At 29.3% G+C, this 115,343-nt stretch carries 112 protein-coding genes, 4 tRNA genes, 2 pseudogenes, 1 riboswitch and 1 other annotated feature (1 of these 120 running past the window's edge); of the genes and pseudogenes, 31 read left to right on the top strand and 87 right to left on the bottom strand.

The window, feature by feature from the left end; all coding sequences use genetic code 11:
• Nucleotides 1–696: the 5' end (the start) of an ABC transporter ATP-binding protein gene (locus tag T483_RS0121885; RefSeq protein WP_012059478.1), read on the bottom strand. Its footprint begins 1,038 nt before the window's first position; only the first 696 of its 1,734 coding nucleotides appear in the window; it begins with the start codon at nucleotides 694–696; its stop codon lies off the left edge, out of view.
• Between the two features lie 212 nt (nucleotides 697–908).
• The gene (locus T483_RS0121880; RefSeq protein ID WP_026888750.1) at nucleotides 909–1,340 is read right to left on the bottom strand and encodes a MarR family winged helix-turn-helix transcriptional regulator; all 432 of its coding nucleotides are present in this window, start codon (nucleotides 1,338–1,340) and stop codon (nucleotides 909–911) included.
• Nucleotides 1,341–2,201: 861 nt separating this feature from the next.
• Here T483_RS0121880 and T483_RS32690 point away from each other — a divergent pair.
• Nucleotides 2,202–3,059: a carbohydrate-binding protein gene (locus T483_RS32690; RefSeq protein ID WP_431603163.1), complete on the top strand. Its 858-nt coding sequence runs from the start codon at nucleotides 2,202–2,204 to the stop codon at nucleotides 3,057–3,059.
• Between the two features lie 260 nt (nucleotides 3,060–3,319).
• Here the strand turns inward: T483_RS32690 and T483_RS0121870 are convergent, their stop codons facing one another.
• Nucleotides 3,320–5,107, bottom strand: a complete 1,788-nt coding sequence (locus T483_RS0121870) for a GGDEF domain-containing protein (protein WP_026888748.1) — start codon at nucleotides 5,105–5,107, stop codon at nucleotides 3,320–3,322.
• Between the two features lie 227 nt (nucleotides 5,108–5,334).
• On the opposite strand from T483_RS0121870, the gene T483_RS0121865 reads away from it, so the two are divergent.
• Complete coding sequence (locus tag T483_RS0121865; RefSeq protein ID WP_026888747.1) at nucleotides 5,335–6,057, top strand: hypothetical protein; 723 nt, start codon at nucleotides 5,335–5,337, stop codon at nucleotides 6,055–6,057.
• A gap of 253 nt (nucleotides 6,058–6,310) precedes the next feature.
• Here T483_RS0121865 and T483_RS0121860 read toward each other — a convergent pair whose 3' ends face one another.
• The 5 genes from T483_RS0121860 to T483_RS0121840 all read right to left on the bottom strand — a co-directional run bounded on the left by T483_RS0121860 (nucleotide 6,311) and on the right by T483_RS0121840 (nucleotide 12,278).
• Entirely contained in the window at nucleotides 6,311–6,871 is a 561-nt protein-coding gene (locus T483_RS0121860; RefSeq protein ID WP_026888746.1) for a class I SAM-dependent methyltransferase, read from the bottom strand.
• Nucleotides 6,872–7,068: 197 nt separating this feature from the next.
• Nucleotides 7,069–7,812 carry a hypothetical protein gene (locus T483_RS0121855; protein WP_026888745.1) on the bottom strand — a complete coding sequence of 248 codons (744 nt, stop codon included), beginning with the start codon at nucleotides 7,810–7,812 and terminating at the stop codon, nucleotides 7,069–7,071.
• A gap of 169 nt (nucleotides 7,813–7,981) precedes the next feature.
• Nucleotides 7,982–8,680, bottom strand: coding sequence for an MBL fold metallo-hydrolase (locus T483_RS0121850; protein WP_026888744.1), 699 nt, complete (start codon nucleotides 8,678–8,680; stop codon nucleotides 7,982–7,984).
• Nucleotides 8,681–8,702: 22 nt separating this feature from the next.
• Nucleotides 8,703–10,553 carry an ABC transporter ATP-binding protein gene (locus T483_RS0121845; RefSeq protein WP_026888743.1) on the bottom strand — a complete coding sequence of 617 codons (1,851 nt, stop codon included), beginning with the start codon at nucleotides 10,551–10,553 and terminating at the stop codon, nucleotides 8,703–8,705.
• Between the two features lie 6 nt (nucleotides 10,554–10,559).
• Nucleotides 10,560–12,278 (bottom strand): ABC transporter ATP-binding protein, encoded by a 1,719-nt coding sequence (locus T483_RS0121840; RefSeq protein ID WP_026888742.1) that lies wholly within the window; start codon nucleotides 12,276–12,278, stop codon nucleotides 10,560–10,562.
• A 241-nt stretch (nucleotides 12,279–12,519) separates the two neighbouring features.
• On the opposite strand from T483_RS0121840, the gene T483_RS0121835 reads away from it, so the two are divergent.
• Nucleotides 12,520–12,804, top strand: a complete 285-nt coding sequence (locus T483_RS0121835; protein ID WP_026888741.1) for a hypothetical protein — start codon at nucleotides 12,520–12,522, stop codon at nucleotides 12,802–12,804.
• Between the two features lie 93 nt (nucleotides 12,805–12,897).
• Here the strand turns inward: T483_RS0121835 and T483_RS0121830 are convergent, their stop codons facing one another.
• Nucleotides 12,898–14,031 carry a deaminase domain-containing protein gene (locus T483_RS0121830; RefSeq protein ID WP_026888740.1) on the bottom strand — a complete coding sequence of 378 codons (1,134 nt, stop codon included), beginning with the start codon at nucleotides 14,029–14,031 and terminating at the stop codon, nucleotides 12,898–12,900.
• A gap of 326 nt (nucleotides 14,032–14,357) precedes the next feature.
• On the opposite strand from T483_RS0121830, the gene T483_RS0121825 reads away from it, so the two are divergent.
• Nucleotides 14,358–16,058, top strand: coding sequence for a GGDEF domain-containing protein (locus tag T483_RS0121825; RefSeq protein ID WP_026888739.1), 1,701 nt, complete (start codon nucleotides 14,358–14,360; stop codon nucleotides 16,056–16,058).
• Between the two features lie 91 nt (nucleotides 16,059–16,149).
• Here T483_RS0121825 and T483_RS0121820 read toward each other — a convergent pair whose 3' ends face one another.
• A complete protein-coding gene (locus tag T483_RS0121820) occupies nucleotides 16,150–16,500 on the bottom strand; it encodes a winged helix-turn-helix transcriptional regulator (RefSeq protein ID WP_026888738.1) in 351 nt (116 codons plus the stop codon).
• A gap of 128 nt (nucleotides 16,501–16,628) precedes the next feature.
• On the opposite strand from T483_RS0121820, the gene T483_RS0121815 reads away from it, so the two are divergent.
• A complete protein-coding gene (locus T483_RS0121815) occupies nucleotides 16,629–17,684 on the top strand; it encodes an NADH:flavin oxidoreductase (protein WP_026888737.1) in 1,056 nt (351 codons plus the stop codon).
• 95 nt (nucleotides 17,685–17,779) lie between these two features.
• On the opposite strand, the gene T483_RS0121810 is transcribed toward T483_RS0121815, so the two are convergent.
• Nucleotides 17,780–18,370 (bottom strand): hydrolase, encoded by a 591-nt coding sequence (locus T483_RS0121810; RefSeq protein ID WP_026888736.1) that lies wholly within the window; start codon nucleotides 18,368–18,370, stop codon nucleotides 17,780–17,782.
• Nucleotides 18,342–19,598, bottom strand: a complete 1,257-nt coding sequence (locus tag T483_RS0121805; RefSeq protein ID WP_026888735.1) for a multidrug efflux MFS transporter — start codon at nucleotides 19,596–19,598, stop codon at nucleotides 18,342–18,344. Before T483_RS0121805 ends, T483_RS0121810 begins: the two co-directional genes overlap by 29 nt.
• A gap of 198 nt (nucleotides 19,599–19,796) precedes the next feature.
• Between T483_RS0121805 and T483_RS0121800 the strand changes: the two genes are divergently transcribed.
• Both T483_RS0121800 and T483_RS0121795 read left to right on the top strand, forming a co-directional pair.
• Complete coding sequence (locus T483_RS0121800; RefSeq protein ID WP_026888734.1) at nucleotides 19,797–20,360, top strand: TetR/AcrR family transcriptional regulator; 564 nt, start codon at nucleotides 19,797–19,799, stop codon at nucleotides 20,358–20,360.
• 246 nt (nucleotides 20,361–20,606) lie between these two features.
• On the top strand, nucleotides 20,607–21,137 hold the full coding sequence (locus T483_RS0121795) for a hypothetical protein (RefSeq protein ID WP_026888733.1): 531 nt from the start codon (nucleotides 20,607–20,609) through the stop codon (nucleotides 21,135–21,137).
• Between the two features lie 131 nt (nucleotides 21,138–21,268).
• On the opposite strand, the gene T483_RS0121790 is transcribed toward T483_RS0121795, so the two are convergent.
• From T483_RS0121790 to T483_RS0121690, 21 genes are all read right to left on the bottom strand, one after another.
• A complete protein-coding gene (locus tag T483_RS0121790) occupies nucleotides 21,269–23,281 on the bottom strand; it encodes a methyl-accepting chemotaxis protein (RefSeq protein WP_026888732.1) in 2,013 nt (670 codons plus the stop codon).
• A gap of 466 nt (nucleotides 23,282–23,747) precedes the next feature.
• A complete protein-coding gene (locus T483_RS0121785; protein ID WP_026888731.1) occupies nucleotides 23,748–25,124 on the bottom strand; it encodes a sensor histidine kinase in 1,377 nt (458 codons plus the stop codon).
• Nucleotides 25,112–25,774: a response regulator transcription factor gene (locus T483_RS0121780; protein ID WP_026888730.1), complete on the bottom strand. Its 663-nt coding sequence runs from the start codon at nucleotides 25,772–25,774 to the stop codon at nucleotides 25,112–25,114. The genes T483_RS0121785 and T483_RS0121780 overlap by 13 nt, the downstream gene beginning before the upstream one ends.
• Nucleotides 25,775–25,838: 64 nt before the next feature.
• Nucleotides 25,839–26,618, bottom strand: coding sequence for a lantibiotic immunity ABC transporter MutG family permease subunit (locus tag T483_RS0121775; protein ID WP_026888729.1), 780 nt, complete (start codon nucleotides 26,616–26,618; stop codon nucleotides 25,839–25,841).
• A gap of 4 nt (nucleotides 26,619–26,622) precedes the next feature.
• Nucleotides 26,623–27,372, bottom strand: coding sequence for a lantibiotic immunity ABC transporter MutE/EpiE family permease subunit (locus T483_RS0121770; protein ID WP_026888728.1), 750 nt, complete (start codon nucleotides 27,370–27,372; stop codon nucleotides 26,623–26,625).
• 2 nt (nucleotides 27,373–27,374) lie between these two features.
• Nucleotides 27,375–28,079, bottom strand: coding sequence for a lantibiotic protection ABC transporter ATP-binding protein (locus T483_RS0121765; RefSeq protein ID WP_026888727.1), 705 nt, complete (start codon nucleotides 28,077–28,079; stop codon nucleotides 27,375–27,377).
• 214 nt (nucleotides 28,080–28,293) lie between these two features.
• Nucleotides 28,294–28,929 carry a DUF975 family protein gene (locus T483_RS0121760; protein WP_026888726.1) on the bottom strand — a complete coding sequence of 212 codons (636 nt, stop codon included), beginning with the start codon at nucleotides 28,927–28,929 and terminating at the stop codon, nucleotides 28,294–28,296.
• A 392-nt stretch (nucleotides 28,930–29,321) separates the two neighbouring features.
• Complete coding sequence (locus T483_RS0121755; RefSeq protein ID WP_026888725.1) at nucleotides 29,322–30,659, bottom strand: hemolysin family protein; 1,338 nt, start codon at nucleotides 30,657–30,659, stop codon at nucleotides 29,322–29,324.
• A gap of 441 nt (nucleotides 30,660–31,100) precedes the next feature.
• Nucleotides 31,101–32,324, bottom strand: coding sequence for a thioredoxin-disulfide reductase (trxB, locus tag T483_RS0121750; RefSeq protein ID WP_026888724.1), 1,224 nt, complete (start codon nucleotides 32,322–32,324; stop codon nucleotides 31,101–31,103).
• 8 nt (nucleotides 32,325–32,332) lie between these two features.
• A complete protein-coding gene (locus tag T483_RS0121745) occupies nucleotides 32,333–32,659 on the bottom strand; it encodes a thioredoxin family protein (protein WP_026888723.1) in 327 nt (108 codons plus the stop codon).
• Between the two features lie 238 nt (nucleotides 32,660–32,897).
• A complete protein-coding gene (locus tag T483_RS0121740; protein WP_026888722.1) occupies nucleotides 32,898–34,946 on the bottom strand; it encodes an alkaline phosphatase family protein in 2,049 nt (682 codons plus the stop codon).
• Nucleotides 34,947–34,980: 34 nt separating this feature from the next.
• Nucleotides 34,981–35,808 carry an ABC transporter ATP-binding protein gene (locus tag T483_RS0121735; protein WP_026888721.1) on the bottom strand — a complete coding sequence of 276 codons (828 nt, stop codon included), beginning with the start codon at nucleotides 35,806–35,808 and terminating at the stop codon, nucleotides 34,981–34,983.
• Between the two features lie 15 nt (nucleotides 35,809–35,823).
• Nucleotides 35,824–36,864 carry an aliphatic sulfonate ABC transporter substrate-binding protein gene (locus tag T483_RS0121730; RefSeq protein ID WP_026888720.1) on the bottom strand — a complete coding sequence of 347 codons (1,041 nt, stop codon included), beginning with the start codon at nucleotides 36,862–36,864 and terminating at the stop codon, nucleotides 35,824–35,826.
• Nucleotides 36,865–36,963: 99 nt separating this feature from the next.
• The gene (locus T483_RS0121725) at nucleotides 36,964–37,773 is read right to left on the bottom strand and encodes an ABC transporter permease subunit (RefSeq protein ID WP_026888719.1); all 810 of its coding nucleotides are present in this window, start codon (nucleotides 37,771–37,773) and stop codon (nucleotides 36,964–36,966) included.
• A gap of 779 nt (nucleotides 37,774–38,552) precedes the next feature.
• The gene (locus T483_RS0121720; protein WP_026888718.1) at nucleotides 38,553–39,260 is read right to left on the bottom strand and encodes a hypothetical protein; all 708 of its coding nucleotides are present in this window, start codon (nucleotides 39,258–39,260) and stop codon (nucleotides 38,553–38,555) included.
• Nucleotides 39,220–40,095, bottom strand: a complete 876-nt coding sequence (locus T483_RS0121715; protein ID WP_026888717.1) for an ATP-binding cassette domain-containing protein — start codon at nucleotides 40,093–40,095, stop codon at nucleotides 39,220–39,222. The genes T483_RS0121720 and T483_RS0121715 overlap by 41 nt, the downstream gene beginning before the upstream one ends.
• A 17-nt stretch (nucleotides 40,096–40,112) precedes the next feature.
• Nucleotides 40,113–41,669, bottom strand: coding sequence for a hypothetical protein (locus T483_RS31735; protein WP_026888716.1), 1,557 nt, complete (start codon nucleotides 41,667–41,669; stop codon nucleotides 40,113–40,115).
• A 338-nt stretch (nucleotides 41,670–42,007) separates the two neighbouring features.
• A complete protein-coding gene (locus tag T483_RS0121705) occupies nucleotides 42,008–42,397 on the bottom strand; it encodes a hypothetical protein (protein ID WP_026888715.1) in 390 nt (129 codons plus the stop codon).
• 850 nt (nucleotides 42,398–43,247) lie between these two features.
• Nucleotides 43,248–44,024: an EFR1 family ferrodoxin gene (locus T483_RS0121700; protein WP_026888714.1), complete on the bottom strand. Its 777-nt coding sequence runs from the start codon at nucleotides 44,022–44,024 to the stop codon at nucleotides 43,248–43,250.
• Between the two features lie 433 nt (nucleotides 44,025–44,457).
• Nucleotides 44,458–44,796 (bottom strand): hypothetical protein, encoded by a 339-nt coding sequence (locus tag T483_RS0121695; protein WP_026888713.1) that lies wholly within the window; start codon nucleotides 44,794–44,796, stop codon nucleotides 44,458–44,460.
• 427 nt (nucleotides 44,797–45,223) lie between these two features.
• Nucleotides 45,224–45,871 carry a TetR/AcrR family transcriptional regulator gene (locus tag T483_RS0121690; RefSeq protein WP_026888712.1) on the bottom strand — a complete coding sequence of 216 codons (648 nt, stop codon included), beginning with the start codon at nucleotides 45,869–45,871 and terminating at the stop codon, nucleotides 45,224–45,226.
• Between the two features lie 152 nt (nucleotides 45,872–46,023).
• On the opposite strand from T483_RS0121690, the gene T483_RS0121685 reads away from it, so the two are divergent.
• Nucleotides 46,024–47,691 carry an MFS transporter gene (locus T483_RS0121685; RefSeq protein WP_026888711.1) on the top strand — a complete coding sequence of 556 codons (1,668 nt, stop codon included), beginning with the start codon at nucleotides 46,024–46,026 and terminating at the stop codon, nucleotides 47,689–47,691.
• Nucleotides 47,692–47,922: 231 nt separating this feature from the next.
• On the opposite strand, the gene T483_RS0121680 is transcribed toward T483_RS0121685, so the two are convergent.
• The 4 genes from T483_RS0121680 to T483_RS0121665 are packed head-to-tail and all read right to left on the bottom strand — an operon-like array spanning nucleotide 47,923 to nucleotide 49,690.
• Nucleotides 47,923–48,228: a hypothetical protein gene (locus tag T483_RS0121680; protein ID WP_026888710.1), complete on the bottom strand. Its 306-nt coding sequence runs from the start codon at nucleotides 48,226–48,228 to the stop codon at nucleotides 47,923–47,925.
• Nucleotides 48,221–48,748: a hypothetical protein gene (locus T483_RS0121675; RefSeq protein ID WP_026888709.1), complete on the bottom strand. Its 528-nt coding sequence runs from the start codon at nucleotides 48,746–48,748 to the stop codon at nucleotides 48,221–48,223. The genes T483_RS0121680 and T483_RS0121675 overlap by 8 nt, the downstream gene beginning before the upstream one ends.
• Complete coding sequence (locus T483_RS0121670; protein WP_026888708.1) at nucleotides 48,729–49,181, bottom strand: hypothetical protein; 453 nt, start codon at nucleotides 49,179–49,181, stop codon at nucleotides 48,729–48,731. The genes T483_RS0121675 and T483_RS0121670 overlap by 20 nt, the downstream gene beginning before the upstream one ends.
• Nucleotides 49,178–49,690, bottom strand: coding sequence for an RNA polymerase sigma factor (locus tag T483_RS0121665; protein ID WP_026888707.1), 513 nt, complete (start codon nucleotides 49,688–49,690; stop codon nucleotides 49,178–49,180). Before T483_RS0121665 ends, T483_RS0121670 begins: the two co-directional genes overlap by 4 nt.
• A 258-nt stretch (nucleotides 49,691–49,948) precedes the next feature.
• Between T483_RS0121665 and T483_RS0121660 the strand changes: the two genes are divergently transcribed.
• The gene (locus tag T483_RS0121660; RefSeq protein ID WP_026888706.1) at nucleotides 49,949–50,998 is read left to right on the top strand and encodes a galactose ABC transporter substrate-binding protein; all 1,050 of its coding nucleotides are present in this window, start codon (nucleotides 49,949–49,951) and stop codon (nucleotides 50,996–50,998) included.
• A 301-nt stretch (nucleotides 50,999–51,299) separates the two neighbouring features.
• Here the strand turns inward: T483_RS0121660 and T483_RS0121650 are convergent, their stop codons facing one another.
• Nucleotides 51,300–51,722 (bottom strand): PTS sugar transporter subunit IIA, encoded by a 423-nt coding sequence (locus T483_RS0121650; protein ID WP_026888705.1) that lies wholly within the window; start codon nucleotides 51,720–51,722, stop codon nucleotides 51,300–51,302.
• A 643-nt stretch (nucleotides 51,723–52,365) separates the two neighbouring features.
• Between T483_RS0121650 and T483_RS0121645 the strand changes: the two genes are divergently transcribed.
• From T483_RS0121645 to T483_RS0121630, 4 genes are all read left to right on the top strand, one after another.
• Entirely contained in the window at nucleotides 52,366–53,280 is a 915-nt protein-coding gene (locus tag T483_RS0121645) for a helix-turn-helix transcriptional regulator (RefSeq protein ID WP_026888704.1), read from the top strand.
• 163 nt (nucleotides 53,281–53,443) lie between these two features.
• Complete coding sequence (locus T483_RS0121640) at nucleotides 53,444–54,553, top strand: DNA alkylation repair protein (protein WP_026888703.1); 1,110 nt, start codon at nucleotides 53,444–53,446, stop codon at nucleotides 54,551–54,553.
• Nucleotides 54,553–54,840, top strand: coding sequence for a Dabb family protein (locus T483_RS0121635; RefSeq protein WP_026888702.1), 288 nt, complete (start codon nucleotides 54,553–54,555; stop codon nucleotides 54,838–54,840). The genes T483_RS0121640 and T483_RS0121635 overlap by 1 nt, the downstream gene beginning before the upstream one ends.
• 372 nt (nucleotides 54,841–55,212) lie before the next feature.
• Nucleotides 55,213–56,271: a galactose ABC transporter substrate-binding protein gene (locus tag T483_RS0121630; protein WP_026888701.1), complete on the top strand. Its 1,059-nt coding sequence runs from the start codon at nucleotides 55,213–55,215 to the stop codon at nucleotides 56,269–56,271.
• 11 nt (nucleotides 56,272–56,282) lie between these two features.
• Here the strand turns inward: T483_RS0121630 and T483_RS32535 are convergent, their stop codons facing one another.
• Nucleotides 56,283–56,408, bottom strand: coding sequence for a hypothetical protein (locus T483_RS32535; RefSeq protein WP_278247472.1), 126 nt, complete (start codon nucleotides 56,406–56,408; stop codon nucleotides 56,283–56,285).
• A 484-nt stretch (nucleotides 56,409–56,892) separates the two neighbouring features.
• Between T483_RS32535 and T483_RS0121620 the strand changes: the two genes are divergently transcribed.
• The gene (locus T483_RS0121620) at nucleotides 56,893–57,510 is read left to right on the top strand and encodes a nitroreductase family protein (protein WP_026888700.1); all 618 of its coding nucleotides are present in this window, start codon (nucleotides 56,893–56,895) and stop codon (nucleotides 57,508–57,510) included.
• Nucleotides 57,511–57,531: 21 nt separating this feature from the next.
• Nucleotides 57,532–57,915, top strand: coding sequence for a desulfoferrodoxin (locus T483_RS0121615; RefSeq protein ID WP_026888699.1), 384 nt, complete (start codon nucleotides 57,532–57,534; stop codon nucleotides 57,913–57,915).
• A 277-nt stretch (nucleotides 57,916–58,192) separates the two neighbouring features.
• Here the strand turns inward: T483_RS0121615 and T483_RS0121610 are convergent, their stop codons facing one another.
• The 4 genes from T483_RS0121610 to T483_RS0121595 all read right to left on the bottom strand — a co-directional run bounded on the left by T483_RS0121610 (nucleotide 58,193) and on the right by T483_RS0121595 (nucleotide 63,700).
• Nucleotides 58,193–58,609, bottom strand: a complete 417-nt coding sequence (locus T483_RS0121610) for a MaoC family dehydratase (protein ID WP_026888698.1) — start codon at nucleotides 58,607–58,609, stop codon at nucleotides 58,193–58,195.
• A gap of 64 nt (nucleotides 58,610–58,673) precedes the next feature.
• On the bottom strand, nucleotides 58,674–60,068 hold the full coding sequence (locus T483_RS0121605; RefSeq protein WP_026888697.1) for a GntP family permease: 1,395 nt from the start codon (nucleotides 60,066–60,068) through the stop codon (nucleotides 58,674–58,676).
• Nucleotides 60,069–60,135: 67 nt separating this feature from the next.
• Nucleotides 60,136–61,686 carry an acyl CoA:acetate/3-ketoacid CoA transferase gene (locus T483_RS0121600; protein WP_026888696.1) on the bottom strand — a complete coding sequence of 517 codons (1,551 nt, stop codon included), beginning with the start codon at nucleotides 61,684–61,686 and terminating at the stop codon, nucleotides 60,136–60,138.
• Between the two features lie 289 nt (nucleotides 61,687–61,975).
• Entirely contained in the window at nucleotides 61,976–63,700 is a 1,725-nt protein-coding gene (locus T483_RS0121595) for a sigma-54-dependent Fis family transcriptional regulator (protein ID WP_026888695.1), read from the bottom strand.
• Between the two features lie 224 nt (nucleotides 63,701–63,924).
• On the opposite strand from T483_RS0121595, the gene T483_RS0121590 reads away from it, so the two are divergent.
• Nucleotides 63,925–64,899 carry a glycoside hydrolase family 18 protein gene (locus T483_RS0121590; protein ID WP_242841906.1) on the top strand — a complete coding sequence of 325 codons (975 nt, stop codon included), beginning with the start codon at nucleotides 63,925–63,927 and terminating at the stop codon, nucleotides 64,897–64,899.
• A gap of 99 nt (nucleotides 64,900–64,998) precedes the next feature.
• Here T483_RS0121590 and T483_RS0121585 read toward each other — a convergent pair whose 3' ends face one another.
• Complete coding sequence (locus T483_RS0121585; protein WP_026888693.1) at nucleotides 64,999–65,634, bottom strand: flavodoxin family protein; 636 nt, start codon at nucleotides 65,632–65,634, stop codon at nucleotides 64,999–65,001.
• A 348-nt stretch (nucleotides 65,635–65,982) separates the two neighbouring features.
• Here T483_RS0121585 and T483_RS0121580 point away from each other — a divergent pair, with 348 nt between their 5' ends.
• Both T483_RS0121580 and T483_RS32265 read left to right on the top strand, forming a co-directional pair.
• Nucleotides 65,983–66,324, top strand: coding sequence for a winged helix-turn-helix transcriptional regulator (locus T483_RS0121580; RefSeq protein ID WP_026888692.1), 342 nt, complete (start codon nucleotides 65,983–65,985; stop codon nucleotides 66,322–66,324).
• 262 nt (nucleotides 66,325–66,586) lie between these two features.
• Nucleotides 66,587–66,778: pseudogene (locus T483_RS32265) on the top strand (IS701 family transposase); the annotation flags it as partial.
• 28 nt (nucleotides 66,779–66,806) lie between these two features.
• Here the strand turns inward: T483_RS32265 and T483_RS0121575 are convergent.
• From T483_RS0121575 to T483_RS0121560, 4 genes are all read right to left on the bottom strand, one after another.
• On the bottom strand, nucleotides 66,807–67,652 hold the full coding sequence (locus tag T483_RS0121575; protein ID WP_026888691.1) for a hypothetical protein: 846 nt from the start codon (nucleotides 67,650–67,652) through the stop codon (nucleotides 66,807–66,809).
• 240 nt (nucleotides 67,653–67,892) lie between these two features.
• Nucleotides 67,893–69,353 (bottom strand): sensor histidine kinase, encoded by a 1,461-nt coding sequence (locus T483_RS0121570; protein WP_026888690.1) that lies wholly within the window; start codon nucleotides 69,351–69,353, stop codon nucleotides 67,893–67,895.
• A gap of 5 nt (nucleotides 69,354–69,358) precedes the next feature.
• On the bottom strand, nucleotides 69,359–70,015 hold the full coding sequence (locus T483_RS0121565) for a response regulator transcription factor (protein WP_026888689.1): 657 nt from the start codon (nucleotides 70,013–70,015) through the stop codon (nucleotides 69,359–69,361).
• A gap of 385 nt (nucleotides 70,016–70,400) precedes the next feature.
• The gene (locus T483_RS0121560; protein WP_026888688.1) at nucleotides 70,401–71,090 is read right to left on the bottom strand and encodes a Crp/Fnr family transcriptional regulator; all 690 of its coding nucleotides are present in this window, start codon (nucleotides 71,088–71,090) and stop codon (nucleotides 70,401–70,403) included.
• Nucleotides 71,091–71,219: 129 nt separating this feature from the next.
• Here T483_RS0121560 and T483_RS0121555 point away from each other — a divergent pair, with 129 nt between their 5' ends.
• Entirely contained in the window at nucleotides 71,220–71,912 is a 693-nt protein-coding gene (locus tag T483_RS0121555) for a YjjG family noncanonical pyrimidine nucleotidase (RefSeq protein WP_026888687.1), read from the top strand.
• Nucleotides 71,913–72,436: 524 nt separating this feature from the next.
• Here the strand turns inward: T483_RS0121555 and T483_RS29655 are convergent.
• Complete coding sequence (locus T483_RS29655; RefSeq protein ID WP_080697118.1) at nucleotides 72,437–72,919, bottom strand: phage tail protein; 483 nt, start codon at nucleotides 72,917–72,919, stop codon at nucleotides 72,437–72,439.
• 235 nt (nucleotides 72,920–73,154) lie between these two features.
• Nucleotides 73,155–73,326: riboswitch (M-box (ykoK) riboswitch) on the top strand.
• Between the two features lie 236 nt (nucleotides 73,327–73,562).
• On the opposite strand from T483_RS29655, the gene T483_RS0121540 reads away from it, so the two are divergent.
• Nucleotides 73,563–74,819, top strand: a complete 1,257-nt coding sequence (locus tag T483_RS0121540; RefSeq protein WP_026888686.1) for a magnesium transporter — start codon at nucleotides 73,563–73,565, stop codon at nucleotides 74,817–74,819.
• Entirely contained in the window at nucleotides 74,816–76,057 is a 1,242-nt protein-coding gene (locus T483_RS0121535; RefSeq protein ID WP_026888685.1) for an Nramp family divalent metal transporter, read from the top strand. Before T483_RS0121540 ends, T483_RS0121535 begins: the two co-directional genes overlap by 4 nt.
• A 234-nt stretch (nucleotides 76,058–76,291) precedes the next feature.
• On the opposite strand, the gene rodA is transcribed toward T483_RS0121535, so the two are convergent.
• The 4 genes from rodA to T483_RS0121515 form a co-directional block, all read right to left on the bottom strand.
• Nucleotides 76,292–77,404: a rod shape-determining protein RodA gene (gene rodA, locus T483_RS0121530; protein ID WP_026888684.1), complete on the bottom strand. Its 1,113-nt coding sequence runs from the start codon at nucleotides 77,402–77,404 to the stop codon at nucleotides 76,292–76,294.
• Nucleotides 77,405–77,984: 580 nt separating this feature from the next.
• Nucleotides 77,985–78,317 (bottom strand): cupin domain-containing protein, encoded by a 333-nt coding sequence (locus T483_RS0121525; protein ID WP_026888683.1) that lies wholly within the window; start codon nucleotides 78,315–78,317, stop codon nucleotides 77,985–77,987.
• A 186-nt stretch (nucleotides 78,318–78,503) separates the two neighbouring features.
• The gene (locus T483_RS0121520; protein WP_026888682.1) at nucleotides 78,504–79,142 is read right to left on the bottom strand and encodes an RpiB/LacA/LacB family sugar-phosphate isomerase; all 639 of its coding nucleotides are present in this window, start codon (nucleotides 79,140–79,142) and stop codon (nucleotides 78,504–78,506) included.
• A 15-nt stretch (nucleotides 79,143–79,157) separates the two neighbouring features.
• Entirely contained in the window at nucleotides 79,158–79,961 is an 804-nt protein-coding gene (locus T483_RS0121515; protein WP_026888681.1) for a gluconate 5-dehydrogenase, read from the bottom strand.
• A gap of 190 nt (nucleotides 79,962–80,151) precedes the next feature.
• On the opposite strand from T483_RS0121515, the gene T483_RS0121510 reads away from it, so the two are divergent.
• Both T483_RS0121510 and T483_RS0121505 read left to right on the top strand, forming a co-directional pair.
• Nucleotides 80,152–81,009, top strand: coding sequence for an AraC family transcriptional regulator (locus T483_RS0121510; protein WP_026888680.1), 858 nt, complete (start codon nucleotides 80,152–80,154; stop codon nucleotides 81,007–81,009).
• Nucleotides 81,010–81,131: 122 nt separating this feature from the next.
• Nucleotides 81,132–82,061, top strand: coding sequence for a peptidoglycan-binding protein (locus T483_RS0121505; RefSeq protein WP_026888679.1), 930 nt, complete (start codon nucleotides 81,132–81,134; stop codon nucleotides 82,059–82,061).
• Between the two features lie 72 nt (nucleotides 82,062–82,133).
• On the opposite strand, the gene T483_RS0121500 is transcribed toward T483_RS0121505, so the two are convergent.
• The 8 genes from T483_RS0121500 to T483_RS32530 form a co-directional block, all read right to left on the bottom strand.
• A complete protein-coding gene (locus tag T483_RS0121500; protein WP_026888678.1) occupies nucleotides 82,134–82,814 on the bottom strand; it encodes a YjgB family protein in 681 nt (226 codons plus the stop codon).
• A 466-nt stretch (nucleotides 82,815–83,280) separates the two neighbouring features.
• The gene (locus T483_RS0121495) at nucleotides 83,281–83,529 is read right to left on the bottom strand and encodes an AbrB/MazE/SpoVT family DNA-binding domain-containing protein (RefSeq protein WP_026888677.1); all 249 of its coding nucleotides are present in this window, start codon (nucleotides 83,527–83,529) and stop codon (nucleotides 83,281–83,283) included.
• A gap of 162 nt (nucleotides 83,530–83,691) precedes the next feature.
• On the bottom strand, nucleotides 83,692–84,723 hold the full coding sequence (locus tag T483_RS0121490) for a DUF1646 family protein (protein ID WP_026888676.1): 1,032 nt from the start codon (nucleotides 84,721–84,723) through the stop codon (nucleotides 83,692–83,694).
• A 157-nt stretch (nucleotides 84,724–84,880) separates the two neighbouring features.
• Nucleotides 84,881–84,934: a sequence feature (sodium ion sensor (DUF1646 type); this cis-regulatory element may regulate processes involved in with the transportation of sodium ions), on the bottom strand.
• A gap of 195 nt (nucleotides 84,935–85,129) precedes the next feature.
• Nucleotides 85,130–88,240 carry a PAS domain-containing sensor histidine kinase gene (locus tag T483_RS0121485; RefSeq protein WP_026888675.1) on the bottom strand — a complete coding sequence of 1,037 codons (3,111 nt, stop codon included), beginning with the start codon at nucleotides 88,238–88,240 and terminating at the stop codon, nucleotides 85,130–85,132.
• A 118-nt stretch (nucleotides 88,241–88,358) separates the two neighbouring features.
• Nucleotides 88,359–88,709 (bottom strand): SdpI family protein, encoded by a 351-nt coding sequence (locus T483_RS0121480; protein ID WP_026888674.1) that lies wholly within the window; start codon nucleotides 88,707–88,709, stop codon nucleotides 88,359–88,361.
• A 20-nt stretch (nucleotides 88,710–88,729) separates the two neighbouring features.
• A complete protein-coding gene (locus T483_RS0121475) occupies nucleotides 88,730–89,224 on the bottom strand; it encodes a prolyl-tRNA synthetase associated domain-containing protein (RefSeq protein WP_026888673.1) in 495 nt (164 codons plus the stop codon).
• A gap of 309 nt (nucleotides 89,225–89,533) precedes the next feature.
• On the bottom strand, nucleotides 89,534–90,196 hold the full coding sequence (locus T483_RS0121470) for a PsbP-related protein (protein ID WP_026888672.1): 663 nt from the start codon (nucleotides 90,194–90,196) through the stop codon (nucleotides 89,534–89,536).
• Nucleotides 90,197–90,374: 178 nt separating this feature from the next.
• The gene (locus tag T483_RS32530; RefSeq protein ID WP_278247470.1) at nucleotides 90,375–90,503 is read right to left on the bottom strand and encodes a hypothetical protein; all 129 of its coding nucleotides are present in this window, start codon (nucleotides 90,501–90,503) and stop codon (nucleotides 90,375–90,377) included.
• 428 nt (nucleotides 90,504–90,931) lie between these two features.
• Between T483_RS32530 and T483_RS0121460 the strand changes: the two genes are divergently transcribed.
• On the top strand, nucleotides 90,932–91,597 hold the full coding sequence (locus T483_RS0121460; protein ID WP_026888671.1) for a hypothetical protein: 666 nt from the start codon (nucleotides 90,932–90,934) through the stop codon (nucleotides 91,595–91,597).
• A gap of 145 nt (nucleotides 91,598–91,742) precedes the next feature.
• Here T483_RS0121460 and T483_RS0121455 read toward each other — a convergent pair whose 3' ends face one another.
• Nucleotides 91,743–92,297: an RNA 2'-phosphotransferase gene (locus T483_RS0121455; RefSeq protein ID WP_035790486.1), complete on the bottom strand. Its 555-nt coding sequence runs from the start codon at nucleotides 92,295–92,297 to the stop codon at nucleotides 91,743–91,745.
• A 395-nt stretch (nucleotides 92,298–92,692) separates the two neighbouring features.
• On the opposite strand from T483_RS0121455, the gene T483_RS0121450 reads away from it, so the two are divergent.
• Together T483_RS0121450 and T483_RS0121445 are read left to right on the top strand one after the other, a co-directional pair.
• Nucleotides 92,693–93,268, top strand: a complete 576-nt coding sequence (locus T483_RS0121450; protein WP_026888669.1) for a hypothetical protein — start codon at nucleotides 92,693–92,695, stop codon at nucleotides 93,266–93,268.
• An 898-nt stretch (nucleotides 93,269–94,166) separates the two neighbouring features.
• Nucleotides 94,167–94,739, top strand: coding sequence for a sigma-70 family RNA polymerase sigma factor (locus T483_RS0121445; protein ID WP_026888668.1), 573 nt, complete (start codon nucleotides 94,167–94,169; stop codon nucleotides 94,737–94,739).
• Nucleotides 94,740–95,068: 329 nt separating this feature from the next.
• Here T483_RS0121445 and T483_RS29650 read toward each other — a convergent pair whose 3' ends face one another.
• The 5 genes from T483_RS29650 to T483_RS0121420 all read right to left on the bottom strand — a co-directional run bounded on the left by T483_RS29650 (nucleotide 95,069) and on the right by T483_RS0121420 (nucleotide 96,412).
• The gene (locus T483_RS29650) at nucleotides 95,069–95,398 is read right to left on the bottom strand and encodes a helix-turn-helix domain-containing protein (protein WP_051560503.1); all 330 of its coding nucleotides are present in this window, start codon (nucleotides 95,396–95,398) and stop codon (nucleotides 95,069–95,071) included.
• A gap of 593 nt (nucleotides 95,399–95,991) precedes the next feature.
• Nucleotides 95,992–96,067: transfer RNA gene (locus T483_RS0121435), tRNA-Lys, on the bottom strand.
• A 78-nt stretch (nucleotides 96,068–96,145) separates the two neighbouring features.
• Nucleotides 96,146–96,221: transfer RNA gene (locus tag T483_RS0121430), tRNA-His, on the bottom strand.
• A gap of 5 nt (nucleotides 96,222–96,226) precedes the next feature.
• A tRNA-Arg gene (locus T483_RS0121425) sits at nucleotides 96,227–96,303 on the bottom strand.
• A 35-nt stretch (nucleotides 96,304–96,338) separates the two neighbouring features.
• A tRNA-Gly gene (locus tag T483_RS0121420) sits at nucleotides 96,339–96,412 on the bottom strand.
• An 857-nt stretch (nucleotides 96,413–97,269) separates the two neighbouring features.
• Here T483_RS0121420 and T483_RS0121415 point away from each other — a divergent pair.
• Entirely contained in the window at nucleotides 97,270–97,803 is a 534-nt protein-coding gene (locus T483_RS0121415) for a hypothetical protein (RefSeq protein ID WP_026888667.1), read from the top strand.
• Nucleotides 97,804–98,185: 382 nt separating this feature from the next.
• Here the strand turns inward: T483_RS0121415 and T483_RS0121410 are convergent, their stop codons facing one another.
• Nucleotides 98,186–99,079 carry a DMT family transporter gene (locus T483_RS0121410; protein ID WP_026888666.1) on the bottom strand — a complete coding sequence of 298 codons (894 nt, stop codon included), beginning with the start codon at nucleotides 99,077–99,079 and terminating at the stop codon, nucleotides 98,186–98,188.
• Nucleotides 99,080–99,261: 182 nt separating this feature from the next.
• On the opposite strand from T483_RS0121410, the gene T483_RS0121405 reads away from it, so the two are divergent.
• Complete coding sequence (locus tag T483_RS0121405) at nucleotides 99,262–100,167, top strand: AraC family transcriptional regulator (RefSeq protein ID WP_026888665.1); 906 nt, start codon at nucleotides 99,262–99,264, stop codon at nucleotides 100,165–100,167.
• A 396-nt stretch (nucleotides 100,168–100,563) separates the two neighbouring features.
• On the opposite strand, the gene T483_RS0121400 is transcribed toward T483_RS0121405, so the two are convergent.
• From T483_RS0121400 to T483_RS0121385, 4 genes are all read right to left on the bottom strand, one after another.
• Nucleotides 100,564–101,337 (bottom strand): AraC family transcriptional regulator, encoded by a 774-nt coding sequence (locus tag T483_RS0121400; protein WP_026888664.1) that lies wholly within the window; start codon nucleotides 101,335–101,337, stop codon nucleotides 100,564–100,566.
• Between the two features lie 5 nt (nucleotides 101,338–101,342).
• Nucleotides 101,343–101,939, bottom strand: a complete 597-nt coding sequence (locus T483_RS0121395) for a LysE family translocator (RefSeq protein ID WP_026888663.1) — start codon at nucleotides 101,937–101,939, stop codon at nucleotides 101,343–101,345.
• A gap of 169 nt (nucleotides 101,940–102,108) precedes the next feature.
• Nucleotides 102,109–102,528, bottom strand: coding sequence for a GNAT family N-acetyltransferase (locus T483_RS0121390; protein WP_026888662.1), 420 nt, complete (start codon nucleotides 102,526–102,528; stop codon nucleotides 102,109–102,111).
• A gap of 182 nt (nucleotides 102,529–102,710) precedes the next feature.
• A complete protein-coding gene (locus T483_RS0121385) occupies nucleotides 102,711–102,974 on the bottom strand; it encodes a hypothetical protein (protein ID WP_026888661.1) in 264 nt (87 codons plus the stop codon).
• Between the two features lie 212 nt (nucleotides 102,975–103,186).
• Here T483_RS0121385 and T483_RS0121380 point away from each other — a divergent pair, with 212 nt between their 5' ends.
• Together T483_RS0121380 and T483_RS30265 are read left to right on the top strand one after the other, a co-directional pair.
• Nucleotides 103,187–103,561: a BlaI/MecI/CopY family transcriptional regulator gene (locus T483_RS0121380; protein ID WP_026888660.1), complete on the top strand. Its 375-nt coding sequence runs from the start codon at nucleotides 103,187–103,189 to the stop codon at nucleotides 103,559–103,561.
• Between the two features lie 21 nt (nucleotides 103,562–103,582).
• The gene (locus tag T483_RS30265) at nucleotides 103,583–105,433 is read left to right on the top strand and encodes a M56 family metallopeptidase (RefSeq protein WP_051560501.1); all 1,851 of its coding nucleotides are present in this window, start codon (nucleotides 103,583–103,585) and stop codon (nucleotides 105,431–105,433) included.
• A gap of 218 nt (nucleotides 105,434–105,651) precedes the next feature.
• Here T483_RS30265 and T483_RS0121370 read toward each other — a convergent pair whose 3' ends face one another.
• The 7 genes and pseudogenes from T483_RS0121370 to T483_RS0121340 form a co-directional block, all read right to left on the bottom strand.
• Complete coding sequence (locus T483_RS0121370; protein WP_026888659.1) at nucleotides 105,652–106,098, bottom strand: ASCH domain-containing protein; 447 nt, start codon at nucleotides 106,096–106,098, stop codon at nucleotides 105,652–105,654.
• A gap of 107 nt (nucleotides 106,099–106,205) precedes the next feature.
• Nucleotides 106,206–106,505, bottom strand: a complete 300-nt coding sequence (locus T483_RS0121365; protein ID WP_026888658.1) for a hypothetical protein — start codon at nucleotides 106,503–106,505, stop codon at nucleotides 106,206–106,208.
• Nucleotides 106,490–107,059: a nitroreductase family protein gene (locus T483_RS0121360; RefSeq protein WP_026888657.1), complete on the bottom strand. Its 570-nt coding sequence runs from the start codon at nucleotides 107,057–107,059 to the stop codon at nucleotides 106,490–106,492. Before T483_RS0121360 ends, T483_RS0121365 begins: the two co-directional genes overlap by 16 nt.
• 67 nt (nucleotides 107,060–107,126) lie before the next feature.
• Nucleotides 107,127–107,654: a flavodoxin domain-containing protein gene (locus T483_RS0121355; RefSeq protein WP_026888656.1), complete on the bottom strand. Its 528-nt coding sequence runs from the start codon at nucleotides 107,652–107,654 to the stop codon at nucleotides 107,127–107,129.
• Nucleotides 107,655–107,878: 224 nt separating this feature from the next.
• Nucleotides 107,879–108,106: pseudogene (locus T483_RS29640) on the bottom strand (DUF1847 domain-containing protein); the annotation flags it as partial.
• 406 nt (nucleotides 108,107–108,512) lie between these two features.
• On the bottom strand, nucleotides 108,513–108,770 hold the full coding sequence (locus T483_RS0121345) for a zinc ribbon domain-containing protein (RefSeq protein WP_026888655.1): 258 nt from the start codon (nucleotides 108,768–108,770) through the stop codon (nucleotides 108,513–108,515).
• Between the two features lie 395 nt (nucleotides 108,771–109,165).
• Entirely contained in the window at nucleotides 109,166–110,047 is an 882-nt protein-coding gene (locus tag T483_RS0121340) for a LysR family transcriptional regulator (protein ID WP_026888654.1), read from the bottom strand.
• Between the two features lie 132 nt (nucleotides 110,048–110,179).
• On the opposite strand from T483_RS0121340, the gene T483_RS0121335 reads away from it, so the two are divergent.
• Nucleotides 110,180–110,797, top strand: a complete 618-nt coding sequence (locus T483_RS0121335; RefSeq protein WP_026888653.1) for a histidine phosphatase family protein — start codon at nucleotides 110,180–110,182, stop codon at nucleotides 110,795–110,797.
• Nucleotides 110,798–110,886: 89 nt separating this feature from the next.
• On the opposite strand, the gene T483_RS0121330 is transcribed toward T483_RS0121335, so the two are convergent.
• The 8 genes from T483_RS0121330 to T483_RS29630 all read right to left on the bottom strand — a co-directional run.
• Nucleotides 110,887–111,096, bottom strand: coding sequence for a hypothetical protein (locus tag T483_RS0121330; RefSeq protein WP_017210934.1), 210 nt, complete (start codon nucleotides 111,094–111,096; stop codon nucleotides 110,887–110,889).
• A 311-nt stretch (nucleotides 111,097–111,407) separates the two neighbouring features.
• Nucleotides 111,408–111,911, bottom strand: a complete 504-nt coding sequence (locus tag T483_RS0121325; protein WP_026888652.1) for a YbhB/YbcL family Raf kinase inhibitor-like protein — start codon at nucleotides 111,909–111,911, stop codon at nucleotides 111,408–111,410.
• An 84-nt stretch (nucleotides 111,912–111,995) separates the two neighbouring features.
• Entirely contained in the window at nucleotides 111,996–112,361 is a 366-nt protein-coding gene (locus T483_RS0121320; protein ID WP_026888651.1) for a winged helix-turn-helix transcriptional regulator, read from the bottom strand.
• A 131-nt stretch (nucleotides 112,362–112,492) separates the two neighbouring features.
• Nucleotides 112,493–112,831: a hypothetical protein gene (locus T483_RS0121315; protein WP_026888650.1), complete on the bottom strand. Its 339-nt coding sequence runs from the start codon at nucleotides 112,829–112,831 to the stop codon at nucleotides 112,493–112,495.
• A 25-nt stretch (nucleotides 112,832–112,856) separates the two neighbouring features.
• Nucleotides 112,857–112,991 (bottom strand): hypothetical protein, encoded by a 135-nt coding sequence (locus T483_RS32525; RefSeq protein WP_278247469.1) that lies wholly within the window; start codon nucleotides 112,989–112,991, stop codon nucleotides 112,857–112,859.
• Nucleotides 112,992–113,023: 32 nt separating this feature from the next.
• The gene (locus tag T483_RS29635; protein WP_051560500.1) at nucleotides 113,024–113,509 is read right to left on the bottom strand and encodes a DUF6790 family protein; all 486 of its coding nucleotides are present in this window, start codon (nucleotides 113,507–113,509) and stop codon (nucleotides 113,024–113,026) included.
• A gap of 73 nt (nucleotides 113,510–113,582) precedes the next feature.
• On the bottom strand, nucleotides 113,583–114,119 hold the full coding sequence (locus tag T483_RS0121305) for a GNAT family N-acetyltransferase (protein WP_026888649.1): 537 nt from the start codon (nucleotides 114,117–114,119) through the stop codon (nucleotides 113,583–113,585).
• 492 nt (nucleotides 114,120–114,611) lie between these two features.
• On the bottom strand, nucleotides 114,612–115,343 hold a 732-nt coding region (locus T483_RS29630), incomplete at its 5' end, for a collagen-like protein (protein WP_035790519.1).

The following is a 115,343-nucleotide window of genomic DNA, read 5'->3' as shown; positions in this document are numbered from 1 at the left end:
TCTTATAAAATATTTGTATAAAGTTTTAGAAGCTTTATAAAACTTGCTTGTTTCATGCTCTTCTCTTACATAAGCCTTTACTGCTCTAATTCCAGTTAAATTTTCTTGTACACTGGCATTCAAATCATCATACTTTTTAAAAACTTCAACAAAATATGGATGCACTGTAGTCATAATGAAATATAATATAACTCCAAGAAAAACTATAGCACCTATAAATATCATAGATAATTTTGCATTAATATAAAAACACATTGTTGTAGCGGATATAAGCATAAATGGGGCTCTTACAGCCATTCTTATTATCATTTGGAATGCATTTTGAACATTTGTTACATCTGTAGTCAATCTTGTTACAAGTCCAGCTGTAGAGTATTTATCTATATTTGAAAAGGAAAAATTTTGTATATTATAATACATTCCCTTTCTTAAATTTCTAGCAAACCCCGATGAAGCTTTAGCTGCATGTACACCACCCAAAACACCAAAAGTTAGAGATAAGAATGATGTTATTATCATTGCCCCACCAACAATACTTACATATTTCACATTACCTTTTCCTACCCCATTATCAATAATCCATGCCATTAAAAGCGGAATAATTGTTTCCATAACTACTTCTAATGCAACATATAATGGAGTTAGAATACTATCTCTTTTAAATTCTGCTACAAAACCTGCTAATCTTTTTATCATAATTTTCCTCCTTCTTTGTTAGGTTTCTAACTAATAGCTCAAAAAAAATTGCATAGCACATGAAAATAAATAACAAGTCCAAAATTGCCATGGATATTTTTCATCAGGCAAGGAGACAAATTGCCCTCATAGTGGGCCTATTAGGTCAATTTGCCAACGTAGTATGATGGAAAATAGGCTGGCAAATGTACTTGTTATTTTTTGAATGTGCTTTAATCTGCAATTTTCTTAGCTAATCTATCAATTAAAGAAACTAATATATTAAATTCATCCTCATTTAACTCATCTCTTAAAGATTTTTCAATTCTAAGGATAAACTCATATACATTTCTTTGAATTTCCATTCCCTTTTCTGTTAGTACTATTTTTTTTAGACGTGCATCTTCTAATACACTTATTCTCTTAATATGCCCGTTCTTCTCCATTAATTGAAGTACGCTTGTCACTGAGGAACGTCTAATATCAAGTTCTTCTTCTATGTCTTTCTGAAAAATGTCTTTTTTATCTGATTTATGATATATGAATCCAAGAATCCTAGCTTGAACTCCAGTCACACCATATTGTGAGGCTTCTTTATCTATTCTTCTATGTATTCTCTTAGACAGCATACTCAATTTTTTCCCAATATGTACCTCTTTATTCATGCTTATACTCCTATCAGTTTGTTAGATTTCTAACATATATTATTTTAATTTTACTTTTTAAATTTGTCAAGATAATATAATTTTATTTTAAAAATAATAAGTCTTAACTCTTAGAAATTAGTTTCCTTATATTTATTATTACTTCCATATATATCAATTCACATGATATTTTCTATTTTCATCTGATAATTCAAATTCTTCAAAACAACTTGAAGCTTTTCATTACTGTCTTTAAGCTCTTGCTCAAGATCTATTATTTTTTTAAATATAGAAACTCAATTGCAACATATATATTAAATTTACTATCTCTGTAACATACCTAAACCGTAATCATAAAATGAATGAGACAGGCTTTAATGCCATAACAAAAATACAAGGAGATTCTCAATGTATAATGATGATTTTTTTTACTGTCCGTATTGTATGCAGAAAAATATTTGTCCATTTTTTGATGAACAAATGAAAAATTTCAGCGATAATGATCAAATGTCAAGATTTGATAGCTACGAGGATTCTTATGAATTTCAAGATTCAAACTTATATACTAGAGAAATTTACTCAGATTCTCATAGAGCTTCTGACCAAGAAGTTACTAGAATATTAAGATTAATGCGTACTCAAATGCCTCAGTTTTTCTCACTACTCCAAGGGGTTGGCGATAACTATTTTAGAACCGCTATTGCTTTCACTTTAGATAATGCTCAAACATATCCTGGAAATATAAATCAAAGTGTAAATAGAATTTTTAATGACTTTAGGAGAAGAAACAATTCAATTTTTCTTTCTCTTCGTTCTCTAGGTGTTCCTAATAACGTTGTTAATCTCACTTTTAGATCTATAATTGAATTTACTCTTAGAAACATTAATCCTTCACCAGCTCCTGGTCCAAATCCTACTCCATCACCTAGCAGCGGTTGGAGTAAATGGGAGGATCTTGGCGGAGTTTTAAAATATTCCCCTTGGGTTTCTTCTTGGTCAGCAAACAGGCTTGATGTATTTGTAACTGGATCTAATAATGCTCTTTACCACAAATGGTGGGACGGCTCTCGCTGGAGTGATTTTGAAAACCTTGGTGGTGTTCTAACTTCTGGTCCAGCGGCTGTTTCTTGGGGAAATAATAGAATAGATGTATTTGGTAAAGGTTCAAATAACGCAATGTACCATAAGTGGTGGGATGGCTCTCGTTGGAGCGACTTCGAAGACCTTGGTGGAGTTTTAACATCTGCACCTGCCGCTTCTTCTTGGGCAGCAAACAGAATAGATACATTTGTTCGTGGAACAGATAACGCTCTTTATCACAAATGGTGGGATGGCTCTCGTTGGAGTGACTTCGAAAACCTTGGTGGAGTTCTAACTTCTGGCCCAGCAGCTGTTTCTTGGGGAAATAATAGAATAGATGTATTTGTCCGTGGTCAGGGTAATCGTCTATACCATAAATGGTGGGATGGCTCTCGTTGGAATGATTTCGAAGACCTTGGCGGAAATTTGGCATCTGCTCCTTCTGTATCCTCACGGGCTTCTAATAGACTAGAGGTATTTGCGCGAAATCAAAGCAATCAACTAATCACAAAAACATGGAATGGTTCGCGTTGGAGCGATTGGCAAACAATAGGCGGTTCCTTTACTTTAGATCCTGCAGCTGTTTCTTGGGGCTCTAATAGAACCGATGTATTTGCAAAAGGCCCACGAAATTCTTTATTGCATATTTGGCGAGATTAATTAGCTTAAATTACTGAATTATAATTTTCTAAAAGAATAAAAATGCTTAGTCTTTCTGTACTAAGCATTTTTTATTATTATACACTTTCCTACTTCAGCAATATTCATTACTACTTTTCTTATTTTTTATTTGCTGATAAAATCATACCTTCTGCTTCTAAATTTTTTTAGTATTGTATTCTAACGGATTGTCAATTCACTAAATAACTAATAATCCACTCAAAAATTAACTCTATTTTTATTAAGGTAATAATTTAATTTCAATTAACTTGTTTGATTGAATAACAGCTTCCAAGAACACATTTAACTTCTTTTTTTATTGCCGCTACAGCAACTCCCACTTCTTGTGAATTCGAGCAATTATTAAGCTCACCATAAATTCCTGCAATTGAAAGAGAAGTAAGTGGAAATATACCATTCTTTCCATATCTGTCTGTAGCCGTAATATACCTATTACCTCTATCTTTCTCATTAAAAAAATTCAAAATCCCATCATTAAATTTCTTTATAATTTTTTCACACACTTCTTCACATTCTTCAATTGGATTTTCTAAAATACTAACAAAATCATCTCCACCTATATGTCCAATAAATCCATTATAAGGGAAAAGTGATTTTATTTCAGATTGTATTAATTGAGCGGTATATTTAAGAATTCGATCTCCATTTTCAAATCCGTACGTATCATTATAAATTTTAAAATTATCTAGGTCTAGATAAAGAATACAACATTTACGTTTTGTTTTAATTATATTCATTATAGTATTTTGTATAGCGGTATTACCTGGTAGTTCAGTAAGTGGATTGAGTTGTCTCGCATAGTTACATTCTAACATTGTAGTATAATTTAACAAAGATCTTATTGTAACCATTCCATAATATTTATTATTGTTAGTTACGATAATATAATCATATATATTTTGTGTTTTCCTACACATTGCTAGCCTTGAAACTTCTGTTACAGGTGTGTTGTAATCTACAATTAAAGGATTTGTATCCATAACTAAAGAAACAGGACGTTTTGTAAAAATTGCAACACCATATTTTGTAGCAAGAGCTGAGTCTAACGTATGTTTCATAATAAGACCTAATGGTACATCATTGTTTACTATACAGGCTCCAGTAATATCGTTAGAATCAAAATATTCTTTAATATCACCACAATAAGTTTTAGGCCCAAATGGACTATCATGTCTAACAATTTCGCCTATACTGCTTGATTGATAGTTATGATACACATTGTCCTTAAATTTATTACACCTTATAATTAAATCCTTAATATGATTAGGTATATCTAAAAAAGTTCCCGCCGGACGACTTAGTAAGAAACCTTGTCCCGCATAGACGCCTAAGTTTACTAATGTTCTTAATTCTTCTTCTGTTTCTATTCCTTCAGCAATAAGCTTCATATTTGTTGCTTCAGATAGCTTAACAAAGCATTCTACTAATGATTGTTTAAATGAATCTTCATTTATATCTCTAATTAAATCCATATCAATTTTTACGTAATGTGGTTTTGTTTCATTAAGCATCTTAAGCCCTGAATATCCTGAACCAGTATCATCAATTGCAATTTTATACCCTTGGTCTACATAATTGCTGAGAGCCTGTTTAAATCCTCTGTAATCTTCTATACACGTCTTTTCGGTAATCTCAAATATTATACAATCAGGTGACATGTTATGTTCTGCAAGAAATTCCTTAGTAAAGCCTTTCTTAAATTTTTCGTCTTTAAAAATATGAGGATCTACATTTATAAAAAGATATTTATTTTTTTCAATATTTGTAGCTCTTTTAATAGCTTTTATTCTACATAGTTGTTCTAACTCCCATGTTTTATTATAAACCTGAGCAGCGTTAAATAACTTATCCGGATTTTGCAATGGTGAGTCTATTGGCCCTCTGCTTAATGCCTCATACCCTATGATTTCTCCATATAAAAGTGAAACAATGGGTTGATAAACTGTAGTTATATTTTTGCTATTTAATATATTTTCCAACTCCTCTGCCTCATTATAATTTAAATTATTAACTAATGAATTTAACATATTATAATCTCCTCATATTTCTTCTAATTAGCTATTATAGTAGCTCTTGTAAATATAGTTGAAATATAACATAATCTTATTAAAAGTATTTATAATTTTTGTTAAGTTAATGTAAAAACGTTTATCTAGTCAAAACCAAAATTATTACATAAACTGGAATTAACATATTTTGCTTCCATAAACTTATGATATAATTATTGTAAAGACAATTCTAAGGAGGCATTTTCATGACAAAGGTTAATAAATTACCTACAACAAAACTGTGGAATCCGAAATCATTTATTATATTTTCCGTATTTTTCTCATTTCTACCAGCTGGGATCATGTGTGCTTTGAATTATGGACGATCTGGAAGTCAAAAAAAGAAGTGGATATTTCTTTTAACGAGCATCTTAGTGCTTATAGCACTTATTGCACTGCTGCCTATATTATCAATTAATACTTCTATCATATTTTTCAGTATTAATATAGCTTTAGGGATAATTCTTATGTTTACACAGTTAAAGCTGTATAATGAACATATTCAAAATGGCGGGCAAAGTGCTTCGTATTTATTTCCTATAATCATAGGACTTTTGATTTTTTCATTGTCTGCTGCTTCAATTCTATACTCAATTTACGTACCAAAAAATGCTCTTGATTATGGCGAAAATCACTTATTTTATACTAATAAGATAACAGAATCCCAAGCGAAAAAACTTGGAGATTATTTAAATTCAGAAGGATACTTCACTCCTAGTTCCAAAGTGGATGTTAAGATTGATAAGCAAGATACACTTTATATTCTATCTCTTGTTGTAGAAGGTGACTATAAAAGTGATACAAGCTATGTAGAACCTATGAAAGCAATATCAAAAGAGATTTCTAAAAATGTTTTTGAAAATAATAAAGTTAGAATAGATTTATGCAATGATAGATTCAGAGTTCTTAATTCCATCAATGTAGATTAAACTTTTCTTATATGTCTCTACGAATAGATAAAACAACTAATACCTGAAATTATGTATATATCTCGCCAAATTTGGGATATCTATATAATAAAAATAATCTATCTTTAAATTTTACTATGTTTTTATTCTAAATTTCATCAAAACAAGACTAGCATTTATTTGCTAGTCTTCTTTCATATTTATATAGCTAAATGAGATTATTGTATGATATTTCATTTCTTCTTGAATATACAAAATAAATCTCCTCTTTCTCCTAGGAATTTATACATTTCAAAACATAGGCTGGCGGGAAATTAAATACAACTCTTTCTATATTTATCTTTTTAAAATATCCAGTAATAAATTCTTTTTTTAAGAGAGTATATTGAAATGTTATAAATAATCCATTTCTTTTTAATATATTTCTAGTTTGTCTTAAAATTTTATTTGAAACAGATTTAGGAAGACTAGCAAAAGGCAACCCTGATACAACATAATCTACTCTGCTAAGATTATATTTTTCTAAATGTTTGTCTACATTTTCAGCAGAATCATTTATTATTATAATATCATCTTCTCCTTTATATTTTTCTTCTAATTGTTTGCAAAATTCTTCGTTATATTCAAATAACATTAATAATGTCTCTTTCTTTTTTCTTTTTACAAGCTTGTCCGTAAAAACTCCTGTCCCTGGTCCGTACTCAATTATAACCTCAGAATTTTTAAAATCTATGTCTCCTACCATTTTCTCTGCAAGTTTCTCTGAACTAGGTGCTACAGCCCCTATGGTTCTAGGTGATTTAAAATATTCAATTAAAAATTTTACTAGCTTCATATCAAAAGCCTCCTTGAATTCTTCTCTTTTAGTTAAATTATAGAATTAGTATAAATCTTAAATATTAAAATCTATTTAGTAAAATCTTAAGAATCTTTAAATTTTGTTTTAAATATAAAGAAAGAAGGTATACACTTTAACCCTCTTTTAGACTTTATTTTATATATAATGTGCTTTTAATTTGATTTTTGTTCTTTTTAATTAAAATTATTTCTTACTGTATTAATCATTTTCTCCTTATTTTCCTCTAGTTGAACTAACCTATTTACATTAGCCCCAGATGGATGTGGAAAGCCTTTTAATATTTGCTTTTCGCTTATGATTTTATTTTCACATAGCTTGTATAATACTTCTTCTACTGACCTACCCAATGGTATTATAAGAATTTTATCCAAATTATTTAATGCTTTTAATTCATAAGTGAAATTCTCATAAACATATTTCATTAAAAATTCACTTTTAATAAGTTTTGGAGTATGACCTGAATAATTTTTTCCTTTTAGAAAAACTGCATAAGGTATTAGTGAAACTGTATGCAGCAAGTAATCTTTTTCTTCAAATAATTGATTACAGCTCTCTATTTCTAGGCACTTATTAAGCTCTATTTCATCTAGCATGTCAATCAAATTTTTTCTAAGACTCCCACTAAATCTTCCTGCTTTCTTACATTTATACTGAATTCCTTTAATATTATCAGAATTCTCTAATTCTCTTCTTGCAGCAGAAATTGCAGTGCTCATTTGTTGAAAACCTGGAGTTATACCAACTATAAATACTCTTGCATTACAATTTATATATTCATTATGAGGCGAATAATATATTTCAAGATCTTCTTTCTTATCAATTAAGAAATCGTTTATCAATAGTTCATTCTTATTGTATTTCTCTTTTACTTGCAATTTTTTAATTTTATCTTTATAATCATATAATGTTTTTTTCATAATCAGCCTCTAACTTCTACATTTATTTTGCTACTTTATATTATCTTCATAATTAAAAAATATTATTAATATATCCTTCACTAATAATTATAAATTTAATGGAAATTTTTTTAATAGAATATAAAAAAGATAGCAGCTTCATAGTAAAGCTACTATCTTTATATTCTTCTTAACTATTAGCTAATTTTGCAATCCTGTCATTTGAGCTTTTTGTAAATACTCCACCATGATAACAGATAACAGTTTCTATATCATACTTTGTAAGCTTCTTAAGAGATTCTATTGCTTGCTTCATATCAAATGTATATTCTGGATTAGGACCAATTAACTCATCATTTACAACATTCATTGCATCTCCAGTTACCAATGCTTTATACTTTTTTAGATAAAGACAAATATGCCCCGGAGTATGTCCTGGGGTATAAATTACCTCTATTCCTCCACAATAAGAAAGTTCCTCTTCATCTTTAACAACCCTATTAACTTTTGTTTTAAGCTGCTTTATAGTTTCCTTCATAGATTCCGGCATTGAACTCAAACGCTCAGGAGTAATTTTTATACCAATTTTCTCTCCCTCAATATAAGGTCTTTCTCCACTATGTGCTAACACTTCTATTTCACTTTTAGAATTCTTAACAATACTTGACAAGCTACCAATATGATCCAAATCGTGATGAGTAATAATTATTTTATTAATCTTGTCAAAGGATACACCTGCCTTTTCCACTTCTTCACGAATATTTTCTATTTGTCCAGGTAATCCCGTATCTATTAAAATCACATTTTTATCATCCCAAATTAGTGTAGCATTCATTCTTCTTTCTTTGCTTCCTAATTCAAGTATATCTAATCCTTCTGCAATTTTCATTTTTCTTCCTCCTAATTAAAATTTATTCCTCAATTAATTTTCCCATTTGACTAATAACCATTTTGTAATATTGGCCTTTTTTCTTCATAAGGCTTTTGTGATCACCACTTTCTAATATCTTTCCATCACCTATTACCATAATGTGATCTGCATCTCTAATAGTCGATAATCTGTGCGCTATTAAAAAGCTAGTGCGATTTTTCATTAATCTTAATAGTGCATGTTGAATATCTTTCTCAGTCTTTGTATCTACACTGCTAGTTGCTTCGTCTAAGATTAAAATCTGACTATCACATAGAACTGCTCTAGCAATAGACATTAGCTGACGCTGACCTTGACTTAAATTATCTGTAGCTCCAGAAACCATTGTTTGATAACCTTTGGGAAGTTTATCAATAAATTCATGAGCATGAGCTATTTTAGCAGCATTTATGACTTGCTCATCAGTTGCATCCTTTTTAGAATAACGAATATTATCCATAATTGTTCCAGTGAAAAGACAAGTGTCTTGAAGCACAACAGAAAAGCATTTTCTAAGACTATTTCGTTTTATATTCATAATTGACTCATTATCAATCAAAATATTTCCACTGTCTGCATCATAAAATCGAGTAAGAATATTAACAATAGTAGTTTTTCCTGCTCCCGTCTCTCCTACTAGCGCAACTGTTTCTCCTGCCTTAACTTTAAAACTAACATTCTTTAATATAGGTGTAGACTTATCATATGAAAAGCATACATTTTCAAAGGTTACATCACCATTTGGATGTTTTATCTCAATGGCATCTTTAAGATCTGCACTTTCTTCTTTATTGTCTAAAATCTCAAAAACACGTTCTGCGCCAGCAAGTGCTGACTGAATTGTATTAAACATACCTGCTACAGAATTTAATGGCTGTGAAAATTGTTTTGAATAGCTTAAAAAACTAACTACAGTTCCAACAGCTACGCCATATCCTACGGACAGTGCACCGCCCACAATGGCAACAACTGCAAAAATAAAGTTATTAATGACATTCATAAGCGGCATCATATATCCAGACCATATCTGTGCCTTATTGCTGCTTTCGTAGAGATTTTCGTTTATCTCTGCAAATTGCTTTAAAACATCCTCCTGTTTACTAAAAGCCTTTACCATCTTTAATCCTAATATATTTTCCTCAATCACTCCATTAAGTGAACCCAGATTTCTTTGCTGTGCTAAAAAATATTCGCGACTATGAACTGCAATTACACGTGTTAAAAGTATAACTAGCGGTATACATAGCAAGACAACTAGTGTAAGAGGCACATTTAATGCTATCATAACTGTAAAAGAACCAGCTAAAGTTAAAATACTTGATATTAACTGTGTAGTTGTTTGTGCAATTGTAGAACTAATATTATCTACATCATTTGTTATTCTACTCATTGTATCTCCATGAGAACGTGTATCATAAAATTTCAAAGGAAGCCTCTGCATCTTTTCAAAGAATTCTGCACGTATTACAAAAACAAGTTTTTGTGAAACTTTAAGCATAATAATACCATTTATCCATGAAATAATACAATTAACTCCATACAAAACCGCAATTATAGTTAAGAATGATACGAGAGTCTTTTTGTCTACTGTTCTAGTTGCAATCTTAAATGTGTCAAAAGTTTTTCCTACAAAATAAGGAATTCCAACAGAAATTACTGATGAAAAAACTGTAAGAAGCATAGCTAAAAAAATTGTCTTAGCAAAACGCATATATATTTTAATAATACGCACTAGTGTGCCTCTAGCATTTTTAGCTTTTTGTGTAGGCGCAAAGCGGTTTCCGCCTCCACCTACACGTCTTCCACTAATAGAAGGTACTTTTACTTCAGTTTTAGAAAATTGTTGTGCCATAATATCCTATACCTCCTTGCTGCTCTCTATTTGCGTTTTATAAATATCTCTATATACTTCACAGCTTTGCATAAGTTCATCATGAGTTCCATATCCAACCTTAGCTCCATTATCCATAACCAAAATTCTATCTGCAAACATTGCTGTTCCACAACGTTGAGTAATTGTAATTATAGTTTGATTTCTCGTTTTTGAACTTAAGTTTTCTCTAACTTTTGCTTCTGTTACTGAATCTAATGCACTGGTTGCATCATCCAATATAATTATAGACGAATCTCTAAGTATTCCGCGAGCTATAGAAATACGCTGTTTTTGACCACCTGAAAGATTCACTCCAGCACTTCCTAAAATACTTTCATATCCATCTTTCATATTATCTATAAAACCTGCTTGTGCCTTGTCCGAAGCTTCTTTAATCATTACACTGCTTGCTTCCCTGTTACCCCACCTAATATTTTCAGCTACAGAACCAGAAAAAAGCATTGGTTTTTGCGGCACTATAGCAACACTATTTCGTACAGAATCAACATTTAATTCCTTAATATCATAGCCATCAATTAAAATTTTTCCATTGTTCACATCATAAAATCTCAAAAGAAGCCATGCAATAGTAGATTTCCCGCTGCCTGTTGGACCAATTATAGCTAAACTTTGTCCACTTCTAATAGAAAATGATAGATTATTTAAAGCAGGTACACCACTACCATTTGGATATGCAAATGTAACATCTCTAAATTCAATATCACCATTTAATTCTTTCATTTCGCCATCATGAGAAAAATCTCCATCACAATCAACTATTTCTTTAATACGCGCAGTAGAAGCCTTGGTTCTTACAAATGTATTGAATATATTTGTTATCATGATTAATGAGGTAAGAATTTGTGCCATATAAATTATAAACGCTGATATATCTCCTGGATTTGCAAGATTTGCTGAAAAGAGACTGCTACCTTCTGAAATTACAATTATTGTTCCAATTCCAACAGTAAGAGTTATAAGTGGTGACACAAATGTAATAACACTTTGAGATGATATTCCTTTTTCCATTAAGTTTGTATTTTGATTTTCAAACTTACTACTTTCCTTATCATATGTTCCAAAGGCCTTGACTAAACGCACACCTATAAGATATTCTTGAACAACTGAATTCACTTTATCCATAGCCTTTTGCAATTCATAAAAACGAGGATAACTTAACTTCATACTGATAATAATAAGTACAGACACAACCGCAACAACACCATATATGATAAGGCTTAACCTAAAGTTAAGTAGCGTTGCAAGTACAATACTACCTATGCACGTAATTGGGGCTTTCAAAAAAATCCTCATAATTCCATTGACGAACAATATAATCTGTGCCGTATCATTTGTCATACGTGTAATTAGAGATCCACTTTCAATCTTATCTGCACTTAATTCTGAAAAATAAACAATTCTTTCAAATAAATCGTACCTAAGATCTGCTCCCATTCTCTGAGATACCTTACTTGCTAAAATATTTCTTATAACTGCAAAAGCAGCTCCAATTGCAGTTACTATGAGCATAAGCATTCCCCAGTAATAAACTTTAGAAAGTGATCCTTGCTCAATTCCTGTATTAATTATGTTAGACATAAGCGTTGGACCAAGCAAATCACAAATTGCTTCAGATGCAACACAAAAAACAGCTATCCCAAATGGAATTTTATACTTATTAAAATATTTACTGTATAAGCTCATATTTATTATTCCTTTCCTTTGTTTAAATGCTAATTCTCCTACCATATTATACATCATTTTTACATTCAAAATACAATAAATATTTCCAGCTGTTTATAAAACTAAATCTTCCACGTATTAATAAGTTAACTTTTTTCAATAATAACTATATAACTTATCTTTAAGTTATTAAAATTTTTATTTAGAGTATTTTAATATACTATAAGTAATTTTTTAGATTATTATGTTAGGAGTGATTTAAATGAGAAAAGGAAAAACACTAAATGATCAGACGCCAAGTGTCTATGATACTGAAAAAATTATTGATATTCATTCATCTGAGGACGATCCATCCCTTGATTCTGAAAAAGTGAGATATGCTAACAGCCATGCTTCGCGATCAAAGTATACTCATGGTTCAAGCGATGTAAGCCCTGTGAATACAAGCAATTCAGACTCTACAGAGAGAATTCCCACATCTGTTAGATATTCTGATTCTGACATACATAAAGATGATGATGAATTTGACTATCAAGGTGAAATATAAATTCGTTATATAAATAGTTATAAGTTAAAACCAGCGACAGTATATTTATGTATTGCCACTGGTTTCATCTTTCTTTTTTTAACGAGATGGATGTTATTCACCATACTTCTTATGATATTTCACTTGAACTTTTATATTGGGATGCTTTTTGCAAAACTGGCTAATTACAAAGCAGCAACTTGGACATGGCTCCCACTTGCTATATAAAATTAAGTTTCCTTCATCCTTCAATAACCTTGCTTCTATCTGTTTATGTATTTCTTCAATTATCTTTTTTTCACTATCATTTATTCTGTCATACCCTATTCCAAACTCACCCAATTTGTTAACTTTATTACTTTTAAAAAATGACTCATCTTTTTCTGGTGCAGAACAATAATCCGCTATATCATTACTTCCACTTATTGCCTTAAATTCTTTATTATCATATATTGCTACTGCTATATTTATAGAATCCTGTAATGTTTTACTTTGATTTATTTTAAATACGGACCTTTCTTCTTCATCAACTTTCATATACTTATTAATGTTCTTTATTAATCGTTGCATTCTCGGTATGCTATTACTTATATGTTGATGATATTCAACAGTCCCCTTTTGTGGCGTAATATACTGATAATTTATTTGCTTTGGCATCTCTATAGATATTGTTTTAACTTTAGTATTAATATTATAGCTTTCTTTTACTCTTCCTTCTTTAATAAGAATCATTTTCTTCAATAATTCAATATCCTTTGAATAGAGATAATCATTATCTAATTCTTTTTCCAAAATTTCTAATTTCAGTTTTTCTTCTTCACTTACTATTCTAGATACACTTCTTTTAACTTCTTCTATTGCAGATATCATATCTTGAACGTTATCTTTAGGCATTGACTCTCGTTCATATTCAACTCTATTTATATTTAATATTTTTATTGAACTTATTTTCTTCCATAATTTATTATGTTCACTTTCAAATAGTATTATCCTTTTCATGTAGTTGATTAAATCTCTAACATTATCTGCTCTATAAGTGATATCCTCTTCACCAATACATTTATATACTGCTTCTACCAAGTTATTATCTACTTTAAAAGTCTTTGCAACTTCTACCTTAAATTTCTCTTCATCAAAGTAATTTATTTTATAGCCTTCTTTCTTCAATGCATCTTTAAAATCACTTAAATTATTAATTTTTATTCGTTCTTTTTTTCTTTTATTTGAAATTATGTTTCTCTTGGTCATACTTACCTCTTATGTTTCGAATGATTGTCAAAAATAATTAACAATATTTATTAGTTACTTTTACTTTTTAATAATTCCTTCATTATATCATAAATTTTAAAATCACTAATAAAGATATTATGCAAAACCTATATGGTATAATAATACTTATTGTGAAATATGATACAACTAATCACACTTTTATTATAAATAATTCAACTTTTATTTTAATAATGTATTAAAATAAAGAACATAGTAGAAACATATAAAATAAAATATATTAAACCAATAATCATTTTCAGGAATATAAATTTCATTAATCCAAAACATTAATACGGGGTGGCAGTATGTTAAAAAATATATCAATAAAATTAAAGGAGGTAAATTTTATATCTTTAACAGGCATCATTATTATTTCAATCTTACTACTAACAAACTTTGTAAAAGTTCTAAAGTATAGTTATTTTGAACTTATTGATGTTGATAAATATATAAATTTATCAAACAATGTAGACTACTTCATTCCTAAAGATAACCAATATGCCGAAATAGGCCAAATAGAAGGCAATAATAATATTAAATTTGAAAAAAACAATTCTAAAAATATCTATTTTCCTGAAGATGTCCAAAAAGTCTGGCTTAAACTAAAATTACAAGATAAACAAGCTAGCACTGACAACATAATATATATTGATTGTGAATTCATTGAAGATATTCAATTTTATATTCCAACTACTGATGGCAGATATGTAGCCGAAAAACCTAATGAATACTTTATCTTTCCATATATTAAGCTTCCTGAAAATATTGATTTTAATAAAGATATCTATATAAATTCAACTTGGGATTCAAATGTGTTTAATTTACTTCTAGCAAAAGACAGTAACTTTTACACTATTCAAACATTACTAGCATGTTTCTATATTGGTAATTTAGGTGTACTCCTAGGAATGCTTATTATGAATATGATTCTATTCTTTTCATCGAAAGATAGTAAGTATTTATTTCATTCGCTTTTTACAGGATCATTGCTTTCACTACTATACTGCCTATCTGGAGCACAGAAGTTAATTCTGGGATTTAACAGTAATAACAGACTTATAGCATTAGGAGCAATGGCAGCTTCGACCTGGGTTTTGTTTATATATTCACACCTAGATATAAAAAGCAAGATGCCAATACTAAATAATTTTTTTAAACTTTCAATATCTTTTCTCTTACTTTCTCTCTATATATCTGGAATTATTCCTGATGGGTTTACTTATGATATCTTATATTTATATATAATCATAGTAGGATTATGTATTCTTATTTCAATATATTCTTATTTTCAATTTGGTATGGGATCTATATATTACTTGTTTGGAATACTTATACTTTTTACCGGCTTTATTATATATATTTTAGGTTCTTACGGTTTGCTAGAATGGAATATATTCACTTTTAGTACATGCTATCCTGCTGCCTCAATTGAAACATTATTATTTACAATAGGAATTATAAAACAAATAAAAAATGAAAAAGAACTTAATAATAAGCTTCAATTAGAAGTTATGACAGATAAACTTACCAAAATATATAATAGGCGTTATTTTGAAGAAACAGTTGCGAATAAAATTCTTCAGCTTGACAAAGAAAAACACCTTGTATCAATGTTGATTCTTGATATTGATCACTTTAAAAATGTTAATGATACCTATGGTCATAGTACAGGAGACCTGGTTTTATCTGAAATAGCTATGATTATGAAACATTGCCTTAGGAATGAAGATATTCTTGTTAGATGGGGCGGAGAAGAGTTTGTTGCAGTGCTCCCATTCACAAATTTAAAAGAAAGTACTGCAATTGCTGAAATAATAAGATTAAGCATAGAAAAGCATGTCTTCAAATTTGTAAATAAAGTAACTGTTAGCATAGGTATCGCTGAAAAAGATATAGATGAAGATTTTCACAGCTGGTTTAGGCGTGCTGACAATGCCTTGTATAATGCAAAAGAGAATGGAAGAAACGCGGTTTGTGTTTGTTATACAAATGAAGTTAAAAAATAATTCCTAGCATCAAACGCTAGGAAACCATAATTATATTTAAAGATAAACATTTATCACGTTTAAACTCTTTTATTTTGCTTCAGTTTTAACTTCATTCCTTATGTTCCGGCCATACTCTTTTTCCCCATTCATTTATGATTGTTAATGCAGGAAGTAACTCATTACAGTCATCTGTTAAAGAATATTCTACATGCGGTGGAATTTTATTATATTCTGTTCTTTTCACAAGTCCATGTTCTTCTAATGCCTGCAAAGATCGAGTTAGCATAATATTAGTTATACCGGGTATACTCCGTTTAAGTTCATTATATCGAATACTCTTTGCAACTGATATCTCCCATATAATAGGAAGCCTCCACTTACCTCCTATAATTTCAAGAGCTCGAAGGACAGGACATGCTTTAGAATACTTGTTTTGTACTTTTTCTATTTCATTTTTCATAAGTAATCCTCCAAAAACCAAGGCACAAAAATGTGCGTACTTGTTACTATGTTCCCTATTAAACTATAATAATAACATACCAAACAAATGGTAATATGTAAATAAGTCAAAATGGGAGTGTGAATATTTTGAAAAAGTTATTCTCAGAATTTAGTATTAAAAATATAGAAATAAAAAACCGCATATGCGTACCTCCAATGGTTGTAGGTTTAGCTAACGACGGATATGTAACATCAGAAAATTTAAACCGCTATAAAGAATTAGCTCAAGGCGGTCCAGGACTCATAATACAAGAGGCTACATGTATTAATAGAGACGGAAGATTATCAGAAAAGCAAATTGGAATTTGGGAAGATGATCAAATTGAAGGATTAAGAAACATAGTTAATGCAGTTCATGAAGAAGACTGCAAAATATTTATTCAAATCCATCATGCTGGAGTTACAGGAATATCTAAATCTCCTCTATGTCCAAGTCCATATGAATATAAAGGTTTTTCTGGAACAGTTATTGGACGTGAAATGACTAAAGAAGATATAGAATCAATACAAAGCGACTATATTGAAGCTGTAAGAAGAGCTTACGAAGCTGGCTATGATGGTGTTGAGCTACATGGATGTCATGGTTATTTAATAAGTCAATTTTTAAATAAGAATGTTAATAAAAGAACTGATGAATATGGCACTAACCCAGAAAGATTTGTACTAGAAATACTAGAAGGAATTAGAAACGTAACTCCAGAAGAATTTGTTGTAGGAATTCGTCTAGGCGGATTTGAACCATCAATAGAAGATGGAGTAAGTTATGCTAAAATATTAGATAAGAGTGGAATAGATTTTCTTGATATTTCTTATGGATTCTTTAATGAACAAGAAATTAATGTAAGCAAAGATTATAAGTATTCCAATGCTGTTTATGCTGCTGAGAAAATCAAGCAAGAAGTATCAGTTCCAGTATTTGCAGTTAATGGAATTAATTCAGCTGAAATTGCAGAAGAAATATTAAATAAAACAAATGTAGATATCGTTGATATTGGTAAAGGGATTCTTATAAATCCTAATTGGGCAAACCATGCTATGGATGGAAAAGATACTGGTAAATGTTTGAATTGTGCAAAATGCATGTGGTTTGGTCAATCTGAAGTGTGTCCTGGAAAAGTTATATTTGATAAGAATAATAAATAAAATGTTTTCTAAACTGTAAATGTAATTACAGTAAAAAAGATACAATGCTTATGTATTATATGCATTGTATCTTTTTCGCTATTTGTTGTTTTTAATTATTTTAATGCTGAAATTACTTCTTCGCTTGTTCTAATTCTTCCAATCCTAGGAAAAATATATTTACAAACATAATCGTGTTCCTCTTTTGTCACTGCTGTCATTGCATCTTCTACAAATATTTGATTATATCCATATTGATATGCTTCCCTTGCTGTTGTATCTACACCAATGTTAGTAGAAATCCCACCTAACACAATAGTATCAATCCCTCTACGTCTTAATTGCAAATCTAAATCAGTTCCATAAAATGCTCCCCATTGTCTCTTGGTTACGATATGCGCATTTTGAGTATTAGCTATTTCTGGTATAATACTATCCCATCCTTTAGGAAATTGCATTCCATTAGCCTGAGAATCTGTCTTCGGTTTAAGTGTATCTTTTCCATCTATAGATGAAACTCTTACAAGAACTATAAATGCACCTTTTTTACTAAATTCATTGACTAATTTGCTTGCATTTTTAACTATATTTTCACTACTATAAGGTGAAAGTTCTCTATTTACGATTCCATTTTGCAAATCTATAAGAACTAATGCTGTTTTTTCTACATCAATAAATTTATTTTCCACTGACTTGAAGTTTTCCATTTCTTATCCCCTTTTCATACTTCTCTATTCTATGATTATTATTTATATTAAGTTTATTATACACTTTAAAATATACTAGCACTGCATTAATTAATAACAATGCACTCGTTACAAAAAATACGCATTTTATTCCTAAATATCCTGCGATTTGTCCTCCTAGAACTGATCCTGCAAATACACCTAGATATCCTGCTGCCATACTAAAACCAAATACTCTACCTGTAAGAGCAGATGGTGTAATTTTCTTAACCAATATATTAACAGAAGGGTTAAGACCACCAACTGTGAGTCCTAGTAAAAATCTAAGTCCCATAAGCTCCCAAGTGTTCGTTACAAAAGCTTGAGGTATGAATATTATTCCAGCTATTATGAGACATATTAGCATAACTTTATGTGCTCCTACTTTATCAGAGAGCCTTCCAAGCCTTGGAGCTGCAATTATATTAGCAAAACCTGATGCAGAAAAAGTTATTCCCGCTATTAATGCAATATGACTCGCTTCCTTAGATAGTTGAGTAACATAAACTGTTACTATTGGCTCTACCGAATACATTGCTACAGATAATATAAAAAAAGTTATAAACAAAGTAATGGTTAATCCTTTTTCCGGAACTGTATTCCAAACTTCTTTGAAACTTAAAACTTTATTATCTACACGACTAAAAGATTCCTTTACAAATAATACTGTAGTAATAAATGCAATGAGCATAAGCCCGCCTGTTATAAAAAATACATTTTGCAAACCAAAAGTCTCTCCTACAAATCCTCCAATTGTAGGTCCAAGTAAGGAACCTGCAATGTTAGCTGTTGAAATAGTTCCTAGAGCATATCCTGCATGTTCTTTATCTGTTTGAGTTGCAATTAAGGTAGTACAGGCTGTGCTATATCCTGTGATAGCTCCTTGTAATAACCTAAGTGCTATTAATACATATACATTAGGTGCAAATCCCATGCAGCTTATAACTATAGCCATACCAAGACTTGCCCTAAGCAACATTGGTTTTCGCCCAAATTTGTCAGCAGCATGTCCCCAAATGGGTGAAAAAATAGCTGAGATAATAAACGTACTACCAAAAGCAATTCCAGAAAGCCTCTCTATCGAAGCCGCATCTTGAATTCCTAAATGCTGTATATATAGTGGTAATACTGGCGCTATCTGGCTCATGCCTATTCCTGTCACAAACATTCCAAACCAACAAACTTTTAAATTTCTTTTCCACATTTCCATAATAAATTTATTCCTTCTTACTAATTAGTTTTGTTATTGTAATACAATAACTTGTATATTGTCTTCTAAATATAAGAATAAACTATAAAATATAATTTGTAAACTACATCTTATAGTTTAATAATTATTTCCAATTTGATAAAAATAACCTATCATGTTAAACTATCTTTATTAATCAGAATTATAAGAGGTGATAAAATGGTTCAGAAACGAAATTTAACTAAGGAAAAAATTATTGAAGCTTCTTTTTTACTAGCTGATGAAATCGGACTTAATCAGATTACTTTCCAAAAGATTGCAGAAAAACTGGATATAAAATATCCATCTTTATATAATCATTTTGCCAACATTGAAGACCTTAAAATAAAAATGACCATATACTTTTTAAATAACTTAAATTCAACTTTAATGGAGCGACTAATTGGGAAAAGTGGAGAAACTGCAATAAGAGAATTTGCTTATGTATATCGAAATTTTGCATTTGAAAACAAGAGTGGTTATAAGCTTTACGTTAATATCCCAAGTACTGAAAGTGATGAAGTTAAGCGTCTGGCTAGTGAAAGTAATGCAATAATACGTAAAATTTTAGACTTTTATAGCAGTGATAAGATATTTATAATTCATAAAAGCAGGGCTTTAAGAAGTCTATTACATGGATTCGTTTCGTTAAGCTCCCACGGATATTTTCAAAATCCAGTCAACTTAGAAGATAGTTTTAAATTAATGATCGATGATTTTATTTTATCAATTTCAGAAAAATAACTAAGAAAATTTTAAATCTTAATTCAAAATGTCAACTACATATCTATATTACAAATGATAAATTTTATGTTCAGTTGTTATCTTGCAAAATAAAGCAGCATATCATAATGCAATTTTTGCTGTGCTGCTAATTTTTATATTATAAAGTGCTATATTTTGCTCGTTTATAAGGTATACTGTAAAAAAATCAGAACAACAACGCATATTTTCAATATATTATAGTGTACTAGTTTTTTAGGTGATAATATGCAGGAGAATTATAATGCTACCATACATTTTCCAACTGGCAACGATCAATTAGATTTAGAATTGCTTAATATAGAACTACAAACATCCTATGTTGATTTAATAGCGACTTTACTTGGTATCATTTCAGCAGTAAAAGCTAAGCAAATAATAATTCAAAGAATGATGCAGCAACAGCAATCCCCAAGTCAACAAGAACAACAAAATCAGAAGAGTCAGCAACAAGACCAACAGCAAAATCAGCAAAATGGTCAGAATCAACAGAAGTCTGATGTACAACATCCAACTCCAAGTGAAATAGCTGCATTTGCAAGCTGTCTTGGTGTATATGTGATTCTTTCTTATACTAGAGTTTCATTTATAAGGCTTAACGAACTGTATAATAACATTCAGTCAGGTAAAAGTAACTTTTCTATTACGCCTAACATAAATATAACTACTGGTTTTGTATACTCTTGTATTGGCACTTTATTAAGAACAGTTGGCGCTATTCAAAGAGTTGAAGAAGAAGCCGAGATAACTATTCTATAATTAAAGTCATAAAATAATCTAAAAATTATTTTATGACTTTAATTATTTTTCTAACCAATATTCAAAAATATATTGCCAGAATTTCAAATAAACCTAGCAATATACCTATTATTCTAATTTAACTATTTACTCTATACATTAAACTTTCCAACTATTTGTTCTAATTTATCTGCAATATTCTTAAGCTCTATTACAGAATGTGATATCTTTTCCATAGAATTAGATTGCTCTGAAACAGTTGCTGAAACTTCTTCAATTGAAGCTGCTGACTGCTCTGCTACAGCTGAAATTTCTTGAATGCTGCTTATTGCTGAATCTTTATTTTCATCTATAGATTTTATATTAGAAGTTAACTCTTCTATATTTTCTATAGTATCATCAAATGTACTATTTATAAGTTGGAATGTATCAATAGCTTCTTTGGTAGTTTTGCTTACTTCTGTCATTATAGTTTTTTCTTCATCCATACTTTTCTTAGCTGCATTTATCTCTCCTATAATTTCATTCACAATGCTTTCTATTTCCTTAGTTGAATTTGAAGTCTGTTCTGAAAGTTTTCGTATCTCATCTGCTACAACCGCAAATCCCTTACCAGCTTCCCCTGCTCTTGCCGACTCAATTGCTGCATTTAATGCAAGAAGATTAGTTTGTTCTGAAATTGCTTGAATTGTATTTATTATTTTGCCTGCAGATCCTGATTTATTAGATAATAAGTCTATATTTCTAATTACTTTTTCCAAAGCTTCATTATTAGCATTGATATTATTCATAAGATCCTTTGAAGCACTAATCCCTTCTTCACTAATATGCTGCGATTTTTTTGAAAACTTTGTTACTAAATCTGCTTTATTTGATGAGACATCTATTTTCTCTCCAAGATGCAATAATTTTTCAGAAGCAAGTTCTGTATTCCTTGCTTGATCTAATGCGCCAACTGAAAGCTGATCTACCGTTTCAGAAATCCCCTGAATTCCCTGAAGCGTTTCATCAGTTGAAACTGCAATTCCTTCTGAATGATCAAGTAACTCCTTTGATTTTTGTTTAAGAACTTCAATTGTTTCCCTCAACTCTTTTCTTAGCGATGTTACAGCTCTAGCGATGATTCCAATTTCATCTTTATTTTGAAGTAATTTCTCGAATTCATCTTCTTTCTTCATTTCTAAATCTAGGCTAGTAGTTTTATTTATCAAATTAGTCACCAATGAAATCGGTCTGGATATTTTACTTGCAAAATATAAAGCAACCATAGAAAAAATAACCATTAAAAATACAAACATGGCAATAAAACTGATAATTAAACCGGTTAGTGGTTTTAAAAATTCAGCATTTGGAACTGCAATACCCATTATCCATCTTGATGAAGTAATAGGAGCTGTTGCAAAATATTTATTTATTCCATCATAATCTTTTAGCTTTATAACATTAGCTTCAGAACTATCCTTTCTAACCATGCTACTTAAACTTCCACCTAATACATCTCTAATATTCCTTAGCTTATCTGAACTTGGCTGAAACTCTTTATTTGGATGAATCACAAATTCATCTTTTTCATCTAATAAGAATCCATAACTGTTATTTATAGGTTGAGCCTTCTGAACTTCGTTAGAGATACTTTCCATATTTATGTCAGTACCTAAAACTCCTATGACTGCTCCATCTTTTTTAACTGATTTTGCAACTGTAACGACTAACTTCTTAGTTTCAGAATCTATGTATGGATCAGAATAAATTACTGAGTCACTTTTTAAAGCATCTTTATACCAATCTCTCTCTGTACAATTAAAGTCATTATCCGGTATCCATCCATCTTCATCAACAAAACTTTTATCTTCAAAACCAAAATATATATCCATAATATCGGTATTTGACTCTGCTTTAACTTTCATATATTTCAAAAGGTTTGTCCTATCATAATTATTGTTAAATTCGATGTTCTCCGCTGTTTGATTAACAAAGTTTCCTTGAGTAGCCATCCAATTGTCTATAGTTTTTGCATATTTTTCAGATAGTACTCTGAGTTTATCCTCTGATTCAACCACAGTTGTTTTATAAAAAAGATAATAACTTATAGATGAAGAACATAATAAGCTAAAAAAACAAACTGCTACGACTAAGAGAATAACTTTTGTCTTAATGTTTTTCATTTTAATTCACTTCCTGTTTGATTTTCAAATTTATCTAACAAATGTTAAACATATATCTTTCTTATAATCAATATATTATATGTATTGATTTTTTCATCTTTAGCAACATACACAAACATGTAAAAATACTATTAACTTAAGTTAAGTTTCTTAAATAGTTAATATATTTCATATAATTCGCCTTCTTTCTACAAAATTGTTTTAATTCTAATATATATTCTAGAGTGCACTCGAAGTCAATGTATAACTTTTACATATTTGGATCTTACAATAATTTCTCTTTTATAAAATAATCCTTTATTTATTGTTTTATAAAATCACAAAACCAAGAGTAAAAATCTCCATGTTCACAGAGATCTATACTCTTGGTTCTTATTAGGCTTATAGTTAGAAATATTAATTTTACTTAGGTTTAATAGTTGTTTGAATAATAAATGATTTCCTATTATTTAGCTAACTATTTCTATTAATTAAATAAAATAGGTAATTCTATAACAACTTTAGCCCCTCCAAGCTTTTCTGATTTTCCAAGCGAAATATTCCCGTTGTGTTTTTCCATAAATTTTTTTGCAATATATAAACCCATACCATAATGATTTTTAGAATTTCTACTCTTGTCGCCTTGGAAAAACTGCTCTGTAGCTAACTGTAATTCCTCTTCTGTAAATCCTCTTCCTGAATCTTCAATGGTGAATCTTATATTATCATTATCTGAATCAACCCCAAATGCTATTTTCCCATTTTCATAGCAATATTCAACCGCGTTCGAAATAACATTGCTTAAAGCTCGCTTTAAAGTTGATTCATCTCCTATGATAAATTCTGGAATATGTTTAATTTCACCTTTAAGCTCTATTTTTTTATTTATACCCATGGAAATTCCTTGTTCAATTATATCCTGTATAAATTCTTCTAAATTTATCTTCTTTTTTTCTAATGTTGATTCTTTCTCAGCTTTCATAATTTCTATTAATGATTTAATATAATCTTCTATATTTTTAACCTCGTTTATTATACTATCGTTAAATTCAGCTTGATCTGCTTTTAAATCTAATTCACTTAAAAGCTCAGAGTTTCCCTTAATAATTGTTAATGGTGTCTTTATATCATGAGCCAATGCTGCCATTTGCTCTTTGCGTGCTTCTTCCATCTTCCATTGTTTACTTAGAGAATCATTCAACTCTGTCTTCATTTTATCAAGCGCAGAAATGACTTCATTGATTTCTAATATATTCGAATATTTCACCTCAAATTCTAAGTTTTCCATCTGTATATTTTCTGTAGTCTCTTTTAAAATCTGTAGTTCTTTAGATATTCTTCTTCTAAAACACCTAGATAGAATTATAATTTCAATACTAACCAAAACAACATATATAAAAACAAAACTAAGCTCAGCATTTTGAACATACTTTTTCAAAACAGGGCTAACAAAACTTGCCCCTATGGTGTATTCAACTACACAGATTCCATTCTCTCTTGAAATAACTTTGTAATAATATTTCCCTTCACTTCTCTTATCACTTTGCACAAGATTCCAAATATCTATAGCTTTAGTTTCTGATATACTACTATAAAATACATTTCCAATAGAATCATAAACTGCATAATTGCATTCCTCAGGTATAAAGTCTTTTACTTTAACATCATCTGCTTTTGCTATTTCTTCTCTCTGTTTTTCAATTTTCTGCTCATAGTAGTTTGCTGGTAAAATAAATCCACTATTCAAACCAATTTGAAATAGAATAAAATCAAATATAGCTAAAAGAATTGTAACTATACAAAAGAACATTATATATATTGCGAAAATCTTAGAAATGCTTTTTTGCTTCTTCACTCTTTCCATTTATATCCTATCCCCCAAACAGTTTCTATAGGGTTTATTCCTACCTTCTTAAACTTATTTCTTATATTTTTAATATGCTCCACAATCGCTGTAGTATCGCTATTCCCATCAAAACCAAATACACTTTCATATATTCTTTCCTTGGAAAATACCTGCCCATGATTTAGAGCAAGATACTCGCATATATTATACTCACTTTTTGTAAAAGGTACTAATTCTTCATTATAATAAGCCTCTTTTGCCGTTATATTAAATTTTATATCAGAAATAGAAAAAGCATTTTGTTTTTCCCTATGTTCACGTCTTAAATGTGCAGCTACCCTTGCCCGAAGCTCACCTATACCAAAAGGCTTTGATATATAATCATCTCCACCAATACTTAATCCCATTACAATATCTTGTTCCATAGTTTTTGCTGTCAAAAATATAATTGGACAGTCAACCAGATTACGTATCTCTTTGCACAGAGAAAATCCATCTATTTCTGGCATCATTACGTCAAGTAAAATCAAATCGTATTTTACATACTGATCCTTTGATATATATGTAGGATTAGAAACTATAGTTACATTATGTCCTTCTCTTTCTAATGCACCTTTTATAACCTTTAATATGCCTTGCTCATCATCTATCGCTAGAATATCTGCCATTTCTATCCCTCCTACATCTATTATACCCAATATTACCAATTAATCTTTATTATTCTATAAATTATTATTGCTTCTCTCCTCTACCTTCAAAAAAGTTAAACCAAACTCCAAGATAAATCCCAAAAACAATTGTAAGTAAAACACAATTTCTAACCCCAATGGCACTATTACTAAATACGGTATTAATATCAGCCAGTTTATTAAAATTATCTATAGAATTAGAAGCTTCTATAAAGAAATTATCACAAAACTTAACCGACCATCCACAAGGTATCCATTGCCATATTCCATCTCCAAGCCCTGTACTGAGCAAAGCTGATAATAAGCTTTCAACTATTCCCATCCCTATTGATGCTCCACTTCCAAACTTAATGCTCAACCATAAGTGAAATAAATAGAAGAATATTTGAGCTCCAAATATAATAAAAATTATATTTAAGTAAAAATTTAGTGGTAGTGTATTTTGCCTTAAAACAAATTGAAATCCGACGAAAAAAATCCCAACCGCTACACTAAGTGAAAATAAACCTGTAATAAGTAGAATTAATATTTTACTCAAAAGACACATTCCTTTTCCATATTCTATAGATAGCATTTCTTTAAATTTTCCAGCCATAACCTCCTGTTCTATAACCATAGAGCATACAATCCCTATTACCACTGGAAATGTTATTGATAATACTTCTAAATACCCACTTATTTTATTTACAGAATTCCAATTTGAAAATGAATAATATTTCAAAAATATTATTGCTCCTATAATCGGTAAACAAATATGAATCAAATAAAAAGGTGTGTGCTTCATTTTTATAAAGTCTGCCTTAAATAAACGAAGAATTTTCATTATGTTACTTCGCCTCCTGTCTATCATACCATTTAGCTGTTAAATAAGTTATCAATATAAATAAAACTATTGAAATTCCAATACCAAAAGGTATACCCCAGCTCTTAAGTAGCTCTGGTGTAAAAGTTTGACTTTCTGGTTTAGCTATTAAACCATTTGGTAATAATTTTAAAATTGGACACATTAGTCTAGATGTATACGAAAAGGGATTTATCCACCAAAACTCCTTTACTGCCATAACTATTGAAAATATATTAACTGCTAGGCTTAATACTATAGTTGGAAATAGTCCTATTTTATTTCCCAGAAAAAAGTATAATGGAACCTGCCACATTGAGGTTATAATGATCACTAAAGTTCCACCTAAAGCACTTAACATCGAAATATGTGATATACTATCCATTTTAATAAAGTACACACTTAACTCTCCAGCTATAAAAATAACTATACAAGAAATAGCTATATTCTTTACTCCCACCAATATTTTAGCAATCCATATTTTATCTAAATCTACTGGAAGTGATATAACCGCTTTATTTTTCATAGAACCATCAATCCTTGATAAAAGGCAGCTCCCTAGCGAGATAACTCCAGGAAGTATCAACGTATACCACCAATTATAAATATCAACCTGAAAATAATTTGATGCTAAAAATCCCGAAAGAAGAATTACCATAATTGGTGCTATCCATACTAATTTCTTTACAAACGTATGATTTATCTTCATATTTTCTGCAATAAAATATTTAAGCATCATTATTTCTCCCTCCTATATTGTTTAGCGATATCTATAAATAATTTTTCTAAATCTTCACCTTTTTTTAATTCTCCTTGATATCCTAAAATACCGCCGGATATAATTCCAATATGATCAGCAATCTGTTCTACTTCACTTAACATATGACTCGATAATATTACTGTAATGCCTTTCTTTGGAAAAGATCGTATTAACTCTCTCAATTCTTGTATTCCAAATGGATCAAGCCCGTTAGTTGGCTCATCTAAAATTAAAAGTTTAGGATTATTAAGTAATGCAATAGCAATCCCCAATCTCTGCTTCATTCCCATAGAAAATTGCCCAGCTCTCTTTTTGCCTGTATTTTCTAGCTCTACCACATGAAGAACCTCTTCAATTCTTGAGTCCGGTAATCCAAGTACTGTAGTACGAACCTTTAAATTCTCTTTTGCCGTCAAATTTTCATATAAAGGCGCTGATTCTATTAATGACCCAATTTCGCGTAAATCGTTTCTACTCCATTTATGCCCATCAAATAAGATTTCTCCCGAACTTGGTCTAAGCATTCCCGTAACCATTTTTAATAGTGTTGACTTTCCTGCTCCATTTGGACCAAGCAACCCATATATTGAATTCTTTTCAACTAATACAGACATATCTTTAACTGCTTCTTGCTTTTTAAAGTTCTTACATAAGTTTTTTGTTTCTAAAATAAATTCGTTCATCTTAACTCCTCCTCTTATAATTAAATAATAAGCCTTAATTATAAGGAATTTATAAGGAACTGAAATTTAAGAAACTGACTTTGTATTTAAAAATAAAAAATTCCCTCAGTAACGCTTTCTTACGGCATTACTGAAGGTATAATTTCTTTAGTCTTCAATTTAATACATATAATATTTTATAAATATATATTTCTGAACAATAAATTATTGTTCTTTATGCTATTTTATCATTATTATTATAACTATCTCTAAGTTTTAAGTAATAGGTGGCTACTGTAACGTTCATATAAGGAACCACCCATAATAGCCCGATACATAGTGGAATCATTCCAAGTATTATCCACCCTAAAAAACTTAAAGTAAGGACGAAGTATTCAAATTTATGCCCTTTCATAATAGCTGAGCTCTCTTTTAAACATTGAATTATTGACTTATTATTATCATCAGCTAAAATAAAAAATGATTGTGAAAACATATATATAAATATAATGCCTGGAACTATCAATAAAAATAATCCTATGGTAACAATTATAGTCAATAAAATATATAGGCCTACAGCTTTATGAATTATTGAAAATCCTGAAAATATATCTGTAAATTTAGGGTTACTATTTTTTTCGGCATAGTTTAGAGAAAATCTGCATATACCAACTCCTATTGCTGAACTAACAAATATTGTTACTAAAAATACGATTAAACTTAAACCGAAACTTTCTCTAACAACTCTTAAAATTAAATTAAAAATAATTGGAATTAGAAATCCAGCAACAAAAATTCCTCCAATAGCCAGTCCCCACCTCCCTTTTAGTTGATCTTTTGCAAAGCTCTTCAGTTCTGCTCTAGTATTCATAAAAATTCCTCCTTAAATTGAAATACCTTTGATATTTATGCAGGGAGATTTAACATTATGCTATATTTATATTTTAATTTACAGTAATCGCATGAATTTATAAATATACATTAATCTTTTGTATAATTTATATACTTTTTGTAAAAGTTTTCATTTGAGTGATCCATAATTTCAACATAATTATATATCTTGTAATTAACTTCTATATTAATATTTCATAATTAAGGATATATCACACAATTTACATTAAATATCAGTTATAAAACTGCAAATAAAAAGGCTGTTATAAAATAAATTTTTAGAACAACATAAATAGTCTTTAATAAAAAAACAGTACTTATATTGTTCTATCTTTTATTCTAAAACAGCCACTTTTATTTTATATTACAGCCTTATAATACAGCTAAAATTTCATCATCTTTCTGAATATAAAGCTTTATCCTACTAATTCTTTTTTCCTTTACTTCTTCTATTTTAAAGATCAAGTTTTCATATTCTATCTCTTGTTCATCTGTATTACTAGGAATACGTTCAAGAATTTCAATAATAAAACCACTCATAGTATCATAATTCTCACTTTTAATATCTGTATCGAAGTAATTATTAAAATCATTAATTGAAAGCATACCTGATATCATAAAGGTGTCATTATCCATTTCTTCTATTGATGGCTCATCCTCATCATATTCATCATCTATATTTCCCATGACTTCTTCTATTAAGTCCTCAATAGAAACTATACCTGAAAATCCTCCATACTCGTCTACTAACACAGCCATATGCTTTTTAGTACTTTGAAGTTCCTTAAATAACGTATCAATCTTTCTATTTTCTGGAACAAAATAAGGTGGATGCAATATACTTCTTATATCCACGTTTTCAAATCCATATTTTCTTGCTTCACTAAAGAAATCCTTCATATAAAGAATACCAATTATATTATCAGTATCATCTTCGTAAACAGGAACTCTTGAATATCTTTCATCAATCAATTCATCCAAATATTCCATTAATGGATCTTCTATATTAATCATATATACTTCTGTTCTCGGTGTCATTACTTCACATGCTAATTTATCATCAAACTCAAATATGCTATTTATCATTTCTGTTTCAGTCTTATTTATGACTCCATGTTCTAGTCCAGCTTCTACATAAGATTTGATTTCCTCTTTTGATACTTTTTCACCTAAATCTTCTTTATCAAGCCCAATCAGTTTAACTAATACATTAGTTGATGCTGAAAGTAACCTCACAAATGGAACTGCAATTTTAGCAATAATCACTAATGGTTTTACACAGAACATTGCAATAGCTTCTGATTTTTTAAGAGCTATTCTTTTTGGAAAAAGTTCTCCAAATACCAAGGTGATATAAGATAACACAATTGTTACTAGTGCCAAGGCAACTTGTCCACTATAAGGAACATTAAGTCCCTTTAAATAAAGAGCTACATCCTTTGATAGCCCTGTTGCTGCTGAAGCACTACTAAAAAATCCTGCAAGAGTTATTCCTACCTGTACAGTAGATAAAAAATTAGTAGGTTCTTCCATAAGTTTTAATAAAAGCTTGGCCTTCTTATTCCCTTCTTCCTCAAGAAGCTTTATTTTATTTTTATTTAATGATACTATAGACATTTCTGCCGATGCGAAAAATGCATTGATTAAAGTCAATATGACTATTAAAATTAATTGTGACGTGATACTCGTCTGTTCCGGGTCTAAATCCATAAAAATATTTCCTCCAACATAAAAATTTTTAATATAATCATATCACAAGGAATATTTAAAGTAAAATTGCAATTAACTCAAATATTCCTTATTTACATATAATATTAAGTGTTATAGCAATTTGATTCACTAATATATAAGTTCTAAGAAAGATTATTCATAAAACCTGAATTTCTATTTATAGTAATACCACTTGCAGTAATACTAATATTTATGAAATTTTATTAACTAGAATTTATATATTTAAATTTTATAAAATATTATATTAAGCCTGCTAGCTGCATATGCATTAATTTATTTCCTTTGTATCTTTTTTCTTATATATTCTTTCGTTAATAATTAATTCACTTCCTGCTACCTTCTTTAGACTTATAAAGTAAACTTATATTCTTATTTGTTGGTGGAATAATTTTTGCTAATTATTATCTTAAACATCACAAGTTAAAATAATTGATTTCTTAATTGTTTTTTATCTGATGTATATTTTAGTCGTTTAATTTCCTTACCCTGCTCTAGAATAATTATTTCAGGTACAATTCTAACATTATATTTTACTAAAAGATTTTTCTTTGTTGCTGTATCTATTTCTATAATCCTATAATTATCAACTAATTCCCTATTTACCGCTTCTAATAATGTTCTAAACTCTAAGCTCTCATTAGCTAAAGCGTCTGCAAATAATAACAATACTCTTTTTTTACTTTTTAGAATATTGTCATTAAAGTCCTTCATTTCTTCAATGTGACGTTCAGCAGCCACAGCAGCAGTTGCTCCATCGCCAGCAGCAGAAACAACCTGTCTTAAATATTTAACTCTATTATCTCCTATTGCATATACTCCTTCAATGCTAGTTTCCATAAGTTCATTTACAGATATATACCCTCTTGGATCAATTTCAAGACCACTATTTTTCAAAAAATTAGTTAATGGTACCATACCTACAAAGAAAAATACGCCTTGGCATTTTATCTCTTCTATATTTCCATTCTTTAAATTCTTAATTTTTACTCCTTCTACATTTTCATTCCCAAGCACTTCCTCTATAGTTGAATTCCAGATAAATTCCATCTTGTTATTATTAAGAGCTCTTTCCCTGCTTAATTTATTACAATCAAGAATCCCCTCATCATGAAGTACTATTACAGTCACTCTACTTGCAAACTTTGTAATGTACATGCCTTCTTCAATAGCCTGATCACCACTTCCAATTACAACAACATGTTCTCCTTCAAAAAACTCAGCATCACAAGTTGCACAATATGCCACTCCCATACCTTGTAGTCTTTTTTCCCCAGGAATGTTTAATAATCTAGGCTCACTGCCACAAGCTATAATCACAGCTTTTGCTAATAATTGCTTTCCTTTTTTAGTAGTGATAAATTTCTCTCTTAAGGACAAATCAGCCTCTACAACCTCGTCTCTTAAAAACTCAACTCCAAAACTCTCTGCGTGTTTCTTAAAGTTTTTCATAAGTTCTGGCCCGCTGATTTGTTCATAACCAGGATAATTAACTATTTCCCTTGTTGTATTTGCGAGGCCTCCAACTACTCCTTTATTGATTACCAGAGTTTTAAGTTTAGCTCTTCCCCCGTAAATTGCTGCTGAAAGTCCTGCAGGTCCACCACCTATGATAATTAAATCGTAGGAATTAGTCATATCGTTCATACTTTTAATCACTCCTCAAAAACTTCAGCAATTTTTTCTTCAACTTGATCATCTTCCACATGACCAGCTAATTTTCCTTGGTACTCACCGTCTTTAAAAAAAAGAATTTGAGGAACACCTTTTAAAGAAAATCTCTGAAATAAATTCTTTTGTTCTTCAACGTCAACATAATAAAAATTATACTTATCATCGTATTTTGATTTTAAATCTTCTAAAATTGGTACTACACCTTGACATACACTACAGCTTTCTCTAGAAAAAATCACTATGCTAGACTCAGCATTGTCATATATAATTTCATCAAATTCATTGGAATTTAAATGTTGTAAAGACATACTATTCACTCCTCTATAATTATTGTAAATCGTAATTTAAAGAGACTATAATACTAGAAGCTTTATAATCAAAATGTTAAATAAATTCATTATAATAATAAACAAAAACATTACTACGCTTATTATTTAGTTTTCTTTATAACTTCTCTGCCTACTTTAAAAACAGCTATCAGAGATCTACTTTCTGATAGCCATAATCTTCTTTATGCAGATGGCCTTGTTATTTTTTCGATCACTCCTAAATATCTTCTGAAAAAATTTGATAAATTGGAGCACCTTCACACTGTGCTGGGTAACGTAATCCTAGTAATGCAGAAACTGAAGGTGCAACGTCAACTTGCCTTATAATACGTTCAGTTGTAAATCCTGGCTTAATACCAGAACCTGCCGCTACAAAGATTGGTGAAACTGATGTATCAAAATATCCTTCTGAGGTTGAAAGGCTATCTCCATGAAGTCTATTATATTTTTCTTCGATAGAGAAGAATATATCACCACATTCTGGTCCATGAGCACCAATTAAGACAGCATCTTTATTTCTAAGGCATATGCCTACAACTCTTTTACCAGTTCTATAATCTCTGTAATTATACAAGTCAGAGATTATTTGTTCTTCTAAATCATATTTATCGTTTGGATCTACAATACCATGTTTGTCACGGCCTTTTAGATTAATATAAATATAATTACTACGAATCTGAACAGCTCTTGTTTTCTCCCAATCTACTTCTCTTGTTGAATTACCATCTTTATCTTTTTTCAAAACTGTATAACCAAGCTCTTCCATAACTTTTGTATTTAACCCACCATACTCACCTAAAATTGGAGGTACATTTTCTCCAACCATAAGTCCATGATCACTTACAAGTAATACAGTCCAGCCTTCATCAAATAGATGTAGAAATTCACCAATATAATCATCTGTTTGCATATAGAATTTTTCAATAAATTCCTGATATACTTTTTCATCAGTGTAATCCCATGGCTGTAGTGTCTTAGCAAGATGCCATAATTGATGTCCTGCACAATCAATATTATGAAGATGAGAGAATACTACATCATATTTTTTCTCCTTAATACAATAATTAAGACAATCCGCCTGCCACTTATCGTAAATTGCCCAGGATGGTTCAAAAATTTCCCTCACTAGTTCATCATCTTCTCCACCGATTAAACTAACAGGAGGAACATGTCCAACATTCTCAGTAATATCTTTGTATAAAGATTTTTGATGCCATAATTGATCATTGGATATGTCAAGAGCATTACTAATCCAAACTCTAACTTTATTGCCTTGTGGATCAAGTTCTAAAATCTTCATTGAACGGCATGCAGGCTTTGTTACTTCTTTCTTTGTAACATCGTCAATGATACCTGTTACCATCTTATCTTTCTCTAAAATAACGATTGGTTCATCTGCTTTCTTATTTTTATAAATTGCTACTTTATCATATTCGCCAGCTTCATTTTTTAAAATTAAGGCTGGGCGTCTAGTTACACCGCTTGAAGTTATTATAGTGAATTCTTTTGCTCCTTCCGGCGCATTTTTCCAACCTTTTGCATCCTTAAGTGGAGAATTTACAATATCATAAGCTACTTTACTTCCAATAACAATTTCTGTATCATTATCATCCATAACATAGGTACGAATTTCACCGCCTTGACGGGCTGTATCTCCCCACCAAAGTTCCATCATTTCATCATCAACTTCATCGTCTAAAGTGCCTTCTAAATCTGTAATTATGCAACCAACACCCGCTGGTTTTTCTACTCGTGGTGCATAGCGAACCTCTTTAATTTCAGGTGAAGCAACAATAACTTTTTCCCAATCAAGTTGCGCAACTCCCATATTAACAGACCCTGGCTGAGTTCCATCTACAACACTTAGGTTTTCACTATGAGAAGTTGGCGGCCAAGAACTGCCTGGCCAATGCCAAACTAATGTTTTTAAATCAGCTTCTGAAGTAATATTCCAAATCTGTTCAGCAGTACAGTTACGCGAATCCATATTATAAACAACAGCATCAAGACTTTCAGGAGATTGTCTCCAATAGCAAGTAATTCCATGTGTTCCTGGATAAGCCCCCGTAGCAAGTGTTGTCCAACAAGGCGGTGTAATTGTTGGGATTGCACCAATTTGTCTCAAATCTTCTCTCGCTGAACCACGTTCAATCAGCTTTTTTAAATTTGGCATTTTTCCTTCTTTTAAAAATTTTTGACTCACTCTTGGATCCATGCCATCTACGCCTAAGACTAATAATTTTTTAGTAAGCGCTGATCTCTTCATAATATCTATCTCCCTTCAACTATATAAACATTTTTTAATCTTCAATTTCTAATTCTGTTCCTTGAATTAATTCAATTAACGAATCTCTAAGTTCTCCAAATTCTTTTGAAGATCTGATTTTTTTAAAGCTATTATCATCATATTGTCGAAGCGGATTTCTAAAATCACTCACAATTCTTCCTGGATTGGCATTCATTACAATAATTCTAGTTGATAATAAAATTGCTTCTTCTACGTCATGAGTAATAAAGAAAAAGCATTTGTTAGTTTCTTTCCATATCTTCTTTAGATGCTTTTGCATAGCTTCTCTAGTTAGAGCGTCTAAAGCACTAAAAGGTTCATCAAGCAGAACTACTTTTGAGTCTGCAGCTAATGTTCTTGCAATTGCTGCACGCTGCTTCATACCTCCGGACAATTGATGAGGAAGCAGTTTTCTAGCTTTATCTAAACCAACTAAATTAACATAATGATTTACAACTTCTGCTCGCTCTTTTTTAGGAATCTTCTTCATCTTAAGTCCAAATTCAATATTCTTTTCAACACTTAACCAAGGAAAGATGTTAGGCTGCTGAAAAACAACTCCTACATCCGGATTTGGCTTAGTGTGCGGTGCTCCATTTATAAGTACTTGCCCTGAGATATCTGTATTATATCCAGCAATAGCATTTAATAATGAAGTTTTCCCACATCCAGATGGCCCAAGAACACAAACAAAATCATCATCAAATAATTTAAGCTCAATGTCATTTAAGACATTCGAATACTCTTTTCCATTTTTATATATTAAATTAACATTTTTTAATTCAACAGAACAATTTGCTTTTCTCTCTTCTGGTCTATTTATTTCAACTAACGATTCCATATTATATCTCCTCTATTAATTATATAAATCGTTTCTTACCGCCTTTTTGAAAGTTTCAATATCTGGTGAAGTAGTAACTGCTTTTTGAGTTAACAAGAAATCACTTGTATCCTTTAAAATTTGTGGTAGCTTGCCTTGCTTGTCTGATGTTCCTATATATTGTGCTTGCTCAGACTTATCTAAAACAGAAATTTGATTCATAGCTTGCTTTGTATCCTCAGCGCTTAATCCAAGTTCTGCTGCTAATGTTTTTACTACATCATCTGATTGAGTTTTATATGACTTAGTAGCCTCATCTAATATATCAATATATGCCTTAACTACATCTGGATACTTAGCTGCAAAGTCATTATTTACAATACCAAATTCACCAGTAACAGCTCCGCCTTTAGCAACATCTTCAGATGAAAGTATTACTTTTCCACCATCTGAAACTAGCTTTGATTGTGCTGGCTGCCAAATGTAAGCTCCATCAATTTCCCCTCTGCTCCATGCCGCTATAATGTCTTGTGCACTCATATCTAAAATAGTTACATCTTTTTCTGAAATATTATTTTGTTTTAATGCAGCAAGTAAGCTATAGTGTGAAGTTGAACCAAATGGAGTTGCAATTTTTTTGCCTTTTATATCTGCTACAGACTTAATTCCAGATGTATTTTTTGCAACAAGTGCCTCACTTGAACCGATTATGTCATGTAAATAATAAATTTTATAAGGAAGGTCATTAACAATTCCAGTTGTTCCTGGAGGTGTACCAATGGTTGCTATATCTATAGATCCACTAGCCATTGCAGCATTTACATCACGTCCAACGTCAAATTGAACATACTTAATTGAAACTCCTGGGAATTTTTTTTCAAGTAACTTTTCTCCTTTTGCAAGAAGTTCTCCATTTGGAGATTGAAAATATCCTAAACGTATTTCCTTTGGCAACGCTGATTCTGAAGCTTGAGTATTTCCTGTCGTGCTAGCTGTTTTTGCTCCTGAGCAGCCTGTTATTAAAATACCAATAGATAAAATAGACGACAAAAGTATTGAATATTTTCTTAATTTCATAAATAACACTCCTTTAAATATCTCTATGTACCTGCTTGTACATTGATTGATTTTATTAATAATCTACTATTACTAAATATAAAAGAACTTTCTATTTTTTTATTTTTCTAGCCATGGTGAAGCTTTTCTGATCAAAAATCTCACAAAAGAATCTAATATAATCGCTATAATTCCCATAATTATAACTCCAACATAGACAATATCATTTCTAAGATATTTACTTGCATCTAATACCATCCAGCCTATTCCTGATACAGCTGCAACCATTTCTGCCGCAACTAAAGTTGCATAACCAACACCAATAGCTGTTCTAAGACTAGTTAATATATCTGGTAAACATGATCTGAAAATAACACTAATAAAAAGATTTATTCCACTTGCCCCTAATGATTTAGCTCCATTAATTCTATCTAGCGGTACCTTTTGAACGCTAAATATAACTCCGATTAATAAAGGTGCAAATGCATTTAAAAATAATAAAATAATTTTAGATTCATCTCCAATTCCAAACCAAAGCACAATTAATGTATAATACGCTAGTGGTGGAAGCGGACGATAAAATTCAATAAACGGATCTATAATCGCCCTTACAATCCTTGAACTGCCTGCAATAAGTCCTAAAGGAACACCAATTATTATCGCAAAAAAGATTGCAATGAAAAGTCTCTCCATACTTATTGCAATATGAGATAACAAGCTTCCTCCTTTATAACCTTGCTGAACTAATTCAATAAATGCCTGCCATACTTTTTGAGGCGATGGAAGAAATACTTGATTAATCAAGCCTTTACTTGTGGCAATTTCCCATACAATAAAGAAAATGACTACAGATGTAAAAGAAATGCCAATATAAAAAATTTCACCTCTTTTTCTTTTCACTATTTTAGTAGCTGTGTCTTGATTATTCATATAGGTTAATTTCCCTCCCCCATTTCTTTTTACATCTATTTTTCAGATTCTTATTTTTCATACAGATCCCCCTTCTTTACTTTTCCTATAGAATTACTATGATTTAATTTTAAATATATCTTACTAGACCGTCCAAGTATTGTCAATAAGAAATACTATAAAACATATCAAAAAAGTAAGATTTATTTTTCAGGAATATATGGTAACTTGCAATATGTTTATATCTTAATATAGATCTTGATAATATTACGCCATTTAACAAGTTCAATTATTGAACAATGTAATACTATCATTGTTCAATGTTCAACGCAATAAGTTCATGTATTTTTTCACATTTATAGTAAAATAATTGTGATATATATTTTTAAATTATTTAAGATCTGAAAATTATCAATTATTCCTTTAACTTATTAACTAAGATGTATTACGCTTATTTGTCTGATTAATAATATATATTACTATAGATATTTTACATTAAAACTAATTAAATCAAGAAAACTTATGATTTTGCCTATAATCTCTTTTAATTTACGATAAGCGCATTAGCTCTTATCATATAATGCTATCTTCTCAACTTATTAATAGAAACTTAACTAAAGCAATTAAATCCCCAACAGTACTTTTTTAAGTAGCGTTGGGGATTTATCTGTATTAAAATGAAATATTATTATTTATATAATCTAAACTATTGATTCTACTTTAGATGACTAATCTAAATTCTTATAATAATTCACTTGTCTTTTTAGTTTTTAACTTTTCTTAAGTAAACATATAAATTACTAATTACTAGATATTTTTCCTGCAATACATATACTTACTACACCTATAGTTAATATCAATATTCTATTTACTATATAATATCCAGGAGATATCGTATAATAGAAATTATACGTATTTGCTCCAATAGATAATATTTTAAATAATTCACCAAAAGATAAATAATCGCAAATGGTATATGCTGTCGTTATAAATATTCCGGCATATATATTTTTCACAACTGTTGTTATTAACAACATTATTGAAGTTAAAAATATTATATTCGGTATGAATCTTAGTGATAGTAAGGCACCTTGAATAGCTCCGTAATACACTGTTCTATAATACATTAATGCTGTTATAAATGAGCCTACTAAAAATATACCTGTATAAAGAAACCATCTGAAAAATAATATATAGTTAAATCCATGTCCACTAAAGAATGCAATTAGTTCATGAGCATTATTTTTATAGTCATTATAAAATGCGTATGCTATTATGCAGCAAGAAATCATTGGGATTGTATAATCATACATATTATCTACACTAACAAGCTTGTATTTTTGTGATAACAAAGATATATATTCCATCGGTGCTGGATTATAAATAGATATTAGTAATAAAAAAAATATCATTCCAAAAGACAGTTTAAATATTCTTCCTCTAATATCGTAAATTGTGTAGTAATTACTATACAGAAGTTTTACATTTTTGCAAAAATACGTACGCATTCTCTAACGAAACCTCCTTTTCTAATTCACTTTTCTTTATAACATTATCATTTTGTATAAATTTAATTTTTATCATATTATTTTCCAATCTTTTTTCTTCAATTACCATAACCTTTTTACTAATTAGTCTTAATTCATCAACATTAACATTTATCGTACAAATATTATTTTTAGCTTGAGCTATAGCATCACTTGCACTTCCTTTAAATATAATCGAACCTTGATCTATAATTAGAATATTATTTGTATATAATTCAACATCTTCCAAGATATGAGTAGAAATTAGTACTATTCTTTCTTTTCCTATTTCAGATAAATAATGTCTAAATTCTAATCTTTGCTCTGGATCCAATCCAACTGTTGGTTCATCAATTACAACTATATTAGGATTTCCGATTACAGCTTGTGCTATGCCAAGTCTTCTTTTGTATCCGCCTGAATAACTTCCTATCGTCTTAGATATAATACTTTCCAAATTGAATTGTTCTACTACTTTATCAATATGTTGCTTTTTCTCTGTAGAATCCACATTTTTAATATCACATACATATGATAAAAAATCATATCCTGTTATATTATCATATGTATCGAAATTTTGTGGAAGGTATCCAATAATATTATTAGAGTCCTTTAATAGATTTTCATTATTTAAAAGTATTTTTCCTGTAGATGGTTTATTAGCTCCAATAAGTACTTTCATTAATGTTGTTTTACCAGCTCCATTAGCCCCTAACACTGACGTTATTCCATTACTACAAGAAAAAGATATATCTTTTAATATATTTTTTTTATTATATGAAAAATTAATGTTTTCGACTAATAATTGATTATTCATTTTATAACTCCCTCTAACTATATATAATTTATTAATAATGTATCATTAGATATTTTTATATAACTGTTAGTATTTACGCGCATTCCTACAATGACCTTCTTATACTTCTTCTCTCTTAATAATTCAAAATCATCTTTTGAAAATTCTTCCTCATGTTTTGTTAGATAAGATGAAATGCTCTTATCCAATTTAGCCCTAAAATCCTCAAGATTATAAGTACTTGGGATTATATATTCAATACCATTATCATCAATTTTCCTGTATTGACCTGCAAATAAATCTACTCCAGATGTCTTTCCAGTTAATTTATAGTTATTGTTTAATAAATTATTACTCTGGCTTTCCACGTCCAAATTAGAGTATATATTAGACGATGTATTTATATTTATATTATAAGATATTAGCGAATTGTCATATAAACCTGGATACCAATGCAAGGAATCTGTAATATTTAAAGCATGACTATTACAATAGAACGTATCTACTCCCAAATTATCTTCTACATGTATATATCCTTCATATGAAACTAAAACATTAATACTTTTTTTCCCACTTGTCTTATAATCTAATACAACTTTACCTTTCTCGTGAGTGAATTTAACGGGCTCATTGTCTACCGTTATTTCTTTTACCTTAAATAAATCATCTAGCAAAAATGTTATAGAATCTACACTCTCATCTATATTTACATGAAACAAAACATTATTCTTTAGACTATTAGCAATATTTATATCCATTTTATAGGAATCAATATGGTATTTTTCTGCACTTAGTTTAGCAATATCATATTTATGTATATACGTAACATTACTGTTGCTACTAATAATAGTAAATACAATTAGCAGCATAATTGAAATAACGGCAATACCACTTGATATTTTTCTGCTTTTATCCAATAATATCTTAACTATAATAATCATTAGTAATATTAACCATAATACAAATAGTTTGTCCAAAATATATGATAAATTAAATATTTCATCACACAGAATATTCGTTTGAATACTTGTAGAATCGCTATATATATTAAAAAGTTTATTAAGAACTTGTGACTTAAATAAAGGATTATTCAAATTGAATGGAAAGAAACCATAAATAGCAAGTGATAAAAAAATAGAAATCCATCTATTTAATAAAATCCCAATAGACGCACCTATTGAAATTGATATGATATTTGATAAGTTCCATATTAGAAAAAAATTTAAAATCCCAGTAATAACAAAATAAAGTTCAATATTATTATTTTTGAAAGCAAGTATTATAATGATTGGTATTATTGATGTAATTACTGAAATAATAGATCCTGATAGTATAATAGTTAAATATCTTTTAAATTTATTTTTTTCTAAAAAATCCATAACTTCAGACTTTTTAGATATTATGGAAGATGTTGTAACCAAAAAAAATAAATTTGAGGCAATTATAGCATAGCTTATTATTCCTGTGTACTCTAGTATAGATAAATTTAATGATTTTAATTGTACAATAAATATATATATATTAAATAATAGCGAAATTATAAAAATTGGCGTTCTAACAAATATTTTAGTATAAAATTTAGTTAACTTTATCATTAATCTATTCCTCTCGCAGCTATAATTTAATCAAGTAAAATGAACAAATCTACTTTATTTACAGCCCCTTCATCAAATTTTCGTTTAACCTATGGTTTTTAAATATATTTTAATGTTCATTATTGGGCTAATAAATTTTAGATGCTCCAGATAATCTTCATTTAAAGGCTTGCTTAGTATATAAATATTTGATTTTTTCTATATTTTGTATATCTCTAGTAGTTTACAATTAAAGCTTTCATGCGAACTTTCTCTCTTACTAACAACATTCACATTAGAAATACCTAAAAAAGTAGGGATTACTTTATCACAACCCCTACCATATAAGATCAAATATTTTAGTCTATACCTACAATTTTCAATCGTGCTTGAGAACCATCACTATATCCTGACCATCTCATATAATATTGACTTGATCCATCTGCAGTGAAATCATCATTATCAGTATCTTTTCCACTAACATTTTTAACAGAAACACTTGCAACAGTTTTATCTGTTCCGCTAGATACATATTTTCTAGCATATCCATCCCCAGTTCCTGCTTTCGCAATACCATAAAAAGTAGCTTCTCCAGCTGCTAATACTTTTCTTTCACTTCTATTGTTATCATTTGTTCCTGAAAATACCTTGCTCATATATGTTGTATCAGCACTAGCTGGAAGTGCTGTTACTACTGCCCCCATAACTAAGGCTACAGCTGCAAGTTTAGTTAAAAAATTTTTTTTCATATATTTTTCCTCCCATATTATATCTTATTTGTAAATAAACTTATTATTAAATTATTTACAACCAAATTCTCTCATAATATGAAAATTAAATAAATACTTTTTCCTTTAAACATACAGAATGATGCACGAAAAGCAAAATTATTACAACTCTTCTTCTATTTCCTTAAAATATTCTTTTTATTCCTAAAAATATGCGTTTTATGATACAATATTTGCTTTTTGCTAACTAAATTCATTTTTTAGTATCAATATTTTGATATTCTTAGTAGCAATCCCACATTTCATACATACAACAACCAACAATGCAATTATTGGTCTGAATCTTTCTCATAATTTTAACTAGACTGATATGTACAGATTGAATATTTAGCAGAAAATAAGAACTTTTCTACCTATTCATCATCTTTAATATCAATATATATATCCTTAACACTACTTATTTTTTTCTTATCTTTTAGATTTCAACTTAAAATTTTCGCCCTGAATCACAAACTTGCAACTAACTTAACATCTTCTTATTATAATTTTTATTTATATATTTTTACATAAATAAATGCTTAAAGCTTCTATTTCGCTCTAAGCATTTTTTAATATTTCATAACTTACTTTCTCATAGTATGTAAAAAGATTGAATTTACACATCATCCTATCACATAATAAATTTCTGAAGTTTTTATTATCTATAAATATTCTCTTAGACATATATGTTGCAATAATAAACTTATATTTAGAATTCCAATAAGCCAAGCTCTCAATTAAAATAATAATGTAGAAAAGCAATTACAACATATATATTAAACAATTCTATAAACTCTTGGAATTTAAACTCAGATTAGTAAAATTATTAAATTTATTTTTGAAATAATTCACTTACTTTTATTTTCGGATGATGATATCTACCTCTTTTTAATGTGGCTTTTTTATATTGTATAGATTTTTGTGGACACCATTGCATACACGCAAGGCAAAATTCACACCTATGTTCCCACTTTGGCTTTCCATTAACTATGTTAATATTATTTGCCGGACAAATTTTTGAGCAAATACCACATCCATTACATTTTTCTGTTGTCCAAAAATTCTTATCTTTATCTTTGGGCTTAAACGTATTATATATAAATCTAAACGCAACTTTTTTGATTCCACCAGCCTTATTAGAATTCTTAATTTCATTTCTTTTTACACTATCTACTATTTTTAATATTTCTTCATCTGAATTTTTAAATAACCTTTCTTGCTTTTCATCTGCAAGTGGCGAATACATAACCTGGTAATTTCCTGGCATAGTTAAACTAAAGCTTGCTGATAGGGCTGTTCCTTTTCTATTTAATATGCTATCTATTTGATTAAAAGATACCCCTGCACCAGAGCCAAAAGTTGCAACTGCAAAAATATATACATCTTTACTTATTTCCAGATTTTCTATAAACTTTCTTACCATATATGGTATTCCACCAAAATATACTGGATAAATAAAACCAATCTTGTCTGATATATTATCACTAGTAATTGATAAGCTTTCTTTAGAAATCCTCACAAGTTTTGTTTCTCCTAATCTATCTCTTACATCTTTTGCAACTTTTAATGAATTACCTGTTCCACTAAAAAAATAAATTGTCGTACTCATAATTACCCCCAAATTATATTATTATAATACCTCTTCAAATTATTCTATATATCTTTTTAGAATGCTTCCCTGCTACATTTACTATATCGCTTTTTCTAATCTGCCTCTCTTTTTATTTTAGTTCCGGTGTTCCATAACTATTATTAGCTTCGTTTATTTAAAGTCACTATATTTTCTTTAAGTATACTATCAGTATATTTTTAACATAAAAGAATGTCAATTCCAATTAAAATTTCATATGTAGATATTCTAATTGAACTTAAAAATCTTATTCTTAATTAATCATTTGACTTGCTAGTGTCCTAAATTTATTATTTTAACGCATATAATAAAAATCCCATAAAAAACAATAACCAATATAAAATAGAGACAGCACTGTACAATTACGTTGCTCTCTCTATTTCTTAATTTTTATTATAAAAAATCTGTTACTCTAATTGCATCTAATGCTGTTTATACATCTTACTGCGGCTTCTTTTGCATCTTGGCATCCTTCTTGTGCACCTTCTTGGTATCCTTGACAATATCCTTCTTCACGTCCTGCTTCTACTCCTGCACAATATCCATCCTTATACCCTTGGTTATAAGCATCTTCTAATGCACCAGCTGAAGGATAATTTCTCCTACAATGGCATTGCACATTTTCTCCAAGGGTTCCATTACAATTACATCGTACATTTTCTCCAAGAGTTCCGTTACAATTATTGTTATTGCTTACTGCTCCAAGAGTATTAGAATTTCTATATCTTCTTCTATGACATCTGTATCCCATTTCTTTTCCTCCGTAAATTATCAAATTTATAATCTTTTGATTAAACTTCTAATTATATATTATGCTAACTTACTATATTTGTTATTGATTTTAAGACATATACTCTAATAATTATTCGTAAAATAGATATTCTGAATTTTTTTATAAATATTAAGAATGCCTCAACACATATATAATGTATAAAACGTTCAACTTTACGCATACTAAAATGGGTTTATTTTTAAACCTAGGCATTCATTCTTTGCCCCTTTATTGGGGCCTTTTTAATATATACAAATAATATTTATAATATAAATTTAATCTATGATATAAATAGTGTGTAATTCTTATTAATAAAATTTTTCACTATAACTAGACATATACTTATCTTTATGCTAAAAGAAAATGTTAATCACAAAAGCCACTCTTATCAATATATTAAATTTCCCTATGTTATCTTTATATAATTTGTACAATCTTCGAACAAACAGTACAACATATTAACACATTTCTCGATGCATAAATCGATGTTCTTAATTTCATCATCAAATTTAATCCTATGGCATACATCATCTGTTATGAAAAATGAATAATGATAAAATAATCTTTCTTCCTCTTCACTATTAAAAGGTAAAGATAAAGCTTTGAAAATCTCTTTAATTTTATCTTTTCTCTGCTCATCATATTCTTTCCTCAAAGCAGCTACATCTTTATCTAACAGTGTTAATGCTTCCATTTCATCATGAAAAGTTTTAGAAAAGTCATGATAATCTAACATCATCTTTATAAATGCTTTAAATAGTTGTTTTGCTACTTCAGCATCATCAAATTCCTTATCGGCATTTTCTAACCAATAATCATGACTTGGGTAATCAAACTTTTGGTTAATCCTTTCAATTACTTTAAGATAAATTTCCTTCTTATCTTCAAAATAGGCATATACAGAACCTGTTGCTACATTAGCTTCATTAGATATATCTGCTGTTGTAGTATTATAATAACCTTTTTCATTGAATAATTTATAAGCCGCTTCTAAAATTCTATTGTATTTTTCCAAAGCTCTTTTTTGTGTTGGTATTCTTGTCTTTCTTTCCATCTTTATCACCTATTTAAATAATAAAAGATAAAAAAATAAAAGTCAACAAAATATGAAACTCATTTCATATATTGACTTTTAATTTTTTCCAGTATATTATATAAACATGAACTCAATTTCATATTCATATAATAAAAATTTTGGAGGTTCTCATGAATAAAAAACAAAAAGTATTAGCATTTATCTCACTAGCAATAGCTTGCTTCTTAACAGTATTAGATTCAACCATAGTTAATGTATCTTTGCCTTCTATGGCTGATTACTTCAACACAGATATAACAGGAATATCATGGGTAAGTACCGCTTACTTGATCCCATTCTCAGCTCTTTTAATAAACTTTTCTAAAATTGCAGATATTTTTGGAAGAAAGAAACTATTTATAATTGGTCTTATAGTATTTGGTACTTCATCAATACTTTGCGGGCTTTCCACTTCCCTTTCCATGATTATAATTTTTAGAATCATGCAAGGTATAGGAGCTGCAATTCTTGCTCCACTAGCCATCCCTTTAGGTATCGAATTATTTGGTAAAGATGCCATGTCAAAACTTGCTATTGTAATTGGTATGACAATTTCTATAGCTGCAGCTTCTGGTCCCGTTGTTGGCGGAATCTTAAATGAAGCCTTTGGTTTTAAAGCAATATTCTATGTAAATGTTCCTTTTATCATCGTCTCTTTAATCTTTGGAGCTCAATGTCTTACAGAATGTTATGATAGAACAATTGAAAAGCGAATAGATTTTATTGGTTCCATATTATTATCTTACGGAATCGGAGCACTAACCTTTTTCCTCGTTAAAGGGAGCTCATATGGCTGGGGCAGTACAAAAATAGTTATTTTAATAATAACCTCAGCAATTTCAATTATTGCTTTCTTAATATATGAATTAAGATCAAAAAATCCAATGATAGAATTTAAATTATTTAAAATAAGAAGCTTTACTTCTTCAATAATAATAGTTGGAGTAATATTCTTTGCTTATATGCCTATATCTTATTTAATGAATTTCTATCTAGAAAACCAATTAGGTTATTCCGTACTAAAATCTGGACTTATCTTAGGTATAGTCAGCGGTGTTTCATTTCTTACCTCTCCAATCTTTGCAATTATATCTAAGAAATATGGTGCCAGAGTTATTTCATTATTAGCAATAATTTTTGTATCTTTAGGTGATCTTATGTTTGTATTTATGAATAGTTCAAACAATATGAAGATAATTTATAGTGCATTCATTGTAGTAGGACTTGGTGTTGCTTCAACCTCTCCACTATATAAAAGTGCATTTGACGAGGTTTCAAAAGATAAGAATGGTATTGCTTCAGGAATATTGAACAGCTTTAGACAACTAACTGCATGTTTAGCTGTAGCCTTAGTTTCAACGTTAAGCAGCTATTACACTACTCAAGCTATAGATAATTCAAAAAGCAGAATAATAGAACTTGTTAATAACAATACAGTTCTTGAAGATCAAGTAAAATCTACGATAGTTGATAAAATAAAGACTGCAGACACCAGCAAAAATAATTCCTTTTCAAAAGATATGGTTGATAAATTAATTAAAGAGAAAGAGGATGCTGTATTAGCTTCTGCTCCTGATAAAACGAAACCAGCTATAGAAGAAAACTTTAATACTCAAACAAAAGAGATCCATAATGTCTTAGATGAAATGACTGTCATAAAAAATGATGAAAGTAATAAAGTTTATAATAAGTGCTTCTTGCTTACAGCAATTATTGCAATTCTAGGATTAGCAGCAGTACCTTTTAATAATCAAAAAAAATCTAAGCTAGGAAAAACCGAACCAGAATTTGTGGTATAAACATCTCGAAATAATCATTAAAATAACATTAATATTTTCGGTAAAATAATTTTCATCTGACTATTGCACAGAAGTTCTATTTCTCAATATAACATTTATTATGCAGCATTCCTTCATAATCATGATGCTTTAATTTCAGCTACAATAAATAAACCCAAGGCAATCCGATATGCCTTGGGCCAAAATTCTTTTAACTATTGAATCATCTTCTTTTTAAACTTTCTTATAATATTAAATTGTTCCTCTAAACTGTGGTGAATGAGTAACTATAAATTCTGCTCCTCCCATTCCCATAGCAAAGAACACTAAAATAATAACTAATATTATTGCACTAAAATCATACTGCATTCTTTCTTGATTATTTATTATGCAAGCTGCGATAATCTCTATCCCAACACTTACTAAGATAAGTGGCCACATTGATACAATTAAAAGAACATTAAGATTAGTTATAAACACTCTAAGTAAAAACATTATCCCAAATACTATTAAAGCAAGTCCCGAGGTTAATGTTCCTACCTTGCGGACCTTAATCATCTATCTCACTCTCCATTTTTTTCCCCTTGATAAGTTTTATACCAAGTGTAACTATTGCTACTCCTATAATTACTTTAGGAGTATCTCTCATTAAATCATAAATAATAAAACGGCGTAGTTCATATGGAATATATGGCTCTAAAATACTCATTATATTTTCTAAAACTAAATATACGCCTAAAAATAGACATATAATACCTACTGCAAATCTACGTTTCTCAAATATATCTTTATCTAATCTTGCTAGCTTATCAATAGAAAACAAATACTTATCTTCTAAAAGTAAAAGTTCATCGTCATTTAAACTCATCCTATTAGTACAGTCAAAAAAAGAATAAAACCAAATAAGAGGTGCTATATATAACAGCGGTCCTATGTTGAGCCACGAAGAAAGAAATATTAAAAAGAAGAATACAGCCATAAAAGATACCCCTATTTTCATAAATCCCATATACATATGTCCTGCACCTGGCAGCATTGAAAAAACAAAAGTTAAAAATCTACTTTTTCTCTTGATCATTATTAAAAACCTCCAATTTAATTATTTTTTCAGAAAAGTTATTCAGATTTACATTAACCGAATCTACAATCCTAAAATCTAATGGTTTAACATGATTTGTCGCTGTATTAACTAAAGAATTTAATCCATTTGAAAAAACCAATATTAACGCTATACTAGCTGCAACTGCAACTTTAGCACAATAAAAACGGAACTGAATCTTGCTTTGCTTTTTACTTTTTATTTTAATTTGTACTTTTTCTTGAAAACCTAAAGGAGCTTCTGCAAGTTCATCTTCTTTAAAACTATCAGCAAATTCACCAGCACACACTTGACAATCATTAATATGTTCTAATATATCAATCATTTGTTCGTCGCTTAGAATATCAAACTTAAGCGCCGTTAATGTTTCTTCAGTTAAATGACCTTCTTCATCAAATAATCTGTTATTCACATAAACTCCTCCTTCCATAAATCCTTTAACATTTTTTTTGACCTGTAAAGTTGTGTTTCCAAAGTTCTAATATTCTGGCCCGTTTCCTTTGCCAAATTTGATAATTTGACATCTTTGCAAAAATAGCTTATAGCTACAGTTCTATATGGCTCTTTTAGCTTGTTGCATAAACTTTGTATTCTCTCTGTAGTATTCTTTTTTACTACTGTTTCCTCTGGTGAATCTCCTATATACTCAAGATCTTGGTATTCATCTTCTGATAAACTAACTGTTTTCCTTACTTTGCTCTTAAGATAGTCCTTACACTTATTTGCAGCGATTTTAGCAAGCCAAGCTTTAATGTTATCTCCATCAAAGCCTTCCCAATTTTGATATGCTGATAAAAATGTTTGCTGAGCCAAATCTTCAGCATCAAAATAATTTTTTGTGAAGGATAAACAAATAGTGATAATTAACCGTTCATATTGTTTTATGCAATTTGGAAATTGTTCTTTTTCAATATCTATCACCACCTTAATTAATCCCTACACTAAATATAACGATCGATAAATAAAAAACACTTCAACTTTTTTTAAATTTTATTGTTAAAAATATGATATGTTTTTTCAACTCTTCCTTAGACTATATAATAAGAGATCATTAAGATTATGCTATCATTTTAAAAAAGTATATAAAGTATTGTAAATTCCATATGAATAATTTTTTTGATACAGGACAACCTAATTTCACGTGTATTTCAAATAATTTACTAACTATGGAGGACAACAATGAGATTTTTTAAAAATGCACTATCTTTTATGATAATTTCTATATTACTCTTACGTAGCATCGAAACTTCTGTATATGCTACTCCAAACACTAATTCTCAAGATCAAGTCAAAATTGCGGTATTCCTAAGTAATTTCAATTCTCCTTTTATTTCTAGTTTAAAAAAAGACTTAGAAGAAGTTCAAAGAGAAAATGAAAATAGAATTCATTTTACTTTCTTTGATTCAAAAGGTAATGAAACTATTCAAAATGAAAATATTGATGGATCATTTAATCAAAACTTTAATCTTTTTGTAGTAGATTTGGTTAACTCTAACACAAATTTCTCACAAAATGCTCTTGGTAAAATATTCAATAAAAATATTCCGCTAATTGTAACACTAATTCCAAGCAATCCAATAATAAATTATATTAAAACTTATAATAGGGCTGTCATAATAGGTGCAGATGACGCTCAATCCGGTTCTCTTCAAGGAAACATTCTTGTTGATTCTTGGAATTCTAATAAAAAAGCACTAGATAGAAATAAAGATAATGTAATGCAATATATTATGCTAAAAGGCCCTATTAGTGATCCATCAACACCTTTAAGAAGTAAGTATCCTATTCAAGCACTTAATGATGCTGGTATAAAGACAGACGAACTTTTATCATCTACATGTAATTGGAATAAGGATTGTGCAAGAGATGATATACAATCTTCACTTTTAAATTTATATAGTAAAGTTGAGGTTATAATTTCTAATAATGATGCTATGGCCATTGGTGCTATTGAGGCACTGCAGAAATATGGTTTTAATAAAGGCGGAAATTCAAAGTACATTCCAGTTGTTGGCGTAGATGCGATACCAGAATCTAGAAAGTTAATAGATCAGGGATTTATGACAGGTACGGTTATTCAAGATACACGTGCTTATGCAGATGCAATCCATTCTGTAGGCGTGAATTTAATTTCTGGTGCGGACCCTCTTAATGAAACAAATTATAAATTTGATGAAACTGGACCTATAATCAAATTACCTTTTTATAAATATGTTAAACGCCATTAAATTCTTATTTATATTTTAAGTATCAATTTCTTATTAGTCATAAAAACGTCTATACTCTCATAAAATTTAAAATTAACATTATCCCAAATGCAATTAGGAGAACTTCCTCCCATTCAGGTTTAGTTCTCCTAATTGCTCAGCTAATTATCTTAAGCATCAAAGTCCCTATCTTTAAAATAGTACCTTCTATCATCCTCATTTATTTTTCTTAATACCTTCTTCATCATCTTTATGTAATTATTTTATCTTTTTATCGAATACTCTGTAATTAATCTTGAACTAATCATTAATTTTTTTAAATTTAAAATATGTCATCATCTAAATTCTTATCTATTTGTTTCTCTAATGGTTTTATTGAGTTTTTACCCCCATTTTGTGCAATCTCTAATAGCTCTGAAAGACTTGAACCCTCCCTGCCTGCAAAAACTTCCAATAACATTGGCATGTTAATTCCAGTTATAACCTCCATATCCTCATTTTTTAATGCAATCATACTAGCAACATTAAATGGACTTCCCCCAAAAAGGTCCACCATAAATAAAATTCCGTCTGTGCAGTCTAATTCCTGTATAAGATTATTGTACTTATCTAATAAGTTTTCAATTCCCTCCCCTGGCTTAAACGTGGCACATCCAATATTTTTTTGTTTCCCATAGATCATTTCTGCGGATTTAACTAACTCCTTAGATAAATCTCCATGAGTGCCTACAATTATTCCTATCATTTGAATTACCTCCTTATAAAATTTGTTCAATCAAACTTTTTTGTATTATGGGCTTATTAAATTCTCTTCTAATCATATATCTGTGCAAATGCAAATAGTATAGTGTAGTATTAAAAACCAGATTACCAGTAATTGCTACAGATAACAAAATAGTAGTATAACTAGAAATACTTATTTTGAGTGTATCAGAAAGAATACCTATAAAAACTATTCTAGGCACTAATGTTAACAGACCTAATACAAACATAATGATAAATAAATTAATCTTCCATATTTCGAAAATACTGTTGCCACACTATTCCTATAACTACACTAAAGTAGTTTTCATGTATATTTATAGTAATTTATCCTATAAATGATAATTAAAATTTATTTTTCTTGTTATTCCATTTATCATTACTTTCCACTCTAGAATTAACTTTAACATATATAAGTACTTCATTCAAAAGTTTTATTAGCTTAATCAATCTTATGAACTTTTTAACAGTTAATGGTATAATAATAAGCCTTTTGGTTTGATATGCTAAATTTAAGATAAGTATTATTTATCAAATAGATTTAACCACAAGTATTGCGCTAAATGATATAATATGACATTATGTTGTCAAGTTATATACTGTATATTTATATATGAGGTGATGTTATGCAGATTAGTAGATTGTTTCAAATTATATATATTCTACTCAAAAGAAAATCAATAACGGCTAGAGAACTAGCTGAGCATTTCGAAGTATCTGTCAGGACAATTTACAGAGATATTGATGCTCTATGCCAAGCTGGAATTCCTATATATTCAATTCAAGGTAAAGGTGGCGGTATTTCATTGGTAGATAAATTCGTTTTTGATAAGTCACTATTTTCTGAAATCGAGCAAGATAAAATTATACTTGCTCTGCAGAGTCTTTCCGCTGTAGGATACGATGAGATTAATGATGTATTATCAAAATTAAGCAATCTTTTTCAAAAAAGCGATATTAATTGGATTGAAGTTGATTTTTCTAATTGGGGTAGTGAAAAAAAACAAAAGGAAATATTCAATATAATAAAAGAATCAATATTAAAGCAAAAAGTAATTAATTTCTCATATTTTAGCGCTGACGGTATGAAAAGCAATAGATATGTTGAACCTTTTAAATTACTATTCAAAGATAAAGCTTGGTATCTCCAAGGATATTGCCTTCGAAGAACGGCGTGCAGAACCTTTAAGATAACTCGCATGACTGATATTCACATTACAAGTGAAAGTTGTGTACATCAAGATTCACAAAATCTTATTAATAATTCATCATCAGAAAAATTCAATGAACTAATTCATCTTAAGTTAAAAATATCATCAGAAGGTGCTTATAGAGTATACGATGATTTTGATGAGGAAAATATAACTATAAATAACGACGGCTCTTACTCTATAGACATTTCAATGCCTCAAGGTGAATGGATTTATAATTATCTTCTTTCCTTCGGAGCTATGTTAGAAATCATAGAACCTATGGCTATAAGAAACGAAATTATTAATCGTTTAGATAGCATGATAAATAAATATAATTCTAAAACTTGACATAATGTAGTCAAGTTTAGTTTATTAAAATAATAACATAAATAAAATTTAACTGTATAAGAGATTGCTTCATCAAAATATTTTAATATATTCTTAAAATAGAATTATTGCAAAATATTAAGTTTTCTTTATACATTAGTTACAAGGAGATTGTGAAATACTTATGAGCGAACCACTAAAAAATATTTATACCTTGGAATTTTTAAATGATTTTGCAAGTAAAATACAGAATGTTTATACAAAATTTAATGAGAAAGATTTTGTTGCTTCAGTTTTGGCCTATCCATGGGATGAATTACCTTTAAAAGCTCGTATTCATAGAATAGCTGAAATATTAGGAAACTATCTTCCTAATGATTTTGAAAATGCACTAAATATCTTATTTTCTATTAATGAAAGCTGCATAAGATTTCCCTATCTATTCTTTCCAGATTTTATTGCTACATATGGGCGGCATGAGGAATATTTTGAGCTTTCTATGAATGCTTTAGAACGTTTCACTCAACAATCATCGTCAGAGTTTGCAATCCGACCATTTTTATTGCATCACCCTAAAAGAGTGATGGAATATATGATGAAATGGTCGTTATCTCCCAATGAACATATACGACGTCTTTCAAGTGAAGGTTGTCGGCCACGCCTTCCTTGGGGTACATCTCTTCCAATGTTTAAAATCGATCCATATCCAGTTCTTAAGGTGTTAGAAAATCTTAAAGAGGACGATTCTCTTTATGTCCGTAAGAGTATTGCCAATAATCTTAATGATATTTCAAAAGATAACCCCGACACTGTTTTAGAGATAGCAGAAAATTGGATGTGTCATAATCAAAATACTGACTGGATTTTAAGGCGCGGCTGTCGTACTCTTATTAAAAAGTCTAATCCAAAAGCAATGTCTCTCTTTGGTTACACTAACTCTCCAGCTGAAAATCCAATATTTAGAAATGCCTCAATCTCTGTTCAGCCTAGGCAACTTAAAATTGGAGACAGTTGTGAATTAAATTATTCACTTGATATAGACTGGAATTCTTCAGTACATATCCGCTTGGAATATGGCATTGATTTCATAAAATCAAACGGTAAACCATCACGTAAATTATTCCTCTTATCTGACAAAACATTGTTATTTAATGCACATTTACAAGGCACGCGTACACATAGCTTTGCAGACCTCACTACCCGTAAGCACTATCCTGGCATACATAAAATTGTCCTTATGATTAACGGTATAGAAGCTGCACAGACTAAATTAAATATTTTAGGAGGCAAATAATGATTATAAATAACCTACTATTGAAATTAAAAGACAGGGACATCAATAATATTAAACAAACTCAGAATACCCTTTTAAAGATGAAGGGAAAAATAAGTGTTCTACTTGATATACAAGCAGAACTAAACATACGTCCTAATAAAACAAATTATGATATCATTTTAATTACAAAATTCCAATCATTAGAAGATATGAATTCATACCTTACTCATCCAGTGCATTTAGAAGTTGCAAAATTTATTGGTAGCGTTCTAGATACTCAAGCATCTGTGTGTTATGAGTTATAAAAATATAATATAACGCATTAACAAATTTTATAATAAGAATATAAATTATATATACTAGGATTAAATTGCTACATTCTAGTCTTAATTGTGCACTTGCCTTACTAACGTTTTAAATGTAAATATATTATCGCAATATATTTACTGCATTCAAATAATATCTATATTATATGAATATTTCTACGAAACTTTCATATAATATAGATGTTTTCATGATTTAAACTATCCACTTTTTAGCCCCCTTGTTGGGGCTTTTTTATTTATACACAAAATTCTTTTCTGTTTCTATTAACTTATATAGCTACTTATATTTAGTATAAACTTTTTCGTAAAACGTATAATAAGCTTATAAGTACAGAGGATTGGAGGATTTAAATGAAGATATTTAAAAAAATATTAGCTGTAACTGCACTTACTATTATATTTAGTATTGTACTTAAAAGCAGTCTTCTAAATACTACAGTTGTTGCAGAAATTTCTAGGCAAGGAGCTCCTATTAAAGTCGGCCTGTTTTCAGCTGATCTTAATGATGATTACCTTATCTTTCTTCGTAAAAATTTTGAAGATATTCAAAATCAGCATCCAAATGAGGTCATATTCACCTTTTATGATGCTAAATTCAATCAATCAACTCAAAATACAGAACTTGATGCCAAACTTAACGAAGGAATTGATCTTATATTACTAGATATGGTTAATGTCAATGATATAGGTGACTTAATTAGTAAAATATCAAAATATGAAATTCCAGTGATAGTTTTCAATAGAGAACCACTTACAATGGATGCTATAAAATCATATAAAAAGGCCTTATATGTGGGTACAGATTCAAAACAAGCTGGCACTTTACAAGGTAAAATTATTATTGATGCTTGGAATAATCATAAAGATTTAGTTGATAAAAATAAAGATAACGTACTACAATACATAATGCTTATTGGTGAAAGACTTAACAAAACATCTATCGATAGATCCGCATATTCTATTTCAACTATCCAGCAAGCTGGAATAAAGACAGAAGAGCTTGCATCACCTGTTTTGAGTTGGGATAGAGATACAGCTCAAAATACTGTCGATGCATTATTTTTAAGATTTGGAAACAAAGTAGAGTCAATAATTTCAAATGATGATTCTATGGCAATTGGTGCCGTTAAAGCCTTACAAAAATATGGCTACAATAGTGGAAATAAGTCCAAAGTAATTCCAATTGTTGGAGTAGATGGTGCTCCTGAAGCCAGAGATCTGATTTCAAAAGGCTTTATGTTAGGCTCTCCCATACAGGATACTAGTATTATGGCTAATGCTATTTATACCATAGGCTCTAACTTGGCTCATGGAATAAACCCTATCGAAGGAACACCATACAAACTAGATGAAACTGGAGCTGCTGTTCGAATACCCTATGAAGAATATACAGGACCGATGTTTCAATAAAAGATCAAATACTAAAATAGAACTACTTTTAATCTAAGGGAAATATCAGATAATATTTCCCTTATAACCACAGTAACAGTAACAAAATCCTCTAAATCATTTATTGGTATATCAGAATTTTTGTTAAGCTCTAACATATTGCTCCCCTCTATCATTAATTGTTAATCCTTTTGATGATAGAGTAACAATAAATTTGTTAGAGCTTTTCTATCTATAACTAATGCTATCGAATTTAAATAACTCAATAAGTAAAATTAATGTTACTTGATAAAATTATATATTTGCTATAATGCTAGTTATTTGATCTTGCATGTCACTCACCATTTTCTTCTTTATCTTATTAAATATTATTCTCACAATTAATACAAAACTAAATCACAAATTGAATTTATTAACTAATAATTATTATTGACTAATATAATTATTATGTATATAATAATGTTAAAGATAAAACTCTCATTTTTTTCTAATTATGTTAGCTAAGTTTTTAATAAGTTAAGGATTTCCAATATAAAAATATACCTAAATAATAATTTTAAAATTCTTAGTCATTAAAAAGACTTTTTAGAAATAAATTTAAAGAGTACATTAACTATTGATAGTGAAAAAGGGTGTGTTGATATGAGTTCAAAAGAGATTTTTGAAGAAAGACGTTCTATTAATTTTTTTGATTCAAAGAAAAATTTAGAAGATAATTTATTAAAAGATATTATAAACCGTGCTGTATTAGCTCCTTCAGCATTCAATCTTCAACCTTGGGAAATTATAGCTGTAAAATCAAAAGAAGCTAAAGACAAATTGTACAAGCTTTCTAGCAACCAGCCAAAAGTACTGGAAGCGCCAGTAACATTAATAATTCTTGGAGACAAAAATGGCTATGATAAATCAAATCCCATATGGGATATCTTCCTTAAAAATTTTGATGGAGATGAAGAAAAGCTAGCTAATACACAAGGTTTTGCATATAGTTTATATGGTACATCAGAAGAAAGAAAATTGAAATTTGCAGAAAGTAATGCAGCTCTTCTAGCTATGTCTATTATGTATGCAGCTAAATCATTTGGAGTTGATTCCCATCCTATGAGTGGTATAGACTTCGATGGTATTAAAAAGGAATTTCATCTTGATGATAACAAAACTGTTGTAATGACAATTGCACTTGGCTATTTAGAGGAAAGTAAAACTTTATATCCAAGAGCTTATAGAAAAAATTATGAAGAAATAGTTAAAGAATTATAATTAATTTTAGGAGGCAATAAAATGACTGAATTAAAACAAGTTTATAAATGTGAAGTTTGTGGTAATATTGTGGAGGTTGTTCATAATGCTGGTGGTACACTAGTATGTTGTAATCAGCCAATGAAACTTAAGGCTGAAAATACTACTGATGGAGCAACAGAAAAACACGTTCCTGTAATTGAAAAAGTTGAAGATGGAGTTTTAGTAAAGGTAGGTTCTGTACAACATCCTATGCTTGATAACCACTATATAGAATGGATCGAAATCCATACTGAAAATAATGTATATAGAAAGTTCTTAAAACCTGGTGAAAAGCCTGAGGCTTTCTTTAAAGTTGACGAACCTGTTCTTTTTGCTAGAGAATATTGTAATTTACATGGTTTATGGGCTGAAAAAAATTCTTAATAAAAACTCTTTATTTAAATTATCATTTAAATGAATAAAAGTCTGTAATCATTTGTTTATTCATCGAATATCTTAATCAAATGGTTACAGGCTTAATGTTTTACTTAGAAACTGCTGCTCTGCTATTAGCACATAAATCTTTCTTATAGAAGTTTAATATTTTTCCATATAATATAAATGCAGATACATTCCCTATTTTTTTATTATTTTTAGTTAATACAAAAAAGCAGTGTGAACTTCAAATTATTGAAATTCACACTGCTTTTAAAGCTTGTCTTTATTTAGGAGGCATTATTGTTGCTGTGCCTTTAAGCACTTCAACACCATCTTGATTTGTGCATGTAGTACTTAATTTTATTCTATTTTTATCTTCAATTTTCTCTATTACTTCTACTTCAGCCTTAATTGTATCTCCTATTCTTACTGGTGCTGTAAATTTAAGTTCTTGTCCAAGATAAATGGAACCTGGTCCTGGCAATTGCATTCCCAATACTGCTGACACTAAACCAGCAGTTAGCATTCCGTGAGCAATTCTCCCTTTAAACATTGTTTTTTCTGATTCAACTTGATTTATATGCGCTGGATTTAAATCTCCTGTTATTCCAGCATATAAATATACATCAGTTTCCGTAATAGTCTTTTGAAAAGATGCTTTATCTCCAATCTTTAATTCCTTTATAGTTAATCCTTTCACTAGTACTCCCCCTTTTTTGCTATATAATTTTCAAAATATTATTTATAAGTATTTTCAGTTCTAATTAAACAAAATGTAGCATGCTTTGTAATGCTATTAATGCAAATACAGTTCCTGTCTTTATACAAGTGATTACGAATATATCTTTATATGATTGTTTATGAGTTAATCCTGCAATTCCAAGTAATGTTATAACTGCACCATTATGAGGTAATGTATCCATTCCACCTGAAGCCATAGCAGCAACACGGTGAAGTAATTGTGGATCTATTCCAACACTATTTGCCCAAGTTAAATATTGTTTTCCGAAAGTATCAAGTGCTATACTCATTCCTCCTGAAGCAGAACCTGTAACTCCTGAAAGAACATTTACTGTAACTGCCTCCGAAAGTAATGGGCTTCCATCTGGATTAATATTTGTTAACGCATGAGCTATAGATTGAAATCCTGGTAAAGTTTTAATAACATTACCGAAACCAACTTCTGATGCTGTGTTCATAACTGCTAAAAGTGATCCAATTGCGCCAGCATTAATTGCTGCAGCAAAGTTTCCTTTCATACGTTTTGGGTTAATTGATACTGCAAGAGTGATACCAACTATAAGTGCAATCATAAGAGCCCAGTTATTCATTGAACCAACAACACCTGCTTCTGGGATGTTGTATGGTGCCTTAGTTACCCAAGAAACGATATCCCATTTAGGAAATACAACTTTTTGAAGAACTAGAGTCACTATAAGTACAGATGCTAATGGTAATGCTGCTATAAATGGATTCGGTAAACTGCTATCTTCAACAATTACAGGCTCTTGCTTATGGTTTGTTCCATATCCTTCTCCTTTTGCTTGAGCTTTACGCTTACACCATTCTAAATAAGATACACCGCAAACTAAAACCATAATTGCACCTAGAGTTCCAAATATAGGAGCCGCATATAGATCTGTATTAAAAAATTTCATTGGTATAGAGTTTTGAATTTGAGGTGTTCCTGGAAGTGCGTCCATAGTAAATGTGAAAGCACCAACAGCAATAGTTGCTGGAACGAGTCTCTTTGGTATATCTGCTTCTTTAAATATAGAAGCTGCAAATGGATAAACAGCAAACGCTACAACGAAAAGACTTACTCCACCATAAGTTAGTATGGCTGCTGCTAGTATTACAGATAGCATAGCTCGTTTTTTTCCTAATTTATCTACTATAAATTTTGCTATTGATTTTGCTGCACCAGATTGCTCCATAACCTTACCAAATACTGCACCTAGTAAGAAGAATGGAAAGTAAACTTTTACATAGTTACCCAAGTTAGGTAAGAATATTTCTGTATAGGTTGGCATAATCGCCATTCCTGAAAATATAGCTGCCATAATTGCAAATATAGGTGCGAAAACAATAACTGAAAACCCCTTATAAGCCATAAACATTAAAAGTGCTAAGCTTAATAAAATTCCTATAACTGCCATATACAAAACCTCCGTTATTTTATTATTTTTCTTTTCAAATATTTTATCCTTATCTTATTCCTCTTTATTATTTACTACTTAAATTCATAGGCTTATCCTTAAAAATTTTTTCATCCATTATTTTTAAATCCTTTGAGATTATTGGCTTGAAGTCCATTTGATCAATAATATCTTTTTGTAAATTTACTCCTGGAGCTATTTCTTCTAATGTAACTCCTTCTGTTGTTAATCTGAAAACTGCCCTCTCAGTTATATAAAGTACTGGTTGATCAACATCTCTAGCATAATCTCCACTGAATGTAATTTGTTCAACATTTTTTATAAACTTCTTTGATCTTCCCTCATTTTCGATTACTAACTTACCATCAGCAACATTAATTTTAAGTCCTCCTGCTGTAAATGTTCCACAGAATATAACCTTTTTTGAATTTTGAGTGATATTTATAAATCCTCCACATCCAGCTATCTTAGGCCCAAATTTACTTACATTTATATTCCCCTTCTCATCGCATTGAGCTAGTCCTAAAAATGCTATGTCTAGACCTCCGCCATCATAAAAATCAAATTGAGATGACTGATCTATAATGCTATCTGGATTTATAGCTGCACCAAAACTTAAACCTCCTGCTGGAATTCCACCAATCGGACCAGACTCAATAGTTAATCTCATCGTATGTCCTATTCCTTCTTCATTGGCGACCATTGAAATTCCCTCTGGCATACCAATACCAAGATTAGTCACTGCATTTGGTATAAGTTCCATTGCACAACGCCTTGCTATTACTTTTCTTTCATCCATTGGAAGGCATTCGATAGAATCTACTGGCATTCTTATCTCTCCACTATAAGCTGGATTAAATGCTTCAGCAAATGTCTGCATATGGTCTTCACTATTAGCTACAACTATAGAATCTACAAGTATTCCAGGGATTTTTACAAGCTTTGGATCTAAAGTTCCCTTAGAGACTATTTTCTCGACCTGAAGAATTACTTTTCCACCAGAATTTTTTGCCGCCTGTGCCATTGATAAACCATCAAGTGTTGCTGCTTCTTTTTGAAGCGTTGCATTTCCATCTTCATCTGCATATGTTGCTCTTAATATAGCCGCATCTATAGGAAAAGCTTTGTAATAGAGATATTCTTTATTATCAATTTCTATAACCTTTACAATATCCTCAGTTGTACATTCATTTAATTTTCCTCCCTCGACCCTTGGGTCTACGAAAGTTTTTAAACCAACATGAGTAATTGTTCCTGGTTTACCTGCCGCAATATCTCTATAAAGACTAGATATTACTCCTTGCGGAAGATTGTAAGCCTTTATTTTATTTTCAATTGCGAGTTTTTGAATTTTAGGAGCTAATCCCCAATGTCCACCTATTACCTTTGACAAAAGCCCTTCTTGCCCTAAATGATTCAAGCCTTTTTCTTTCCCATCACCTTGTCCAGCTGCATAAACAAGAGTCAAATTATTAGGGGTACCTTGTTCTAAGTATATTTCCTTAAGCTTTTTAGAAACTCCTTCGGCATGTCCAGCACCTATAAATCCACCAAATGCAACAGTGTCTCCACTTTTGATTAAGGAAATCGCTTGTTCAACCGACATTATCTTGTTCATCTTTACTCCTCCTTTTCACACTTTTATCTACTCCATAAAGCAAGAGTGTAATATTTTATTTATAATTCCTTTTACACTTATTTATATAAGCAATATCCATGCCAAGATTTCAAGTATGCATTTAACGTAAAATTGCGCTTTTAGACAAGTAATTTCATAAAAAATTCTTAATTAAACCAAGTTTTTGTACGATATTTCGTACAATTTTTTAAGTAAACATTTACATAGCGTGCGACTTTCCGAACAATTATTTTATATAAAAAAAGTAGTTGTTCGTTAATCCGAACAACTATGTTTGTATTTTATATTTTTCTATTTTCTCATATAAACTAGTGCGTCCTATATCAAGAATTTTTGCTGCCTTAGTTTTATTTCCATCTGCAGCTCTAAGTGCAAGAATAATAGCATTTTTTTCACTTTCAGCAAGAATATCTTGAAGCCTCTTAGGAACTATTGAAACTTTTTTGCCTGTAATCTCTTTGGGTAAGTCTTTCACTTGAATAATCTCACTATTTTCCATAATATTGATAGCCCGCTCCAATATATTTTCTAATTCTCTTACATTACCTTTCCATTCATAGATTTTAAGATATTGTTCAGCCTCCTTTGAGATTCCCTTAACTTTCTTATCTAGATCGACTGAAAGCTTTTTTATTAAATGATTAGAAATAAGTATTATATCATTTCCCCTTTCTCTTAAAGGTGGAATTTCAATTGTCACAACATTAAGTCTATAATACAGATCTTCACGAAACTTACCTTCTTCAACTAATCTTTCAAGATTCCTATTAGTTGCAGCAATTATTCTAATATTAATCTTCTTACTAGCTACGCCGCCAACTTTTTCAACTTCTCTCTCTTGAATAACTCTTAATAGTTTTACCTGCATGTGGAGAGGCATATCTCCAATCTCATCTAGAAATATAGTACCTTCATTTGCAATCTCGAATTTTCCTATCTTACCTTCCTTTTTAGCTCCTGTAAAAGCCCCAGCTTCATATCCAAACAATTCTGATTCAAGTAAATCACTTGGAATTGCTGCACAATTAACCTTAACAAATGGCCCTTCATGCCTGTTACTTTCTGAATGTATTGCATGTGCAAAAATTTCTTTACCTGTTCCACTTTCTCCTAAAATAAGAACATTTGAACTTGTGTGAGCTGCTTTTTCAACTATAGCTTTAGCCATAACAATTGGTTCACTCTCACCTATAATATTTTCAAGAGAATAATTTGCCTTATTAAATTCTCTAAGCTTTGATTTATAGGTTGCTAATTCCTTCTCTATAACACTTATTCGTTTATAAAGACTATTTAATTCTTTTACATTTCTAAATAGGACCTTACCTACTACCCCAATAATTTCTCCATTTTTTACTATTGGTATTCTTGATGCTATCATATAGCTTCCTTTTATCTTATGAAGTTGTGCTACCTCTTCTTTTCCCGTCTCTAATACTATTGGCATTCTAGTATTTTCTATCACTTCATTTACATGCCTACCGATAGCATCCTCCCTTTTAATCCCTAAAAATTCTGTATAGGCATTACTGATCATAGTAACTATGCCCTGCTTATCAATGATAATCATTCCATCATAAGCAGTTTCAATTACAGTATTTAGTATTTCTTTGCTATCTCTCTCTTCCTCAAGCTTATGAATTAACTGATCATAATTTGTCACATTACTAAAAATTAACAAAGATCCTTGTGTATTAGTATTTTCTCCAAAAGGTATAATGCTTAATATTAAATTTAATTCATTAGCTATTATTGGTCTTTTAATTTCTTCTTTTTTAGTTGACAGAAAATATGCTATATCTGGATCCGGCATTATTTCATTAATATCCTTGCCTAAGCTATCTTTGCTATCTATGTCAAAAAGGATACTGGCCGCTTCATTAACAAATAATATTTTCTTATTCCCATCAAGTGCAATTATTGCATTAAACATATTATCTAATATTATTTCAAGTTTATTAATATAATTTTTGAATAATGATTCAGTGCTCATTTAATGCCTTCTCTCTTAAATTTTATTTTTAAGTAGTTTACTAAAAATTCAAGATAAATACAAGTAATTGTTCTATCTTTAGAGTATATTGTATAACTTTACAGTTACATGTATAAACCTCAAGCATATATTTTTATTAAGTATAAGTAATATATCAGGCTATCTTAAAGCTGTAGCGAATACTTAAATATAATTATATTTAAGTAATGATAATTTAGAAAGGATTGATAGAAATTAAAAGAATAACTTCATTTTATTCTCCTAATCCTGTTAAATATAAAGTAGTAGGATATGTACACGGAACTACAACCAATGTAAATCCGAACAAATTAACCCATATTAATTACGCTTTTGGAAGTATTATAAACAGTTCAATTTTTATTCCCGATGATCAAAATTTAATGAATTTGGTATCATTAAAATCTCAAAATCCAAAATTAATGGTTATCCTTTCAATAGGTGGGTGGGGAGCTGAAGGTTTTTCTGATGCTGCCTATTCAGAAGCTTCACGAAGTACTTTTGCAAATAACTGCCTGGATATTGTAAATACCTATGGCATAGATGGAATAGACCTTGATTGGGAATATCCTGTTAGCGGCTCTTGTAACCTAATTAAATGTAATCCTAAAGATAAAGAAAATTTCACGCTTTTACTTAAATCTATACGTAACAAAATTGGAAAGAATAAAATACTCAGTATTGCAGCTGGGGCAGATAAATTTTACATTAATAACGTAGAAATTAATCAAATAGTAAATATCTGCGATTATATAAATTTAATGACTTATGACTTTGGTTATAATACTCATAATGCAAATCTTTATCCAACTTCTTCCCCCTATGGATCTGGTTTTAGCTGTGATGAATCAGTAAACATATTTTTGCAGGCCGGTGTTCCCTCTATGAAGATTAATTTAGGTATTCCTTTTTATGGATACTATGGCCATGAATATCTTTCATATGGAAATCTACTTGAAAATTATATAAATAAAAATGGCTGGATTAGGTACTGGGATGATGAAGCAACAGCTGCTTACTTAAAAAATGACAGTTCATTTATCACTTATGAGGATGAAGAATCAATTGACTATAAAATTAAATATATAAAATCAAAAGGACTTGGTGGTGCAATGTTTTGGGAATATAATCAAGATTACAATGATATTCTTTTAAATAAATTATGGACAGGTTTAAACTAATAATTTTATATGCATAAAAAATAAGAATAGGATGTACCGTGATTCATCCTATTCTTATAAATATATATCTTTTAAAATACCATTTTATTGAATTAAACTCTATCTTATAAAATTAGTAAATACTTTCTCTTCCCCTTTACTTTCTTGTACATTAACTTTCCCTGAATCAGCAAGTTTTAATAACCATGCCATGTTCTTTCCTAAAACTCTCATTATCTGCATTCCTTCTTCATCTTGCACTGCTTCTCCTGGTGCGGTACCGTGAATTACATTCCAATAATTTGATGTTGGCATTAACATCTCAGAATAATTAAGATAATTATTTAATTGAGTAAATGTTGGAACTCCACCAGACCTTCTAACTGCGACAACACTTGCACCTACTTTGTGTCTAAGCATACCATTATTTACAGATGTAACATAAAACGCACGATCTAAAAATGATTTCATAGTTCCTGCTATAGCTGAATAATGAACAGGTGAACCTAGAATAATTCCATCAGCTTCTTTCATTTTTTGAATCCAATCGTTAACTTCATCATTTTGCATAACACACTTTTCGTTCATATTTCTAGCACATCCGCCACAAGCCATACATCCACGTATGACCTTATTCCCAACATGAACTATCTCTACATCTATATTCTCTTTCTTTAATTCTTCTGCTACAGCTTTTATTGCCTCGTAAGTATTTCCATTCTTTTTAGGACTTCCATTAAAAGCAACTACTTTCATAATACATACCTCCATAATCTTAAAATCATGATGTCATTATATAACTCAGTAATCCAAGTAACAAGTACGCACTTTTTGGTTAGGTAACTTACTTTTTAGTAAGAATTATTGAATCAACTGCATGCAACCCCATAATAAATTTTTTATAAAAAAGTCTTGATTTATAATTCGCAATATATAATTTATGCTAAAACCCATGATAAAATAACCAATATACTGTGATATATTCTTAAGCATTGCATATAAATCTTGCCTTATGGTTGATTGATTTGCTATTATCAGATAGGTTGTTTATACTAATATCTAGTGATATTTATTAAATATTAAAGAACGAAAGCGGGTAACTGAATGGTAAATTATAACGGAAAAAGTTATGTGTGCTTATTAGATTTTGCAATGGATTTTATAAGAGGAAAATGGAAGGCAGTTTTATTATGTCATTTATATGATGAACCCAAAAGATTCCTAGAACTTCAACGAATGACTAACGGAATAAGCCAAAAAGTCTTAAATGAAAAACTTAAAGAATTAGAAAATGATGAACTTGTATGCAAAGAGGTTTATGCTGAAATTCCACCTAAGGTTGAATACTCACTTACTGATAAAGGAAAAGATCTTACTAGTATTATTAAGGAAATCGAATCTTGGTCGGTTAAATACTACCCAGAGTTAGATAACAAATGTGTTTAATTCTATTACTTTTCTATAAGTGAAATAAAGAAGAACCTTCTCCCTTAGAGTTGATTCTTCTTTATTCTTTAAATGCATATAATACAAAATCAAAATAATTTATTAAAGTTTAAATTTATCTTTGCAAATCTCATATAAAATGTAAAATAGCCTGTACAAATTTCATTTGATAATATAATAATTTATCAAATGAAATTAGCATAGGCTATTTCTCTTTTCGTGTTCAAGGTTTCTAGGCTCATACTCATGGGATCATTAGTATATCACTGGTGAATTTACTCCGGCTACCTAAACTAATTATCTGCTGATTGATTCATGGTATGCGTTAGCAAAAATTTTGCTTCACGTTTCAGTACACGGGTAGCACAGCATAGGAATAATTAAATCTAATAGAGTTATATATCCTGCTAGCATTAAAACTGGTGTTGATGACTTTCCAGAATATATTAATTCCAAATTAGGACTAGTAGCTTAAGGTTTTCCTATTTGGTGCCAAGCCTAGTTTCATTAATTTCTATACTGTATTCTAAATCTGCATATGCTTTTATCGAAAAACCGTCTACCTTACTTGTATATGGATTAATAAATATCTCCACTTTTTTAGAAGAATCATTTTCATCTTGATAAAAAAGACGATGTCCATTTTCGCCTGCTACAAGTATACATTTAGGTTTTTCTATATCCCCTAGCTTATGCTGCTTAATAAAATCTTCAGCTGTATCTTTTAATTGTTCTTGGGAAATTGTTAACTTAGGTTGGGATTCATCAAGATAACCTTCACTAATCAATACATAATCTATTTCCTTTGTATTTTCATTAAAATCAAACATATAGCATTTATCTTCATTAATTCCAACCCATCCTGCTTGAACCATTCCGTGCTTTAATTTTGCTACCCTATCCTTAAGTCCATTATCATTTTCTTCAACAAAAGCCATTTCCTTATCATATTCTTCCTTAGATATTTCTTTCTTATCATATGAATCTTGTATATCTTTTTTTTCTAGTGGCTTTATTGCATCCAAAGTTTTTTCATTTAATATATCTGCACTAAACTTAAAATCTTCATTTTCTTCAACTGATGATATGTTAAAATACTCTTTTAAAATATCTAAAGATTTCTGCCTATAAGCTTCCTTCTCATCACCAATTACTAGGCCTGTTCCATCATCTTTAGATACTGATGAGGCATCATCTTTAGTGTAGACAACATTTTGTTTTATAGTATCTGCAAAAGCTCCTTTCATATTAATTTGATTAAATATAGCAAAAGTAGATGCTACTACTCCTACTGTTAACAATACTGCTACTATTTTTTTAGAATGCACAATAATCCCTCCATAATACATTATTTTAATTGTGCGTAAGTACTTACTCCACTCTTTAAGTATAAAATTTGAATGTCCCAAAAGTTTATTATAGTTGTAAAATAGTTGTAAATTCACGTATACTTTACCAATAAACTCAATCAACATTATTGAACTCTCTATTTTTATTTAAGCTGTTTTACTTTCAAACTATCTAAAACTACTTTTCTAAAATATTCACCTAAGTTAAATTCATACTGTTTAATTAACAAGCTTATCATTTATTTCAGTAACAGGATTATTAAAAATTAAAGTAACTTCTGTTCCTGTACCTAAATCACTATTTATTTTAATATCTGCATTGTGAACTTCTGCTATCTTTTTACATATAGAAAGACCAATTCCTGCTCCATTATTTTTTCTACTTCTAGCTTTATCAACTACATAAAATGGCTGCCAAAGTTTATCTAAATGTTCTTTAGCTATTCCCAAACCTGAATCTACTACAGATAGGTAAGTTTTATTCTGAATAATGCATATTTTTATATATATTCTCGAATTATTTTTAGATGCTTTTATAGCATTTTCAACTAGATTAGATAATGCCATAGTAATTAAATCCTTGTCTATATCTAGTAAACAATCCTTTCCTTCAATAATTAAGTCTATATTTTTATCTTTAAGTTTACTAGATAGCAATCTTCTAACCTCGTTTATTATACTAAATATTTTTTCAGGCATTAACTCGATTTCTTGAGTCTTTGTATAAATTAAATCCATCATTTTAAAAGCCATCTTTTCAAGCCTTTTACCTTCTTTATATATGTAATCCGAAGCTTCAACAAATACCTCTTCATTATATTTTGATGTTCTAATTAAATTTGCATATCCAATTATTGAAGTTAAGGGTGTCTTGAGTTCATGAGTCAGATTATTTATAAAGGTTTCCTTCTCAATATTAGATGTTTCAAGTTCGTTTATTTTATCTTCTATTGTCTGTGCCATAAGATTAAAATTATTCGAAAGCACGCTAAATTCATCTCTTGATTTAATTTTCACCCTTTCTGAATACTGACCAAGAGATATTTTCTGAGTCGAAGCTATTAATGTATTTATTGGTTTTGTTATTAATTTGCTTATAAAAAACATAAATATAGCAAAAAGAGAACAGATTAAAATATCTAATTTCATAAAAAGAGCATATTGATTTATTTTTTCAGAATATATATTGGAAATATCTTTCGCATAGTGTACTTTTATTGGATAGTCATATACATTAACTAAGCTACTAGCGTACAAATACTGTTTACCATCTACTGTCCTAATAATATAGTTAGTTTTTCCTGGCGAAAGATCTTCTAGTTCCTCATTTTCATTTGAAACAGGAAATCTCATGTCTGAAAATAATATATTATTCCTAGAATCCAAGATTTCTACATCTCCATGCTGTTCTGCTCCATTATTAGCAGCCCTATTATATTCATCCATTAAAGTACCAATCAATATATTTATGTCATAGGTATTATTTGAATAAATTTTCTGCATATATATAGAATTAACGCTTAATTGTGAAGTTGCAATTTTTTGTTCTGCAAGGCATTTATCAACTTCTTTTTCTAGGAGATCATTATGAAGTTTTTGTATCAATATAAATCCGGCTATGTTTAAAGTGAATACAAGCAATAGTAACGAAAAAAGATATATTTTAAGCCATAACTTCATATATTTCACTCCTCTAACCTGTATCCAATTTTATATACAGTTTTTATGTTATCTGCAAGATCAAGCTTTTTTCTTATTTTTTGTATATGAGTATCTATTGTTCTGGTCTCCCCCATATACTCATATCCCCAAATTTTTTCTAATAAATACTCCCTGGATAATGCCATATTTTTATTTTTCACAAGCAAAAGTATGAGCTCAAATTCCTTTAACGTAAGCTCAATTGTCTCATCTCCCTTTTTTATAATCCTCTCATCTTCATATATTTTTAGTTTTTTAAATTCTATGCAATTATTATTTTTAGAATATCTTCTTAAGACTATTTCAATTCTTGCTAATAATTCAACTGTTTCAAATGGTTTAACAATATAATCTTCTGCACCAGATTTTAAGCCAGTTATTTTATCAACTAGTCCATTTTTAGCAGTCAGAAATATTACCGGTATATTTAAACTTTTTATCCTCTTCATTAATTCAAATCCGTCTATACCTGGCAGCATAATATCCATAAGTACAAGATCAAAAGACTCTTGTTTAATTAAGTTAAAAGCCTCCATTCCATCATATACCTGTTTGCATTCGTAACCTGCCATCCCTACACTTATCCGTATTAAATTAGATATAGCTTCATCATCTTCTACAATCAAAATATTTATCTTCAATTATGTATTTCCCCCTAATTAACTAACTTTATATTTTAAAGTAAATGCTTCAATTTAACTTTCATGTCCATTATATAACATAACTTCCAAAGAAATTGCAAAATAGTTGTAAAATAATTTCAAACCTGACTGTCTATACAATTACAAAATAGCTACATAATACTTACTTCATGGCAAGAATTTTAACTTTTCATGTTACTTAAAATATTGAAACAAGCCGATTTTATAACCTGAAACTTTTATACATCTTTAACAATAAGAAATACTTAGAGTTTTTATTTCTCTAAGTATTTTCTATTTATATATATTGTTCTACTACGATGCCGACTTTATTAAGTTGGACTTTTGCAGATCTTAATAGACATCCCTTTTTGATATATTTATATTAAAGAGATTTTACATAAATGTTTTTTGAAAGCTCCTTTAGTTTTTGCATATCTAGTATATTTATCTTCTTATTTTCACACTTTATGATTCCCTGTGATTCCAATTCTTTAAGAGTTCTATTTAAATGCCTGTACGTTGTTCCTAGAAATTCAGCAATCTCTAAATAAGACGAATTTAAAATTATGTAACTTTCATCCATTATATGTTCTACTAAATAACTAGCTAATCTATTATTAAGTGGATACACAAAATTATACGAGCTATTATTAATAGTTGCATAAAGTTTTTCACTCAAAGAATCTACTAAATGATGCAAAAATTTTGTATTATCAAAATAGTTCTTCCTTAATATATCTGATGGAATTCCTATCAAATAAGTATCTTCTACTGCATTAATATTACAAAGTATGGGAATATTTTTCAAAAGTTCTAAATCTCCTATAGTATTAAAATCTCTATAAAATTTTAAAAGCATAGATTTACCATTCTCAAAAGGATAAAATACTTTAATTTTTCCATCTACAAGTAGATAATAATATTCAAGTGTTTCTTCTGATTTCAATATATCTTCTTCTTTTTCATAGAAATGAAGCTGAAAATATTTTATTATTTCATCATCAAATATATTTTGTATATTATGCTTTTTTATATAATAATTTAAAAGTTTATTATCTAAAATCTTTTTCATAGACTCTCCTAACATGACTTATGTCATTTTCAAATTCCTATAAATATATTATTTTATTAACATAACATTGTAAACAAAATAATATTTTGATTTTTACAAACTTAAATACAATTATACGGAGGACATATTATGAAGTATGAAGTTATATTATTTGATGCAGACGATACTTTATTTGATTTCAAAAAATCTGAAAGAGAGGCCTTTAAAAATACTATACTCGAATTTAATATCCATTACGATGAAAACTATCACTTAAAAATATACCATGATATAAATACTGCCATATGGAAAGAATTTGAACACGGTTTAATTACTCAGGAAAAACTTAAAGTAGAGAGATTTAAGAGATTTGCGGACAAACTTAAGATTTATTTTAATGAAGTTGAGTTTGCTAAGTCTTATATAAAAAACTTATCTAAATGCTCCTTTTTATTTGATGGCAGCCTAGAGCTTATAAAAAGTTTGAATAAAAACTATAAACTTTCCATAATTACTAATGGCCTCACATCTGTACAAGAAAATAGAATTAGAAAGTCAATTATATCAAAATATTTTGAAGATGTAGTGATCTCCGAAGAAATATCAATATCAAAACCCAATCCAGAAATATTTGAACATGCTCTAAAAAATATACATCATACTAATAAAAATACAGTACTAATGGTTGGAGATAGTTTAACTTCTGATATACAGGGTGGAATAAATTTCGGTATAGATACCTGTTGGTATAATCCAAATAAACTTGAAAATAATTCAAATATAATGCCTAATTATGAAATCTCTAATTTTGAAGAACTTGAACATTTACTACTTAATTATTAAAATTTTCTATTCTACTTTTAAGATATGCTTAAATCTTGTGTACGCATAAAATTTAGGATTAAGTTACTATACTATAAGTTCTAAATAATACAAATAATTTTTTCACAAAATTATTCGTTTTTTATTCTCTTATATTTTAAAATAAACTTTGATGAGTTAAACTTTTTAGAACACACTTAACAAACTATTACACAAGAGTTTTAAAATTCATAAATGCTCTCTAATAGCATACACATTAATTAATATAAAAAGGAGAATCACTACTTAATTAGGATTCTCCTTTTCCTTTAATATATTAAAGAAACAATTAAACTTCTTTATTACAATCTTAATTTTATTAAGCTAATTTACTAAATTTACATTCCGCTGGTCTAAAATATTTCTATACTTTACGGTCATTAACAGTTATTTTTCTTTAACCAACAAATTTTTCATAATGATTCGTCTAAAAATTTGTAACTTAAATTATTTCAATATTAATATTTTTCTTTACAACTATTTATATAATCTCTGCTTATTATGACTTATTTACCAGCAATAATTTCAGTCGAAGCAGTTATGTTTGTGTTATTATTTACATTACCATTCGTTGTAATATTAGTCACAACTTCATTACCATTTGCATCTTTTGATACTATAATAGCTGGAGCAGTAAAATCATAAAGTTTATCTCCAATGTCAATTTTTCTATCTATCATTTTTCCACTTCCATCAAAATAGTACCAAAAACCATTATTCTTTATCCAACAATTTGACGCCATAATTCCATTTGTCCAAAAATAATACCAATTTCCATTATCCATCATCCATTGTGTTACCATTACTCCATCTTTTCCGAAGTTATACCATTCTCCATTTATTTGTTTCCATCCTTTAGACTTTACACCATTTTCAATCCAACTATAATTTTTATACTTATCTTGTTTCCATACCGCTGAAGCTGCAGTTGGCATGATGCCTATTACTGATACAGCAATCAATGATGATAAAATTAATTTCTTTACCATTTCAATCTTCCCCTTCTCATTAACTTAGTAACATTATTATAACTATAATAATATTACAATTTATTCTAATTTTTTGCAAACCAAATACACTTTAATTCTGGCAAACTTTACAAGTATTATATTTTAAAAATAATATTACTATAAAACCCACTTAATATTATATAAAAAATTTTTTTCTACTATTGACGTCTTATACCATGTCGTAGTAAAATTAAGGCGGAAAACAAAAGCTAAATAAAAACTTTGTTAGGTGAGGCTCCTATATAGATACATGCTGCTGCCCGGAAACGTCGAAAGACGCCAATGGGTCAACAGGTATTACCGGATTAAGGTTCTACTTAATGTAGCCGAAAACCATATGGTTTTCTATGCTCTATAGTGCTAAAACTCAACGAGTGAAGGTTAATACAACAAATGTACTTTGCACTAATCGCATTCCGTATATTTGTATAATGTTGTGTTTGATTGTTGAGCCCTTCACTTATAGTGGAGGGCTTTTATTATTTTTTAAAGGAGGTGTATCCAGTGGATGACCATGATACGGAAAGTTGTAATATACATTTTTATTTAAATTCAAGCAATAATATTTTTAGGGCATTAATTGGATGCACTTTTTGTGCCCTAAATTGAGAGGGTGAAAAACATGGAAAAACTAACAAATTTCTTTGTAAGTAAAATTATCCATAAAGAAATTCATAATATTTCTGGCCAGATAATTGGCAAATTAAATGATCTTATTCTTGATTTTAGTCAAGAAAAGCCTACTGTAGTATATATACAAATTACAAATTGGAAAAAATCTTTTTATCTATCTGCTGATTCGTTAGATATATTCAAGGACGAAAAAGAAAAGTATCATATTAAAATTAATAGCGAAAGTCTTATAATAAAATTTCCTAGTGAAGATGACATTTTTTTAGTAAGAGATTTCTTAGATAAACAGATAGTTGATATAAACGGTAAAAAAGTAGAGCGTGTCAATGATGTAAGGCTCGGAAATATACATTCTAAATGGCAGCTTGTTGCCGTTGATATAGGAACTAGAGGATTACTTAGGCGTCTTGGTGTAGAATATCCTTTTATTATATTAACAGAAGCCTTAAGATATAGATTAAGAAATAAGTTGATTATATGGGATGATGTACAGACTTTGTCTACTGGAGTTAACAATCTACAGCTTCAAATGCCAGCAAGCAAAATAGAAACCTTACATGCAGCAGAGATAGCAGATATAATAGAAGATCTCGATAGTAAAAGCAGGGATATTTTATTCCAAAGCTTAAATAATCAAAAAGCTGCTGAAGTTCTAGAAGAAATAGAAACTGATGTCCAATTAAATTTATTAAAATCTATGTCCGATGAAAAAGCATCAGATATATTTGAAGTTATGCCATCTGATGAAATAGCTGACATTTTGGAAGAAATGGACGAAGATAGAGTTGAAAAGCTATTAACACATATGGATGAAGAAAGCCAAGATGAAATCAGAGAACTTATGGAGTATGATGAAGAGACCGTAGGAAGCATTATGTCAAAAGATTTTTTAACCTTCTTGCCTGATGCTACTGTGAGTGATGTTATATCATGGATTAAAGTTAACACTCCTAGTGATGAGGAAAGTTATTATATATATATTACAAATGATAAGAATAACCTTATTGGAGTTATCGCTCCATTTTCATTAATAACATCAGATAAAAACACCAAACTTTATAATATTATGGCTACTAGACCTCAAAGCTTAAGAGATACAGATGAAATAGATGATGCAATTAGCATAATGCATAAATATAATCTCGTTTGTATTCCTGTTATTGATGAGGATAATAATCTAGTTGGTGTAGTATCTTTAAATGACAGTATTCATGAATATTCACAATTGAGGAGGGTTGTACTATGAAAAAGGTATTATCAGGTAGATTTAAAAAGCTACTTTTTATTATGACTATTATCGGCCCTGGGCTAATTACTGTAAATGCAGGAAATGATGCTGGAGGAATTACAACTTACGCTTCAGTAGGTGCGTCATATGGATATAAAATGTTATGGGGACTGCTTTTGATCACATTCAGCCTTGCGGTAATACAGGAAATGAATGCAAGGATGGCTGTTGTAACTGGAAAAGGTTTATCTGATTTAATTAGAGAAAAATTTGGAGTTAAGCTTACTTTTTTTGCGATGACTATTCTATTAATTGCAAATATGGGTGTTGTTTTCGGTGACTTTGCAGGTATTGCTGCAAGTTTAGAGCTGTTTAATGTAAGTAAATATATTTCAATACCTGTTGTTTCTATAATGATTTGGTTTCTAGTTACTAAAGGTTCATATAAGAAAGTTGAAAATATCTTCTTATTATTTACATTTGTGTTTTTTACTTATATTGTATCTGCAATTTTGACTAAACCAGATTGGGGACACGTAATGAAATCAATGGTAACTCCTACCCTTGAATTAAATACAGGTTTTCTTCTTACCTTTATAGGAATGATTGGTACAACAATTACTCCTTATATGCAGTTTTACCTCCAATCGTCCATAGTAGATAAAAAAATTAGTATATCAGATTATAAATATGAAAAACTTGATGTATATTTAGGAGCTTTTTGGGGTAATGCAGTAGCATTTTTCATAATTGTATGTACAGCCGTAACACTTTATAAAGCTGGAATAACTATAACCAGTGCAGAAGAAGCTGCAATTTCTTTAAAGCCGCTTGCTGGTGAAGCTGCTTTTACACTTTTTGGCGCTGGACTTTTTGGTGCTTCAGTTCTTGCTACAGCAGTTATTCCACTTTCTACATCTTATGCCATATGTGAGGCTTTTGGCTGGGAAAGTGGTGTAGATAATGATTATAAAGACGCTCCAGCTTTCTTTGGAATATATACAGGAATAATTGTATTGGGAGCATTATTTATACTACTCCCAGGAATATCACTTATTCAAATTATACTTGCATCACAGCAAATTGCTGGTTTGCTATCTCCTATAATATTAACATTTATGATAATTTTGATTAATGATAAACGCATAATGGGTAAATATGTTAATAACAAGACTCAAAATATTGTTTCTTGGGCTACTGTTATATTTATTATAATTCTATCAATAATTTTATTTGTATCACCACTTTTTTCATAATTATATAATGCCGCATAAATCTTTACGAAATACGATACATTGGCATTTTTATTACTTTATAAATCTTTATATATAAACAGAAGAAGATATACTTTAAAATAGTATATCTTCTTCTATTTTATTTTATTGTTAATTTATATAAGTATTTATCCTAATTCTCTTCTTAAGTCTATTTGCTTGAAATTACATAATACTTGTCCAACAAGGTGTAGTTTAAGTTTACTAATCGTAATTCTAAAAGTTAAGTCTGTTTTTTCTCATTCCAACATTTAATACAATTCCCAATGACATAAAATTTACAAGTATAGAGCTTCCCCCATAACTCATAAACGGAAGTGTAATTCCTGCAACTGGCATAAGACCAATCGTCATACCAATGTTTTGGAAAATAGAAAATAAAAAACCAGATGCCGTTCCAACACAAATAAGACGTCCAATAATATCCTTAGATTTTTTTGCAAGCTTAATCATTCTATATATTAAAATACTATATAAAACTATAAGAAAAAGAGAGCCTAAAAATCCCCACTCTTCTCCAACTACTGAAAATATAAAATCTGTATGAACCTCAGGAATGAAACCACCAGATGCGCGAACTCCTTTTAAAAATCCAGAACCAATTAATCCACCTGCACCAATACCTGTTATAGATTGCATTAATTGAAAACCAGCATTTTGCTGGTAAGATTCTGGATCCAAGAACACTAATATTCTCTGTCTTTGATACGGTTTTAACATATTACTACACCATATAATAATACTTAATGGAACAACGGCTAAAAATCCGGAGAGCAAAACCTTTAAGTTTAATCCAGAAATGAAATATACTCCTAAAGTAATAAAAAAACAAATGAGAGTCATTCCTAAATTAGGCTGAATTACAATTAGAAACATTGGAATTAATGCATAGAAAGATAAGATAAGAAAATTTTTCGGATTGTTAATATCGCCATCTAAATCATCTAACTTTTTTGCGAGTATTAATATTAATCCAAACTTCACAAATTCACCTGGTTCTATAGCTCTGTTTCCGATTCTTATCCATGATGATGCGCCTTTTACTGCTTTGCTTGTTATATCATTAAATAATAAAAGTCCTACTCCTGCCCAGTAAATTAGCTTTGCATAACCACCTATAGTGTTATAATCAAATACTAAAATAAAATATACAATTGCTAGTCCAATAATTAACCACAATATTTGTAGTTCAGCATAGTAGAATCCAAACTTTGTATAGGTCACACTATAAATGTTCATAATTCCAAAGATCGTGATAAAAATAGCTGTTACAAACATAGTAATATCTAATTGTTTTAGAAGATTGTTATTAATCAAAAATTTATTCATATAAAAATTCCCCCTGAAAAGTCGAAACAATTAGTTTATACGCTAATTATGTATTAATAAATGGAAATATTCAACCACTTATACCAAATCTTAATTTTAATTTAATACTTGATATTTAAATATATAACTCAATTCCATTTAAATTTTCAAATACCTACTTTATATTATGACTCTTGTGATGAAAAAATGTTCCTCTTTCTAGCCTGATATTTATTGAAAAATATAAATCTGATTTTAAATTGTTTATCTATACTTAACTCTCCAGCTTATTAAAAACATCTAAATTTATAGGAAATCTAAATATACTAACAATCACCAATATACAACCCAATTTTTATTACATATCTAATTTCTTTATTCTGTGTTCTATATATTACACCTAATAATTTTAAATTTATGGAACAAAATAACTGTTGCGATATTATAATAGATAAGACATAGCTATTCCTATTATACTTTTATTTATACTCCCTTTTATTCAAAAAAACTCTAGTGTTAATTGCTAGAGTTTTTTAATTTAAGTTAAAGAATTCAAATTATATTATTGTTATTGTAGCAAAATTTTAAATACTTATTTTAATTATTTCTTTAAAAAATCTTTTCTTTCTGGTGTGAATACATCATAAACAATAGAATTATCTTCTAGCACGATGCATCCATGGGGAATATTTGATGGCATGAAGATTGTATCCCCTTCTCTAACAATTTCACTTTTATCACCCACTATAAATTTAAAAGAACCTTTTAGCACATATGATAACTGATCATGTATATGAGAATGAGTCTCTACATTATTAGTAGCTCTTTTAAAATGTACTTCTACAGCCATCATTTTCTCATCATGCACTAATACCTTTCTCTTAGTATTTTCATCTAAAATTTCAAATTCAACATCTTTATTAAAACAAAACATTTTTAAATATCCTCTCTTGCCTTATAGATAAATTTTATTTAATTATAGCGCTGTAATATTATTTCAATTAGCAAAACAACGAGCATGTTTTGTTTACATTCTTAAAATAGCGAACATTTTGCAAAACATACTCCTTATTTTAATATATTACTCACATATAGATTGTAGAAATGTACTTATTATCTACTAAGCTAATAGATTTTTTATATATTCTTTGATCTTATCACATTTACAATTATCAAAGAAATATTCTTTAAATTTAGCTCCACTTACAGCACCTTTTAATAAATCTTGATCTATATTTTTTAATATTGTTAACATGTCTGTATGTGTTACTTTTTTAACTTCATCTAATATCTTTTTATTTCTTTGTTCTGGTACTACTCTATCCTTTGGATATCCTTGACCACTTTCACCTTCAAATAATTTTTCAAAGATGTATTCTAAATTTAATTCAGCTCCCCATCCAAATCCTTTTGCAAATGGAAGAGAAATTGCATTTCCATCATTTATTTGTGCAAACATATATGCATCAGATGGATCTACTACATGACCACATAAAACGCCTGGGAACGAGTTACATGCAAGCATTGCACCTTCTCCTGTTCCGCATCCTGTAATTACGTAATCTGCTGCTCCTGAATTTAATAATATTGCAGCTAAGATACCATTTTGAACATAAGTTAATTGTGCTTCACCTTCTATGCCATACATTCCATAGTTAAATACTTCATGACCTTTTGGCTCTACAACTTTTTTAAGTGATTCACAAATGATTGAATTTTTTGCTGCTTGGCTGTTTTCATTTATTAATGCTATTTTCATACTATCGTTCCTTTCCTATTGAGGTTGTTTTCCTATATAAGCTAAGATACCACCATCTACATATAAAATGTGACCATTAACGAAATCAGATGCATCAGATGCTAAGAATACAGCTGGTCCTGCTAAATCTTCTGCTGTTCCCCAACGTGCTGCTGGTGTTTTTGCAATTATAAATTGATCAAATGGGTGTTTTGAACCATCTGGTTGAACTTCTCTAAGTGGTGCTGTTTGTGGTGTAGCTATATATCCAGGTCCTATACCATTACATTGAATATTGTATTCACCATATTCAGAGGCAATGTTCTTTGTTAACATCTTTAATCCACCTTTTGCTGCTGCATATGCTGAAACTGTTTCTCTACCTAACTCACTCATCATTGAACAAATGTTTATTATCTTTCCATGACCTTTTTTAATCATTCCTGGTATTACTGCTTTAGACACAATAAATGGTGCATTTAAATCTACATCAATAACCTTACGGAAATCTTCAGCTTTCATTTCAAGCATTGGAACACGTCTGATTATACCTGCATTATTTACAAGAATATCAATTATTCCTACTTCTTTTTCAATTTTTTCAACTAACTCATTTACTTTATCCTCATCAGTTACATCACAAACATAACCATGAGCTTTTATTCCCAATTCTGCGTAAGCTGCCAATCCCTTATCTACTAATTCTTGATTAATATCGTTAAATACAATAGTAGCTCCTGCTTCTGCATAAGACTTTGCAATACTAAATCCTATCCCATAAGTAGCACCTGTTACTAATGCAATCTTTCCTTTTAGTGAAAATCCGTCCATAATTCCCATAATTAAATCCTCCTCTATGTGTTACATTTTATATTTATAGTATATCACTACATATAATCAATTTCTTGTTATATCCTTTCGAAAATATTGCAAATCTTGAACTGTAGATTTATAATAAATGCATTAAGTATTATGTAGAAATATTTTTCGAAGTAAACGTATAATAAAAATGAAAGGAGAATGTCTATTTATGAAAGAAGAAAATTCTTGTAAAGCTTCTATAAAGAACTGCTTAGAACAGCGCTACTTCTCTATTGCACGCTTATACAAGGAAGAAAAGACAATGGACGTACATATACATGATTGTTATGAAATATATTACTCTATATCTGGCGGGAAGCAAATACTCATTCATAATAAGCTATATGATATTAGCCCTGGGGATCTATTTGTAATTAATCAATATGAGAGTCATCACGTTTCCAAAGTTGATAGAGCTCATGAACGAATTGTTATTTCAATTCATCCAGAATTTCTTAAATCTATATCAACCGACAAAACGGATTTAAGCTATTGTTTTACTCATCGCAGCGAAAAGTCTAATCATAAAATCTCTTTAAATAAAGAACAACAACAGCATTTTCTTTATTTTATTAATAAAATAATAGCGACTAATGGATATGGTTCCGACATAATTGAACATGCGTCTTTTTTAGAACTAATTACTTTATTAAATGGAATTTATATTGCCAACAATAATTTACCTATTGAAGATCACTCTTATAAATATAATCAACAGGTACAGGAAATTATAACATATATAAATGAAAATATTACTGAACCTATTACCATCGATTACTTAGCAAATCATTTTTATTTAAGTCCATCTTATATATGCAGAATATTTAAATCGGCTACTGGAACTACTATAAATAAATATATTTCAGCACGAAGAATAACCATAGCTAAGTCACTGTTAGCTAATGGTACAAATGTTAATGACGTTTGTGAGAAATGTGGTTTTAATGATTATACTAATTTCCTAAAAACATTCAAAAATGCAGTTGGAATTTCACCTAAAAAATATTCAACCTTTAGCATAAGTTAGCTCTTAAAATTTTTGTATAAGAACTCTAAATCGATAATATATTTATTAGTAACATTATATAAGTTAGTGTATTTTTAATTTTTATGCTAATTTATTTTAACAATTTTAAAGGAGATATGATTATGTTATTGGCAAAAGGTTCTACTGGTTCTTACGTCACTTATCTGCAGTATGCCTTAAAAATCAAATGTTGCTATTTTGATATAGTTAATGGTGAATTTTCAACAACCACCTATAACGCAGTAATGAAATACCAAAACTCAAAGGGATTATCTGCTGATGGTGTGGTTGATGATACTACTTGGAATATTTTAAAAACCGATATTCAATTAATTCAGCAGCAACTTACTAACAAAGGTTATTACTTAACTGTTGATGGTATTGCTGGTATCAACACCTATAATATAGTAGTAAAATTTCAGAGAGAAAACGGTCTTGTGGCTGATGGAATGGTTGGCTCTAGTACGCTAGCTGCTTTGGTTAGTAAAACGCCGAGTCCACAACCTTCTTCAACGTCTGATCAAATTGTTTCGATAAATCAGCTTACTGAGGTAGGATGGAGAAGTGTATCTATTAATCAAATTAATGAGCTAAATAGTTGCTTAAAAACATTTGCTATAATAACATTTCCAAGACTAAGGCATTTTATAAGCCAATGTAGTTATGAATCTGAATGTGGACTTTACACTAAAGAAGTGGATCCTGGTTATAAATACGAAGGACGTGAAGATTTAGGGAACATATATCCTGGAGATGGCCCAAAATTCAAGGGTGCTGGCTATATACAGATAACTGGTCGAAGTAACTATCAAAGCTTTTCAAATTATATGCGTGATAAAAATATTATGGATGGAGTTAACTACGTAGCAGCTAATTATCCATGGATGAGCGCAGGTTTTTGGTGGTACACTAACAAGATGAATTCTCTTTGCGATAGTAGATCATCTGTTGAAACCATAACAAAGGCAGTTAATGGTGGATTCAATGGACTTAGCGGTAGACAGAAATATTACGATATTTGCCTTAGAGTTTTTAGGAGCGATGTCTACTAATTTATATATTTTTATTACATAATAAGGAGCTGCTTTAAAATAAATATTCTAAAGCAGCTCCTTATTACTAAACTACCATTCTCTTCCCTTGTCACCAGACATATTATTTTTAGTCCCATTAGGATATAACACTGAGTAGTGGTCCAATTTAGGATCCTTATTTTCAGAGTCCTTAAAAACAAGCAAAATTTTAAACTCGCTGCCAGATTTATAGCCTATAATCTTTTCCCCATTTGATGTAACATCATATTGAGGCTGCCCAAAAAAGTCTTTAACCTCTGAAAGTGTAATTTGTTTTAGCTGACTGTCAAATGATCTAGCTTCAAAAACTTGATCACCTTTATTAGTACCAAAAACAACATTCTTGTTTGAATAAGCGGCATAATTTCCTTTTGCTTCTCCTACCCAATCTGATTTATCTGCTTTTCCCCACTTTTTTTCTACATCCTGTAGAGTTGAAGTTTTTACAGGAAAATCACAGTTAATAATCTTCCCCTCTTCAGATAATTTCTTAATATTATCAAGAAGCGCTTTTTGTGAGTTGTTTTCAGTGTTTGATGTTCCAACATTACTATTTTCTGAAGGAGCATCGGACTTTGAATTTTTGTCTTCACTACTAGTTTCGTTGCTGCTTTTACTATCATTTGCTGCGTCACCTGAAGGCTTACTTGAGCTTGAGCATCCTGCCATTATTGTTATAAACAAGGTCATAACAATTATTAATATTGATCTTTTATTAAAAAATAAACTCATATCATTTCTTTAGGCATATCACTATAAGAATTTATAAATTCCTTAGCCTAAATACTCACTTCCCTTCCTTTTATCTTAATACTTTAGCTTAGATTTACTAAAATACCATAATTATATAATACCCATAATTAGCAATGTTACTCATTAAAAAATACGGTTATCATACTTCAATTTTATCACTTTTATCACTTAAATATAAGACAATTAATAAATACAATTACTAATCAGCTTACTTATATAATCAAATTGTATGTACTCATCATTTTGTCATTTTTATATTTTTTGTTAATCATAATAATTGGTGGTCAATGGATAATATAAAAATTAAGGCTTAGATTTTTATTTGATACTAAAAATCTAAGCCTTAATTACATAGAATTACATAATTAGTAATTTATTAACATTTATTGTTAATGCTCCATAAAATAAATATTGTTAATACTACATAAAATAAAATTTAATCTTCTTATCTATTTATAGTTTTTAATTCTTTTATACATTCTTCACAGATCGCTACTTCTTTAAATGTAGTAACATTTTTTATATTGCCGCAAAAAATACAGCCAGGAGAGTATTTTTTTAATATTATTTTCTTTTCTTCTTCAAAAATTTCTAAAGAATCCTTCTGATTAATTGAAAGTAATTGTCTAGTTTCCTTTGGGATTACAACTCTTCCAAGTTCATCGACTTTTCTTACCATTCCTGTTGCTCTCATTACAAACATTCCCCCTTAATATATTATAATTCTACTATAATATATCCGGGAAATTATTTACAGTCCGATTTTTTCAAATTATGGCAAATTAATACCATTTTTTAGCTTTAAGTTCCGATTATCAGCATTATTGATAGATTTTAAATATTTTTGAAAAAAATGTTACATTTTAAATAGAATAACATAGTAAATTATCATGATAGTCATCCCGAGCGGGATTCCTAGCTTCATCCATTCTTTGCTGTTAATTTTTAATTTACCTGCAGAAATGATATTAGGAATATTCCCTGGAATCATCATTCCCCCACTAATAAGTAATCCCATTAGCACAGCTTTAACTTGCACTTCAGACATTTTCACACTTATTTCAGCAGCTGCCAATGTTGCGTTATCAAGAACCGCTGACGACATATTAAACCAATATAAGTAATCTGTATGAAGATTTATTACATAAGTATCAATTAATGTTTTAAAGCCTTCTCCAAGTAATTCTAGTGCTATAATAAATAAAATAATTTTAAATGCTCTTATAAATATTTCTTTATTAGTTTCTTCTATTATAATTTCTTCTGTATTGTCTACTTCTGTCTTTTCTTGAATCCCGTAGAATGTACCAATAATTCCAAGAATAAATATGGCGGGTATTATATAAACCCCATACTTATCCAGCAAATACCAAAAACTCACATTAAGCTTTGAAACTACCATCGTAGACAAAGGTTCACCTATAGGTGTTAATACAGCTCCGATCCCAATTGAAAAACACGCAACTACATCAATATTAATTTTATCTTTTCTGCTTATTGGAAGTATGCTAACTATTTCTACTAAAAGCAGAGCTGCTATAATAGCAGTTATTACGCTTGATAAAAAACCAATAATAACTATTAACAAAAATATAAAAAATTTTAATGGTACATATTTAAGAATATATGTAAGCGCTCCTTTTATATGCGTTGATAAAGCCTTAAATAGAAATCCACCAATTAGTACTGCAACAGCTATTGTATACATAAATTTATTTTGAATAATTCCTAAAAATAATTCTTTATTTATAGCTCCTGACGCAATACATGCTAATACTCCCACTGCAAATAAAAATATTTCAAGATTATTTTCGACTTTCTTTGAAGCTATTGGTAATACAAATGTTATTACCAATAATGCTATTAATACATAAAACAATTTTAACACTACCCTTTCACTCTCAATTGAACTTAATTGCTGCTTTGTCCCTATATGAGTTTTATCATCACTAAGAATTCTATACATGATACTGATTTAAGTTTATCAATTTAATTTAACACTTTAGCGGAGTATAGTAATAAAAAAAGTGGAAAACTCAAATAAGAGTTTCCCACCCTGGAAACAAATTTCTTGGAATCAAGCTTTAACTTGTCCAACCGAAAAAACATTCTATAACTCTTTCAAAATTATAGCATAGAATTTATAAAAATTCAAATAAAATATATGATCCTGAATTATTCATAAAAATATAAAATCATATTCTATATGGCTGGATAAGTGATTTTTAATGATTTAATCTTTTCACCAATTGTATTTAAAAAGCGAGGATTTACCAAAAATCTAAGTTAATTTTCTATAAATAGATATCCGAAAATTCCACATGTATAGTTTGTATAAGACGATTTCCTGAAAACTCTACAACTTCTCTTTCGCCTTTCTCTTTAACTATACTTTGACTAGGAAAATATATTGAGAAAGCGCTTCCTCTTCCAACCTTACTTTTAAGAGATATAGTTCCGCCAATTGCTTCAACAAATTTCTTCACTAAAGATAAGCCTATTCCAGTTCCTTCTGCCTGCCTTGATAATGAACTATCAACCTGACCAAACCTTTCAAAAATTATATCGGCTTTATCCTGAGGTATGCCTATACCTTTATCTTTAACTTCAATAAAAACTCCATCTCTTCTTGAAACTATTTTTACACTAATTGATTTTCCTTCAGGAGTAAATTTAATGGCATTTGATAAAAGATTGAGCAGTATTCTTTCATACTTTTCATCATCTATCCCAACAATCTTTTGTTTGACGGATGATGAAAATACTATCTCGATGCCCTTTTGATTAGCATAAGTATATACTGAATCAGCAATAGCCTTAGTCATAAATACTATATCTATGTTAGTTTTATTAACTTTTATTCTTCCTGCATTGGCTCTGGTAATATCCAAAATATTATTTACTAGCCTTAGCTGCCTAAAAGAATTTATCTTTATCATCCCTAAATACTTTTGAAGCTTGTCCGATAATTCTTCACTACAAAAATAGTCTATTGCTTGAATCGCTGAATTTATAACATTAAGAGGTGTTCTAAACTCATGAGATATAAGTGATAAAAATTCATCTTTCATTTCTAATGCTTTTTCAAGAGTATCATTTTTTTCTCGTTCAGCTTCCAAAAGCTTGATCTGAATTTCTTCTAAAGCTTTCTGATTTTCCATAAAATCCGTTATATCTCTACTATTAATAATTCCATAAGCAAAGTTTCCTTCTTTGTCAAAAACAGGAGCTCCATTCACAGAAACATATTGTTCACGCTCTTCTAATTTTATCTTCATAAAGTATTCTTTAACGTATTCTCCACGTATAATCCTACAATGTGGTATGTCTTCTGCCATAATCTCAGATCCATCTAAATTTAAAAACTTTTTGTTTGTATCATTGGGATTATTATAATCCCAAATGTAGCTCATTCTTTTTTGTGCCATCTTATTTTTCAAAAAAATTTCACAATCTTTATTAAAAACATAAATTGAATCTTGCATATTATCAAGAATGGCTTGTAACTGCTCTTTTTGCTCTAATATTTTTCTTTCATTATTGAAACGCTCCGTGATATCATGAGCAGAAACCAATTTTGTAATTAAATTTTTTCTATCATCATATATAGGACAAGCACTTATACTATAATGAATAGTTTTATCTGGTCTTTTAGCTGTAACAATGAAGTTTTTAATACTCTCACCAGTCATTAACTTAATACCTGGTAGATCATTTACTTCAAGCGGATTTCCATCTTTATCATAATATTTAGTATCTTTGCACGTATCGCCAACTCTTTTATATTCATTAATATCATATATAAATTTTTCCGATTCTTTATTTAATAAAGTCACACTGTTATCTGGATTAAACAAAAACATTCCATCAGATGCACTGCTAATAATTGCTTCAAGCTTTTTATTTTGCTGTTCTATTAACATCTGAGCTTCAATATCATGTGTAATATCACGACTGCAAAGAACTGCAAATTTTATATTTCCATTACTATCATAAATAGGTCTTCCATTTAAACTAATATGTTTTGTTGTAGTAGCATTTTTTAGAGTCATTCTGTCATTTATAACTACTTCCCCCCTAAATACTTTTGAAATAGTCATTTTTTCTTTAGGAATCTCATCTCCATTTAAATCATAAAACTTAAAATGATTAGGATTACTTATTTTCCTAAGATCAGTACCCTTAAAATATTCTTCAGAAGATTTATTAGTTAAATAACAATTTTTATTACTATCATAAATAACCAAAGCATCGTCTATACTTTGTATAATCTCATCCAATTCTGCTTTCTGATGTTTAATTTCTTCTTCTAGCTTTTTCCTTTCAGTTATATCACGATTAGTTTCAAGTACTACTAGCCGGCCATATTCATCAACAAAAATTTGATGACTTGTTTCAATAATAAGTTTTGTTCCATCTTTTTTAGTATGCTCTATTTCACCGCTCCATACGCCGTCCTCTAGCATACTCTCCTTAATAGTGTTTATATCTACTGAATGAACAGTTTTTAACAAATCATGACTAATGCAGCCAATAGCTTCATCGCTGGTATAGCCATACATAAACTCTGCACCTTTATTCCAATAAGTAATGCTTCCATTTAATTCCCAAGCGAAAATAGCTTCTCTTGATAAGTTCAACATATCTGCCTGTCGTTTTAACTTATAATTCTGCTGTTTGATTATTTCTGCCTGCTCTTCAATTTTTTTTCTATGCACTACCTGTTCAGTTATTTCTGTAAGCATTACAACGCAATATTTTATTTCCCCATCTTCAAAAATAGGTATTAATGATATTCTCCAATAAGTAATTCCCCTGCTAAAACCGTCATATTGATATTCATCTATGTTGCATGCGCGCTTTGTTCTAAGTAAGTTATTCCAAAGCCTTTCATATGCACTTCCCTTAAAGCCTGTCACAAACTCAGATATATGTTTTCCTATACAATTTTCTATTTTATTAAAAGGCTCATCCATAAAACTTACATACTTCTTATTAGTTTTAAGAAGCGTCATATCTGGAAGACTATATACTCCTACTCCATAATAATTATCTAAAATTAATTCATTTAGAAATGAATGTTTAATTTCAATATTAGAGTTCATTTTTTCACTAAAAATGTATATCTCTTTTTCTTTCTCGCATATTACTTTTATATTAACAAATTTAACTCCTAAAGATTTCGTGAACAAAAAATAGTTGATCTTCTCATCAATATCGCTAGTATTAATGTTTGGACCAACCCTTAATTTTTTAAATACATTAATTATACTATTATTTAATAATTCCTCATAACTATGTTCCGTTAATTCTGTAAACCGTTTACTTACATCGACAATAAGACCATTTTCTATAACTAAAAAAATTTGACTTTCCTCATCTTTATTAAACTTTTCTTCTTTCATTTATGACACCCCCATTGCTACTAACAATTATCATTAGTTGTATTATTCGCATAGGGATATTTTAGCATAATATGACATAATTTTCTACAAAACTACGTAAAAAGTATAATTATTACTCTCATTTACGTTTACCGTCTTTATCAAATACTTTTCTTAAATGGATCTCTGTATAAAATATTGATATTAAAACAATTATTAAAGATCCCATAACACATGTTATATTTGATCTGCTTGGATCCTCCCCGTATAAAGAAGTTATTATAATCGAAAAAAATATTGATATAACTGCGCCTAATATCATCATTGTTCCACTATATCTATTTGCTTCTTTCCACACATCATTGTTTTTCTTGGAAAAAGGAGTTCTGTATCCATAAAAGCTATTTATCTCCTTCGGCGGCCACAATTTTAATATTACACCCAAAATAAGAAATACTATACTTAGTCCTAAGCTACCTAATATCTCCATAAAGTTTTCCTCCATTTAGACTACACATCTATATATTTAAACTCGTTTTTATGCCACACAATAAATTTCTCAAAATCTTCATACGAAACTCCTATGGTCGCTGTATTTACATTAGGGTGAAAATTCACAATATCTTTATTAGCTAACTCTTTATCTATTAATACTATAACCTCATTATTAGAATCGTTTATTAATCCAAAAGGAGTAACAGATCCTGGTGTGAGTTTTAAATATTTAAATAATCGTTCTTCTGATGCAAAAGATAGATGAGTGCTGCAAATTTGCTTAGCTAAAGCCTTTAAATCAACTCTTTTATCTTCATCTAAAACAACTAAATAATGGACATCGCCTTTTCCATTCCTAATAAAAAGATTTTTGCAATGACCTCCTGGAATATCGATATCTAAATTTTTAGCTTCTTCAACTGTATATATTGCATTATGTTCATATTTAGTATACTTAATACCTAACAAATCTAATATTTCATATACTCTTTGCTCATTTGTATTACTCATTTTTTCTCCTTTTCTATACGAATGCTTATATATTTTTATATAATTTGATTTTTAACATACAGTATATTTCTCTAGAAAAATACTGTATGTTACAATTGATTTTCCACATTTTATCTCTAATGGAGCAGTTGGATTATTGAAATTCTAAATATAGATTTATCAATGTAAAATATGAATTTAAATCTTTGGAATTATTTTCGTGTTTACTCTAACTTGATCTTCCATCATTAATTATATGCATTATCTTTAGTAAGGTAAGATAACTAAAAGTATCTCACCTTACTAAAGATTAGTTCCTAATTTAAAATGCTAATATGCAAATTTTATTGTATTTAACATACTTTCAAAGGATGCCATATTTTCATCTGATATTTTTCCACGTTGCATAAGTGTAAATAAATATGCTTTGTTACTATTGCAAATTATTACTTGTTCTACTTGTACATCAATTCCTTTAAGATTATGAAAATAATTTAGCGTTAACGCCTTATTATTATTAAATTGACGCTCTTTAATTTGTAAATTATTTATATCTGATCGATTTTTTATATAAGTTTCTGCCGAATTAAAATAAACCTCTTCTGAGTATCCCTCCATACCATCTATAACCAAATTCACATTAGTTCCTTGATTATCTAGGTAGTAAATATCATCTCCCTTTAAAGTCATTTTAGTCCAATTTGAAGGATATGAAACTGAAATCTTATCGGATTTAGTCTCTAGGCCTGTCCAATCTCCATTATTGCTTAAAATATATCCATCAATAACAGTGCTTTTAGCCATATAACCACTAGCATAAAAATAATACCATTTTCCCTCTATTTTTTTCCAACCTGTAGAATACGAATCACCTTCTGTATACCACCATCCAGTGCTATCATTCTTCCATACTGCACTTGCGCCTATCGGAGTTATTGCCAATACTGAAACTGCTATTAGTGATCCTGCTATTAATTTTTTTAATTTTACCATTATTATTCCCCCTAAGTTCTTATAATATATAAGTTCCACTTAATAAACTTTCTAATCATTAAAGTTATTCCACTTTATACTTCTGCTTTAAAGGTTTAACTTTGATTAATAAATTTTGGGAACTCATATATAATTTTATCTTACTTTCTTTCTTTGTCAAATATTCCAATTGATAGAATTAAATAGTACTTATTAGTTTAGGAGTTTTAACATTTATTGCAATTGCTGCTGCTATCGTAATAGCTAGTGTCGAAGCTGCTTTTGTATGTGTTCTTATTGAAGGTGCTAAAACCTTAGTAGTACTCACATAACTTTGATATATATATAATTTTTCACCTCTCATTTAATACAAAAAATCGCCTTGAAATTTTTCTTTGCTCTCTTCTAAAATTAATCTGACTCAAATATATAAAGAACCTCTAAGTAAAAGTATTATTCCAATGTATACTTTTAAAATATATACAGTATAAATATGTAACTGCTTCTTAAAAACTTTCCTTTCATCAATGTGTCTCATTTATAAATCTAATGACTCATCTTTTGAAATACTAAAACCTATCTCCATCCCCCCATTTCTATCCTTGTTTCAATTATTATTATATGTTAACATTTTGTTATACAAATTTTTACTTTAAAGCTTAACATGATAAAGCTTTAATATCATGTTAAATGCTTGACTATTAATATTTGAATCTCTTATTACTATTTTTTAAAGCTATAAAAGGAGGACATATATTGAAAAAACTTAATTACATAGCACTAACAGCATTAGTTATAGTATCTTTTACAGCTATTGGCTGCAACTCAATAGGTAAAAATGAAAATGCTGATAAAAACCAAACTACAGTTGAAAATAAGACTGAAGAATCAAGTAAAGATACAGATAAAAACGATAATTTTGAAACTCGTGGGAACTCTCCAAGAGATCAGGCAATTTTTGAAGAAAACGAAGAAAGAGATAACACTGAAAGAGATAAAAGATATAAAGAAGTTGATAAATCTAAATTAAATTATGATGAATCTAATTCTTCTCTTACTTACTATGAAACTGAAAATAGCTTTGTTGGTAGTGAAGCTGGAATACCTAATGTAGATAATAAAAAATACCAAGATATATTAACTGATTATACCTATGCATGTGAAGTAAATCCAACAAAAGTAACTTATGAAGATGCAATAAGACTTGCTAGAAGCGTGTTGCCTAATGATATAAAAGAAATAAGAAATAAATATGATAATTCCACTGGAAAAACTCATATAGTTTACTCCTCTAATCAAGGTAATTTTGTATTAGGTCTAGCATACGATTATGACGAATCTCATAATTCTGGTTTCACCCCAAATTCAAAGAATGATACTATCGTTGGAATAAATTATATGAAAGAAATAACAGAACAATGAAGAAGGACTGTAGCAAGATTTGCATAATGACAAATCTACTACAGTCCTCTATTCTAAATTAATAAAATATTTTGTTAATCTAAAAAATCCCCTTCTGGGGATTATAATTTTCAAAATATACCGATTCACCTTTATATTATTGGCTCTAATTAGTTCTAAAAACTTCAAAATATTTTACTGGAACATGATCAGTTAACCACACTTTGTTTTCAGACAAGAAGAATTTATATCCATCTTTATTCATCTGCTCACTGTTAATTTTAAATATAACTAATTCTCCATGTCTTTTACCTACTTTTGTTGCTGTTTCTATATCAGCTGATAAGTGAACGTATTGTCTATTCTGTTTTTTAATACCTTCTTTGCATATGCTATCTATAAACCTGCTTGCAGTTCCATGATATAATACTTTAGGTGGCTTAACAGCTTGCAATTTAAGATCAACTTTTATCGAATGACCTTGGTTCGCTTTAATTCTAGTTTTATCATTATTAAATGAATATCTTTGCTTACCATCTTCTGCAACAATTCTTTCAATATCTGAAATTGTTACCTTATATCCTTTTTTATTTAATCCCTTAATTAAATCAGAAGTACTAATATATCCGTATTCATCTAAAGTTAATCCAATTTCTTCTGGTTTATGCCTGAGTATAAGGCTTATAAATTTACTAATTCTCGTATCTTCATTACTTATCATCGATTAACACCTCATTTTCTATAATCTATTAGCTTATATACCTCTACATAGGTTTACTACTTTCAAAGCTTATTTGATGATATACTCCATACATAATATATATTTTAAAATACCAAAAACATTTCCTATTCATAGGTTGGTTTCAGTAGTAATAAAAAAGAAGCCAGCTCGTTCTTTTATCAATGCTATTGTGATTAATTAAATGACTATTTTAGTCTCTTTGCAAAAGTAATACTTAGATTAAAAAGCTTTTGATAAATATCTTTTAAAATTAACAGACTAAGTTTACTCTTTGTGTATATATCTACTTGACACTAAGTAACACTTCTCAACGTAGCTAATATACTATTATAATGAGACTTATAACTACATCAAAATAAAGGAGAATCCAATAAATGTATAATAAACAATTTCCTTGTTGTCCTTACTACATGAATCAAGCAGCTCACCCCTCTTTCAATGCAAATTGGAGAAATACAATACAAAGTTTTGCGGCCATTAGTGGTACCATTACAATGATTGAAGATTTTTATCCAACCCAAGATGATGAATCAGCAGGCTGCTATAAATTAATGTCACTCGAAAGCATCGAAAGGGGACCAGTAAATTTTGTGATATCTCCAGGAACTTATTTTGTGGATCATGAAATGGTAGTAGCTGGAGACGAAGTAACTGGATTTTTTGACGCAAACGCACCTGCTCTTCTTATTTATCCTCCGCAATATCCTGCAATTGTTATGGCAAAAAACACAGAAAATCAAAATGTTACTGTAGATTATTTTGACTATCTGCTTATAAGTAGCGATGGAAATTTAAAGCTCAACATAGCCGAATCTACTGAGATAATTCTAACAAACGATCAGGCCTTTAATAGATATCCAGGGAATAGAAACCTAATTGTTGTCTATGGGCCTACAACTAAGAGCATACCTGCCCAAACCACTCCATATAAAATCATTGTCCTTTGCTAAATCAATATATTTTATATTAGTGTATACAATTTGCTTACATCTTACTTTTTTGTAAAAAACGGGATTGCTTTTAAATGCTCAAAAAGACTTAGCAAAAGCTTCCCATTTTCTTTTTAAATTTTCTAACACCAATAACTTATCACTTACTTATGATATTGTTCACCATTCATTATTCTAAAACTCTTTAAATTCCATTTAATAAAATCAGGTCAACTTCCCATTACAGACATAATGTCCATTTCAATAATACTGTTTTTACATTTTTCTAAAAAATATAGTAATAGGCTATATCTATATAGTAAATAGCCCATTACTATTATTATGCCGCATTTTTTATCCTTTTGCCTAGATTTCTTATAAATATTTTCCACTATTTTCTTACACTTCTCAAATTTAATTTATTCAAAAATCCCATTTCCAAATAATTTTTGTATTTATTTTTTACCACAGTTCTTTTTATGATAAATTTCATATTGTATCCAAGCACATTTTTCTACATCATATATGTAAATACTTCTAAGCACATTAAATCTCTTATTGTTCCCATTCTTATCTATTAATCAACCAATTCTCACTACTATTTATTCTTGCAAAATATAAGAAAAACTTATCTTACTAACATTTCTTAGTCATCCACGTAATTAATCGTATTACAAAACTCCCCATAAACGCATTATTGTATTTAGATGAATAAATCACACATAAAAGACTGCTATTTCTAATAAAAATCTTACTTCAACCTAATCTGCAATAAATTAATATAATTTATTTTCTATTTTTATGTAAAATGTATATTCTCGGCCGTATATCTACATGTAGAAATTAACTTAACAATAAACACAACATATATAAGTTAATTAGTTTAATTTATAACCATTAAGTGAGGAAGGAGGTTCATATGGACTTTGATTATATTGAAAACCTAGTGAGAAAATGTAAAAATAATGATGAAGCCGCAAAAGAAAAATTAACCAATGAATTTAGGCCTTTAATCTGCAATATTTCTAAAAAAACTTTTGTTGATGGATACAGCATTTACGACATTCAGCAAGAATGTTATAAATCCCTTTTTAAATCTGTTTACATGTACAATTTGGAAAAGCATAGGTTCGTAGCCTATGCTACTAATGCAATAAAGAATAATATAAATGATTTAATCAGGAAAATTAATTTTAGAAGTTCTACTGATAGTAATGATGCTTTAAGTTTTCATGATAACTTTGAAGAAGATATTCCTTCACAAGAAATATCTATTGAGGCTTCATTATGTGAAATCTGTGATTATGAGGATTTAAAGTTAGCTCTTAAAAATTTAAGCGAAGAAGAAATTGAACTTATAAATTTTGTATTTTATAAAAATCATACTGTTAAGGAATATGCCTCTTTTAAAGATATGTGCTACTCTACAGCCATTTTAAAGAAAAAAACTATTTTAAGAAAAATATTTAATAACATCCCAGCATATTATTAAAATCTAACAGCTCTAAGGTTAACATTTACCTTAGAGCTGTTATTTTTATTATATATGATGCAATAATAGATTTACATTTAAAATTCTAACAGACTGAGTTCTCAATTAAAATTAGAATATATGAGATTAATAGTATAACCAGAAATCTCCTTGTCCGCTAAAAGAAAAGAAATCTCTCCATGCCAATATGATTTGTTTAATTTTATTTTGCACATACAAAAATGCCCTCATGTTAAGTAATAGTTAAACATGAGGGATATGTTAGGTGATGATATTAAATTTTAATAATTGTCTCACGATAGTTTTTGAATACCTTTTCATTTATCTGATTATAATACTATTTGTTTTTTAACTAACGTCTTATATTTCTCTTCTAATTCTTTCATCACTTGAGTAATTTCTAAATCATTCCTTAAGTCTATGATATGTGAAAATTCATCTAGGTCAAAACCTAATAAAAAATCTGTAGTAACGTTATAATATGATGCCATAAGTTTCAAATTTTCATATTTCAATTCTAATTTATCATTTTCCCATCTATCAATATTTTTTCCACTAATATCAGTATTGAATTTTTTGTTAATATCTATAGCCAATTCCTCTGATGTCATATTTCTACTATTTCTTAATTTCTTAAGTATTTTACTTGATATATTCATGTTAACCACTCCATCTCTTACAAATTTTCCCTTAACAAAATTATACAGCAATCTAAATTGCTTGTAAACATTTTACATAAATATAATTAATATTATATTTATTCCTATAAATTTCACATAGCTTTTTGACAAATTAAGAAAACATTCTATATTAATATGCATATTAAAAATAACATCCCTTTAACCACTGTTAAATTGCTTTTCAGAATAAAATTTGTCACTTTTCTTAAACTTTTCATTCTCTTTATAAACCATAACTTCCGTAATTAGTCTTTTCTATAACTTATACCCTCACTGGGCACAATGTCCGCAGATTTAACCTGAATATAAATTCCTAGAGAAGAACAAAATCGCAGGCGACTGTGGAGCCGGAGATTTTTTTACGCATCTGCCTTTTCGAACGCATGTGAGAAAAATCTGGCAGGCGAATATATTTTCTTTTTTATTCTCTTTTAAAAGCCAACCTTCTAAATCAGCCTTTCTTATAAGTTATCCACAGATTATCCAAAGATATAATTTCCTAGAGAATAAAAAAAAGCCTAAAGCGTGAAAGTATATCTAACTATACCTTCTCAACTTTAGGCTAAATAATTTGGTGGCTCACCCGGGAATCGAACCCGGGACACCATGATTAAAAGTCATGTGCTCTACCGACTGAGCTAGTGAACCAAAATAGTAATTATAATAGCATGCTCAATAAATAATTGAATTAAATCAATTGCCTTTCAGCTTGCTAATATCGTTACATGGGGTGAACGATGGGACTCGAACCCACGACAACCAGTGCCACAAACTGGCGCTCTACCAACTGAACTACGTTCACCATTATGGTGCGTTTTAAGGGATTCGAACCCCTGGCCCACGCCTTAGAAGGGCGTTGCTCTATCCAGCTGAGCTAAAAACGCATATTATTTCTTATGTTGCAAACTATTTAATTTTTTGGAGCGGGTAGTGGGAATCGAACCCACCTTTCTAGCTTGGAAGGCTAGAGTATTACCGATATACGATACCCGCAATCTAATCCGCTTGTTTATTATATGTTACATATCATAGGTTGTCAACATAAAAATTTAGTTTTCTTCAAATAAAGCGCTGAATATTGTTCTTTTCACCGTCACTTCACGTTATTTAGACATCTCTCACTTACCACTACTACTCACTTTGGCTTTTATTTCTACTGTAATTTAATATAAATCCCTAATACATTTAAATTTCTATTGTTTTAAGTATAATAGCCTTTAATAATAAGTTTAAATTAAAATGATAGTAAGCCAACTGCTCAATAAAAAGTATAATATTAAAACTTAACTGCGATAATAATTAAATTTTACTTTAAAATAAAGATTATGTTTTAATATAATTTTTAGATCTAGTCATAAAAAAAATTATAGGATAGCTTATATTTCTATGATGCTTAATATTAAGAAGGTCAAGTACAGAATTGCCTCTCAATTATTTATTAACCTTCCTCTTTTTTATTCTATGTCTTATAAAATCACAAATCCAACCATATAGTAAAAATTTTAATCATATATACTCTACTAAAAGTTGTTCATTTAAATACTAACCTCTCCTCAACCCGCATTTTTCAAGCATATTCTAAAGAATATCTATTCTTCAGAATAAATATGGTAAAGAATATTAGAATATTCTCTATTTTTGCATATATCCTAAGTGAGATAAATGAAAATTCTAACGAGCTCTTCAAAAAAAGTTATCCTACAAAAAGTAAGAACTCAAATTTTGCATTTGATTAACAGAATCCTATCATTTGATCTTTTATATTTAAAAGCATACACTTCTTTTCTATAAGCATTTATAGAAAAAATGTGCAAAGAATTTATTATAAAATTTAGTAAAGGAGAACACTTATGAATAAAAGAAAACAAAATGAACTACCCAAAAATGATTTTGCTCCCGATGAGAATGAAGAAATAATTGGCTTTACATCTGAACCAGTTATATCTGGCAAGTGTATTTCATCTTTTTCATTTGACGATGATGGGAATGCAGAAATTATTACTATGCCCAATAACAGCAATAATAATAATAATAATAATAATAATAATAATAATAATAAAGCTCCTATGGAATTAAATAATACTGCTCTAAGCATCTCATTTGATAATGAAGCAGCATCTACACAAGACATTAACGCATCTAATGATAATATTCTTACAGATAACAGAAAAATTTCAGTAGCAAATGGTATGGCTCCACCTATTGACGGCGAATCCCTAGATACTAAACGAACTTATATGCTTAGATCTTCTACTGTTAGAAAAGTTAATGAATTAAAGAGCAGACATCCTGATTTAAATACCTATGTAAGTACAATAGTGGACATGGCTATAGCTCACTATTATAATTACATAGTCAATGAAGGCGGAAAACAAAAAGAATGATCTACTAGGGTGTAATAGATCATTCTAAATACTGGTTATCATTTATTTAATAAGGGGTAAATAATGATTAACTATCTTATAAATTTATAATACAGGATGAATATGTCAGTTTTATGACAAGTTGTAGTTTCCTTTCATATAAGTATAACTTCTACCCCTTATAATAATTTAGGCTATATACATTTTATATATATCCGTAAATCTGATCACTTTATCATTTTCTTAACTGTTGTATCTCTATCATCATAAATTCAACTTCATATTTTGACTTTGCAACTCTGGATGACTTATTATCATCCAGCTATCTATTAAGCTGCTTAAGCATTTAGTATTAATATGATGATATATTGAAACATACTTCATATTCTATTAAAATAACTTTTTACTTTTTTATGCGTGACAAAATTATAATTGTAATTATAATACACGCTGTTCCTAGCCATTGAGCTATTCCAAGCTCCTCATGTAACCATAATACAGATAATATAGCAGCCGATAAAGGTTCAGCTGATGATAATATGCTTGACTCTGTCGGCTTTATATAATTTAAACTTTCTAAGAAGCAAGTAAAAGCAATTAACGTTCCAAATAATACTACAAATATAATAGCTAATATTGAATTAGTAGACCAAACGCCTGTACAATTCCATGGTTGCTTAATAAAGCTAAATGCTATTCCTCCTATTAACATACCCCATCCAACTATTAGTATTGATCCCCATTTTCTAAGAAGTGAACGAGGTTGTACAGTATAAAAAGCTGCTGCAAATGCTGATGCAATTCCCCAAAATAATGCTAACCTCGAAATAGATATACTATGAACATTCCCCTTTGTAATTATAAAAAATGTACCCAGCATTGCTAGTCCAATAGCAATAATTTCTTTAAGATCAGGAATTCTTTTATTACGAATGGCTAAATAACAAGTAATTATTACTGGTGATGAATATTGAAGTATTGTTGCTGTTGCTGCATTCCCATATTTAATGGCTGCAAAATATGTATACTGTACACCTAGCATACCTAAAATACTAAAAAATATAAGACTCAAAGCATCATTTTTACTTCTCCATACTTTCCATATATTTTGTTCACCTTTCATAACAACATATAATAATAAAATTATCCCTGATGCTAATAAACGTATTACAACAAGCCACTCTGGACTAAATCCTTTTTTCTGAAATAAGTATTGAGCAGCAGTACCTGATATTCCCCACAACATGGCTCCTATAATTACGAGAATTATTCCTTTTATCCGTGGCTGAAAGTTCACTATACTTCCTCCTTTTTATAATTATTGCAAATAAATCTTTATGCAATAATTTGCAATACCTATAGCTTATTGCAATTATATTGATTTACTCTAACTAATATGTAATAATTTTATTATTATTTCTGGCATTAAACAATTAATATATTGTCAAAAATTAAAACTATATTAGCGAGATGATAAGAATGCAAGCAACAAGAATAGAAGTAAATGATAATTTGCAGGAGACAGTAAAACATGGGTCTCATGATTTTCCACTAGCAATTTATACTGATAAATTCGATCTGTTTGAAGATGGATATATAAGATGGCATTGGCATAAGGAAGTACAATTTTCATATTCACTTTATGATAAAGTAGTTGTTTTTATCGAAGATGAAGAAATAATCTTATCTCCAGGTGAAGGAATTATGATAAATTCAAATGTACTTCATCAAATTAAGCCTTATGACAATAGCAATTGTATGATGTTTTCTATTGATTTTGATTCAACTTTAATTGGAGGCAGTGAGGAGTCACTTATCGAAAAAAAGTACTTAGCTCCAATTATTGAAAACAGTAACTTAAAATTCATCTCTTTAAAACCTGAAGTTCCTTGGCAAGAAAAAATATTAGCGCATCTGGAACAAGTTTTTATATTATCACATGAAAAATCCTATGCATATGAATTAGAAATGAAGACTTACTTAAGCATTGTTTGGCTTAACTTAATTAAAGAAATGAAGGAAGAAATAAAAACCTCTTTACCTACTGCAACATCAAATGATGATGAACGTGTGAAACTGGCAATGCAATATATCCAAAAGTATTATTCAGATAATATTGATTTAGATAGTATTGCAAGAACAGCAAATATCAGTAAAAGTGAATGCTGCCGAAGTTTTAAAAGAATTTTGAAAGTGACTCCTTTTGAATATTTAATGGAATATAGAGTTTCAAAAGCAGCAGAACTACTTCTGAAAAATAAGGATTCCATTTCTAATATTTCTCTTGATGTAGGTTTTAATGGCATAAGTTACTTTGGAAAAGTATTCAAAAAGTATATGAATTGTTCTCCTTCTGAATATAGAGATAAATATTTGCACAAATAAATATTTCATTTGATAGAATTATTTAAACTTATCCTTCATATAATTAAAGGAAACCTCTTGAGTGTTATTTTTTTGTTCTCTTGGTTACTCTCCATTCATAGTTGCTTTTTGTTTTAATCCATTCACTTTTGAGCCCCTTATTTGAGGGGCTTTTATTATTTTTTCATGAATAATTTTACGAAATATTCACAAACTAAAATGTCTTCATAATCAAATCAGGAATCCATTTTTGATCTATTTAATTCTGAATATGTGATATTTAAATTATGCATTATTTAAGATATATTAGGGCATGATATAAATCCCCTCGCAAATACTAATTATCACATACATATATGCCCCTTTACTGGGGCATTTTTATGTTTAACAAAAGTCATTTTAAAAAATCACCTTAATTTATAAGTACGATAAATATTCAAATGCTGTTATTCCATATATGCTTTTAAAATGCTTATTTAAATGTGTTAAATCAACAAAACCACACTCTGCTACCGCTGAATAAACATCTCTATTTTTCTCTATTAACTTTTTTGCCATTTCTACTTTACAGTTAAGAAAATATTGGTACGGTGAAATTCCAGTATTAGCTTTAAATAATCTAATAAACTGAAATTTTGACATATTAAGCTCTCTACAAATATCATCAAGCCTTAATACATTCTCTAAGTTATAATAAATCATATCCTTTGATTTTTTGATTAAAGCATTTTCTTTCTTGTAACTTATACAAAGATCGGTTTGCGTAAAACTATCTGCAAGTGATAAAAAAAATTCACTACACAATGCTTCATCTTTTCCTCTTAATATTGCATTAGAAAGATTTAATATTTGTTGTTCAAGTCTGTAATTATAAATAATAGGAGAAGAAAAACGAACTATATCCTTTTTTTCAATACTCTCTAAAAATAATTTTGGCTCAATATATAACATAATATAATCAAGACCTGTCTCATCATGTGCCATTCCGTCATGTGGCTGTTCAGGATTAAAAAGCATAACACCATTTTGATAAGATAATTGCAGGCTGCCATCTAAGTTATACTGCTGAATGCCCCGCAACGTTACCCCTATTGCATATTCCTTATGAGAGTGTTTCTTATATTTAAAGTCAGCAAAACTTGCTGATAACGCGATAATACCTGCTGATTTTTTATATATAAATCTATCCATACAAATCACCCCTTAATCAGCTCCCCTACACCAGATACTATTATTGCAGAATAAACTAAAAATAATGCCATAATTATATTAACAATTTTTTGATGCTTCTGCAAAAATGTCTTAAAGATTGTACCAAAAAGTACCCATGTAATAAATGCACCAAATCCAATAATTGTTATATATGCAACAAATACCATCAAAGTAGATAGTTCAGTATAGTATGGCATAACAAAACTCGGAATTACTGTCATTGTAAATAATACGACCTTTGGATTCACAAACTGCATAAGAAAACCCGATAAAAAAGTTGCCGTTTCTTTTGCAGTTGATTTTGATGTATCCATCTTGCATATTTGATAAGCAAGATATAGAATATAAAGACTTCCGATTATCTGCATGATGCATAGAATTTTTGGCAAAACCGACATAAGTGCAGTATTTAAAATAGCTGAAATAATAAGTAATAAACCAAACGCAATAGTTGCTCCATATGTATACTCCATTGCTTTCTTTGTCCCCCAATTATTTACCGTAGACAATATTACAATATTCGTAGGTCCAGGCGTAACTGTAACAATAATACAGTAAATAAGAAAAGATGTAATATTCATGAATCAAGCCCCTTTCAAAGTATTCTCATGAATTATACATCTAAACCTAAATAGCATATAGTATATTATTGCAGGATTACATTCCTAAATAACCTTCTAGTATGAATCATATAATCGTCTTACTTTTTGTTTATTCCACCATTTACTGTAATTATTTCATTTACCTATATTAATCTAAATTCTTTTTCATCAATATATGTAGACAATCTTCTTCTAAATAAGCTTCTCCCTGCTTTTCATACCCTTGTTTTTCATAAAATTCTGCAACTCGTGCCTGTCCTGACAACATTACGCTCTTTCCGCCTTCTCGAGTAATAATATCTTCTGCAGCATTAAGCATTTTGGCTCCAATATTTTTCCCTCGCCATTCCTTTAAAACAGCAACTCTCCCTATGATAAATGACTGTTTCTTACCATTAAAATAGATTCTACAAGTTGAGATTGGTTGTTCTCCTTCATACATAACCATGTGCTTAGCAATTCCATCAATTTCATCAAACTCTTCAACAAAACCCTGCTCTTTTACAAACACTTTTACTCTTATTTTTTTAGCTTCTTCTGGCAAGTAGTTATACTCTTTAATTATCATTTTGTGACCTCCTTCAAAACAAAAGGCATCCAAAAGCTAACCTTATAGTGTGAAAACACACCGTACTTACGGCTAGCTTTTGTATGCCTTATAATACAATCATCCGGTGATGAAAGTATAAGCTCTTATTTATTTTTTAAATAAATTATATATAAAAATTTGTTGTAAGTCAATGAATAATGCTATTCAATAGCAAATGCTTCAGTATTTAAGGTTAAACCATCTGACTTTGCACCATAATCAGCAATATTAAAATCTTTATTTGCAAACTGCGGTGTTTTAACTTCAGGCATTTCAAAAGGTAAACTGGATGTATATGATTGTAGTTCCGTATCAGATCCAACTCCTGTTTTAATATCTTTTGATCCACCCAAAGTGCAGCCTGTCAATATTATAGAAAACATAAATACTAAACTAATTAGCTCTATAATTTTATTTTTTCTCATATTCACATCTCCATAGAATTAAAGTAAAATTATTTACAAAAATACATTTCTGTTTAAATTTTAAAATACAACTAAATAATAAACATTCTCTGTGAAATTTATGTGAAATATTATATTAAGTAAAATATTGACACATATTCATAGATATGCTAATCTAATTTTAATCAGTCTATAGTTATAGACTGATTAAAATCAGAAGGAGATGTATAAATTTGAGTATTTCTAAAATTCCGCAATCTGAATTAAATGTAATGAAAGTTATCTGGGCACATAATGAGCCTATGTCATCAAAGGAGGTTATTAATGAATTAAGCGAAAAAGCTGGATGGAAGAGGACAACAACGTTAACCCTACTATCTAAATTAGTTCAAAAAGAATTCCTAAGTGCAGAAAAAATCAAGTTATATACTTATTACACTGCAAAAATAAGTAAGAAAGACTATTTAGAATTTGAAACAAGATATTTCTTCACTAATATTCACGAAAATTCATTAAAAAGTTTAATCACTGCATTGCATGATAACAATGAATTAACTAATGATGATTTTGATGATTTAGAAAAGTGGATTAAAAACCAAAAGGAATAGTTAAAGAAGTGAGGTGATTATATGGTAGTTGCTTTATTTAGCAATATATTGAGGACAACTTTAATTAGCAGCATTGGAATCTGCATTATTTTACTTTTAAAGAAAACCTCATTTAAAGAATATACTAAAGGCTTTAATTACTACATTTGGCTTATAGTAATAATTAGGATGATATTTCCTTTTGAGATTCCCATATATCTTAACTCGAATATTGTTATTAACAAACTTTCTTCATTAAATACTTTAAACACCAATCCAGATAGTATGACAGAAACAAGTGTTACCTCAAGCTCACTTGTCAGTTCACTAAATTCTAATCAGGTTATTGAAAATGTCAAAGATTTCAATATTAATATATTTGAAGTTTTAAGTTATTTATGGATAATTACCACTGTGATAATTATTACATATAGGATTTTTTCATATGTAAAATTAAAAAGAAATTTAGTAGATCTATCTGTCCAAGTGAAAGATGAAAAAATAAATAACATATATTATGAATTATTAACTGAATTTGAAATAAAGAAAATTATACAATTAAAAGTTTCTGATTATACTTCTGTACCATTTGGGATTGGTATTTTTAACTCTTTTATAATATTACCAAATAAAAGCTATGATGAAATAGAAATTAGATGGATTTTAAAGCATGAACTTATGCATTTTAAGAAGAAGGATTTAATATATAAATTTTTAGTTATGGCTGTCTCCTCAATTTATTGGTTTAATCCCCTAGTTTACGTGCTGAATAAATATATAAATATTGAGTGCGAGCTATCTTGTGATGAAAAAGTTCTTCATGAATGTGATTTTAACGAGAGAAAGGTTTATGCTTTAACACTTCTAAACTCCTTAAAACAAGGCCAAGCTAATCTTAATTACACAAAATTAGCAACTGAACTTGGAAATAAAGAAATATTAAAAAGAAGGTTTGATAGTATGTTAAATAAAAAGACTAAGCGAGGAATATTCTTTGGCACTCTAGCTATAGGAATTGCCATTTGCTCTTTAGGTGCAGTATCAACAAAAGTTAATTCAAATATTATTAAAGAAACTCAAGAAAATGCTGATGCTTTCTCTGATATAAATTCAATTGAAGAATATCAGCTTGAAACTAGTAATTACAAAGGTTATTATCTTATAATAAAAGATCCAACCAGAGTAAAAATTGGATATACTTCTAAGCTTATGACTGAAGGAGAAACAGTAAGTGAAATCGCTAAAAATAACAACGCCGTTGCAGCAATTAATGGTGGTGCCTTTGCTGATGTTTCATCGGATGAAGAAATTAAACAAAAAAGAACTGGTGGAACTCCAACTGGAATTGTAATGTCAAATGGTAAATTAATCTGCAATCCCATAAAAGAAGATCATCAAAATGGGAAAAAAATTGATAGTAATATAAGCGTTGATGAAAAAACAGATTTATTTGCTATAACTAAAGATGGAAAATTAATTGTTGGAAAATATTCAGTAAATGATCTAAATGATCTTGGTGCACAAGAATCATTAAGCTTTGGACCATCACTTGTAATAAATGAGAAAAAGATTCAACTTCCAGAAGATGAAAAAAAGAGCATTCTACCTAGATCAGCAATTGGTCAAAGAAAAGATGGTGCTATAATTATGCTGGTAATAGATGCCATAGACGGTAAGCATAGAGGTGCAACAGCGGAAGAATTACAAGATATTATGTACAAGTTAGGTTCAGTAAATGCAATAAGCTTAGCTGGAGCTGGTGCTGAAACGCTATATTGTAATAATGAAGTTCTTAATCATCCAGTAAGTATGTTAGATTTACATGCTGATACAGATGCCGACTCCCTTAAACCTAGAGAAATGAAGCTTCCAACAGCTGTAATTGTAAAATAATTTTTATAAAGTATTTACTAAATCTTTGACAAAACTGACCCGTAAGCAACAACTAAATCGCCTACGGGTTTATCATTATTTTATATATTTTCATTGGTCTATTATTCAGAATAAAATCCATTTTTATTAAAGTTATACCAACTATCTATTTCTTCTTCAGTTTTTAATTCTAAACTTTTTATGATATCCTCCTCTAAATTACAATCTTTTAAACATATCTATTTCCATACTAATTCAAATTCTTCACAAACAACAACCATATTTTCATCAAAATCAAGATCATACTCTTTCAATTCTTTTGAGAAGAAATCTTTATGTGCCTTTCTCCAATATGCCAAGGACAAATCTCCTTCTCCCTCCTTACGTGCATGATTTTCTGACACTTCATTAAATAAACAAGTATAAACTTTAGTAGTTTTACTTACACAAACAGCATTATTATCAGTGTCTAATATAATGTTTAAACCACCCACTGCTGGCAGAGGACTGTTTTCAATTTCATATAACTGATACGCTGATGCAGTTGCTGTTTTAATACCATTTGCAACGAGTTTTGAGAGTTTATTTGCAATCGAAGCATCTCCACCAAAACACCAAGTATCATAAGTCTTACCATTTACATTATTATTTTTTGTATATATCTCCCACATCTCTTTTTCTGTCATATTTTATCTCCCCCTAGGCATACGTAAAAATAATCCAAATCAGATCTCTTTAACAATTTAGTCTTACAATCTAGTATTTATTTGTATAAACTCATAACTTAAGTAGATCATAAACTTTTTATAGTTAAAACTAACATTAGAATTATAAAAAATACAGATATGTTTCTTCCAACCTTTGCTCCATAATTTTCTATGTATTTATGACCTATAAAAGCTGAAATAATAAATAAAATCATTGAAATAACCATAACTGGAAATCTTATTCCGATAGTCGCCAGTATATTTTCACCAATACTCTTCTCCCCTAAAAAGGTAAATGAAAACATTATAGAGAATATAGAAATTATCAATGCTGATGTTCCTACTCCACATTTTCTTTTATTAATATTGCTTATCTTTTTTTCCATATTACAACCTCTTCTAATGACTTTCGTGGCCTTGGATATGGTGACTGATTTGGATAGCCGATCGCTACTGCTGCTACAAGTTCATCTTTAGAATTTAACCATGAACTTATTTCTTTGTCACAATAAAATATGTCGCAAATCCAAAGAGTTCCTAGTTCGAAATCCTGCGCTGCTAAAAGTAGTGTTTGTATCGTAGCACCAATTGATTGAGTATCGGTAAGTAATCTATTGTGATTATAATCTTCTTCAAAATTAGAAAAGACATTAAATACTAAGACTACTGTCGATGCTTCATTAATTGAATTTATACTTGACTCCAAGCTACCAGTAGATTTATTCTCTTTTTTATTCTGATTTAGTGAATCTTCCATAATTCTTACCATCTCATCTTTTGTACTGTTTTGCAAAACAACAAACCTCCATGGCTGGCGGTTTTTCCCTGAAGGTGCTTTGGTTGCTAATTCTAAGATTTTTTCTATTATTTCCTTTGGTACCATTTTATCTTTAAACTTTCTTATACTTCTACGTTGCTCTATTGCTCTTATTACATCCATACTAATCTCCTAAATTTAATGCTTTTATTTGTATTATAAATCTACAGTTATTCATAATTATTTACCTTTACGAACTAACATAAGTTATTATTTTTGATATATCTTTCTTATCTGTAAAATCTACTGGCTTATCATAAATAGCAAGCATTCCTTTTTCATCTGCTGATAAATCTTCCTTCTTCTTATTTTTTATTTTCAATTTCAGTAATGTCATAAGAAATTTATCAAAAAAATTAAGTTTATTATAATTAAATCCACCCCTTAGATAAAAGAATTTAATATATTTTTGTTCATCTACCGTAAAGTTTTTATTTATTACTTCATTTATAACATTATCTCTTGAAGGCGATGCTCCTGTTGCAAACACTACTAACCTCTTATCTTTAAGTTTGTTAATGTTCTTTTTAATTAATCCTATCCCAATAATACCTACTGCATACAAACTTCCACCATAAATTATGGTATCATACTTATTTAATGTATTAATATTGACCTTTGATGCATTAAAAATATCTGCTGATAATTCTTCTGCAACCCACTCAGCATATTTTCTTGTAAAACCTGTTTTAGACTTATATATTACTACTGTTTTCATTATTCACCTCTATATGGCATACATTATTTTTTAATTATTATATAAGTTCTAATTAATAAAATTCATAGCTTATAAAATCACTACATATAAAATATAACATTTGCAAAGATAAGTATTTAAAATTTATAAAGGATATTTTTAGAACATATACTACATTTTTTAAGAAAGCTATGAAATAACTATTTTGACTTTAATTACATATCATAATCTTAATTAATGTATTATTATTTATTTTGCAGAAATAATCTATCCTTATAATAAGACTCAGCCTGATATATTGCACCTAATGGATTATGTGCTAAAAACCTATCCTTTACTGCGAAAACAGTTATTGGCGCTTCTGAATATTTTATAGATAAAGAGTCATGTCCAACACACAAACCTAAAAGAATGTTTAAGTCTGTTTTAGCCTCATTTAAAAACTCAGCTTGACCAATAATAGAGCATAAGGCACAATTATACATTATAAAATCCTTCTTCCATATAAAATCAATTATAACATATATTGTTTGTTTATTTTATTGTATATCTTTCGTAAACTGTGTCAATAATTAAGACATAACTTCATATTAAATAAATAAGAGATAGCTTTTATTCATTATCATTCACCTGATATTTTTGGCTATCTCTATTTTTGTGCAAAAAAATAAAGATAGATCATACATCTCTCCCTAATCAACCTTTATTTTTATTTAAAATCATTTTATATTCTAATATTTCAAATTAGTCTTTTCAGTATTATACATAAAAAATCATAAATTCAATTTCTTGAATAATACAATTTTTTAAATTACCCTTTGTTTTATAGTAATTCATAACTATATACATATTGTTTACTAAGTTTAACTTAAATCATTATTATCTCCAACGTTTAAGAGTTGGTAATAATGTTGTCATTTCTTTTCTTGCTTCTTCTTCCCCTATTACTTTTCCCAAAACTGGTACAATTAGCTCAACCATTTCTTTCATAGACATATTGGGATCAATAAATTTTCCGTCTTTATAGCAATTTGTACAATAAATACTTTTACTTCCATCTTGCTCTTTTGCTATAAAATGCGCATGTTCTTCATTAAACGGTAACCCACAACTCTGACACATCTCTACTTTTATCATTCTTATCATTCCTTTCGTCTACTATAAATCATTATTCACTCAACTACTCTTATACATTTATTATAGCATAACTAATGAATATATCTCTATTTAGTCGTCACAGAATAATTATTATAATGACATTATCACCGCTTATTCAAATATTCCTGACAATATAATAATTACCTTATATAATATTACAATGAATCTTTTTATTTTTATTGCTATCTTAAGTAACTATTTTCTCGTAATTTTATATAGTATATAATATAGAGAATATTTCTCATATTTAATTCGCAATCTGATCATGGTACCTTCCACTACTTTCTGCAGTTAGTTTAAATATAATATATAGCAGTAGTTTTTTTATCTACTGCTTTTCTCTGATTGTCAAAAATAAAATGAAAACTAAGTATCTAATTATTTATAGCAGAAATAAACTTCTCAGTTAAATTAGATATCTTTTCATTCTTACGTGTACAAATAATAATTTCATTTTTTAGATTAACATTATCCACATAAATTCTGGTCAATTTCCCCATATCAATGAATTCCTTAGCTGCGATTGATGAACAAAAGCTCACACCATATCCAGACGTAGATGCCATAAGAGTTTCATGTAGCCCATTAAATTCAAGAGCTATGTCAGGAACTTTAATACTACTAATGTGGCAAAGTGATTCCAAAAGTACCCTAGCATAACTTCCTTTTTCCCTCATTATAAATGGTTCTAACATAATATCATTTATACTAACCTTTTTGTTTGCATATTTGTGATTTGGTGAAGCTACAAACCATAAATCATCATCCATTATTTTAATGGTATCAATTCTGTCTGTATATTTCATTGCTCCACTCCCTAAAACTGCAACATCTACTTTATATGAGATAAGATGATCAATGGCTTCTTCAGTATTTAATGTATTAATCTCAACATTTATATCTTTATTCTCTTTTTTTAATTTAGACGCCCAAATTGGTATTAGAAAATTTGTTGAAAGATAATTTCCTGCTATTTTTAATGTACCATTTTTACCTTTTTTATAATTATCTATTAATGCTTCCATTCTATTTTCTATTTTAAAAACTACATCTGCTTCTTTTACCAACTGTTCACCTATTTCACTTAAGCAAATGCCTCTGCCCTGTGGTAAGAATAGTGTAATACCATTTTCTCTTTCAAACTTTTTAATTTGTGATGTAATTGCTGGTTGACTAATTTTTAATTGCTCTGATGCAACTGTTACACTTCCTGCTTTAGCTACTATATAAAACAGTCTTAATCCATGTAAATTCATATTCTCTCCATTCATATATTTTATTTATGAATATAATAATAACATATATTATACATATAGATTTTGTTTTGATATACTCTCTTTATAAATTATTGCCGGCATTTTTTATAATAAAATATTTAGGAGTGAACTATGGGACAAACTGTTTTATATTTAATTAGACATGGACAAACAAAATGGAATCTAGAAGAACGAATGCAAGGTCATAAAGACTCCCCTTTAACAGAAGTTGGCATATCTCAAGCTCAAAAATTGCGTGATAGACTTATGAATGAAAAAGTTGATTTAATATACTCTAGTGAAAGCAAACGAGCTTACGATACGGCTAAAATCATCCAACATAACCGAAACATTCCTATAAATACAAGAAAAGAATTGAAAGAAATCCATATGGGAAAATGGGAGGGCATGAATCAGACAGATATTATTAATAGATATCCTGAAACTTGGGAAAATTTTTGGAATAATCCTTCTATATATGTTCCAACTGATAAAGGAGAATCTTATGAGGAATTGAAAGCTAGGGTTATCCCATCAATTGAAGAAATTATTAATTTAAATCAAGGCAAAAGTATTATTATCGTTACACATAGAATTACCTTAAAAGTTATTATGTCACATTTCATGAATCAAAATATATGTGATATTTGTGAAAATCCAGACATAGAATCGGCTAGCCTTTCAAAAATACACATAGAAAATGAAGTGTCCAAAATACTATTATACGGAGATATATCTCACTATAAATAGAAATTATTTAGCCTAAAATACTTTTATTTTAATTAATATAATGAAAGGCAGATTAAACACCTCTGTATAATCTGCCTTCATCTCTTCTTTTAAATCAAGCTGACTTTTTTCTTAATTATCCCTTCATTTTTAGCTTGAACTAATAACTTATTATGTACCATTCTAGTTTTATTTATATCCACTAGAAAATCTTTATTATCCTCATATATAAGGTCTTTATATTCTGTAGCTTGATCATGTAGAACTTCTAATGCCTGTAATATTGTTAACATTTCAATCTCATTTAATTTTATTTCCATATAAACCACCCCATAAATTTTATTTCAAATTATCTATATGGCTATATTCGTAAATTTATATAATTACTTTTATTTTTTCGTAACAAAAATTACGACAAAAAAATACAGCCAACTAGTGGCTGCACAATTAATTAAGGTATACTAATGAAAACTTTTTTACAATATTTATTATAAACTAGTTTTCTGAACACTAGCTTAACAACTAAAAATATTCTTATCAATTTTCTACCATAAGCTTATCTTCATTTGAAATCTGTATAAATGAAATATTCACTTTATCAAAACAATATTATTTATATTTTTTATCTTTACTAATTTTTATAAATTCCCTTTAGAGTATATTGCTCCAAAATATGTCCATCCATTTCATGATATAACTCATTTAATAAAAATCCTTTTTTTAGATTTAGCAGTTTATCTAAAGCAAAGACATGAAGCTCATAAACATGTGCTTTATCTGGTGGTGTCATCCCACCATAATAACAAGAAAGTTCTTTTGATTGCTGATTACCTTGTAAGCTAGTCCAGCTATTTGTACCTTGTACAAAATCCTCTGCTGTCTGACTCTCATTATCTTTCAATTCATTGCGTATAATATTTGCCGCAAGCCAATGTATCCACACAAAACCTCCTGTTACTGGATAAGCGTCTTTATCTTCTAATACTATTGCAAATGAAACAGCATTTACTGGAGCACTTTCAATTTTTAATGGAAGAGAAAAAGTAGGAATTCCATTCTCATTAAAATGTTCTCCACGACTGCCATATTTATCTTGAATAATTCCATTTATAATCCCCTCACTTGTTACTATCATATACATTACCTCCAACACTATTATTTATAGGCAAATTATAGCAAAGAGCATCTATAACGTAAATTACTAACTTTTTTGTGGGTATTACTCTGGAATAACCCTTTTTTCAATCAATGTCTTTTCCATTCCATGTTCTTTTAAGTAATCAATTCCAATAGATTGCATAATTTTTAGAGCATCTATAATCTTCATTCCCATATCTATTGTTAAAGAATATTCTACACGAAGAGGATACCCATCAAATGATTTCTTTTCTACAAATCCATAATCAATTAATTCTCTTAATTGCTCTAGCAGCATTTTTTGATTAATTCCATCAATATCTCTTTCTAACTTAGCCAATGATGTAGGACCTAATCGCAACCGCCATAATATAATAGATTTCCATTTTCCTTTAATCATATCGTGTACTAGTTCTAAAGGACACGTATATTCTTCTCTTATTTTCATTGTATCTCCTAAAAATAATTGTTATTTATGTGAAATTTATATAATAATATTTGTTTATCACTCTATTATTGTGGATCAATTATAATATAATTGCAAATGATCTTTGTCAAGTTTTCAGGTTATATAAATAATCAGCCGCCACCACCAGATGCGAATGCCACATATTTGTCATCACCTAAATATAAATATATAACTTTACCACATCCTATAAAATCCTTTTCTTTACTATAAACTTTTTTACCAGTAAATTTATCAATATCTCGAGAAATTTCATATTGTGGTTTTTCACTATCTGTAAATGTTGTTATATTTTTACCACCATCATATCTATATCCGCCATAACGTAATCTTTCTGGATATCCAAACACATTCCAAATTCCGTATATATAACGATTTATAAGAGATATAAACATTACAACAATAAGAAATAGTATTAATATAACCTTTACTTTCATTTTCAGTTTATTCATTAGAATCTCCTTAAATATACAATTCTCAAAATATGTTTAGTATATATACTTGATTGTATTTCAATACACCAAAATTAAATTTTTCTTCACTAAAGACTTGTTTAAACGCTTCTGCATCAACCCTTGCCCCTAATATACTTGTAACAAAGCAACACTTCATTATCTTAAATCTATCTTTATCAAGCCACATTTCTATTCAAAGTTAAAACAATTAATTACAATAAGAATCATCAAGATGACAAATATAAAATAATCAGAAAACATTGCAAATATCTCATCTTTGTTTCTCATTTTACTAAAAAGATGTAAGCAGCCTGCTAGTCCAAAATATAGTCCACCTGCTACAGCTGCTGCTAATCGAAACTCTAGAAACGGAAGTGATAATATTCCAATCAAGCCTAAACTTATATTCGCAAACCCAACTTCTCTAACAATACGAAAACTTTTCTCTTCGTTTACTTTAAATATTTCTTTTGCTGTAAACGAAGGATTTATTGATTGCTTTAATCCTGCTGTAAATAATCTTAATCCAACTCCGGAGAAAACAAACCATTTAAAAATCAAACTAAAAGGACTGATTTCAGATCTATTAATTAGAATATTAACTGTAGACGCAATTACAGGTAGAAGTATAAAAAATATAATTACTGATATTTCATATAAACCAATTTTCTTCATTTATCCTCACCCTTCTATATTTAAATCTTTGTATATAATGATAACATCTGTAAATAACTTTTAAGATTGAAACTTAACGATATTTGCGATAATAGAAGTAACTATTACTCTCCATATTAGGTTGCTTGTGACCAATTGGAGTTCTTTTCTCAAATAATTTAAACTGCGCTTTTTCTGCTACTTTACATGATGCGATATTTTCACAATCGATAGTAAGAATCATATATGAAATATCTGATACACTTATGCACCATTCATACAATTCTTTTAGTGCTTCTGTTGCATATCCATTTCCAACATGATCTTCATCTATAAAGTATGCCATTTCCACTTCATTTAGTGTATCTTCTAATCCCATTCCAACCATACCAATCAGCTCATCTGTTTCTTTTAATGTAACAGCATATCTTTTATTTTCATAAATATCCTTTGAATCCTTTTGTGTCTGAAGCCAATCAATATAACCTGAAAGCCTTCCTTTAACAGTACTATTTTCAGACCAATCCCTCATAAATCTTATTACATCTTTTTGCCATATGATTTTCATTAAGTTTTCTTCATCTTTATGTTGAAAATCACGAATAATCACTCTCGCTGTTTCTATTAGCATATTTTTCACCTCATATGAATTACTATTTACTTCCCAGTTAATTGTAACATATTTTGTAAATATTATACTATCTAGTTTCAAAAGATTGCGGTCTAATCTACAACTCAAATCTACATAAAATATAAATCTCATAAATAATAGAAAATTTTATATGTAATGAATTGGACTTGATCCCCCCCCCATTTCAAATGAATTCTAAGCACTTGTGTAGAAAAAATTCTAGCAATCAATAAAATTCACTATATTTTAGATAAAAAAATACTACAAGATTCATTTACTTTTTGAATACTGTAGCTATATTAGAACTTTTTAGTTGTGCTATCCAATATTAGTATTAAGCATAAAGATACCGTAATACTAATTTCTAAATAGTGCGGTATCTTAATCAGCTATTTTTTACTCTTTTGATATTATAAAATATTAAAATAGCAAACAAGTAATTATATTACCTTGAACATTTTTTCTGTATAGATATTTACAATTATTATTCAATTAACCTATTAATTGAATAATAATAGAAGCATTAGCATTAGTTTGAGTTCCACCTGCTAACGTTTGTAATGTGACCGCAGCTGCACTAGTATGGTTTCTTATAGTTAACACATCACCTGCAGCAGCTGTAATAATTACCATGCCTGGATTAGATTGAGTACCAGCTCCAGATCCATAAGTGCTTCCAGGGACGGCTGCACCATTTTGGAATAGGGTAAACTGATTTGGCTCCACACCTGTAGCATTAAACCATACTGCGTAATTTCCTGCATTAACAAGGCTAATTAAAGCAGTGCCTGGCGCATGTATAATGCCAGCCGTGATAATGCCATTATTACTAAAGGTAATATCTGCTTCTAATGGTACAACTTCAGCATCTAAATTATAAATATACGCATATTCTGCCAATCCTTGTGGACCAGTTACTCCGGTTGATCCTGTTGGCCCGGTTGATCCTGTTGCTCCGATTGCTCCTGCTGGTCCGGTTGTTCCCGCTGGTCCGGTTGCTCCTGCTGGTCCGGTTGCTCCTGCTGATCCGGTTGCTCCTGCTGGTCCGGTTGTTCCTGCTGGTCCGGTTGCTCCTGCTGGTCCGGTTGTTCCTGCTGGTCCGGTTGTTCCTGCTGGTCCGGTTGTTCCTGCTGGTCCGGTTGCTCCTGCTGCTCCGGTTGCTCCTGCTGCTCCGGTTGTTCCCGCTGCTCCGGTTGCTCCGGTTGCTCCTGCTGGTCCAGTTGT

The sequence above is a fragment of the Clostridium beijerinckii HUN142 genome, assembly GCF_000621745.1.
In the GTDB taxonomy this organism is placed as follows: Bacteria; Bacillota; Clostridia; order Clostridiales; family Clostridiaceae; genus Clostridium; species Clostridium beijerinckii_A.
The sequence above is the reverse complement of the archived record's forward strand: the minus strand, read 5'-3'. Positions and strand labels throughout refer to the sequence as shown.

What these genes read in the sequence shown, in the direction of transcription:
- T483_RS0121880 (WP_026888750.1), bottom strand. Translation starts at nt 1,340, where the DNA reads ATGAATAAAGAGGTACATATTGGGAAAAAATTGAGTATGCTGTCTAAG.
- T483_RS0121870 (WP_026888748.1), bottom strand. Translation starts at nt 5,107, where the DNA reads ATGTTAAATTCATTAGTTAATAATTTAAATTATAATGAGGCAGAGGAG.
- T483_RS0121865 (WP_026888747.1), top strand. Translation starts at nt 5,335, where the DNA reads ATGACAAAGGTTAATAAATTACCTACAACAAAACTGTGGAATCCGAAA.
- T483_RS0121860 (WP_026888746.1), bottom strand. Translation starts at nt 6,871, where the DNA reads ATGAAGCTAGTAAAATTTTTAATTGAATATTTTAAATCACCTAGAACC.
- T483_RS0121855 (WP_026888745.1), bottom strand. Translation starts at nt 7,812, where the DNA reads ATGAAAAAAACATTATATGATTATAAAGATAAAATTAAAAAATTGCAA.
- T483_RS0121850 (WP_026888744.1), bottom strand. Translation starts at nt 8,680, where the DNA reads ATGAAAATTGCAGAAGGATTAGATATACTTGAATTAGGAAGCAAAGAA.
- T483_RS0121845 (WP_026888743.1), bottom strand. Translation starts at nt 10,553, where the DNA reads ATGGCACAACAATTTTCTAAAACTGAAGTAAAAGTACCTTCTATTAGT.
- T483_RS0121840 (WP_026888742.1), bottom strand. Translation starts at nt 12,278, where the DNA reads ATGAGCTTATACAGTAAATATTTTAATAAGTATAAAATTCCATTTGGG.
- T483_RS0121835 (WP_026888741.1), top strand. Translation starts at nt 12,520, where the DNA reads ATGAGAAAAGGAAAAACACTAAATGATCAGACGCCAAGTGTCTATGAT.
- T483_RS0121830 (WP_026888740.1), bottom strand. Translation starts at nt 14,031, where the DNA reads ATGACCAAGAGAAACATAATTTCAAATAAAAGAAAAAAAGAACGAATA.
- T483_RS0121825 (WP_026888739.1), top strand. Translation starts at nt 14,358, where the DNA reads ATGTTAAAAAATATATCAATAAAATTAAAGGAGGTAAATTTTATATCT.
- T483_RS0121820 (WP_026888738.1), bottom strand. Translation starts at nt 16,500, where the DNA reads ATGAAAAATGAAATAGAAAAAGTACAAAACAAGTATTCTAAAGCATGT.
- T483_RS0121810 (WP_026888736.1), bottom strand. Translation starts at nt 18,370, where the DNA reads ATGGAAAACTTCAAGTCAGTGGAAAATAAATTTATTGATGTAGAAAAA.
- T483_RS0121805 (WP_026888735.1), bottom strand. Translation starts at nt 19,598, where the DNA reads ATGGAAATGTGGAAAAGAAATTTAAAAGTTTGTTGGTTTGGAATGTTT.
- T483_RS0121800 (WP_026888734.1), top strand. Translation starts at nt 19,797, where the DNA reads ATGGTTCAGAAACGAAATTTAACTAAGGAAAAAATTATTGAAGCTTCT.
- T483_RS0121795 (WP_026888733.1), top strand. Translation starts at nt 20,607, where the DNA reads ATGCAGGAGAATTATAATGCTACCATACATTTTCCAACTGGCAACGAT.
- T483_RS0121790 (WP_026888732.1), bottom strand. Translation starts at nt 23,281, where the DNA reads ATGAAAAACATTAAGACAAAAGTTATTCTCTTAGTCGTAGCAGTTTGT.
- T483_RS0121785 (WP_026888731.1), bottom strand. Translation starts at nt 25,124, where the DNA reads ATGGAAAGAGTGAAGAAGCAAAAAAGCATTTCTAAGATTTTCGCAATA.
- T483_RS0121780 (WP_026888730.1), bottom strand. Translation starts at nt 25,774, where the DNA reads ATGGCAGATATTCTAGCGATAGATGATGAGCAAGGCATATTAAAGGTT.
- T483_RS0121775 (WP_026888729.1), bottom strand. Translation starts at nt 26,618, where the DNA reads ATGAAAATTCTTCGTTTATTTAAGGCAGACTTTATAAAAATGAAGCAC.
- T483_RS0121770 (WP_026888728.1), bottom strand. Translation starts at nt 27,372, where the DNA reads ATGCTTAAATATTTTATTGCAGAAAATATGAAGATAAATCATACGTTT.
- T483_RS0121765 (WP_026888727.1), bottom strand. Translation starts at nt 28,079, where the DNA reads ATGAACGAATTTATTTTAGAAACAAAAAACTTATGTAAGAACTTTAAA.
- T483_RS0121760 (WP_026888726.1), bottom strand. Translation starts at nt 28,929, where the DNA reads ATGAATACTAGAGCAGAACTGAAGAGCTTTGCAAAAGATCAACTAAAA.
- T483_RS0121755 (WP_026888725.1), bottom strand. Translation starts at nt 30,659, where the DNA reads ATGGATTTAGACCCGGAACAGACGAGTATCACGTCACAATTAATTTTA.
- trxB (WP_026888724.1), bottom strand. Translation starts at nt 32,324, where the DNA reads ATGAACGATATGACTAATTCCTACGATTTAATTATCATAGGTGGTGGA.
- T483_RS0121745 (WP_026888723.1), bottom strand. Translation starts at nt 32,659, where the DNA reads ATGTCTTTACAACATTTAAATTCCAATGAATTTGATGAAATTATATAT.
- T483_RS0121740 (WP_026888722.1), bottom strand. Translation starts at nt 34,946, where the DNA reads ATGAAGAGATCAGCGCTTACTAAAAAATTATTAGTCTTAGGCGTAGAT.
- T483_RS0121735 (WP_026888721.1), bottom strand. Translation starts at nt 35,808, where the DNA reads ATGGAATCGTTAGTTGAAATAAATAGACCAGAAGAGAGAAAAGCAAAT.
- T483_RS0121730 (WP_026888720.1), bottom strand. Translation starts at nt 36,864, where the DNA reads ATGAAATTAAGAAAATATTCAATACTTTTGTCGTCTATTTTATCTATT.
- T483_RS0121725 (WP_026888719.1), bottom strand. Translation starts at nt 37,773, where the DNA reads ATGAATAATCAAGACACAGCTACTAAAATAGTGAAAAGAAAAAGAGGT.
- T483_RS0121720 (WP_026888718.1), bottom strand. Translation starts at nt 39,260, where the DNA reads ATGCGTACGTATTTTTGCAAAAATGTAAAACTTCTGTATAGTAATTAC.
- T483_RS0121715 (WP_026888717.1), bottom strand. Translation starts at nt 40,095, where the DNA reads ATGAATAATCAATTATTAGTCGAAAACATTAATTTTTCATATAATAAA.
- T483_RS31735 (WP_026888716.1), bottom strand. Translation starts at nt 41,669, where the DNA reads ATGATAAAGTTAACTAAATTTTATACTAAAATATTTGTTAGAACGCCA.
- T483_RS0121705 (WP_026888715.1), bottom strand. Translation starts at nt 42,397, where the DNA reads ATGAAAAAAAATTTTTTAACTAAACTTGCAGCTGTAGCCTTAGTTATG.
- T483_RS0121700 (WP_026888714.1), bottom strand. Translation starts at nt 44,024, where the DNA reads ATGAGTACGACAATTTATTTTTTTAGTGGAACAGGTAATTCATTAAAA.
- T483_RS0121695 (WP_026888713.1), bottom strand. Translation starts at nt 44,796, where the DNA reads ATGGGATACAGATGTCATAGAAGAAGATATAGAAATTCTAATACTCTT.
- T483_RS0121690 (WP_026888712.1), bottom strand. Translation starts at nt 45,871, where the DNA reads ATGGAAAGAAAGACAAGAATACCAACACAAAAAAGAGCTTTGGAAAAA.
- T483_RS0121685 (WP_026888711.1), top strand. Translation starts at nt 46,024, where the DNA reads ATGAATAAAAAACAAAAAGTATTAGCATTTATCTCACTAGCAATAGCT.
- T483_RS0121680 (WP_026888710.1), bottom strand. Translation starts at nt 48,228, where the DNA reads ATGATTAAGGTCCGCAAGGTAGGAACATTAACCTCGGGACTTGCTTTA.
- T483_RS0121675 (WP_026888709.1), bottom strand. Translation starts at nt 48,748, where the DNA reads ATGATCAAGAGAAAAAGTAGATTTTTAACTTTTGTTTTTTCAATGCTG.
- T483_RS0121660 (WP_026888706.1), top strand. Translation starts at nt 49,949, where the DNA reads ATGAGATTTTTTAAAAATGCACTATCTTTTATGATAATTTCTATATTA.
- T483_RS0121650 (WP_026888705.1), bottom strand. Translation starts at nt 51,722, where the DNA reads ATGATAGGAATAATTGTAGGCACTCATGGAGATTTATCTAAGGAGTTA.
- T483_RS0121645 (WP_026888704.1), top strand. Translation starts at nt 52,366, where the DNA reads ATGCAGATTAGTAGATTGTTTCAAATTATATATATTCTACTCAAAAGA.
- T483_RS0121640 (WP_026888703.1), top strand. Translation starts at nt 53,444, where the DNA reads ATGAGCGAACCACTAAAAAATATTTATACCTTGGAATTTTTAAATGAT.
- T483_RS0121635 (WP_026888702.1), top strand. Translation starts at nt 54,553, where the DNA reads ATGATTATAAATAACCTACTATTGAAATTAAAAGACAGGGACATCAAT.
- T483_RS0121630 (WP_026888701.1), top strand. Translation starts at nt 55,213, where the DNA reads ATGAAGATATTTAAAAAAATATTAGCTGTAACTGCACTTACTATTATA.
- T483_RS32535 (WP_278247472.1), bottom strand. Translation starts at nt 56,408, where the DNA reads ATGTTAGAGCTTAACAAAAATTCTGATATACCAATAAATGATTTAGAG.
- T483_RS0121620 (WP_026888700.1), top strand. Translation starts at nt 56,893, where the DNA reads ATGAGTTCAAAAGAGATTTTTGAAGAAAGACGTTCTATTAATTTTTTT.
- T483_RS0121615 (WP_026888699.1), top strand. Translation starts at nt 57,532, where the DNA reads ATGACTGAATTAAAACAAGTTTATAAATGTGAAGTTTGTGGTAATATT.
- T483_RS0121605 (WP_026888697.1), bottom strand. Translation starts at nt 60,068, where the DNA reads ATGGCAGTTATAGGAATTTTATTAAGCTTAGCACTTTTAATGTTTATG.
- T483_RS0121600 (WP_026888696.1), bottom strand. Translation starts at nt 61,686, where the DNA reads ATGAACAAGATAATGTCGGTTGAACAAGCGATTTCCTTAATCAAAAGT.
- T483_RS0121595 (WP_026888695.1), bottom strand. Translation starts at nt 63,700, where the DNA reads ATGAGCACTGAATCATTATTCAAAAATTATATTAATAAACTTGAAATA.
- T483_RS0121585 (WP_026888693.1), bottom strand. Translation starts at nt 65,634, where the DNA reads ATGAAAGTAGTTGCTTTTAATGGAAGTCCTAAAAAGAATGGAAATACT.
- T483_RS0121580 (WP_026888692.1), top strand. Translation starts at nt 65,983, where the DNA reads ATGGTAAATTATAACGGAAAAAGTTATGTGTGCTTATTAGATTTTGCA.
- T483_RS0121570 (WP_026888690.1), bottom strand. Translation starts at nt 69,353, where the DNA reads ATGAAGTTATGGCTTAAAATATATCTTTTTTCGTTACTATTGCTTGTA.
- T483_RS0121560 (WP_026888688.1), bottom strand. Translation starts at nt 71,090, where the DNA reads ATGAAAAAGATTTTAGATAATAAACTTTTAAATTATTATATAAAAAAG.
- T483_RS0121555 (WP_026888687.1), top strand. Translation starts at nt 71,220, where the DNA reads ATGAAGTATGAAGTTATATTATTTGATGCAGACGATACTTTATTTGAT.
- T483_RS29655 (WP_080697118.1), bottom strand. Translation starts at nt 72,919, where the DNA reads ATGGTAAAGAAATTAATTTTATCATCATTGATTGCTGTATCAGTAATA.
- T483_RS0121540 (WP_026888686.1), top strand. Translation starts at nt 73,563, where the DNA reads ATGGAAAAACTAACAAATTTCTTTGTAAGTAAAATTATCCATAAAGAA.
- T483_RS0121535 (WP_026888685.1), top strand. Translation starts at nt 74,816, where the DNA reads ATGAAAAAGGTATTATCAGGTAGATTTAAAAAGCTACTTTTTATTATG.
- rodA (WP_026888684.1), bottom strand. Translation starts at nt 77,404, where the DNA reads ATGAATAAATTTTTGATTAATAACAATCTTCTAAAACAATTAGATATT.
- T483_RS0121525 (WP_026888683.1), bottom strand. Translation starts at nt 78,317, where the DNA reads ATGTTTTGTTTTAATAAAGATGTTGAATTTGAAATTTTAGATGAAAAT.
- T483_RS0121520 (WP_026888682.1), bottom strand. Translation starts at nt 79,142, where the DNA reads ATGAAAATAGCATTAATAAATGAAAACAGCCAAGCAGCAAAAAATTCA.
- T483_RS0121515 (WP_026888681.1), bottom strand. Translation starts at nt 79,961, where the DNA reads ATGGGAATTATGGACGGATTTTCACTAAAAGGAAAGATTGCATTAGTA.
- T483_RS0121510 (WP_026888680.1), top strand. Translation starts at nt 80,152, where the DNA reads ATGAAAGAAGAAAATTCTTGTAAAGCTTCTATAAAGAACTGCTTAGAA.
- T483_RS0121505 (WP_026888679.1), top strand. Translation starts at nt 81,132, where the DNA reads ATGTTATTGGCAAAAGGTTCTACTGGTTCTTACGTCACTTATCTGCAG.
- T483_RS0121500 (WP_026888678.1), bottom strand. Translation starts at nt 82,814, where the DNA reads ATGAGTTTATTTTTTAATAAAAGATCAATATTAATAATTGTTATGACC.
- T483_RS0121495 (WP_026888677.1), bottom strand. Translation starts at nt 83,529, where the DNA reads ATGAGAGCAACAGGAATGGTAAGAAAAGTCGATGAACTTGGAAGAGTT.
- T483_RS0121485 (WP_026888675.1), bottom strand. Translation starts at nt 88,240, where the DNA reads ATGAAAGAAGAAAAGTTTAATAAAGATGAGGAAAGTCAAATTTTTTTA.
- T483_RS0121480 (WP_026888674.1), bottom strand. Translation starts at nt 88,709, where the DNA reads ATGGAGATATTAGGTAGCTTAGGACTAAGTATAGTATTTCTTATTTTG.
- T483_RS0121475 (WP_026888673.1), bottom strand. Translation starts at nt 89,224, where the DNA reads ATGAGTAATACAAATGAGCAAAGAGTATATGAAATATTAGATTTGTTA.
- T483_RS0121470 (WP_026888672.1), bottom strand. Translation starts at nt 90,196, where the DNA reads ATGGTAAAATTAAAAAAATTAATAGCAGGATCACTAATAGCAGTTTCA.
- T483_RS0121455 (WP_035790486.1), bottom strand. Translation starts at nt 92,297, where the DNA reads ATGATAAGTAATGAAGATACGAGAATTAGTAAATTTATAAGCCTTATA.
- T483_RS0121450 (WP_026888669.1), top strand. Translation starts at nt 92,693, where the DNA reads ATGTATAATAAACAATTTCCTTGTTGTCCTTACTACATGAATCAAGCA.
- T483_RS0121445 (WP_026888668.1), top strand. Translation starts at nt 94,167, where the DNA reads ATGGACTTTGATTATATTGAAAACCTAGTGAGAAAATGTAAAAATAAT.
- T483_RS29650 (WP_051560503.1), bottom strand. Translation starts at nt 95,398, where the DNA reads ATGAATATATCAAGTAAAATACTTAAGAAATTAAGAAATAGTAGAAAT.
- T483_RS0121415 (WP_026888667.1), top strand. Translation starts at nt 97,270, where the DNA reads ATGAATAAAAGAAAACAAAATGAACTACCCAAAAATGATTTTGCTCCC.
- T483_RS0121405 (WP_026888665.1), top strand. Translation starts at nt 99,262, where the DNA reads ATGCAAGCAACAAGAATAGAAGTAAATGATAATTTGCAGGAGACAGTA.
- T483_RS0121400 (WP_026888664.1), bottom strand. Translation starts at nt 101,337, where the DNA reads ATGGATAGATTTATATATAAAAAATCAGCAGGTATTATCGCGTTATCA.
- T483_RS0121395 (WP_026888663.1), bottom strand. Translation starts at nt 101,939, where the DNA reads ATGAATATTACATCTTTTCTTATTTACTGTATTATTGTTACAGTTACG.
- T483_RS0121390 (WP_026888662.1), bottom strand. Translation starts at nt 102,528, where the DNA reads ATGATAATTAAAGAGTATAACTACTTGCCAGAAGAAGCTAAAAAAATA.
- T483_RS0121385 (WP_026888661.1), bottom strand. Translation starts at nt 102,974, where the DNA reads ATGAGAAAAAATAAAATTATAGAGCTAATTAGTTTAGTATTTATGTTT.
- T483_RS30265 (WP_051560501.1), top strand. Translation starts at nt 103,583, where the DNA reads ATGGTAGTTGCTTTATTTAGCAATATATTGAGGACAACTTTAATTAGC.
- T483_RS0121370 (WP_026888659.1), bottom strand. Translation starts at nt 106,098, where the DNA reads ATGACAGAAAAAGAGATGTGGGAGATATATACAAAAAATAATAATGTA.
- T483_RS0121365 (WP_026888658.1), bottom strand. Translation starts at nt 106,505, where the DNA reads ATGGAAAAAAAGATAAGCAATATTAATAAAAGAAAATGTGGAGTAGGA.
- T483_RS0121360 (WP_026888657.1), bottom strand. Translation starts at nt 107,059, where the DNA reads ATGGATGTAATAAGAGCAATAGAGCAACGTAGAAGTATAAGAAAGTTT.
- T483_RS0121355 (WP_026888656.1), bottom strand. Translation starts at nt 107,654, where the DNA reads ATGAAAACAGTAGTAATATATAAGTCTAAAACAGGTTTTACAAGAAAA.
- T483_RS0121345 (WP_026888655.1), bottom strand. Translation starts at nt 108,770, where the DNA reads ATGATAAAAGTAGAGATGTGTCAGAGTTGTGGGTTACCGTTTAATGAA.
- T483_RS0121340 (WP_026888654.1), bottom strand. Translation starts at nt 110,047, where the DNA reads ATGAATTTACATGGATTAAGACTGTTTTATATAGTAGCTAAAGCAGGA.
- T483_RS0121335 (WP_026888653.1), top strand. Translation starts at nt 110,180, where the DNA reads ATGGGACAAACTGTTTTATATTTAATTAGACATGGACAAACAAAATGG.
- T483_RS0121330 (WP_017210934.1), bottom strand. Translation starts at nt 111,096, where the DNA reads ATGGAAATAAAATTAAATGAGATTGAAATGTTAACAATATTACAGGCA.
- T483_RS0121325 (WP_026888652.1), bottom strand. Translation starts at nt 111,911, where the DNA reads ATGATAGTAACAAGTGAGGGGATTATAAATGGAATTATTCAAGATAAA.
- T483_RS0121320 (WP_026888651.1), bottom strand. Translation starts at nt 112,361, where the DNA reads ATGAAAATAAGAGAAGAATATACGTGTCCTTTAGAACTAGTACACGAT.
- T483_RS0121315 (WP_026888650.1), bottom strand. Translation starts at nt 112,831, where the DNA reads ATGAATAAACTGAAAATGAAAGTAAAGGTTATATTAATACTATTTCTT.
- T483_RS32525 (WP_278247469.1), bottom strand. Translation starts at nt 112,991, where the DNA reads ATGAAGTGTTGCTTTGTTACAAGTATATTAGGGGCAAGGGTTGATGCA.
- T483_RS29635 (WP_051560500.1), bottom strand. Translation starts at nt 113,509, where the DNA reads ATGAAGAAAATTGGTTTATATGAAATATCAGTAATTATATTTTTTATA.
- T483_RS0121305 (WP_026888649.1), bottom strand. Translation starts at nt 114,119, where the DNA reads ATGCTAATAGAAACAGCGAGAGTGATTATTCGTGATTTTCAACATAAA.